We start from the raw sequence: 82,649 nt of genomic DNA on the forward strand, positions 1-82,649 counted from the left end.
TCGACGAGGCGATCCGGATGTCGAACAGCACCGACTACGCGCTGTCGTCGTCGGTGTGCACGAACCGCTTCGACCACATCACGCGCTTCATCACCGAGCTGGAAGTCGGCAGCGTGAACGTGCGCGAAGTGCCCGGCTATCGGCTCGAACTGACGCCGTTCGGCGGCGTGAAGGATTCGGGGCTCGGCTACAAGGAGGGCGTGCAGGAGGCGATGAAGAGCTTCACGAACGTGAAGACGTATTCGCTGCCGTGGTGAACGCGGCGGGGAAGGGCGCGGCGCGCCCTCCCGTCGCCGGCGGCGTTACTGATAGAAGTTGAGCGTGACCATCGCCGAACGGCCCGGCGCCCACGTCGCGTAGATCGGATACGCGCTCGCGTAATACTGCTTGTCGAACAGGTTCTGCACGTTCAGTTGAACGTCCATCGTCTTGTTCACGCGCCACGTCGCGGCCGCGTCGAAGCGTGCATAGCCGGGCGTCCACTTCTTCACGGTCGGCGATACCGATGCATAGGTCTTGCTCATCACCGTCGCACCCGCGCCGAGCGTGAGCTTCGGCATCACGTCGTAGCTGGTCCACAGCGTGAAGTTGTGCTTCGGCACCATCACCATCGGCAGGCCCGATGCGCCCGGGCTGCCGGGGCCCGCGTCGGTCGTGATCGCGTTCAGGTACGAATAGCCGCCGAACACGTGCCACTTCTGCGTCAGGTTGCCCGCGAAGCCGAATTCGAAACCGCGCACGCGCTGCTTGCCCGCGTTGACCGTGTGACCGAGGCCGTCGCTGACGCGCGCGTTGGTCTTTTCGGTCTGGAACAGCGCGGACGTCAGCGACAGCTGATCCTGCAGCACGTCCCACTTCGCACCGATCTCGATGTTGCGCGCGCGTTCGGGCGCGAGATCCTGGTTGGTCGCGGTGATCTGGTCGGTGCCGCCGCCGAGGCCGCCGTTCGAGCCCGGCGGGTTCGACGACGTGCCGTACGACGCGTACAGGCTCACGTTGGTCACCGGCTTGAACACGAGGCCGAACTGGTAGCTGAACAGGTTCGACGTGTTCGACAGGTCGGCGACGCCGGCCTGCTTGCCGGTCGTGTCGTAGCGGTCGAAGCGCAGCCCCGTGTTGAACTGCCAGCGCTCGGACAGCTTCACCGTGTCGAAGATGTACGCGGAGACCGTATCGGTGCGCGTGTTCGTCGTCGCGCCGGGGAAGCCCTTGTCGCCGTTCAGTACGATGCTGCCGGTCCACGGCATGTTCGGGTTCCAGCCGCCGGCGAGCGGCGTGCAGTTACCGACCACCGCGCACGGGCTGTTCGAGCGGATGTTGTTGCCGGCCGAATCCGACACGAGATAGCCCTCGTAACGTGCCTGCTCGTGGCTGAACTCGACGCCGGCCGTCATCGTGTGCTTCATCCCGAACAGGCTCGCGCTGCCCGTCACTTCGGTCTGGTTCGAGAAACCGTTCAGCGCGTACTTGCCGCTCTTCGCCTGCAGCCCGAGCATGTTCGGGTTCGACGCGAGGATCTGCGGATTCGTCGCCACGTAATCGAGCGTCGAGCGGCCGAACATCGTCGTGTTCTTCAGCTTCCACGTGTCATTGAGCTTGTGCTCGACGCGAATTTCGCCGGTATCGGTCTGCCCGTAGCGGTAGTCGCGCGTGTTGAGCCCGAAGAACTGCCCGCGATCGGTCGGCACCGGCGTGCCGCCCGATGCGCGGAACGGCACGCTGAAGTCCGGCATGTCGTAGGAGTTCATGTGGTAGTAGCTGACCGTGACCGTGGTCGGCGTGTTCAGCCCGAACACGATCGACGGCGCGACGCCCCAGCGCTTGTTGTACACGTCGTTGCGGCCGGCCTGGTTCGCGTCGTGGCCCATCACGTTCAGGCGCACGGCCGTCGTGTCGTTGATCTTGCGGTTCGCGTCGACCGTCGCGCGCTTGTAGCCGTCGGTGCCGAAGCCGATGCTGCTGTTGATGAAGTTGTCGTTCTGCGGTGTCTTCGTGACGATGTCGATGCTGCCGCCCACCGAGCCGCGGCCCGCGTAGACCGAATCGGGGCCCTTGATCACGCTGATCTGCTCGACCGCGAACGTCTCGCGGTTCTGCAGGCCGGAGTCGCGCATGCCGTCGACGAAGATCGAGTTGCGCGATTCGAAGCCGCGGATCACCGGACGGTCGGCCGACGGGTTCGCCGCCGCATCGCCGCCGAGGAACGTGATGCCCGGCACCGAGCGCAGCGCGTCCGCGAAGGACGTGACGTTCTTCTCCTTGATCAACTGCTCGGGGATCACCGTGACCGAGCGCGGCGTATCGAGCAGCGGCGCGGTGAACTTGTACGACGGCGAGCGTTTCACCTGCATGTCCGACAGCGCGGACGACTGCACGGCAATCGTCGGCAGCGTCGCCGGGACGTCGGCGGCAGGAGCGGAAGCGGGAGCGGTTTCGGCGGAGGCGAGCAGCGGCGTCAGGAACACGGAGCAGGTCAGTGCCGATACGAGGGTGCGAGGCCTCGTCTTGAACTGGGCGGGCATATCGGGAAGCAGCGGAAGGTTCGGTGATCGGACGCGTTTTTCTCGATGCCGGCGGGGCGTGCCCGAAACATCGGAAAATGTCAATGTAAATGCGTATGATTCGCGTTTGCGGTCGCAATTCTACGGATTAGTGTCAAATCTGTAAACGATTGAATGGTTTTTGTACTAATTCAGTCGGGCTTTCGTGGGGGCGCGATCGCCTTTGCGTCGCGTGCAACACCGCTTTCCATGACAGGGCCGCCGCGCGGCGGCGGCGACTCGCTACACTGCCGTACCGGTTGAGGGGCCCCGGCAGTCAGGCCCCCAGGCAAGGAGACAGGACACGATGGACACCCCACGCGCAGCAGTCGTCACATACCGCGGCAATGCGATCGAGAACACGTACGTCGCCCATGTGGCGGTCGTCGATGCACGCGGCAGGCTGCTGTCCCGGTTCGGCGATCCGTTCCGGATCACGCTCGCGCGGTCGGCGGCCAAGCCGGCCCAGGCGCTGTCGGTGATCGAGACGGGCGCGCCGGAACGCTTCGGCTTCGACGACGCGGACATCGCGCTGATGTGTGCGTCGCACAGCAGCGAGGACCGTCACATCGCGCGCACGCGCGCGATGCTCGAGAAGGTCGCCGCGCACGAAGCGGATTTGCGCTGCGGCGGCCATCCGCCGCTGTCCGACGCGGTGTACCGGTCGTGGATCAAGCGCGACTACACGCCGACCGGCGTGTGCAGCAACTGTTCCGGCAAGCATGTCGGGATGCTGGCCGGCGCGCAGGCGATCGGCGCGGCGATCGCCGATTACCATCTGCCCGACCATCCGATGCAGGTGCGCGTGAAGCACGTGGTGGCCGATGCGTGCGGCTTGCGCGACGACGAGGTCGACTGGGCGATCGATGGCTGCAACCTGCCGACGCCGGCGTTCTCGCTGGATCGCCTCGCGCGCCTTTATGCGTCGCTGGCCGACGGTGCGGACGCGGTGGAAGCCGGCGGCGCGGTTACCGATCGCGTTCGCGCGCTGGCGCGCATTCATCGTTCGATGACCGCGTATCCGGAACTGGTGGCGGGCGAAGGGCGCTATTGCACGGTGCTGATGAACGCGTTCGGCGGGCAGGTGGTCGGCAAGCTCGGCGCGGATGCATGCTACGGGATCGGCGTGCGTGCGTCGGAACGCACGCGGGAACTCGGTGCGGAGGGCGCGCTCGGCATTTCGGTGAAGATCGAGGACGGCAATCTCGACGTGCTGTATATGGTCGTCAGCGAAATCCTCGAGCGGCTGCGGATCGGCACCGCCGAGCAGCGCGCGCAACTGGCCGGCTTCCACCGGCCGCGGATGCTCAACACGCAGGGCGTCGAGTTCGGGCACGCGACGTTCCCGTTCGAATTGCAGGCGGCCTGAACGCCGTTACCGAGCCGATGCCGCCGGCCTGTGATCCGGGCCGCGCGTCGGCGCGCACTATGCGCGTAGGTCGCGAATCTTCGCCAGTTCCCGCTCCGACAGCTCGCCGATCTGCGCGAGATGTTCCGCGAGAAAATCCTTCAGCACGCGCAGCTTCGCCGAGCTGCGCCGGTTCGCCAGATACGCGATGTAGATGAATTCGCCGGTCAGCCGGTTCTGCAGCCGGTAGCGCGGCAGCACGGCTTCGAGCTGGCCGCTCGCGAGCAGGTCGCGCACCAGCCAGATCTCGAATTCCGCGATGCCGAGCCCCGCGCAGGTCGCATCCAGCAGCAATTCCGAATGGTCGGTGACGAGATTGCCGGCCGGCAGCACGCTGTGGTGCGCGTCGCCGCTCACGAGATCCCAGCGCGGATCGCCTTCCGGGTGCACGTAGCGCAGGCAGTTGTGATGCTTGAGGTCGTCCGGCGTCGCCGGGCGCCCGCAGCGGTCGAGGTAGCCGGGCGTCGCGCACAGGATGCTGTCGTTGCGCGACAACCGGTGGACGACGAGGTTATCCAGGTAGTTCTCGCCTTCGTGGATGTCGAGGTCGAAGCCGCCGGCCACGAGGTCGTTGTGGTTGTCGGTGAGCCGCACGTCGAGCTGGATGGTCGGATAGCGCGCCAGGAACGGCGCGATCAGCGGCGCCAGATGACGTCGCCCGAACGCGACCGGCGCGGTGAGCTTCAGCGGGCCGCTCGGCCGCGCATTCAGCTCGGCGACGACGCGCAGCGTGTCGTCGAGATCGGCGATCAGCGTGACTGCGCGCTCCAGGTAGATGTGGCCGGCCTCGGTGAGCGTCACGCTGTGCGTCGAGCGGTGCAGCAGCGCGACGCCGAGCGCTTCCTCGATCGCCGTCACCTTGCGCGCGACGGTCGACGTCGACACGTGCATCTCCTTCGCGACCGCCGAAAAACTCCCCGTTTCGACCACGCGCACGAACGCGCGCATCGCGCCCAGGTGATCGATGCCGGTTTCCCTCGCGCCTGTTTTCATTCGATTCTCGCTGTTGCGTCCCACGCAAAACCGCTTTCGATAATACAGAAGCGAGGTTGTTTTTGCAAAGGCATAGAATGCGAACCCGTCGCGTCGGGAAGCGGCGCACGACGAGCGGCACGAGACATTCAGGAGGGCACGATGGCAGAAAACGGCTTCCGCGTCGAAGCGGATCTTTTAGGGAAACGAAGTATTCCGGATGCCGCCTACTACGGCGTCCACACGCTGCGCGCGAAAGAGAATTTCGACATTTCGGGCCGCACCATTGCGTCGCTGCCGTACCTCGTGATGGCGCTCGCGGCCGTGAAGGAAGCGGCGGCCGACGCCAACTGCGAACTCGGGCTGCTGCCGCGGCCGTACCGCGATGCGATCGCCGCCGCGTGCGTCGAGATCCGCGAAGGGCGGCTGCACGACCAGTTCGTCGTCGACGTGATCCAGGGCGGCGCCGGCACGTCGACCAACATGAACGCGAACGAGGTGATCTGCAACCGCGCGCTCGAAATCATGGGACACGCGCGCGGGCAGTACGAATACCTGCATCCGAACGAACACGTCAATCTCGCGCAGAGCACCAACGACGTCTATCCGACCGCGATCCGGATCGCGACGTGCTTCGCGGTCGAGCATCTGCTCGAAGCGATGGCGCGGCTGCGCGATGCGTTCGCGGAGCGCGCCGACGCATTCGCCGGCTTGCTGAAGCTCGGCCGCACGCAGTTGCAGGACGCGGTGCCGATGACGCTCGGCCAGGAGTTCTCGACCTACGCGGTGATGCTGACGGAGGACATCGCGCGGCTGCAGGAGGCCGGCTGGCTGATTCGCGAGATCAACCTCGGCGCGACCGCGATCGGCACGGGCATCACCGCGCATCCGGAGTATGCGGAGAAGGCGCTGGCCGCGCTGCGGCGCATCACCGGGCTCGACCTGAGCACCGCGCCGAACCTGATCGAGGCGACGCAGGATTGCGGCGCGTTCGTCCAGGTGTCGGGCGTGCTCAAGCGGATCGCCGTCAAGCTGTCGAAGATCTGCAACGACCTGCGGCTGCTGTCGAGCGGCCCGCGCGCGGGCTTCGGCGAGATCAACCTGCCGCCGGTGCAGGCCGGTTCGTCGATCATGCCCGGCAAGGTGAATCCGGTGATCCCGGAAGTCGTCAACCAGGTCGCGTTCGAGGTGTTCGGCAACGACCTGACCATCACCTTCGCGGCCGAGGCCGGCCAGCTTCAGCTCAACGCGTTCGAACCGGTGATCGCGAGCGCGCTGTTCCGCAGCTTCAGCCACCTGACGGCCGCCTGCACGACGCTCGCGCAGCGCTGCGTGAGCGGCATCACCGCGAACCCCGAGCGGCTGCGCGAAACGATGGAGCGCTCGGTCGCGCTCGCGACCGCGCTGAATCCGTACATCGGCTACAAGCGCGCGACCGCCGTGGCCGCCGAAGCGCATGCGACCGGCAAATCGATCCGCGAGGTCGTGCTGGCCCGCGAGCTGATGACCGCTGCGCAACTCGACGAAGCGCTGCAACCGGAAGCGCTGATCCGGCCGCGGGCGCGCTGACGCCGGCCGGTTCGCGACCGTACCGAAAGCGCCCCCGAAGCGGGGCGCGACACATCAACAAACGACGGAGACTCACGATGAAACACACCAGCGAACGCCCGGCCGGCCCGGCCGGCGGCGCGGATGCCGCTCATGCCGATCCCGATGCGATGTTCGCGTCGCACGAAGCCGGCTATGCGAAGCAGTTGAAGCCGCGGCACGTGCAGATGATCGCGATGGGCGGTGCGATCGGCACCGGCCTCTTTCTCGGCGCGGGCGGGCGCCTGCAAAGCGCGGGGCCCGCGCTCGCGCTCGTCTATCTCGTGTGCGGCGTGTTCGCGTTCCTGATCATGCGTGCGCTCGGCGAGCTGGTGATGCACCGGCCGACCAGCGGCAGCTTCGTGTCGTACGCACGGGAGTTCATGGGCGAGCGGGCGTCGTTCGTCGCGGGCTGGATGTACTACCTGAACTGGGCGACGACCGGCATCGTCGACATCACCGCGGTCGCGATCTACATGAAGTACTGGGCCGTCTTCACCGACGTGCCGCAATGGGTGTTCGCGCTCGGCGCGCTCGGGATCGTGTCGGTGATGAACATGATCGGCGTGAAGGTGTTCGGCGAGATGGAGTTCTGGTTCTCGCTCGTCAAGGTCGGCACGCTCGCGGTGTTTCTCGCGGTCGGCGCGGTGTTTCTCGCGAGCGGCCATCCGGTGGCGGGGCAGATGCCGGGGCTGCATGTCATCGCGGATCACGGCGGGATCTTCCCGCATGGGATCCTGCCGGCCGTGCTGATCGTGCAGGGTGTCGTGTTCGCATACGCGAGCATCGAGCTCGTCGGCGTCGCCGCGGGCGAGACGGCCGATGCGCGCAAGGTGCTGCCGAAGGCGATCAACAGCGTGATGTGGCGCATCGCGCTGTTCTATGTCGGCTCGGTCGTGCTGCTGACGATGCTGCTGCCGTGGACCGCGTACAGCGCGCACGAAAGCCCGTTCGTCACGTTCTTCAGCAAGCTCGGCGTGCCGTACGTCGGCACGGTGATGAACGTCGTGGTGCTGACGGCCGCGCTGTCGAGCCTGAATTCCGGCCTCTATTCGACGGGCCGCGTGCTGCGCTCGCTCGCGATGGGCGGCTCGGCGCCGCGTTTCGTGTCGCGGATGAACGCGCGCGGCGTGCCGTACGGCGGGATCCTGATCACGGTGGCGATCAACGCGATCGGCGTGCCGCTGAACTACATCGTGCCGGCCCAGGCGTTCGAGATCGTGCTGAACATGGCGTCGCTCGGGATCATCACGACGTGGGGCTTCATCGTGATGTGCCAGATCCTGTTCCGCCGCGCGGTCGATCGCGGCGAGATGAAGGCCGTGTCGTTCCGGATGCCGGGCGCGCCGTTCACGTCGTGGCTCACGCTCGCTTTCCTCGTCGGCGTGCTGGTGCTGATGGCGTTCGACTATCCGGGCGGCACGTGGACCATCGCGACGATTCCTGTCGTCGTGCTCGCGCTGGTGATCGGCTGGAAGCTGGCGAAACGTGGCGCCGAGCGCGAGCGGGCGGCGGCGATGCCGGCATCCGTGCGTGCCGTTGCGGATCCTGCGCGGAACGCGTGACGCGCGCGTGACGTCATGCACCGGGGGCGCCGGTCCGTTCGCGGGCGGGCGCCCCCGGTGGCGTTGGGTTCGAGTCAGTTCAACCCGGTGCGCTCGCCGACCCATCGGCCGAAATCGCCGGCCATCTCCGCGGTCAGCTCGTGCCCGGCCGCATACAGCCGCGTGTCGTGCGCGACGCCGAGCGCCGCGAGTGTCGCGTCGGCCTTGTCCGCCCACGAGACGGGCAGCTTGTCGTCGAAGCGGCCATGCATGATCAGCGCGTGAAGCGGGCGCAGCGCGTCGCGCGGCGCGATCAGCGGATCGATTTCCGGCAGGATGCGCCCGCACAGCACGGCGAACGCACTCACATCGCCCGGCGACGTGAGGCCGACGCTCGCGCTCATGATGCCGCCCTGGCTGAAGCCGGCGATCACGGTCGGCAAAGCCGGTGCCGCGCCATCCTGCTTGCGCAATGCATGCAGCAGCGTGATCAGTTGCACGCGGCTCTCGTCCGCGCGCGCCGCATCGATTTCAGGGCCGTTCGGGCCGAAACGCACCGGAAACCACGCATGCTGACTGGGCCCGAACGTGAGCGGGCCGCGCAGGAACGCGATTTCGATGCGCGAATCGATCACGTCGGCCACGTTCAGCAGGTTGGTTTCGTTGCCGCCGACGCCGTGCAGCAGCAACAGGCGCGCGGCGGGGCGGCCAGCGGCCGGGCGCAGCCGGTACTGCAGGCCGGAATCGGGATCGGTGGTCAGCGGCAGGGCGTCGGTCATCGCGTGGGTCCGGAAAGAGGTCGATGCGACAGTCTAGAGCGGGCGGATCGGCAGGGGAATCGCCGGGGCGGGATTGATTGTTTCCTGGGCGGAATGAATCGGGGCACCGTTCGTTGCGGGAACGGATCGCGATGTCACGCGGCCAGGCATGGCCGGACGGCCCGGATATACGCCGACGACAGGCCAAGTGGACGACTCGTCATTCTCACGTACAGTTGATAAAATAGATACATTCTGTAGATACGTGAGGATGGAGCGATGGATACTGCAAAGCTCTTCAAGCATGGCGGCTCGCAGGCTGTCCGGCTACCGAAGGATTTCCGCTTCGATACGGCCGAGGTTCGCATCCGCCGCCACGGGGCGGCCGTCATTCTCGAGCCGATGCCGCAAGACTGGGCTTGGCTGGCACCGCTGATCGGTCCGGTGGACGCCGATTTCGAGGCTGCAGCGACCACACAGCCGTCCGCTCAGGAGCGCTCGGGCCTGGACGTGTTCGAATGAAGTTCCTGCTGGATACCAACGCGGTGATCGCCATTCTCAAAGGCGAGCCGGCGATACTGGCCCGTTTGCATGCCTGGCACCCGGCCGATTTCGGGATTCCCGCGATCGTCGCGCACGCGCTTTACTACGGCGCGTACAAGAGCCAGCGAGCGGCGGCGAACGTCGCGCGTGTCGAGGCGTTGCAGTTCGAGGTCGTATCGCTCGACACCGAGGATGCACAGCATGCGGGTGAAATTCGCGCGCACCTGATCGCGGCCGGCACGCCGATTGGTCCATACGACGCGTTGATCGCAGGGCAGGCGCGCGCGCGGCAACTGGTGCTGGTCACGCACAACGTCCGCGAATTCGAGCGCGTTCCGCGGCTGCAATTCGAAGACTGGCTAGCCGAACCGAGGGCAGACTGAACGGTAGGTCATGCAAGATCGACATTAACGAACCTGCCCGACAAACCCCGCGTAGAGCATAAAAAGGTGTCAGAAAAAGACGACCCGCCGATAATACGCAAACGTTTTTCCGGCATTCAATAGAACGGATTTTGCGGAGCATGAATAAAACAATGAATATCCGCTATTCGTGCGATTCGTCGAACGCCGCATCCATACGGGGTATGGCGGCGGAAAGTTAACGGCAAGCCGACCAAAAACTTTAGGCTTTTCCCCGCGCAATTATTCATTTCATTTTTCTCAATGACCGATTGATTTTCGGTCATCGGACAGTCATACACCATCCCCGATAATTCGGCGCTCATATTCTTTCAATAGACCAGAGGGCGATCGAACCCGGATCGCTGCGGGGAGCTGTACTCATGACCATCCGTCATCGCATTACGCTGCTAGTCGTCCTGACGTTCTTCGCGCTGTCCGCGATCGGCGCTTATGCCGTGTACCAGACGCGCAAGAGCGCATCCGAGGTGCGTCAGGTCACCCAGGGAATCGTGCCGAGCGCGCTCGCGTCGGCGGATCTCGTCGCCGATGTGAAGAACATCCAGATCGCGACGATGACGCTCGTCTACGCGCCCGACGCGAACACCGCCGCCCAGGCGCGCGACGAGCTGAAGGCGAAGCAGGCCGCGCTGCGCGCCGCACTCGACGCGCAGGCGAAATCGGCGGTCGGCCGCGCGCAGGAAGGGCTCGTCGCGCAGGCGAAGGACAGCGCCACGAACTATTTCGCGGCGATCGACGACACCGTGAAGATGAAGACGGACGGCAAGGCCGAGATGGCGCAGGCCTACCTGTTCGCGAACGTCGCGCAGTATCGCGATGAGCTCGAAAGCATCGTCGACACGCTGCGCGTCGAGAAGAACCGCCAGAAGGACGACGCGATCGGCGCGCTGAACGGGATGCTCGCGACCACGGCGACCGCGATCGCGGGCGTCGCCGGCACGGTGATCGTGCTGCTGACCGCGCTCGGCTTCGTGCTGTATCGCCAGATCACGCGCCCGTTGATCGGGATGCAGACGGCGATGAGCGAGATCGCGACGAGCCAGGATTTCACGCGCCGCGTGCCGGTGGGCCGGATGGACGAAATCGGCCACTCGATCGTCGCGTTCAACGGGATGATCGAGAAGATCCAGGAGAACGCTGCGCAACTGAAGCAGAAGACGGCCGACATCCAGGCGATGCTGCAGAACATGCAGCAGGGCATCCTGACCGTCGTCGAAGGCGGCGTCGTGCATGCGGAGTATTCGGCGTACCTCGAAACCATCTTCGAGACGAACGACATTGCCGGCCGCGACCTGATGGCGCTCGTGTTCGACGATTCGGCGATCGGCGCCGACGCGCGCTCGCAGGTCGACGCGGCCGTGCACGCATGCCTTGGCGAAGACAGCATGAACTTCGCGTTCAACGAGCACCTGCTCGTCAACGAGGTCGCGAAGCGGATGCCGGACGGCCGCGAGAAGTGGCTCGACCTGAGCTGGTCGGCGATCACCGACGAGACCGACACGGTCGTGCGCCTGATGCTGTGCGTGCGCGACGTGACCGAGATCCGCGAGCTGACCGCGCAGGCCGGCGAGCAACAGCGTCGCCTGGAGATGATCGGCGAGATCCTGTCGATCAGCCAGGACAAGTTCCACGACTTCGTGCACAGCGCGAAGGGCTTCCTCAGCGAGAACGAGCGGATGATCCGCCAGCACGAGCGCGCCGATCACTCGATCGTCGCCGCGCTGTTCCGCAACATGCACACGATCAAGGGCAATGCGCGCACGTACAGCCTGCAGCATCTGACGAACATCGTCCACGAAGCGGAGCAGGCGTACGAATCGCTGCGCCGCGCGGACAGCGGCCCCGAGTGGAACCGCGACGCGCTGATGGAGGATCTGGCGCGCGTACGTGAAGCCGTCGACCACTACGCGACGATCAACGCGGTCACGCTCGGCCGCAGCGGCGAACCGGCGCAGCATGGCGCCGACTACCTGATGGTCGAGCGTGCGCACATCAGCGAGAGCCTGCGCGTGCTCGACGGCGCCGATCCGGCGAACGCGTCCGACTGGCACGCGGCGCGCGATGCGGTGCGGCGCATGCTGAGCCAGCTCGGCACGCAAGGGATCGGCGACGCGCTCGGCGGCGTGATCGAGTCGCTGCCGTCGCTCGCGGCCGAGCTCGGCAAGCCGGCGCCCGTCGTGCATATCGACAGTCACGGCCAGCGCGTGCGCAGCGAGATCGTCGTGACGCTGAAGAACGTGTTCATGCACCTGCTGCGCAATGCGATCGACCACGGGATCGAATCGTCCGACGAGCGGCGCGCGGCCGGCAAGGCGGCGTCCGGCACGATCGACATCGCGGTCGGCGTGGGCGGCGGTGAGCTGTGGTTCGTGCTCGGCGACGACGGCCGCGGCCTCGCGCTCGACCGGATTCGCGGCATCGCGCGCGAGCGCGGCTGGATCGATGCCGACAGCGAAGCGGCGCTGTCCGACGAGGAGGTCGCCGAGCTGATCTTCCGGCCGGGCTTCTCGACCGCGCAGACGGTGACCGAAGTATCGGGGCGCGGCGTCGGCATGGACGCGGTGCGCAATTTCCTGAAGCGCGACGGCGGCGATATCGCGCTGCGCTTCACCGACGATCGCGTCGGGGCGCCGTATCGCGCGTTCGAGACGATCGTGTCGCTGCCGGCGCGCTTCGCGGCGGACGGTGCCGCGCACGCGCAGCGGGCGCGCATCGCGGATATCGGCGCAGCGGAGTGACGGCGTGATCGAGCAGGCGTGGATGATTCAGGTGGCCGCCGCGCTGGCGGGCGGCGTGGTCGTCGCGGTGGCGGCGGCGGTCGTGTTGCGCGTGACGCGCAGGCGGCTCGTCGCGGCGTTCACGCGCGAGGCCGATGCGTTGCGCGACGCGCTCGATGCAGCCGGCGCACGCGCCGATGAAGCGGCGTCGGTGCATGCGGAAGCCGCCGACGCATGGGCGCAACGCGAGGCGCAACTGGCGGAGGCGCTGACGCGCGAGACCGCCGCGCACGGCGCGCAGCGCGACGCGTTGCAGGCGCTGTCGGCCGACCGCGCGGCGCTCGCGCAGCACGCGCTGAAGATCGCCGACGAAGCCGCGCGCCTGCGCGGGCTCGCCGGCACGTTCGAGCGCTGGCACGAGCAGATGATCTCGCTGACCACGCAGAACCAGGACATGCGCACGAAGAACCAGGAACTGTCCGCGATCGTCGCGCACGTATCGATCGTGTCGCTGAACGCGTCGATCGAGGCCGCGCGCGCGGGCACGGCCGGGCGCGGCTTCTCGATCGTCGCGAGCGAGGTGCGCGGGCTGGCCGCGCGCTCGCAGCAACTGTCGAACAGCTATCGCGACAGCCTGAACCGCAACGATCTCGTGACGGCCGCGACGTTCCAGGACATCCAGGCCGGCGGCAAGATGATCACGGCCGCGCTCGCGACCGTCGAGACGCTGGCCGGGCAACTGCACGCGCGAATCGAAGGAGAAGCCGCGTGATCAGTGCGCAGGCGAGGGCCGGTTTCGAACGGATCTTTTTCGATGCCGCGCGCACGCGGCTCGCGGCCGGCGGCGCGTGCGAGATCCGGCCGGCCGCCGGTCACGACCCCGACGCGCCCGATCGCGTGCTCGCGAAATCGCGATCGAAGCCGAAGGTGCCCGAACACGTGGCCGTGCTGACGATCTCGGCGCTGCATTTCCGCCTGCTGCTCGCGCTGCGCTTCAGCGACGACGACGCGACGCGCCGCCATTTCGCCGGCACGGCTGCGGGCACGAGCAGCCAGCGGCCGTTGACCGAAGCGTTCATGGAGGTCGCGAATCTGTGTTGCGGCGCGATCAACCAGGCGCTGACCGCGCCGTTTCCCGATCTCGGGATGTCGACGCCTTACCTGCTGAGCGGCGCGAGCATCGACTACATGCGTGCGCTCGCGCCCGATTACGTGGCTGCGTACGACCTGACGCTCGACGGCGACGTGCGGGTCGGCGCGACGCTGTGCGTGTGCGCGAACGCGCCGGTCGATTTCCATGTGCCGGAAACGGCCACGGTGGAAACCGGCGGCGAGCTCGAACTGTTCTGACCGACCATCAGGAACCCGTGAGATGACCGAAGACCAACCCGTCAGCAAGGTGCTCGTGCTCGACGACAGCCGCGTGCACGCCGACGCGATCAAGCGTTTCTGCGACGAGCACAACCTGGTCGGCCTGACCGTGCGGCGCAGCCGGCTGCTGAAGGTGCTGCGCTCGAACATCGATCTCGGCGCGATCCTGCTGGCCGAGGATTACGGCGGCTCGCCGGTCGAGAGCGCGATCATCGCGACGCAGATCGACGCGCTGCGGCCCGAGCTGCCGATCATCCTGCGCCGCGAATCGCTCGCGTCACGCGACGGGCTGCCCGATGCGCTGGCGCGCGTCGCATGCGCGGCCTACGTCGCCGATGACATGACGCCGCTCGAGCGCGCGATCGACGAATACCTGTTCGGCCGCGACTACCCGAACGCGCTGGTGCGCGGCATCTCGGAGATCACCGAGGCGCGCCTCGACAGCCTGTTCCCGGGCATGACGATCGAGCACGACACGCCGTGCATCGTGCGCGACCAGATCATCTTCGGCGAGGTGTTCAGCCTGATCGCGCTCGAAAGCGCGTGGTGCCGCGGCTACATGCTGCTGCAGACGAGCGAGCAGCCGCTGCTCGACATGCTCGGCGGCACGCGCGACGGCGGCCGCGCGCCGGATTTTCGCGACGTGAACAGCGTGCTCGGCGAACTGACCAACCTCGTGTGGGGCGCGTTCAAGAACCGCTATCTCGGCGACGCCGAGGCGCTGGCGCGCCATCCGGTGCAGGTGCCGCTCGTCGTCAATCACAAGCAGAAGTTCATCTCGTTCGGCGGCGACTGCCCGCAGCTCTGTTTCAAGTACCGGATGACCGATCCGGCATCGGGGCGTTCGGTCCGTCTCGACCAGCGTTTCGTGTTCAGCCTCAGCTGGTCGCCGGAAGATTTCCGCGAATCGGTGCAGGACGTCGGGCCGATGGTCGAATCGGGTGAACTCGAACTGTTTTGAAGTCAGCAACAACGAAAGGGGAATACGACATGGCAAAGATTCTGGTGGTCGACGATTCGGGCACGGTGCGCGACGAAGTGGCCGGCTTCCTGCGCAATCACGGGCTGGACGTCGCGACGGCCGTCGACGGCAAGGACGGGCTGGCGAAGCTCAAGGCGACGCCCGGCGTGCGCCTCGTGATCAGCGACGTGAACATGCCGAACATGGACGGCCTGACGATGGTCGAGAAGATTCGCGGCGAACTGGCGAACACGGCGGTCAACGTCGTGATGCTGACGACCGAAAGCAGCCCGGCGATGAAGGAGCGCGGCAAGGCCGCCGGCGTGAAGGGCTGGATCGTGAAGCCGTTCAAGGGCGATGCGGTGCTCGACGCGCTGAAGAAGCTCGCGGGCTGACGCGCGAGCGGCCCGGCGCGAGCTTGCGTACGCGATTTACAGCGTGCTGGGATGTCCGTATCCTGCCGGATGCCGAGGGCGGCGTGGCGGCGCATCATGCGCCGCATGCCCGGCATTGACGAACATCAGGAGCGGAACGAAGCAGATGGCAACTGAAATCGGGCGACCCGCTGCGCAGCACATCGAGTGGCGGATCGCGAAGGGCATCGTTTTTACCATCGTGGGCACGTGCATGCTGATCGGCACTGCGTTGTACGCGCAGTCGACACGCGAATTCCTGCGAACGTCGGTCGTCGTGCCAGGGCGCGTGGTCAAGCTGAACGCAGGTCCGCATCATCCGGAGATCACGTTCACGACGCTCGCGGGTGAGCAGGTCGACTATGCGCAAGGCGGCGAAGTCAGCGTCGAGGACGGCGCGACGGTCGAAGTGCGCTATGCGCCGGACGCGCCGAGGACGACCGCGCGGATGAACACGTTCGGCGCGATCTGGGGCACCGTGCTGACCATCGGCGCGATGGGTATGGTTTTTTTCGCCGTCGGCGTCGGTCAGGTGTGGTCGGGCGTGCGTGCCTCGCGTAGCCGGAGACACCCCCCGGTGCGCTGACGCAGAAGCCTGAAAAGCCTGAAACCCGCGTTATCGGGCGGCGGTCGTCGCGCTCGCCGCCGTCGCGAATTCGTCGACGACCGCTTCGATCACCGCCTGCACGCGCGCGGTCTTGTAGAGATCGGTGTGGGCGACGAGCCACACGTCGAAATGATTGCATCGCTGCGGCATGAGGCGCACCAGTTCCGGCTCGGTGTCGGCGCGGAAGCACGGCAGCTCCGCGATGCCGAGCCCCGCGAGCGTGGCCTCCACCAGCATCATCGTCGACGACGTCTGGAACATCACGCGGCCGCGCGAAGTCGGTTCGCCGCACAGCGCGTCCCACATCGTCGGCACCACCGGTTGCTGGTACATCACCAGATCGTGCCCGTCGAACGCGCTGCCGGCGACCGGCTCGCCGCGTTCGGCCAGGTAGCGGCGCGATGCGTAGATGCCCGTTTCGAGATGACCGAGCCGCCTGACGATCAGGTCCGGCGATTCCGGCCGCAACGTGCGGATCGCGAGATCCGCCTCGCGGCGCGTGAGGTTGGTGATTTGCGCCGACGTCACGCATACCACGTCGATGCCGGCATGCTTGCGCCGCACGCGGGCGATCGCCGGAACGACGAAGCGCTTGCCGAGCGTGTCGGTCGTGGCGATGCGCACCGACCCGGCCAGTTGCTCGTCGAGCCCCATTACCCGGCGCTCGATCGTCAGCGACGCGCGTTCCATCGTTTCGGCCGGTTCGAGCAGCGCTTCGCCCGCGGTCGTCAGCACATAGAGGGTCGGCGTGCGCAGAAACAGCCGCGCCGACAGTTCGTCCTCGAGCGCGGCGATCCGGCGCCCGACCGTCGCCTGGTCGACGTTCAGCTGCGCCGCGGCGCCGCGCAGCGTGCCGGTGCGCGCCAGCGCGAGGAAGAAGCGGGCGTTGTCCCAGTTCATGCGGATCGATTGTGTCATCGGGCTGGTGGCGACGGACGGGAATCGGTGATGCAGATCTGCATCAGGCAAATGCGAAATTATCACTTTTCCGCATCGCGCGGCCGGTCCTAGACTCCCGGCATCTGCCTGGAGGTGCCATGTCCGACTGCCATTCCGTTTCCGTCCCCGCACCCGTCTCGGTGGCGACACCGAACCACCCGACGGCGCGCGAGCAGCGCCTGACGCTGGCGCTCGTCGCGGTCGGCATGTTCATGGCGGTGCTCGATTCGACGATCGTCAATGTGGCGCTGCCGGCGATGCGCACGAGCCTCGGCGCGACGGTCGCGGAACTCGCGTGGATCGTCGACGCGTACACGCTCAGCTTCGCCGCGCTGATCCTCGCGGGCGGCGCGCTGTCCGACCGGTTCGGCGCGAAGCACGTGTATCTGGCCGGGCTGGCGCTGTTCGTCGCCGCGTCGGCGGCGTGCGGGGGCGCGTCGTCGGTGGCGGTCCTCGTGGTCGCGCGTTTCGGGCAGGGCATGGGCGCCGCGCTCTTCCTGCCCGCGTCGCTCGCGATCGTGCGCAGCACCTTCGACGTACCGGCCGAGCGCGCGCGGGCGATCGCGGTGTGGGCCGGCATCGCGTCGGTCGCGGTCGCCGTGGGGCCGGTACTCGGCGGAATCCTGGTCGACGATTTCGGTTGGCGCAGCGCGTTCCTGATCAACGTGCCCACCGGCGCGGTCGCCTTTGCCGGCGCGGCGGCGCTCGTTCGGGCGTCGGCCGCGCGGGACGTGCGCCCGTTCGACTGGGCGGGCCAGTGCGTCGGCGCGACGGCGCTCGGTGGGCTGTGTTTCGCGGTGATCGAACTGCCGACGCGCGGCGTCGGCGCCACGGAGGTCCGGGGCGCGCTGCTGGTCGCCGCGCTCGCCGCCGCGGTGCTGGTCGTCATCGAGCGGCGTGCCCGCCATCCGATGGTGCCGCTCGCGTGGTTTCGCAATCGCGTGTTCGTCGCGATGAACCTGATGGGCAGCCTCGTCTATGTCGGCTACTTCGGGCTGCTCTTCGTGCTGAGCCTGTACCTGCACGGGCGCTTCGGCATGAGTGCGCGGCAGACGGGGCTGACGCTGTTGCCGTTCGCGCTGAGCCTGTCGCTCGGCAATCTGCTGTCGGGAAAACTGCACGGCCGGGTGCGTCCGGTCAGGCTGATGGCAAACGGCCTCGCGATGGCGGCGCTGGCCGTTCCGGCGATCGCGCTTGCGCTCGCGCTGCGTGCGCCGTGGCCGGTGGTCTGGACGGCCATGGTCGCATTCGGCACCGGAACCGCGCTGTCGGTGGCGCCGATGATCGCGACGGTGCTCGAACAGGTGCCTGCCGACGCGGCGGGCGTGGCATCCGGGTTCCTCAACGCGGCGCGGCAGGCCGGCAGCCTGCTCGGCGTGGCCGTCGCAGGCGCCGCGACGATCCTGTTGCCGGATCCGACCGATGCGCTGTGGGCGGTCGCGGCGCTCGGATGCGTCGCCTATGCGATTGCCGCGCTGGCGGCGAGGACGGCAGGCCGCGTGGAAGCCGCGCAGCCGCAGCCGCGCCGTTGACGCACGAGCGGCAAGGGCGTGGCGTAGTGGCCGGCAGGCCGCCGCGCACGCGCATGCGGCGACGCGGCTGGACGCGGTGCGCAATGTGGAGGACCATTTCCGGGATATGCCGCGAGCGAGCGGGCGCGATGACCACTCGCCCGCCTCGCCGCGCAACCTGTCGACCCCCGTCCAGCGGAGCCCCATGGAACCCGATCAACAGACCGCCGAGCCGATCCTGCTGCGCGACGCGCACGACGGCGTCGTCACGCTGCGGCTGAATCGCCCGCAGCAGTTCAACGCGTTGTCCGAAGCGATGCTGTCGGCCCTGCACGATGCGTTCGATACGCTGGCCGCCGATCCGCACGTGCGCTGCGTCGTGCTGGCCGCCGAAGGCAAGGCGTTTTGCGCCGGCCACGACTTGCGGCAGATGCGCGGCAAGCCCGAACTCGACTACTACCGCACGCTGTTCGCGCAGTGCAGCCGCGTGATGCTCGCGATGCGCGCGTTGCCGGTGCCGGTGATCGCACGCGTGCACGGCATCGCGACGGCGGCCGGCTGCCAGCTCGTCGCCGCGTGCGACCTCGCGATCGCGGCCGATACCGCGCGCTTCGCGGTGTCGGGCATCAACGTCGGGCTGTTCTGCTCGACGCCGGCCGTCGCGCTGAGCCGCAACGTCGCGGCCAAGCGCGCCTTCGACATGCTGATGACCGGGCGCTTCGTCGATGCGGCGACGGCCGCCGCGTGGGGGCTCGTCAACGAAGCCGTGCCCGAGGATGCCCTCGATGCAGCCGTCGCGCGCAAGGTCGCGGAGATCGTCGCGAAGAGCCCGGCCGCGGTGCGTTATGGCAAGCAAATGTTCTATCGTCAGCGCGAGTTGCCGCTCGACGAAGCGTATGCGTATGCGGGCGACGTGATGGCGCGCAACATGATGGAAGAGGATGCGGGCGAGGGGATCGACGCGTTCCTCGAGAAGCGGAAGCCGACGTGGCGTTCGTGATGCGTTGACGGAGGCGAATAAGAGAACGCGTCGGCGTCCGTCGTTGTGCAACGCGCAACGGCGGACCGTGTCGTCGTCGGTCTGCGTAAGCGGTTCGCCGCAGAGCTGACGGCCTGCCCGAGGCGGCCCGCCAGCAAGAAGCACGGCATGCGCGGCGACGCGGTCACGTACCGCAGCACTGTAGTACCGGCGCCGGTCAGCGTCCGTAACTCCCCGTCCGCAGCGGCGCTTGCACGGTCGACGCGCCGGGCGGCACGATCACGACCGGCACGCGGCGCGCGAGCGCGCACATCAGCTCGTAGCCGATCGTGCCGCTGGCTTCCGCGACGTCGTCCACCTTCACCTGGTCGCCCCACAGCTCGACGCTCGAGCCGATGCCCGCGTTCGGGCAAGGCGTCAGGTCGACGGTCAGCATGTCCATCGACACGCGGCCGACGACGCGCGTCATCACGCCGTCCACCGCGATCGGCGTGCCGGTCGGCGCGTGGCGCGGATAGCCGTCCGCGTAGCCGCACGCGACGACGCCGATCCGCATCGGCCGGTCGGCCGTGAAGCGGCGGCCGTAGCCGACGGTCTCTTCCGGCGCCAGCGTCTGCACGCCGATGATCTTGCTGGTCAGCGTCATCGCGGCCACCAGCGGCGTGTCGGCGATATGCCGCGCAGCACCCGTCGGCGACGCGCCGTACAGGATCGTGCCGGGCCGCACCCAGTCGCGATGCGCGCGCGGATGCCACAGCACGGCCGCCGAATTCGACACCGAGCGCTCGCCCGGAATCCCGGCCGTGGTCGCGTCGAACTGCTCCAACTGCCAGTCGACTTCGCCTTCGTCGGCGTTCGCGAAATGCATCATCAACGTGATCTTGCCGATCGACGGTGCACTCGCCGCGCGTTCCCACGCGGCGCGGAACGCGGCCGGCCGATAGCCGAGCCGGTTCATGCCGGAATTCATCTTGAGCTGGATGTCGATCGGCTGCCGCGGCTTCGCGGCGATCAGCAGGTCGAGCTGTTCGTCGCAGTGCACGGCGACCGTCAGCCGGTAGCGATCGGCGAGTTCGACGTCGGCCGGCTCGAAGACGCCTTCGAGCAGCAGCACGGGCTTGTCCCAGCCGAGCTCGCGTACGCGCACGGCTTCGTCGAGATCGAGCAGCGCGATGCCGTCGGCGGCCGCGAGGCCCGGATAGATCCGTTCGATGCCGTGGCCGTACGCATTGGCCTTGATCACGGCCCACACGCGTGATGGCGCGACGGTGCGGCGGATGAAGTCGAGGTTGTGGCGGACGGCGTCGGGGCGGATATGGGCGACGATGGGACGGGGCATGGCAAGGGCTCGGGTCGGATGTCGTTCGGTGCGCGGTTGGCGCGGCGTGAAACGGTGGGCTGGCGCGATCGCGCCAAGCCAGTGTTGAACGCTATCTTATTGGTGTTCGACCAGTTTTAATTAACGTATTTGTCGACGATTTGGTGGAAATTTTGGCGCCGCAGCGGGCCGCACGCCGTCCCCCGTGGCTTGCCCAGCCGAGTCTCCCGTCTAGAAAACCGGTGCGCGAACGGCATGCCGCAATGCTAAGCTCTCGGCGATCTTGTCATTGATCAATGTAATCATAACGGAGGAGACTTTGATGACGACGTCCCAGCTGTGCCTGTTCATCGTGGCGCTGTTGCCGTTCCCGATGACGTTTCTCGCCAAGGCCCGCAAGGGTTACGACAACCGCGCGCCGCGCGAGTACCTGGCGAAGCTCGAAGGCTGGCGTGCCCGCGCCCAGGCCACGCATCAGAATTCGTGGGAAGCGCTCGCGCTGTTCACGGCCGCGCTGGTGGTGGCGTGGCACAACGGCGCGAACGTGCATCGCGTCGACCAGCTCGCGGTGGCGTTCGTCGCGATCCGCGTCGTCTATGCGCTGATGTACCTGCTGAACTGGGCGTCGCTGCGCTCGCTCGTGTGGTTCGGCGGGATGGCGTGCGTCGTCGCGCTGTTCTTCGCGACGCCGTAAGCGGTTCACCGGCAACGCGGGCCGGCTTCGCGAGCCGGCGCGTCAGGCGCCGCCCGCGCCCCGTGCGTGACTGTCGTTGGATGCGGGCGCAACCTTCTTCGAGACGAACGGCGGCGCGTCCGCTTCGTTGCGCAGGAACGCGATCAACGGATCGAGCAGCCGGTGTCGCGTCGACGGATGGCGGCGCAGCACGAAGCGCCACGACGCGTCGCGCGAGAGGCCCGGCACCAGCGGCACCAGGCGCCCGCTGCGCAATTCGGGCTCGATCAGCGGTACGCGCCCGAGCGCGATGCCCGCGCCGCCCACGGCCGCGCCGATCACCTGGCTGAAACTGCTGTAACGGACGATCTTCGTCTCGAAGTCGTCTGGCAAGCCGAAGTGCACCGCCCAGTTGCGCCAGTCGATCTCGGGGCTGTCCTCGTGCATTTCCTGCAGCAGCCGCGAGCGGCACACGTACCCCGAGGCGTACGGAAACAGTTCGGGACTGCAGACCGGAAACACGGTTTCCCGCATCAGCACGTCGTCGTCGGCCCGCAGCCGGTGCGCCGGTACGTGCACGATCGCCAGGTCGACGCCGCTGCGCGCGAAATCCGGCTCGTCGTCGAGCACGACCGCATGCAGCGGGGTGTCGGGATGAAGCGACGAGAATTCCGCGAGACGGCGCGCGAGCCACATCGACGAAAACGGCGCGTTGGCGGACACGGTGAGCCGTTGCGCGGTGCCGCGAATCTCGGCGCATGCGTCGGTCAGACGCGACAGCGCATCGCTGACGGCCGGCAGCAGGCGCGTGCCGGCCGGCGTGAGGCTGATGCCGCCGAGCCCCGTGCTGCGTTCGAGCAGCCTGGCGCCCAGCGATTCCTCGAGCGAACGGATCTGGTGGCTGACCGCGCTGGTCGACACGTTCAGCTCGGCCGCCGCGCGCGCGAACCCGCCGAGGCGGACGGCCGCCTCGAAAGCACGCAGTGCGCTGAGGGGAGGAAGGTGCGACATGCGGGGTATTGTAGTTGACTCAACACCCGTTGAAAAATCATCTTTTGCCGCGCGCGGGCTGCGCGGGTAGCCTCGATCCGGTCCAGAAAAACGCAACGAAACACCGACCGGAGGGCTGCATGTATTTCGACCGACGACTATGGGCAATGATGACGGGACTGCGCTGGCGGGTGGCGGCGGCCGTCGCGCTCGGGCTGCTCGCGATGGGTGTCGGCATCCTCCGCTTCGTGTTTCTCGGCCGCGTGCTGGCGCTGGTTTTCTCCGGCGCGCCGGCGCGCGGCATCGGCGAAGCCGTCGTGGCAACGGCGGCCTGCGTGCTGCTGCGTGCATGGCTCGATCATCGCCGCACGGTGCTTGCGCAGCACACGGCCGGCCGCGTGCAGGCCACGCTGCGCGCGCGGCTGTTCGACCGGATCGCCGCGCTCGGCCCAGCATGGTTCAGCGGCGAACGCACGGGCGGCGTGATGCTGGCCGTCGTCGACGGCGTCGAGCAGCTGCAGACCTTCTTCGGCGTCTACCTGCCGCAGCTCGTGATCGCCGCATGCGCGCCGATCATGATCTTCGCGGTGCTCGCGTGGTGGGACGTGCCGACGGCCGCGATCCTGCTGGTCGCGGCACTCGTCACGCTCGCGCTGCCGCAGCTCGTGCATCGCGCGGACCAGCGCGCGGCGCTCGCCCGTTCGGCCGCGTTCAAGGCGTTCGGCGAGGAGTTTCTCGACGCGGTGCAGGGCCTGCCGACGCTGAAGGCGTTCGGGCAGAGCAGCGCGTTCGGCGCGAAGCTGGCCGCGAAGGCGCGCGCGCTGTCGGACAGCACGTTCTGGGTGCTCGCGCTCGGCTTGCTGACGCGGTTCTTCACGGATCTCGGCACCGGCCTCGGCGCGGCCGCGGCGATCGCGGTGGGGGCGTGGCGCGTGCAGCACGGCGACATGAGCCTCGAGGCGCTGCTGATCGTGCTGATGGCCGGCAGCGAGATCTTCCGGCCGCTGCGCGACCTGCGCGCGGTGCTGCATCAGGGGATGATCGGCCAGTCGGCGGCGCATGCGATCCATGCGCTGCTCGACGCGGGCAGTCAGGCGCCGGCCGCCGACGCACCGCGCGTGGCGGGCCTGCGGCCGGAGATCGCGTTCGACGACGTGCGCTTCGCGTATCCGGGGCGTCGCGCGGATGCCCATGCGGCGCTGAGTTTCTCGGTACGCGAAGGCGAGACGGTCGCGATCGTCGGGCCGAGCGGGGCCGGCAAGTCGACCATCGTGCGCCTGCTGCTGCGCCAGCACGACGCGCAGGGCGGCGCGGTCCGGATCGGCGGCCACGACGTGCGGACCCTCGCTGCCGACCAGGTGCGCGACATGATCGCGGTCGTCGCGCAGGATGCGACGCTGTTCGACGGCAGCGTTGCCGACAACCTGCGGCTCGGCCGCCCGGATGCGAGCGATGCCGACATGATCGCGGCCGCGCGCGCCGCCAACGCGCACGATTTCATCTCGGCGCTGCCCGACGGCTACGCGACGCGCATCGGCGAACGCGGGCTCATGCTGTCGGGTGGCCAGCGCCAGCGCATCGCGATCGCCCGCGCGCTGCTGCGCGATGCGCCGATCCTGCTGCTCGACGAGGCGCTGTCGTCGGTCGATGCGGAAAACGAAGCGCTGATCCAGCAGGCGCTCGACCGGCTCACGCGCGGACGGACGACGCTCGTGCTCGCGCACCGGCTGTCCAGCGTGATCGGCGCCGATCGCATCCTGGTGCTCGACCAGGGGCAGGTCGTCGACGAAGGAACGCATGCGGCGCTGATCGCACGCGACGGCCCGTATCGCCGGCTGATGGGGCCGCAACTGGAAGCGGTCGCCGAATCCGTCGGCACGACGGCGGCGGCCGGCGCGACCGCGCGTGCGTCGTCGGGCCCGCAGGTGCGGCCGCTGAACGACGACGCGGCGACGATCGGCTGGCCGGAAACGGTGCGGACGCTGCTGCGCTTCGTGCGTCCATGGAAAGGCAAGGTGGTGCTGACCGTGCTGTTCGGGATCGGCCGCGTGCTCGCGTTCATCGGCGTCGGCGTGCTCGGCGCGCGGGTGGTCGGCGCGGTGCCGACCGGCCAGGTCGGCACGGGGCTGGTGGCCGCGCTGCTCGTGATCGCGCCGGTCGCGGCCGTGCTGCACTGGCTCGAATCGTGGCTCGCGCACGACATGGCGTACCGGCTGCTCGCGGAAATGCGCATCGCGCTGTTCGCGACGCTCGAACGGCTCGCGCCGGCCGGGCTGCTGCGCCGCCGTTCCGGCGATCTCGTGTCGCTCGCGACGCAGGACGTCGAGACCGTCGAATACTTTTACGCACACACGCTGGCGCCGGCATTCGTCGCGGTGCTCGTGCCGGCCGGCGTGCTGGTGTTGCTCGCGTCGGTCGCGTGGCCGCTCGCGCTCGTGCTGCTGCCGTTCCTGCTGTGGGCCGGGCTCGCGCCCGTGCTGGCCCGGCGCGACGTCGACCGGCTCGGCACCGGCGCGCGCGAAGCGCTCGGCCAGCTTGGCGCGCACCTGACCGAAACGATCCAGGGGCTCGCGGAACTGACCGCGTTCCAGGCGATCGGGCGCCGGCGCGCGGCGTTCGTGGCCGAGGTCGATGCGTACCGCCGGCAGCGCGCGAAGCTGCTCGACGATCTGTCGACGCAAAGCGCCGCGCTGGAAGTCGCGAGCGGGCTCGGCGGGCTGGCGGTCGCGGCGCTCGGCGCATGGTTGTGCGCCCGCGGCGGGTTCCCGCGCGAGTCGTTGCCGCTGCTGGTGCTGGTCGCGGTGGCCGCGTTCATGCCGGTCGCCGAAATCGGCCAGGTCGCGCGCCAGCTGGCCGACACGATCGCGTCGACGCGCCGCTTGCGCGCGCTGGAGAAGGAGCCCGTGACGGTGACCGACGGCGCGCACGCGATGCCAGGCGATCCGGCGGTGCGGTTCGAGGCCGTGTCGTTCACGTATCCGGGGCGCGGCGTGCCCGCGATCGACCGCGTGAGCTTCGAGGTGCCGCCCGGCAGCACGGTCGCGCTGGTCGGCGCGTCGGGCGCCGGCAAGTCGACGGTCGCGAGCCTGCTGCTGCGTTTCTGGGACCCGCAGCAGGGCCGCGTGACGCTCGGCGGCGTCGACTTGCGCGACCTGCGGCTCGACGACCTGCGGCAGCACATCGCGCTCGTCGCGCAGGATACCTATCTGTTCAACGGCACGCTCGAAGCGAACATCCGGCTCGCCGCGAACGATGCGTCCGACGCGGACGTGCGGCGCGCGATCGACCACGCGGCGCTCGGCGACTTCGTCGCGCGGTTGCCGGACGGGCTCGCGACGCGCGTCGGCGAGCGCGGCGTGCAATTGTCGGGCGGCCAGCGCCAGCGTGTGGCGATCGCGCGCGCGTTCCTGAAGGATGCGCCGGTGCTGATCCTCGACGAGGCGACGTCGCACCTGGACACGATCAGCGAGCAGCAGATCCGCGCGGCGCTGGAGGACCTGATGACGCAGCGCACGTCGATCATCATCGCGCACCGCCTGTCGACCGTGCGCAATGCCGACCTGATCCTCGTGATGGAGCAGGGCGCCGTGATCGAGGCCGGGCGCCACGCGGAACTGATCGCGCGGCAGGGCGCGTATGCGCGGCTCGTGTCGCATCAGGCGAGCGGGGTCGCGGCGTGAGCGGCGCGGCATCGGCGCGTTGCCCGTTGGCCATTGCCCGGGCGTTTCGCCACCCGCATTGAGCCGAGCCGGCGGTTGCCGGCTCGGCGCGCACGGCCAGCGCGGCACGGCGCACCCCATCTTCTCTCCCCGTGCCGCCGCCCCTCGGCGCGGTGCGATCCGGTGGGGCGTTCTGCACCGCCGTCCTCCCGTTTTCCTCCGATCTATCCGCGCCGCGCGGCCCGGGTTTGTCTCGATGCATTTACCTGTTGCGGACTATTTTGTTGTCGTAGTATCGCCATTGACAACACGTGTTGCACTAAGGTCTAATTCGACATCGCATGTTGCGGTGCGGCTTGATGTCGTCGTTCCGCCGGCCTGTTGGCCGGCTACATCGCTCAATCATGCGGAGAGAAACCATGAGTCGCCGTTCCTTCCTGAAAGCCGTCGCGGTCGTCGCCGCGCTCGGCGCCAGCCTCGCGCACGCGGATACCAAGACGCTCGTCGTCGGGACCGATACGTCGTTCATGCCGTTCGAGTTCAAGCAGGGCGACAAGTACGTCGGCTTCGATCTCGACCTGTGGGCGGAGATCGCGAAGGACCAGGGCTGGAAATACACGATCCAGCCGATGGATTTCGCGGGTCTGATTCCGGCGCTGCAGACGCAGAACATCGACGTCGCGCTGTCCGGGATGACCATCAAGGAAGAGCGCAAGAAGGCGATCGACTTTTCCGCGCCGTATTACGACAGCGGGCTCGCCGCGATGGTGCAGGCCGGCAATACGTCGATCAAGTCGATCGACGACCTGAACGGCAAGGTGATCGCCGCGAAGACGGGCACCGCGACGATCGACTGGATCAAGGCGCACCTGAAGCCGAAGGAGGTCCGCCAGTTCCCGAACATCGACCAGGCCTATCTCGCACTGGAAGCCGGCCGCGTCGACGCGGCGATGCACGATACGCCGAACGTGCTGTTCTTCGTGAACAACGAAGGCAAGGGCAAGGTGCAGGTCGCCGGCCAGCCGGTCAGCGGCGACAAGTACGGGATCGGCTTCCCGAAGGGCAGCCCGCTCGTGCCGAAGGTCAATGCGTCGCTCGTGAAGATCAAGGCCGACGGCCGCTACGCGCAGATCTACAAGAAGTGGTTCGGCGCCGAGCCGCCGAAGATGTGAGCGTGACCACGCAGCATGGCGCGGCCGAACGGGCCGCGCCGGTCTTGAATCGAACGGGGAGCGACAAGTGAATTTCGATTGGTCGGCGATCTGGGCGGCGCTGCCGGACCTGATGGACGGGGTCCGGTTGACGGTGTTCATCGCATTTTTCGGGCTGGTGGGCGGCTTCGTCGTCGGAATGATCGCGGGGATGTTCCGCGCATACGGACCGAAGGCGATGAACGTGCTCGCACAGGTCTATATTGAATTGATCCGCGGCACGCCGATCGTCGTGCAGGTGATGTTCCTGTACTTCGCGTTGCCGTTGCTCGCGCATATCCGCATCGACGGCCTGACGGCCGCGATCATCGCGATCACGGTGAATTCCGGCGCGTATCTCGCGGAAGTGGTGCGCGGCGCGCTGCTGTCGATCCCGAAGGGGCTGACGGAAGCGGGGCTCGCGATGGGCCTGTCGATGCCGCGCGTGCTGCTCAAGGTGGTCGGGCCGCTCGCGTTCCGGCGGCTGATTCCGCCGCTCGGCAACCAGTGCATCGTGAGCCTGAAGGACACGTCGCTGTTCATCGTGATCGGCGTCGGCGAACTGACGCGCAAGGGGCAGGAAATCATCGCGGGCAATTTCCAGGCGGTCGAGATCTGGACGGCGGTGGCCGTCATCTATCTGCTGCTGACAGGCGCGATGACGCTGACGCTGCGGCTCGTCGAAAAGCGGATGAAAATCTTATGAGCATGATCGAATTCCAGAACGTGTCGAAGAGCTTCGGCCACGTGCCGGTGCTGAAGAACATCGACCTGAAGATCGACGCGGGCGAGGTGGTCGTCGTGGTCGGTCCGTCGGGCTCGGGCAAATCGACGATGTTGCGCTGTATCAACGCGCTGGAGAAAATCACCGGCGGCGAGCTGCTGGTCGACGGCCAGAGCGTGCGCGGCAACGCGACGACGATCCGCAACATCCGGCTCGAAGCGGGCATGGTGTTCCAGCAGTTCAACCTGTTCCCGCAAATGACCGCGCTCGAGAACGTGATGTTCGGGCCGATCCAGGTGCGCGGCGCGTCGCGCGCCGACGCGCGCGACCAGGCGATGGCGCTGCTCGACAAGGTCGGCCTCGAATCGCGCGCGAATCATTACCCGTCGGAGCTGTCGGGCGGCCAGCAGCAGCGAGTCGCGATCGCGCGGGCGCTCGCGATCCGGCCGCGGTTGATGCTGTTCGACGAGCCGACCTCGGCGCTCGATCCGGAGCTGCGCCACGAAGTGCTGAAAGTGATGCAGGATCTCGCGACCGAAGGGATGACGATGATCGTCGTCACGCACGAGATCGGCTTCGCGAAGCGGGTCGGCACGCGGCTGCTGTTCATGGATCAGGGCGGCATCGCCGAGGACGGCCATCCGGTCGACCTGATCGACCGGCCGCCGACGCCGCGCCTGAAGGAATTCCTGAAACACGTGTCCTGAACGAAACCGAAACTTCCGACATGCCGCTTTCCCTTTCTCCCGTCATCGCCGGCACGCCGTTCGACATCGGCGTGCGCCTGGGCGAGCTTGCCCGCCCGGTATTCGACGCGTACATGCAGCAGAGCAGCGCATGGCAGGCCGTGCGCCGCTGGCGCGGCCATCCGTTCGTCGACGCGTTGCGGCGGGCCGCGCTCGCCGCGTACCCCGACCTCGTCGCGGAGCTGGACGGGATCGCGGCAGGCATCGGCTGGCCGGCCGAGGACATCTTCCTGTGGAACTGCCGCGGCGAACTGATCCACAACGCGCCGGACGGCTGCACGACGCTTGCCGCGCGCGATGCGGACGGCACGCGCTGGATCGCGCACAACGAGGACGGCGATCCGTACCTGCGCGAACGGTGCCTGCTCGTCGACGTGCAGCCGGCCGGCAAGCCGGGCTTCGTCAGTTTCTACTACCCCGGCTCGCTGCCGGGCCATACGTTCGCCGCGAACCGCGCGGGCATCGCGCAAGCGATCAACAACCTGCGTATCCGCACGCCGGCGCCGGGCGTACCGCGCATGATCCTCGCGCGTGCGGTGCTCGACGCGACGTCGCTCGATGCGGCCGTCGACGTGCTGCGCCGGCACGCGCGCGCGAGCGGCTTTCATCACACGCTCGGGGCGACCGGCGATGCGCGATTGCTGAGCATCGAGGCGAGCGTCGCGCGCTGTTCGGTCATCGAGGTCGCGCGGCTCGCCGGCCATGCGAACCATCTCGTGCATCCCGGCTGCGACGCGCAAGCGCAGATCGTCACGCAGTCGTCGGCGGACCGCCAGCGTCGCGTCGACGCGTTGACGCCCGGCATCGACACGATCGACGAAGCCGCGCTGCTGCGCGTGCTCGGCGATCGCGCGCCTGAAGGATTGCCGATCTACCGCGACGATCCGGCCGATCCGGACGACGAGAACACGCTGGCGACGGCCGTGTTCGCGATCGGCGCGGCATCGATCGATTTCACCGTTCACCAACACGGCACGCAGCGCTTCGCGACGCGCATCGTGCCGTCCGGACGCGCTCACCGCGCATCCTGATCCATGAGGCCACGCATGACGACCGTTTTCCATCGCGCCCCGCGCGCCACCTTGCCCGTTGCCGTCGCAGGCGACGGCATCGAGATCATCGATTCGACCGGCAAACGCTATATCGACGCGTGCGGCGGCGCGGCCGTATCGTGTCTCGGCCACAGCAACCAGCGCGTGATCGACGCGATCAAGCGGCAGGCGCAGCAATTGCCGTACGCGCACACGTCGTTCTTCACGACCGACGTGGCCGAGGAACTGGCCGACCGGCTCGTCGACGGCGCGCCGGCCGGGCTCGATCACGTGTATTTCGTGTCGGGCGGCTCCGAGGCGATCGAAGCCGCGCTGAAGCTCGCGCGCCAGTATTTCGTCGAGAAGGGCGAGCCGCAGCGCCGTCATTTCATCGCCCGGCGCCAGAGCTATCACGGCAACACGCTCGGCGCGCTCGCGATCGGCGGCAACGCATGGCGACGCGAGCCGTTCCTGCCGCTGCTGATCGAGGCGCACCACGTGAGCCCGTGCTATGCGTACCGCGACCAGCAGGCCGGTGAAACCGACGAAGCGTATGCGCAGCGCCTCGCGGACGAGCTCGAACGGAAGATCGTCGAACTCGGCGCGGAAAACGTCGCGGCGTTCGTCGCGGAAACGGTGGTGGGCGCGACGGCCGGCGCCGTGCCGCCGGTGCGCACGTACCTGCAGAAGATTCGCGCGGTGTGCGACAAGTACGGCGTGCTGCTGATCCTCGACGAGATCATGTCGGGGATGGGGCGCACCGGTTACCGGTATGCCTGCGACGAAGACGGCGTCGCGCCCGATCTGCTGACGATCGCGAAAGGGCTCGGCGCGGGCTACCAGCCGATCGGGGCGACGCTGGTGAGCGACCGGATCTATCGCACGATCGTCGACGGCTCGGGCTTCTTCCAGCATGGTCACACGTACCTCGGCCATGCGACCGCCTGCGCGGCCGCGCTCGAAGTGCAGCGCGTGATCGCCGAGGACAAGCTGCTCGACAACGTGAAGGCGCGCGGCGAGCAGTTGCGTGCGTCGTTGCGCGAGCATTACGGCGCGCACCCGCACGTCGGCGACGTGCGTGGCCGCGGGCTGTTCGTCGGCGTCGAGCTCGTGCGCGATCGCGACACCAAGGCGACGTTCGCCCCCGCGCTGAAGCTGCACGCGGCGGTCAAGCGCGAGGCGATGCAGCGCGGGTTGATGGTGTATCCGATGGGTGGCACGATCGACGGCGTGCACGGTGATCACATCCTGATCGCGCCGCCGTTCGTGTGTACCGCGCAGCAGATCGATACGATCGTCGAGCGGCTGTCCGGTGCGATCGGCGCGGCGCTCGCGTCGGCCGGTGCATGAACCCCGATCTCAGCGAATCCTCACCATGACAGACAGACTGCCTCCTTTCGACCCCGCGTCGGCCACCGACGAACAGAAGGCCGTGCTCGCAGACATTCTCAGCGGCCCGCGCGGCAACCTGAACGGGCCGTTTCTCGGCTGGATCGCGAGCCCCGAGCTGGCCCAGCACGCGCAGAAGCTCGGCGCGTTCTGCCGCTATCGCACCGGGCTGCCGCTGCGCCTGTCGGAGCTCGCGATTCTCGTGACGGCCGCGCGCTGGCGCTCGCAGGCGGAGTGGCACATCCATCATCCGATCGCGCTCGAGGCCGGCGTGCCGGCCGCGACGGCCGACGCGATCCGGCTCGGCGTCGCGCCTGCCTTCGAATCGGACGACGACGCGCTGATCCATGCGTTCGCCACCGAGCTGTACGACACGCGCCGCGTGAGCGACGCGACGTTCGCGCGCGCGCAGGCGCGTTTCGGCCACGAGACCGTGGTGAACCTCGTCGCGCTGCTCGGCTACTACGCGCTCGTCGCGATGACGCTGAACACGTTCGGTATGCGCGCAGACGGACAAACTGATTTGCCGTTTCCGGAATAATCGCCGCCGGCGCGTGTGTCGGCGGCATGCCGCGCACGCGCCGGATGGCCCGAAAAGCGCGTATACGCGGGCTTTTCGGCGTTTCGGCGCGGATCGTTCCGGCATCTCGCCGCATCGTGACGACGCCCGCCGCGCGGCCTGCGCGTCAGTGCAAGAAATTTTTCCCGTACCTAGAATTCTGGCAAACAGCTTACGGGGGAAATATCGATGCGCTGGGTCCTGCTGATCGTGTTCATTGCGTGTGTCGTGTACACGCATCGGCGCGGCAAGGTTCGGCACGGGTTGTTCCGGCAACTCTCCGACCACTCGACCTTTACCGCGCCGCTGAACTGCTTTTCATACGCGTTCTCGTCGGTGCCGACCACCCCGTTTCTCGACACGGATCACTTTCCGGAGCTCGCGGTGCTGCAGCGCGAATGGCGCACGTTCCGCAGCGAAGCGCTCGCGTTGCGCGACGCGAGCCGGATCAAGGCATCGGGCGAGTACAACGACATCGGTTTCAATTCGTTCTTTCGCAACGGCTGGAAGCGTTTCTACCTGAAGTGGTACGACGCGCCGCATCCGTCCGCGCAGGCATTGTGTCCGCGCTCGGTCGAGATCCTGTCGCGGATTCCGTCGATCAAGGCCGCGATGTTCGCGCAGTTGCCGCCGGGCGGCAAGCTCGGGCTGCATCGCGATCCGTATGCGGGCTCGTTGCGCTACCACCTCGGGCTCGACACGCCGAACGACGACGCGTGCCGGATCGTCGTCGACGGCGAATCGTATGCATGGCGTGACGGCGAGGCCGTGATGTTCGACGAGACGTACCTGCACTGGGCCGAAAACCGCACCGCGAACGATCGCGTGATCCTGTTCTGCGACATCGAGCGCCCGATGAAATATCGCTGGGCGCAGCGCATCAACGATGCGTTCGGGCAACTGCTGATGCGCGCGGCCGCATCGCCGAACGAAACGGGCGATCGCACGGGCGGGCTCAATCGCGCGTTCCGGTACCTGTATGCGATTCGCCGCGCCGGCAAGCGGTTGAAGGCGTGGAATCGCACCGTGTACTACATCGTCAAGTGGCTGCTGTTCGGCGGGATCGCGGTCGCGATCTTCTGTATCTGACGGGCGAGGGCGGGCAATTTTTTCCCGTCTGACGATAGTGCGGCGCGGCATCGGACGGCCCCCGCCGGCCTGCGCCGACATCAATGCAACCAAATGTATTCATGCGGGATCAACGGACGTTGGCCGCGTATGATGGCTTGTTCACGTCGATATGATCGGTGAGCAAGCATGACGAGTACCCGTAAAACCATGATGATCGCCGGCGGGCTCCTGGTCGCCGCAGCCGGCACCGCGTACGTGATGCTCCTGCGCGCGGACCACCGTGCGATCGAGGACGCCGGCATCGGCGATTCGGCCGCGCCTGTTGCCGCGGCGCCCGCGGGCAACGACCACGCGGTGCAGGGCGCGATCGCGCCGCCGGCACCGGCTGTCGCGACGGCGCCGAAGCAGGCGGCTGCCGCACCGCCTCCCACCGCATCCACGCCCGCGCCGGCCGCCACTGCCCGCGTCGTCGCCCCGCCTGCAGCGGTTGCCGCGGTTCCGGTGGTCAGCGACAAGCCGCAACCGGTGACGAAGCCGGCTGCCCCGCCGCCGAAAGTCAACGTCGTGACGGTCGACGCTCAGGATTCGACCCCAGCGACGCCGCCGCCCACGCCGGCCGCCAAGCCCGCTCGGTCGGCTCAGTCCGCCGCACCCGCACAGGTCACGCAACGCGCGCCGCGCAAGCGCGATGGCCTCGAACGCCACGCCGCCGCCGCGCCGCCGGCCGCGACGAAATCCGAAACGCCGGAGACGGCGGCGCTCGTCAGGGAATCGGCGAAGCTCGACCCGTCGTTGCCGCCGCCGCCGATGTCGTCGATGCAGTCGATGCCGTCGGCGAGCACCGGTTCGTATCGGCAGGGCGGTTCGTCGTCCGGCGCGAATCCGGTAGCCGCCGCGATGACCGAGCAGCTCGTCAGGGAGTCGAGCCATTTCAAGACCACGACGCCCGTGCCGGCGAACGGCGGCCCGACCGCGACCAAGTAGCCGCGGGCGTCCTCGGCATAAAAAGGGCCCCGCACGCCGACCAAAGCATGCGGGGCCAAGAGAGACAAACTGTTTGCCGTCGGGCTGACGTCCGTCAGGCGGCGACCGCTTCTTCGACTCGCGGCTGCGCGGTGGCGGCCGGCGCCGCCACGTCCTGCCGGATCAGGTGGTCGAACGCGCCGAGCGACGCCTTCGCCCCTTCGCCGACCGCGATCACGATCTGCTTGAACGGCACCGTCGTCACGTCGCCGGCCGCGAACACGCCCGGCACCGACGTCGCGCCGCGTGCATCGACGACGATCTCGCCGTGCTTCGACAGTTCGACCGTGCCTTTCAGCCATTCGGTGTTCGGCACGAGGCCGATCTGCACGAACACGCCTTCGAGGTCGACGCGCTTCGTTTCACCGGAACGCAGATCCTTGTAGACGAGCCCGTTCAGCTTGCTGCCGTCGCCGGTCAGTTCGGTCGTCTGCGCTTGCGTGACGATCGTCACGTTCGGCAGGCTGCGCAGCTTGCGTTGCAGCACTTCGTCCGCGCGCAGCTGCGCGCCGTATTCGATCAGCGTGACTTCCTTCACGATGCCGGCGAGGTCGATCGCGGCCTCGACGCCCGAGTTGCCGCCGCCGACCACCGCGACCCGCTTGCCCTTGAACAGCGGGCCGTCGCAGTGCGGGCAGTACGCGACCCCGCGGTTGCGGTATTCGCGCTCGCCCGGCACGTTGATTTCGCGCCAGCGTGCGCCGGTCGCGAGGACGATCGTCTTCGCTTTCAGCACCGCGCCGTTCGCGAGACGGATCTGGTGCACGTCGCCCGGGATCAGCGCGTCGGCGCGTTGCACGTCCATGATGTCGACGTCGTACTGCTTGACGTGCTGCTCGAGTGCGGCGGCAAACTTCGGCCCTTCGGTTTCCTGCACCGACACGAAATTCTCGATCGCCATCGTGTCCAGCACCTGGCCGCCGAAACGCTCGGCGACGACACCCGTCGCGATGCCCTTGCGTGCGGAGTAGATCGCAGCAGCCGCGCCCGCCGGGCCGCCGCCGACGATCAGCGTGTCGAACACCGGCTTGTTTTCGAGCGACTTCGCCGCGCGTTCTCCGGCGCCCGTATCGAGCTTCGCGAGGATTTCCTTCACGCTGCTGCGGCCCTGGCCGAACGACGCGCCGTTCAGGAACATCGTCGGCACGGCCATGATCTGGCGCGACTCGACTTCATCCTGGAACAGTGCGCCGTCGATCGCGACGTGGCGGATGCGCGGGTTGATCAGCGACATCACGTTCAGCGCCTGCACGACTTCCGGGCAGTTCTGGCACGACAGCGAGAAAAACGTTTCGAATGCGTAGTCGCCGTCGAGCGCGCGAATCTGTTCGATCACGTCGTCGTCGAGCTTGATCGGATGGCCGCCCGTCTGCAGCAGCGCGAGCACGAGCGACGTGAATTCATGGCCCATCGGGATGCCGGCGAAACGGATGCCGGCCGGCTTGCCGGGCTCGCCGATCGAGAACGACGGCTTGCGCTCGGCGTCGTCGCGGCGTTCGGTCACGGTCACGCGATCCGTCAGCGACGCAATCTCGTTCAGCAGCGCCAGCAGTTCCTGCGATTTCGCGCTGTCGTCGAGCGAGGCGACGAGTTCGATCGGGCGCGTGATTTTTTCGAGGTACGCTTTGAGTTGGTTCTTGAGATTGGCGTCGAGCATGGCGTTTCGGATTCCGTATTGATTATGCTGGTCGGGCACGTCGTGCCGGAGGAGGGGGCGGGGCGCGCAGTGCGTGGCCCGCCGTCGCGCGCCTCGTGCGAGGCGCGCGGAGCGATCGTCAGATCTTGCCGATCAGGTCGAGCGACGGGGTCAGCGTTTCCGCACCCGGCGTCCACTTGGCCGGGCACACTTCACCCGGGTGCGCCGCGATGTACTGCGCCGCCTGGACCTTGCGCAGCAGTTCGCCTGCGTCGCGGCCGATGCCGTTGTCGTGGATTTCGCACAGCTTGATCTCGCCTTCCGGGTTGATCACGAACGTGCCGCGCAGCGCCATCCCTTCTTCCTCGATCAGCACGTCGAAGTTGCGCGACAGCGTGAGCGTCGGGTCGCCGATCATCGGGTACTTGATCTTGCCGATCGTGTCCGACGTGTCGTGCCATGCCTTGTGCGTGAAGTGCGTGTCGGTCGACACGCCGTAGATTTCGACACCCAGCTTCTGGAATTCCGCGTAACGGTCGGCGAGGTCGCCGAGTTCGGTCGGGCACACGAACGTGAAGTCGGCCGGGTAGAACACGACGACGGACCATTTGCCCTTGAAGTTCTCTTCCGAGACAGGCACGAAATCGCCGTTGTGGTAAGCGGTTGCCTTGAACGGCTTGATTTGGGTGTTGATGATCGGCATCTGGACAATTCCTTTTCTTCAGTGGTGAGTGGAGTGTTGCCAGTATCCGGGTTCACCCTGAGCTTGTGAAATTGCTTGTTTCAATCCGCGGCATCGGGATTTTCTATCTGCTTCCGGCCCTTGATTGGCGGGGGCCGAAGGCGATTCGGGCGGGGCAGAGGTTGTACATGCCTTCACCATTCCGAACGCAGGTCCTCCTGGCCGGCAATCTCGCGCCCCTTCCATAGACCGAACCCATTGTTGACAAGTGTGTGTCCGTGTCGCGTGATACAGCATCGATTGCGTCGCCGATGATTTCGGCGCGGGGTGGTCCCTGGCCCCTGCGATGATGCTCAACGCGGCATGCTGGTCATCCGACAGGTCGATCGGGATGGTGGGCATTGCAATCTCCCTGACTTGACGCAGCCATCATCGACATGCGGCCGCGTAAATGCAGGATCGCCGCCTGTCCGAAGCGAATGCCGATTCCCGGTTCGGCAGGCGGGGCACACCCCGCTCAAATCCCCGCCATCTCCCGCAACCATGCCGCCAGCCGCCGCGCCCCGTCCGGCATGTCCGCGTCCTCGCGCGTGCACAGGTAGTAGTCGCGTCCGTCGTCGAGCGCGTGATCGAACAGTTGCACGAGCTCGCCGTTCGCCAGTTCGCGCTGGACCAGCGGCGCGCGCAGCAGCGCGGCGCCGAGATCCGCGCGGGCGGCGCTCAGCGTGAGCTGGCCATCCTCGAACATCGGCCCCACCGCGTGCGACACGTGCCGCACGCCGGCGCCCTGCAGCCAGTTGACCCACGTGCTGCGATCCTCGTCATGCACGAGCGGCGCGCGGGCGAGATCGGCCGGCGTGCGGAACGGCCCGTGACGCTTCAGGAACGACGGGCTGCACATCGGCACCATCGCGCCCGGCAGCAGCCGCTCGCAGCGATAGCCGGGCCAGTCGCCGGTGCCGAAGCGGATCGACAGATCCGACGCATCGCTTCGGTAGTTGCGGTGATGCGCGTACAGCACCGTGACGTCGACGTCGGTGTTGTCGGCCAGGAACGCATGCAGCCGGGGAATGAACCAGCCGATGCCGAGCAGCGGAATCAGGCTGACGGTGATCTGGCGCAGCGACGAACGGTCGCGCACGAAGCGCGTCGCGCTGCGCAGCACCGAGAATGCCGCGCTGATCGACCGGTAGTAGTCGCGCCCTTCGTCGGTGAGCGCAAGCAGCCGGCCTTCGCGTACCGTCAGCGGCGTCTGGATGAACGCTTCGAGCAGTTGCAGCTGATGGCTGACCGCCGACGGCGTGATGTCGAGTTCGCCGGCCGCCGCGGTGACCGAACCGAGACGCGCGAATGCTTCGAACGCACGCACCGCGCGCAGCGGTGGATCGTGCGGCAATTGTTCGATATTTTTCATGTATCGAATTTTATCGAAAAGTCAGGGTAAGCGACAACACAAAAATATCCCGTATTTACAAAGATATACGCTAATGTGTGGAGAACGGCATAAGCATCCAACAATTGGATATTTGGGGTTTGAATGTCGAATATTTAATATTTTTCATGTTTTTGATCCGATTGACCGGTCCCCGCACATGAAAATCGCTTTCCTCCCCGCCAGCCTCGCCTTCTCGGCGGCCGCCCTGGTCGCCTCCGTTCCCGCGTTGGCGCAGTCCGCTCCGCAGACGGTCCTGATCGGTCTCGCCGCGCCGCTCACCGGCCCGTCCGCGCGGATCGGCAAGGACTTGCAGAACGGCGCGCAACTCGCGATCGACGACGCGAACGCGAAGCATCCGACCATCGGCGGCAAGCCGGTCGTCTACAAGCTCGTCGCGGCCGACGACCAGTCCGACCCGCGCACGGCCGTCGCGGTCGCGCAGCAACTCGTCGACCAGCACGTGATCGGCGTCGTCGGTCACTGGAACACGGGCTGCAGCGTGCCGGCGTCGCGCGTGTACCGCGATGCGGGCATTCCGCAGATCGCGCCGGCGTCCACCGGCCATCAATACACGCAGCAGGGCTACGCGACGGCGTTCCGCATCATGGGTCACGACGATGCGGGCGGCCATTTCACCGGTGAGTACGCGGTGAAGACGCTGAAGGCGAAGCGCATCGCGGTGATCGACGATCGCACGTCGTTCGGCGCGGGGCTGGCCGAGCAGTTCATCAAGGGCGTGCAGGCGAACGGCGGGACCATCGTCGATCGTCAGTACGTGAACGACAAGACGACCGATTTCAGCGGCGTGCTGACCGCGATCAAGGGCAAGCGCGCGGATCTCGTGTTCTTCGGCGGCCTCGACGCGCAAGCCGCGCCGATCGCGCGCCGGCTGCGCCAGCTCGGCGTGAACGCGCCGCTGCTCGGCGCGGGCGGCTTCGTGAGCCAGACCTTCCTGTCGCTCGCCGGCAAGGACGGCGACGGCGTGACGGCGCTCGAACCGGGCCTGTCGCTCGACCGGATGCCGGGCGGCAAGGCGTTCGACACGCAATACCAGGCCCGTTTTCATGCGCCGATCGAGCTGCATGCGCCGTTCGCGTACGACGCGGCCGCCACGCTGATCGCGGCCGCGCAGAAGGCCGGCACGACGCAGCCGGCGAAGCTGGTCGCGGCCGTTCGCGCGATCGACCGGCTCGGCGTGACGGGGCGCATCGCGTTCGACGCCGAAGGCAACCTGAAGGACCCGGCCTTCACGATCTACCAGGTGCGCGGCGGCAAGTGGGCCGTCGTCGACGTGCTCGGCGGCTCGCGCACCGCAGCCAAGTAACGACAAAACGACCAACACGATCTCCATGACCGAAGCGAACCAGACATCCGCCGCCGCCCCCGAGGACTCGCGCCTCGGGATCCTCGCGCGGCGCCGCATCGAAGCGGAAATCATCAAGCCGATCTACGAGATCATGAAGCGCGAGTTCGGCGCCGAGCGCGCGCAGGCCGTGATCGCGGAAGCCGTGCGCGGCGCGGCCGTCGACGCGGGCCGGACGTTCGCCGCGCAGGAGCCGGACGGCACGAGCGTGAAATCGTTCATCGCGCTGCAGGTGCTGTGGGAGAAGGACGATGCGCTCGACGTCGAGGTGCGGCGCGCGGACGACGCGCACTACGACTACGACGTGCATCGCTGCAGTTACGCGGAGATGTATCACGCGATGGGGCTCGGCGAGATCGGGCACCTGCTGAGCTGCGCGCGCGACAGCTATTTCATCCAGGGCTATGCGCCGGACATCGCGCTCACGCGCACGAGCACGATCATGCAGGGCGGCAAGCGCTGTGATTTCCGCTATGCGCTGCAACCCGCGCCGGAGAACGGCGATGCGTGACGCTCCCGCAAGCATGCCGCGCGTCGACGGCGACCGCCTGTGGGCGTCGCTCGAACGGATGGCGCAGATCGGCGCGACGCCGAAGGGCGGCGTGTGCCGTCTCGCGCTGACCGACCTCGACCGCGAGTCGCGCGACCTGTTCGTGCAGTGGGCGCGTGAAGCCGGTTGCACGGTGCGCGTCGATCGGATGGGCAACGTGTTCGCGCGCCGCGCCGGTCGCCGTCCCGACGCCGCACCGGTGATGACGGGCTCGCATGCCGATTCCCAGCCGACCGGCGGGCGTTACGACGGCATCTACGGCGTGCTCGGCGGGCTCGAAGTGGTGCGCGCGCTGAACGACGCGGGCATCGAGACCGAGCGTCCGGTCGACGTCGTGATCTGGACCAACGAGGAAGGCTCGCGCTTCGCGCCGGCGATGGTGTCGGCCGGCGTGTTCTCGGGCGTCTATACGCTCGAATACGGACTGTCGCGCACCGACGGCGCGGGCCGGACGATCGGCGAGGAGCTCGAACGGATCGGCTACGCGGGCGCGGAGCCGGTCGGCGGCTATCCGGTGCACGCGGCATATGAGCTGCACATCGAGCAGGGCGCGATTCTCGAACGGGCCGGCAAGACGATCGGCGTCGTGACGGCCGGGCAGGGGCAGCGCTGGTACGAGGTGACGCTCACCGGTGTCGACGCGCACGCGGGCACGACGCCGATGGCGTTCCGCCGCGACGCGCTGGTCGGCGCGGCGCGGATGATCTCGTTCGTCGAAGTGCTCGGCCGCCGCTACGCACCGGATGCGCGCGCAACGGTCGGCATGATCGAGGCGCGGCCGAATTCGCGCAACACGGTGCCGGGCGGCTGCTTTTTCACGGTGGAATTCCGGCATCCCGACGATGCGGTGCTCGACGAACTGGACGCGGCGTTGCGCGCGGAGCTCGCGCGCGTGGCCGACGAAACCGGCCTCGGCGCGCAGATCGAGCAGATCTTCACGTATGCACCGGTGCCGTTCGCGCCACGCTGCATCGACACGGTGCGCGACGCGGCGCGCTCGCTCGGGCTGTCGCACATGGACATCGTGTCCGGCGCGGGCCACGACGCATGCTATGTCGCGCGTGTCGCGCCGACCGGCATGATCTTCGTGCCGTGCGTCGACGGGCTGAGCCACAACGAGGCCGAAGCGATTACGCCCGAATGGGCGACGGCCGGCGCCGACGTGCTGTTGCGCGCGGTGCTGCAGAGCGCGCAGGAAGCGTAAGCGCGACGGGTGCGGCCGGGGTGGCCCGCGTTACTTCCCCGCGTTGCGCCGCGCCATGTACGCGAGATACGCGACGATCTGGTCGAGTTCGCGGTCGCTCAGCTGATCGGGCGGAAACGCCGGCATGCTGCGGCCCGGCCAGTCGCGCACCGACGCCGGGTTGCGGATGTAGCGACGCAGCGCGGCCGGCTGGAAGTAGTCGACCGGGTTCATCGGCGTGTTCAGGTCGGGGCCGGCGTGGCTGCTGCCCGCGCCGTCGATGCGGTGGCACGCGAGACATTGCGTGACGAACAGGTGCTGGCCCGCGCGGGCCGGATCGTTCGCGGGCAACGCGGCGTCGACGGCGAGCGACGGCCAGCGCGCGAGCGGCGACGATTCGATCGTGATGCGCACGATCTGGTACGGCCACTGCTCGCCGCGCACCGACGACGCGTCCGGCCCGAGCCATACGAGATAGAACGGCCCCGCGCTGACCTGCTTGCCGGGCAGTTTCGGCCACGGATGGGCCGGATCCTCGATCGCGAGCCACGGGATCGCGCCGGCCGGCGCGCGGCGGCGCACGAGATCGAGCGGCAGTTGCGCGGCGAAACCGTCGGCCGCGCGCGTTTCGAGCACCCCGTCGGCCGGCAGCGGCGTGTCGCCGAGCAGCGCGGCGAACGGCACGGCGCGGAACGTCATCGGCCGGCCGTACGCGATGTCGCGCGGCACGTGGATGTCGGTCGCGTCCGTACGGGCGAGCAGCGTCTGGCGGGTGACGGCGCGGGCCGTGCCGTCGGTGTCGAGTTCGAGCGTGGACTGGGCCGACGCGCGTTGCCCGAGCAGGCAAACCGTCAGCAGCACAAGCGAAAACCACTGGCGCTTCAGCATTCGTTCTCCGGGAAAGGGCGTTCCGGCGGCGGCAGGAGGCGGGACGCCGCGGCCGATGGAAGGAGTCGGGCGACAGTCTATCCGGTACGGGCGGCGCTGGCGAATTCGGCGCGGGAAACGCGCGGCGGCGATGATTGGACCAGCACGCGCCGGCGCCCGACTACCGGGCGCGTGACGGGGCGAGGGCGCGTCGTCGCGCGATCCGGACGGGGAAAACGACAGGCACGGTGGCGGCACGCGATCGGCCCGCGCCCGCGACATGGCGTGACGCGCCCGCCTTCAATGACTCGAACACGACACTTCGTTCTTCGGCATCGGCGTGTCGCGCGCCGGTTCGAAATCGGCTTCGCGCATCCCCGACGGCGTCAGTGACACGAAATGCATCGCCGTGCCGCGCGCCGGGAAACCGGCGACGCCGGTCGAGCCCCACGGAACGGGTGAGCGCTGCACGCCGCTCACCGCCATGTTCGCCGGCGCCAGCGCGAGCGTCAGCAGCCGCCCGTCGCGGGTCGGCACATACGCATGTGTGCCGGCGACGCCGATGCCCGATTCGCGCACCGACGCGGGCAGGCAATCGAGCGTCGCCGTGCGGCGGCCGTCCGGCGCGATCAGCATCGCGACGCCGCGATCGTCCGCGGTCGTCGTGACGACGATGAAACGGTCGATCTCCGGCACATAGGCGGCCGAATACACGTAATACTGGATCGCGTCGTTCAGCGAGCCGAGTTTTTCCAGCTTCGCGGTGACCGGATCGAACATCGCGTATTCGAGTGTCGCGTCCGTGCTGCCGTCGATGAACTTCTGCCACACGAGCAGCGCGTTGCGCGGCGAGCCCGCGATCACGGGCCACCACTCGCGGCGATGCGGCGCGACCGCGACGTGGTTCAGAACGCGCCCGGCCGCGTCGTAGGTTTTCAGGTACACGCCGTTGCCGCTGCCGAGGTTGTCGACACCGCCGCCGTTGACCCAGTCGGTCGAATAGAACACGACGAAGCGGTCGGCGACCGTCGCGACGTGCCCCGAATGACCGCCCGATTCGACGTCGTTCGGGTAGGGCTTGACCGGCTTCAGGTCGCGGCGGTAGATGCCGTAGCGCTGGCTGACTTCCTGCGACGTGTTCCAGCCGTCCTCGAACGTGACGAAGATGTCGCCGTGTGCATTCTGCGCGATCGACACGGGTTCCTGCGCCTCCGGGCGGCTGATGAACGTACGGACGTGCAGCACGCGCGGCTTGTCCGGCTGCCATTCGCCGACGTACACGTCATGCGGCCAGCTGCCGCTGCGCAGCGCACCGCGCGGCACGATGCCCGAGCTGCTGAAGAACACCCAGCGTTTGCCGTCGCCGGCGTCGGCCACGCCGATCCCGTGCATGAAGCGCCGCGGGTCGCCGGTGTCCTGCGGCGACGGGGCGCTCGGCACGGTGACCGTATGCACGGCCGGCGCGCCGGCAAAGGCAAACGGCGACACCGCGCCGACGCCGCATGCGCCGCCGAGCACGGCCGCGGCCAGCCGCATGACCGTCTGCGCCGGACGCATTCGCCGCTTCATTCGACGGTCACCGATTTCGCGAGGTTGCGCGGCTTGTCGACATCGGCGCCGCGCGTACAGCCGACGTGATAGGCGAGCAATTGCAGCGGGATCACGTTGACGATCGGCGACAGCAGGTCGCCCGATTCGCGTACGCGGATCAGGTGCGTGTCGCGGTCGGCGTCGATTTCGAGCTGATTGCCGGCCAGTACGTAGAGCCGCCCGCCGCGCGCGCGCACCTCGGCCATGTTGGATTTCAGCTTCTGGAACAGACGGTCGTCCGGCGCGATCGTGACGACCGGCATCGCGCTCGTGACGAGCGCGAGCGGCCCGTGCTTCAGTTCGCCGGCCGCATAGCCTTCCGCATGGATGTACGACACCTCCTTGAGCTTCAGCGCGCCTTCCATCGCGATCGGGAAATGGATGCCGCGGCCGAGGAACAGCGCGTTCTCGGTGCGGGCGAACTTCGCGGCCCAGCCCATGATCTGCGTTTCCAGCGCGAGCGCGTGGCCGATGCGATCCGGCAGCGCGCGCAACTGCTTCAGGTGCGTCGCGACCTGCGCGGCATCGAGCCGGCCGCGCAGCTGCGCGAGCGTCAGCGTCAGCACGAACAGCGCGACGAGCTGCGTGGTGAACGCCTTGGTCGATGCGACGCCGAGCTCGATGCCGGCCCGCGTCAGGAACCGCAGCGGCGCATTGCGCGCGATCGTGCTGGTCGCGACGTTGCAGATCGCCATCGACAGTTCCTGGCCCATCGCGCGCGCCTGCTCGATCGCGCCGATGGTGTCGGCTGTTTCGCCCGACTGCGAGATGCCGACGACGAGCGTGCGCGGATCGGCCACCGTGTCGCGGTAGCGGAATTCGCTGGCGATCTCGACCTGCGCGGGCACGCCGGCGATGCTTTCGAGCCAGTATTTCGCGGTCAGGCCCGCGTAGTAGCTGGTGCCGCAGCCGAGCAGCAGCACGCTTCTGACCCGCGACAGCAGCCCGCGCGTGGCTTCCGTCGCGTCGAACAGCGCCGGCGAGATCGTGTCGATGCCGTCGAGCGTGCTGTCGATCGCCTTCGGCTGCTCGAAGATCTCCTTCTGCATGAAGTGCTGATACGGCCCGAGCGCGGCGTCGTCCGCGCGCGCCTTCACTTCGCACAACGGGCGCCGCGCTTCCTGTCCGCCCGCATCGACCACGGCGATGCGCTCCGGCGTGATCAGCGCGACGTCGCCGTCCTCCAGGTACACGAAGCGGTCGGTCAGGTCGCCGAGCGCCGCGCAGTCGGACGCGAGGTAGTTCTGCTCGGCGCCGATGCCGATCACGAGCGGCGAGCCGGCGCGCGCGGCGACGAGGCGCTGCGGCTCGCGCGCGCCGAGCACCGCGATCGCGTACGCACCGTGCAGCCGTTTGACGGCGCGCACGACCGCGTCGAACAGGTCGTCGCGATAGAGGCTGTGGATCAGGTGCGCGATGACTTCGGTGTCGGTCTGCCCGCGAAACGTGTAGCCGCGCTCACGCAGCTCGGCGCGCAGCGTGTCGTGGTTCTCGATGATCCCGTTGTGCACGACCGCGATCGTGTCGCCCGACATGATCGGATGCGCGTTCATTTCCGACGGCGCGCCGTGCGTCGCCCAGCGCGTATGCGCGATGCAGGTCTGCGCTTCGAGACCGAGCGTCAGCACGCGATCCTGCAGGTCCGTCACGCGTCGCAGCGTGCGTTCGCTGCGCAGGCGCCCGTCACGCTGCACGGCGATGCCGCACGAATCGTAGCCGCGATATTCGAGCCGGCTCAGCGCATTGACCAGTTGCGGCACCTGATTGTTCAGGCCGCTTGCTCCGACGATTCCGCACATGATTCACCTCGTCTCCAGGAAGTTGCCGGCTGGCGCGCGACGCGCGGCAGCACGATGCCGGAAGCGGTGCCTCGTCGCGCGGCAGGCGTCGCGCGCGGCGCGGCACGTCTCCGGCGATTTATTCGCGGGGCTGCGGGCCGGCATGCGCGACCCATTCGATGCCCGAAATCGACCCGTTCGCGTCGTGCGACGCGACCAGAATGCGCGTGGTGCGCCGCGTGCCGCGCCGGCGCTCGCTTGCCAACGCGGTCGGCGGCACCGAGCGCACCTTCACGCTGGCCGAGCGCCGCAGCATCTTCGACACGCGCAACCGGTAGGCGAACGGATGCACGACGCGCCCCGCGATCAGCCACATGACGATCGTGCCGGCGATCAGCGCGATGCTGGTCACGTAGAACACGATCTGCTCGATCGGCATCTCGGCCTCGTTGAACGGCAACAGGTAACGGTACGTATAGATGCAGATCGATGCCCAGACGCCCCCGACCAGCGCGGGCCGCACGAGGCGGAACCATGCGACGAGCACGGGCCCGACGATGTTGCCGCGTTCGGCGATCATGTCGCGCGGGGCGCGCAGGGAAAGGTCAATAATCGGCGCGTTCTTCATGTTGAATGCCTCGGTCGGGACTGACCCATACGGCGCGCTTGCCACGGCCCCGCAGCACGACGGCGGGCAGGGCGATGACGGTGGTGATCATGCTGATCAGCCAGAACGCGACGGGGTACCAGATGGTGTCAAGGAAGTACATCAGGAGTTTTTCGTCGTAACGACGATCGATCATGCTGCCGATGATCAGCTGCAGGATGCAGGTCGCGACCAGCAGCATCCCGTGCCAGTGCGGCACCACGGACACATGCCAGTTCGGCGGAAGCGGGTAGACGACGTCGATCAGCGCGAGCAGCAGGATGAACGACATCGAGTACGCCCACGCGATGCCGATCAGGTATTCGGCGAACAGCGGCCACATCATCATCTGGGTCGGCCGCATCAGCGTGCCCGCGTACTTGAGCAGCACCTGGATGCCGCCCTTGGACCAGCGCAGCCGCTGCCGGTAGAGCCCCTTGATCGTCTCCGGCATCAGGATCCAGCTGAGCGCGTGCGGCTCGTACACGACGCGCCAGTCGCGGCACTGCAGCTTCCAGCTGATGTCGATGTCCTCGGTGAGCATGTCCGAGCTCCAGTAGCCGACATCGGCGAGCGCGGTCTTGCGGAACATCGTGATCACGCCCGACACCGTGAAGATGCGGCCGTACACCTGCTGCGTGCGCTTGATCAGCCCGACGATCGACGAGAATTCACCGACCTGCATGCGGCCGAGCAGCGACGTGCGCGTGCGGATGCGCGGGTTGCCGGTCACCGCGCCCACGCCCGGATCGGTCAGGAAATGCTCGAGCATCCAGCCGATCGCATCGTGCGCGAGCAGCGCGTCGCCGTCGATGCACAGCAGGTATTCCGCGTTCGACACGGCCGCCGCGGTCGTGAGCCCGACCGCCTTGCCTTCGTTGCGCGCGTGATGGATCACGAGCAGCCGCGGAATCTCGACGGCCAGCTCGTTGAGGATCTCGCCGGTGCGGTCCTTGCTGCCGTCGTTGACCGCGATGATGTCGTAGTTCGGATACTGCATCCCGTTCAGGTGGCCGATCACGCTGCGCGCGTTCGCGGCTTCGTTGAAGCAGGGCACGACGATCGAGACTTTCGGGATGCCGCTCGACGCGATCGTGCGCGTCGACAGCTCGCGGCCTTCCTCGAGCAGGAAGTAGTGCACGACGCCGCCGATCATCCACAGATACGACATGAAGAACGGATAGTAGAAGACGAAATCCTGCAGGCGCTGGATCAGGCTGTGGGTGGTCATGGCGTCTTGGTTCCGTGCGACTGCTGCATCTGCATCAGCGCGTTGATCGAGGTGGGGTCGAGGCGCGACTTCAGCGACATCACGTCGCGCATCGCGTCGAGCTCAGGCTGGCCGTTCAGGAAGTTGTCGGGGTAGTAGCCGAAATTCACGGCGCCCTCGCTGCGCAGCCGCCGCATCTGCGCGAGCAGCGTGCCGGCCGGCACCGCCTTCTGCCCGTGCCAGTCGTACGCCTGCAGTTCGAACACGGTGCGCTGCAGCCCGCGCTGCTTCGTGCGTACCGCCTTCACGAGCTGGTCGAGCCAGCCGTCGGGGTCCTTCGCCTGTTCCATGTACGGCATCGCCATCAGCGCGACGTAGTCGTAGGCGGCGAGGAAATCGTCGTAGTTCTGCGCGAACCACGCTTCCGATTCGGGCTTGAGCACCGGCATCGCGAAGATGTTGCGCGCGGTCAGCACGTCGCCGACGTTCTGGTGCGCCAGCACGATCTGCTCGAGCTGCCGGGTCATGTCGATCAGGTAGCGCGTCTTCTGGTGCGTCCAGCGCTTCATCAGGTCGGGGTTCTCGCGGATCTTGCCGATGTCGGCCGGCAGCCCCCATTGCGAATAGGTGCGCAGCGCATGCCGGCCCCCATCCTCGTAGTCGTCGAGCACCGCGTCGTCGCTGAACAGGATGCCGCTGAACGACGCGTGCTTGCTGAGATCCTCGTAGATCTGCTGGATCATCAGCCGCGCATCGGGATCGAACGGGCTCAGCCGGAACACGCGCGTGCCGTTCTCGCGGGCCGGCGCGCCGCCGAATGCGCTGACGGCTTCGAGCGAGCGGAGCTTGTCGGCCGGCGGCCGGAACGCGAGCACCGGCATCCACGCGTACACCTGCACGTTGGCGCGCGTGTTGAGCTGCCACGCGGCACGCGAGAACAGGTCGGAACGCATCGGCAGGTGCCGGTTCGGGAAATACACCGCTTCGGCCACGCCCGTGCCCTTCGGGTCCGCATACGCCTGCAGGTACACCGATTTCGGCTGCATCCGGTAGATGCGCTCGATCAGCTTGCCGAGATTCGCTTCCTGTCGCGCGGGATCGGGGTCGTAGACCTGGTCGAGATCGACCTGCACGGTGCGCTCGGGCACGTCGACGTCGCCGCGGTTGGACGCCGGCTCGCGCATCGAGCGCTCGAACCCGCCGATATCGACGTCGTACATCATCAGGATCCGTCTCAGCCGGTCCAGCGGCACGTCCGGCGTATTCGGGCCGGCGTCGAGGCTGAACTGGATGTCCATGCCGAGCGACGTCGAGATCTGGCGCACCGGCTGGTTTTCCGCGCCGTACGGCCACACCATCGAGCGTGCGACGAGGCCGGTGCGCTCGCGGATCTGCCGCACGCACGTCTGCAGGTCGTCGTGCACGCGGGCGTGGAATTCGGCGTCGGTTTCATAGCGTTTCTGGTCTTGCAGGTAGAGATGCGACGTGGTCGCCGGCAACTCGTTGCCTTGCGGATTCGCGATCGCACCGTGGTGGAGATTGTGGGTGTGGCAGCCGAGCTCGACGAATTCCGACTGCCCGAGCTTCTTCACCTCGTCCCACGACAGGAAGTAGTCGCGCGGTACCTGCACCTTGTCGCTGATGCGGATCGGCGTATCCGCCGGTGTATCGATCCACGCGGTGACGAGGCCCATCACGGCCGGATACTTGAAGCGCTCGAGCAGCGGCAGCACCTTCGTGTAGTGGCTGCGAAAGCCGTCGTCGAACGTGAGCAGCACCGAGCGCGGCGGCAGCGGCTTGCCGCCGTGCCGCGATTCCTCGATCTGCTTGACCGTGATGGTGTGGTAGTTGTTGGTCTGCAGCCACGAGAAGATCGCGGTGAGCGTGCCGGTATCGACCGCGAACGGATCGATGATCGCCGTCGGCGACGAAAACGACGCCATCAGGTTGTCGCGCACGTCGTGCATGCAGATCACGCGGAACGTCTTGCCGTCGGCCGGATCGGACGGCGGCAGCAGGTCGATCATCTTGGCGTTGGTCACGCCCGGGAACAGCGAACAGGCGGCAAACGTGCCGAGGCATCCGCACATGAAGGTCCGTCTGGATTGCAGCATTGCCGATCTCCTTGCTAAAACGGCAGGTTGAGCGACAGGAAGCCGGTTTCGGAGCGCTCGCGCTGGCCGTCGTATGCGTGGCTGCTGACCTCGACGCCGTAGCTCAGCGTGATGTCGTGCTTGAACGTCCACGCGTGCTCGAGACGCGCGCTCCACAGCGGGCTGGTGCCGAAGCCGCGCTCGTTGTACACGCCGCCCGACACCGACACGCGCTGCTGCAGCCCCGTGTCGCCTTTCTTCCACAGCGTCAGCTGATGCATGACGGTCGCCGCGGCCGCGTAGTCGCGACCGGGGCTGAAGTAGGGCGCGTCATGGCGCGTGTTGCTGTCGGTGCCGAGATTCAGCGAGACGTTGACGAGCTGGTTCGCGGACGTATACACGCGCTGCGTGGCGGTCGCCGCGATTTCCTGGTGCAGGTTCGAATCGCTGTAGCGGCTCACGCCGTAGCTCAGCTTGACTTCGCGCCGGTCGTTCTGGCGATACACGACCTCGACGTTCGCGGAGCGGCCCCAGATGTGCGCGGCATACGCTTTCCACGGCAGCGAGTTGTCGTTGGTGTCGAGCCCCGCGCTGACCGTCCAGTAGTCGTTCAGTGCGTACGCGATCGTCCCGCGGCCGCCGGTTCGGCCGTCTCCGCCGAGCGAGCGCGTGACCTCGCCCAGCACGGTGAGCGGCCCGTGCCGGTAGTCGCCGCCGATGCCCGTGCGTGTGCGGCTGACGCTGCCGCCGTCGGTTTGCGCATGGCCGTAGAACGTATGCGCGAAGACCCGCCAGTTGTCGCCGAACGGTTGCGAGTAGATGTAGCTGTCCGACGTGAAGCTGTTGTCGGCCAGCGCGCTGTTGCCGTGCTCGAAGCTCAGGTCGGTCGTGAACACCGGGCTGCGGTATGCCTTGTAGTCGCGCTTGAAGCCGCGCACGGCGCCGCTGTCCGGGAACGTGTTGCCCAGCGTCTGGTCGACGGTCTTCGCGGTCGCGTAGTCATCCGCCGTGAGCGATGCGCGGCCGAGGCCCGCGAGCATCTCGACGCTGTCCGGGTGATCGGTCAGCGACGCGCGATACATCGAGATCGCCTGGCGTGGATGCGATTGGCCCGACACCGCATCGGCGTGCGCGGCGCGGATCTCCGCGTTGAACGGCACCTCTTTCTCGAGCTGTTCGAGGGCGGCGATCCCCTGGTCGGCGTGACCCGTGAAGATCAGGTATTGCGCGCGCAACCGGTAGTAACGCAGATAGTCGCTTTCTCCGGGACCGACGTTGGTCACCTGCTTGGCGGGCGGCAGCGACTTCTCCATGTCGTCGAGCACCTGCTTCGCTTCCGGCGCGCGTGCCTGGTCGACGTACGACCAGAACAGCCCTTCGCGCAGCTCGATCGGCTGCGTGCGGGCGCCATACTGGAAGCCGCGCGTCGCGCGATCGGTCGGCGATGCGGTGGCCTGCTTCAGCGCACGCGCGTACACGGCGTTCGCCTTGGCCGGCTCGCCCAGGTACAGGTACGCGTCGCCGACGGCCGCCAGTGCGTCGATCGAGATTTCCGCGTTGGACGGAATCGTCTCGAACGTCGCGACGGCCGTCTTCATGTCGCCGCGTGCCGCAAGGGCGACGACCCGGTCGCCCGCGAGCGCGGTGCGGACCGGCGTGTACTCGGGCGTGGGCGGTATCCGCTTGTCGAGGTCGTCCGCCGCACGCAGGGCGCTGTCGATTCCGTCGAAGCGGTCCGAACTCGTCATCGAGCGCGACTTGTCGCGTCCGCCGCGCACTTGCTGGCGAATCGACAGTTCTTCCAGTTGCGCGATATCGACGGCGGAGAACGCATCGGGCCGGGCCTTCGCTTCGTCGAGCGCCTTGACCGCGCCGCCGCTTGCCGCGAGGCCGAACACGTCGTTGCGCACCGTCGCGACGTCGGCGGTGCGGAGATTCGGCGCCTGCGCATTCGGCGCTTCGACGTCCGGGCCTTGCGACCGCTGGATCGGCTCGCCGGGGAGCTGCGCGCCGGGCGACTGCGAATTCGGTTGCCGGGACGACGGCGGTTCGGCGCCGGACGGCTGGGTCATGGGCGCGGGCGAATTCGGCATCGGCGTGCCGGATGCCTGCGCGGTGAGCGTCGGCGTAGCGGCTGTGGTCGGTGTAGCCGGCGGTGCGGTGGTCGTGGCCTGGGCGCGCTGCCGCGGTGCCTCGGACGTTTGCGTGCGTGGCCGCGGCGTATCCGGCGGCGTGTCGAATGCCTGCGCCAGCAGCATCGGCGCATTCGACACTTGCGCCGCTGGCGCAGGTGCATTCGTCGATGGCGCGGCCGGCTGCGGCGCATCCGGGTCCACCACGACCGTGGTCGGCATCGCCGGGTTCGGCGCCTGCGCGATCTGCATCGATGCGTCCGACGCTTGCGCGATCGGCGTTGGTGCAAGCGGCGGCTGCGTGCCCGAACCCGGCGCGGCCTGCGTCGACGCGCCCGGGGGCTGCAGGTCGGGCGGCAACGCATCAGGCGCGCCGCGGGACCCGGCGATTTCGCTCGCGCTGCCCGGTTCCGCGTCTCCTTCGGCGGCAAGACACGGGCCGGACGCGACGAGCAGGCACAGCAACGGCGCATGCAGGAGGATCCGCCGGTTCGGCGGAGCGACGGTGGTGCATTGTTGTTGACGATTGTTGGCCACGGTGTGTCCTCACTTTGAAACGATCACATCGGTTGCACGCCCGACGGCGCTCGTCGCCGGCCGTCGCCCCGTCGGGCGGCGAGGCCCGGCGGGATCCGGCCAGGTCACAGGCGGTTGCGGATCGCTTGTCCAAGCAGCGCGCGCGATTCGCTGTTCTTCGGGTCGATGGCGAGTGCACGGCTCGCGTTTTGCTCCACACAGCTCCATTCGTCGATCCGTGCGCACCAGCGCGCCTTGGCCAGAGCGCGGGCGCCTTCCAGCTCATCGTGCGTGACGCTGGTGGCCTCCATGTGCGACGTGCCCGCGACATACGACTGCGGTTGCGGTTTCGGCACGGGGTCGGGGTGTTTTCTCGTGCGCGCCAGCGTCTGCGAACGTGACGTCCGGTGCGTGTCGCCCGGGCGCGTCGTGCGACTGCCGGTCGACGCGGCGTGCGGATTGGCCGCCAGCCTCGTCGGCGGCACGTGCGCGGGGCGCGTACGTGTCGTGTCGGAGCGGGCCGCCGTTTGCGGCGGCACGGCCGGTTCGGCCACGGCCGACACGGCGGGGGGAGCGGAGGCGGACGGCGGAACCGGTCCGGCCTGCGCGAGCGTCGAGGTCGAGCCGGCTGGCGCGGCGGTGCCGGACACGCGGCCGGTTGCCGCCACGATGAGCTCGCGGGACTTGCCGACGGCGTTTCCGATCACGCGGGCGATATCGTGCGTCACGCTCGCATGGCCGACCCTCGTGTCCCGCTCGACGTACGCGAAGGCACCGAAGATCGCGGCAAATGCGGCGACGCTGAGCGCCGCGTTCTTTCCCGGACCCCACGAGGGTTTCGGCTGACGGGCGGGCGAGCCGTCCGGTCGTTCTGCACGAGGCATGCATGACTCCTTGATTCGATGCGATCCACGATTGGCGCGATCGGAGAGGGGCGGCGCGACGTTCACCAGCGCAACTGCGTCGTGAGCGTGCCCGTCTCGACGATCGCGAACTGGGTTGCTCCCTGATAGGTCCCTTCGACCCGGTAGCTCGCATCGGGCACGCTGAACAGGCAGCGCGATCCCGATGCGGCGAATTCGACCAGCACGCGCCCATGTCGGCGCAGGCGCACCTGCACGTTGGAGAGCGGCTGCCCGGTATGTTCCGAGACGAACGACACGCCCAGGTTGTACGGACGCCCGTCGGGGGGAAGCGGTGCGGTGCCGTCGATCCGCGCATCGCCGCAGATATACGAAATCACGTACCGGTTCGCCCCCGGCCCGGACGCCGGTGAGGAGGCCGCCGGTGTCTGGGCCATGGCGTTCATGCACAGCGTGGAGACGAAGACGCTCAGGAAAGCGCGAGCATGCTGTCGAAGCGAGGGTGACATTGCAATCTCCCGTCCGGAATCGATGACGTGCATCGACTCCGAGTCGAATTTGCCAACGTTCTTTTTGCGACACGCTATTGATACACGATGGTTTTTGAACCAACAACCGCGTGTGGTCGGAATGGGACGGGGGTGAAAGATCCTATTTAAATAGGATAAGGATGAATTGCTGAGGATCGCTTAATGCTGAATAAAGTCGATATTGCCGAACATGAAAATTGCTCTTCGGTAGCGATGATCGAGCACGCTTTGAATCACATCGGAGGTATCGACGTTCGTGCCGAAAAATAACGACTGATAAAAGAAACTCTTGCGCCTGTATTCGAGGCGAATCGATGAAGGTCCGGATACAGGTCGCACATCGTGAAATGAGGGTGCGACGTTTTTGATGATTCCGACAGTTACAGGTAAATCGAAACTTGTGTAACAAGGTATTTCTGTCTGGAAAGGCGGGCCGATTATTCTTACTTAATACCGAAAACAGTAAAAAATACGACATGAATCGCAAACGTTTGCGTGTTCGGGAGATCGATTAAGAGCCGTTGAGGGATTTTACGGAGTCCGACGGGATTATCGATTGCTATCGGGAGAACGCGTATTCGCGCCGCGGATATCCACGGCGCGAATATGCCATCAGCGGCTGCCGCCCGCGCTTCGCCGCGCGCTGCGCATCGCCGGGGCGGCCGCTTCTTCAATGCCTGTCGCACCGTCGATCGCCGCGTGCGGCCGGTTCATGATGTAGGTCCACAGCTGCTCCGCCGCGAGCCCGCGTTTGCGCGCCGACCGATACAGGCGGATTTCGAGTTCGGTGATCCAGTCGCCGGTGCCCGCGCACACGAGCGTGCCCTCTGCGAGCTCCTTCGCGACGCAGCTTTCCGGCAGCCAGCCGATGCCGTGCCCGGCCACGACCATGCCTTTCAGCGCCTCGGACATGTGCGTTTCGAAACACCGGTGCAGCACGTACGGCTCGGTCGCATTCAGCAACAGCATCTCGACGATGTTGCCGAGAAAGGCGCCCGACGAATACGCGAGCAGCGGCAGCGGGGCATCGGGCGTGCCGGGCAGCTGGAACACCGGCTCGCCGCGTGCATCGGGTGTCGACACGGGCAGGATGCGTTCGACGCCGAGACTGACGAACGGGAAGTGATTCGGGTCGAGCACGATCGGCAACTGCGGATGGTGATAGCCGAGCAGCAAATCGCATTCGCCTTCGACCAGTTGCTGGACGCCTTCCGGCACGTTCACCGCATTGACGCGGGCAGTGACGTGGCCGACCTCGCCGTTGAGCTGCTTGAGCCATTCGGGAAACAGCGTGAACACGAGCGTATGCGCGACGGCGAAACGCACGACCTGGTCGCTCGCCGCGAACTGGTCGTAGCCGTTCACGAGGTTGCGCGCCGCATACATGCTGCGCAGGATGTCCGCGGCCAGCCCGCGGAACATCTGGCCGGCGGGCGTCAGCGTGATCGGGTTGATGCTGCGGTCGACCAGCTTCGCGTCCATCCAGGTTTCGAGCGCGGCGATTCGTCTGCTGAATGCCGACTGCGTCAGGTGCCGGTGACGCGCGGCCCGGGAAAAGCTCTTGGTATCCGCAAGGCTCAGGAAATCTTCCAGCCACTTTGCTTCCATTTCGATCTTCGCTTTTTATAGTCGGGCGCCTGAAAGGCGGCGCCGTCTGCCGCACCAACGTTCTAGCGTACCGCGCCTCGCGCCGGTCGAGCCGATGTTTTTTTTCGATCGGTGTCAGTCGAAATATGCATGGGCGTTGTCGCCGGGATTACGGCTGCATAGCGTTGAGGTGCCGGACCCGGCTTAACCGGACAGTTCACCGCGTCGGACTGTCCGCGCCGCCGCGGACGGTACTTCCCCCCAGGGCCGGCTGCGCCGTGCGCGCGCCGGCCCGCCCGCCCGCGATCGTTCCGCGGTGCGGGCCCGCCACTTTTGGTGCAGTGCAGATTGCACATTCGTGACACGCGGGAGAACTATGTTCGTCGAACGCGGCGCAGCATCGGCCGTGCGCGTTCACGGCGCACCGCAAGCGCCCGTCGCGTCGGGGGTTGCACCGTTGTGGTGCGCAATGCCGCACCGGCGTGCCTGGCGCGGCGCAAAAACAGGGGGATATCGACGGAGTCGAGCAAGGCACGTTCCTTGCAAAGCATTCAGTACGCCGGTCCGGCATGCGCAATGCCGGGGAAAACGATCGATGGAGAAAAGATCGATGAAGCCATTCGATGAAATGCTGCAATCCGGCGACATGGTAAGGGCGCCTTACGCGCGCCTGAAGCAATGGCTCGACACGCAGAATCCCGCGAGCCTCGCCCAGAAGGCCCACGACGCGGAAGGCGTGTTCCGCAAGACGGGCATCACGTTCGCCGTCTACGGCGACGCGGAGGCCGCCGAGCGGCTGATTCCGTTCGACATCGTCCCGCGCATCATCTCCGGGGCGGAATGGAGCCGGCTGTCGCTCGGCATCGAGCAGCGCGTGATGGCGCTGAACGCATTCCTCGACGACATCTATCACCGCCAGGAAATCGTGCGCGCGGGCATCGTGCCGAAGCACCTGATCGCGCACAACGAAGCGTTCATCCCGGAGATGATCGATTTCCGGCCGCCGGGAAACGTTTACACGCACATCATCGGCGTCGACATCGTGCGCACCGGCGAGAACGCGTTCTACGTGCTGGAGGACAACGCGCGCACGCCGTCCGGCGTGTCCTACATGCTGGAAAACCGCGAAACGATGATGCAGCTCTTTCCCGAGCTGTTCCAGCAGGTGAAGGTGCGTCCGGTCGAAACCTACCCGCAGATGCTGCGCCAGTCGCTCGCGGCCGTATGCCCGCCGGGCGGCAACGCCGACAACCCGACCATCGCCGTGCTTACGCCCGGCATCCACAATTCCGCGTACTACGAACATTCGTTCCTCGCCGACCAGATGGGCGTGCATCTCGTCGAGGGCAGCGACCTGCAGGTGATCGACGGCCGCGTCGCGATGCGCACGACCGAAGGCTTCCAGCCGATCGACGTGCTGTACCGCCGCGTCGACGACGCGTTCCTCGATCCGCTCACGTTCCGCCCCGATTCGGTGCTCGGCGTGGCCGGCATCATGGACGTGTACCGCGCGGGCAACATCACGATCGCGAACGCGCCCGGCACCGGCATCGCCGACGACAAGGCGATCTACTCGTACATGCCGGAGATCGTCGAGTTCTACACGGGCCGCAAGGCGCTGCTGGAGAACGTGCCGACCTGGCGCTGCGGTGAGGCCGACAGCCTGAAGTACGTGCTCGAGCATCTCGACGAACTGGTCGTGAAGGAGGTGCACGGCTCGGGCGGCTACGGGATGCTGGTCGGGCCGTGCGCGTCGAAGGCCGAGCTCGAGGCATTTTCCGCGAAGCTGCGCGCGCGCCCCGCGAACTACATCGCGCAACCGACGCTTGCGTTGTCCACGACGCCGATCCTGACCGACGCCGGCCTCGCGCCGCGCCACGTCGACCTGCGGCCGTTCGTGCTGGTGTCGGACCGGATCCGCATCACGCCGGGCGGGCTCACGCGCGTCGCGCTGAAGGAAGGATCGCTCGTCGTCAACTCGAGCCAGGGCGGCGGCACCAAGGACACCTGGGTGCTGGCCGACTGAGCCGGACGCGACCGCGCGCGCCGGAGCCGGCGCGCGAACCGAACGAAGACGGAGTGGACACGAGATGCTTCTGGGACGAACTGCGAGCGGGCTCTACTGGATGTACCGCTATATCGAGCGCGCGGAGAACATCGCGCGCATCGTCGATGCCGGGCTGCGGATGGCGCTCACGCGCACGTCCGACGCGCCGGCCGAATGGTCGTCGGTGCTGGTCAGCTCGGGCGCGGACGACGGCTACCGGCAGAAATACGACGCGTATGCGGCCGATACCGTGACCGACTACCTGCTGCGCGACCGCGACAACCCGTCGAGCGTGCTGTCGTGCATCGAGGCCGCGCGCTCGAATGCGCGGATGGTGCGCACGGCGCTGACGCGCGAGGCGTGGGAGAGCGTGAACGGCGCGTGGCTCGCGCTGCGCCGCGCGTTCGCGCAGCCGGTGCCGGAAAGCGAGCTGCCGGCCGTGCTCGACCAGGTGAAGCGCGAAACCGCGCTGATCCTCGGCAGCTTCTACAGCACGATGCTGCGCAACGAGATCTTCGATTTCGCGCAGATCGGCGCCTTCATCGAACGCGCGGACAACACCGCGCGGATCATCGACGTGAAGTACCACCTGCTGCTGCCGTCGGTGTCGCACGTCGGCACGATCCTCGACAACTACCAATGGGAGACGATCCTGCGCTGCGTGGCCGCGCATCGTTCGTACCGCTGGGTGTACGACGTGCAGTACAAGCCGCTGAACATCGCCGACTACCTGATCCTGAACGGCCGCATGCCGCGTTCGCTGCGCTATTGCTACGGGCGCGTCGTGTCGAGCCTGAACCTGCTCGCGAAGGATTACGGCGTGACACACCCGTGTCACGACACGGCCACGAAGATCCTGCAAATGCTGTCCGATACCTCGGTCGAGCGGATCTTCAAGAGCGGCCTGCACGAGTTCCTGACCGACTTCATCGGCCGCAACAACAGCCTCGGGCTCGAAGTCGCCCAGGCTTACAACTTCGACTGAGACTTGCCATGCGACTCGCCATCCGACACATTTCGCGTTATCAGTTCGACGATCAAGCTTCCCACGCACTGCAACGGTTGCGGCTGCGCCCGCAGTCGGGCCCCGGGCAGACGGTGCGCGCGTGGCAGGTCACGATCGACGGCGTCGAGCCGACGCTGTCGTACGCCGACGGGCTCGGCAACCGGATCGACCTCGTGCGCCACGATCGCGGCGCGAAAGACGAGATCGTCGTCGTCGCGGCCGGCGTCGTCGAGACGCAGGACCGCGCGGGCATTCTCGGGAATCCCGAGGGCTATGCGCCGCCGTGGATCTTCGAGCGCGAGACCGCGCTCACGAAAGCGGGCGACACCGTGCATGCGCTGACGCAGGCGCTGCCGATCGAGCCGCACGGCCTCGACGCATTGCACTGGCTGATGACGGAGGTGCACGGCCGCATCGCGTACGCGCCGAACCTGGCCGCCGATGCGCCCGTCGATGCGGAAACCGCGCTGCAAAGCGGCGAGGGCACGAGCCGCGACCATGCGCACGCGTTCATCGCGGCCGCCCGCGCGCTGAAGATCCCCGCGCGCTACATCTCGGGCTACGTGCTGGCCGACAGCGCGATGCAGCGCATCGCCGATGCGAAGCAGCAGGCGTGCGACGTCGAGGAAGAGGAAGCACTCGCGCTGCAGAGCGGCGACGGGATGCACCAGATGCTCGGCGCGTCGCATGCGGTGCAGTCGCAATCGCAGGGGCAGCCGCAACCGGCGCTCGGCGCGCAGCCGCAAGCCGCCGCGCTGATGCAGCAGCCGGCCGGCCATGCATGGGCCGAAGCCTATGTCGAAGGGCTCGGCTGGGTCGGCTTCGACCCGTTCATGAACCGTTGCCCGGACGAACGCTACGTGCGCATCGCGGTCGGCCTCGACCATCGCGACGCGCAGCCGGTGACGGGGCTCGGCGCGACGGCCGTCGGCGTCGAGATCAGCGTCGTGCAGACGCCGGAACTCGTCTGACCCGCCGCGCGCTTTCGCCGAATCCGCCATGCCGGGCCGCCGCGTCGACAGCGACGCGGCGCGCGCGGCCGGCCCAACCCGATCCGAGCTCCCATGTCCATCCACGTCGCGCTGCATCACACCACCCGCTATCGCTACGACCGGCTCGTCAACCTCGGCCCGCAGGTCGTGCGGCTGCGGCCCGCGCCGCATTGCCGGACGCCGATCCTCGCGTATTCGATGACGGTCGAGCCCGCGCAGCACTTCATCAACTGGCAGCAGGACCCGTTCTCGAACTATCTCGCGCGGCTCGTGTTTCCGGAGCGAACCGAGCACTTCGAGATCACGATCGATCTCGTCGCCGAGATGTCGGTGTACAACCCGTTCGATTTCTTCCTCGAAGCGAGCGCGGAACAATACCCGTTCAGCTATGACGACGCGCTGAAGACCGAGCTCGCGCCGTATCTCGCGTGCGACCCGCAGACGAGCGCCGCGCCGCTGTTCCGTACGTATCTCGACGCCGTCGACCGCACGCCGGCCGGCACCGTGAACTTCCTCGTCGCGCTGAACCAGCAGCTTCAGCACGACATCGGCTATCTCGTGCGGATGGAGCCGGGCGTGCAGACGCCCGCGCAAACGCTCGAACTCGCATCCGGCTCGTGCCGCGACAGCGCGTGGCTGCTCGTGCAGCTGTGTCGCCATCTGGGCATCGCCGCGCGCTTCGTGTCGGGCTACCTGATCCAGCTCACCCCCGACGTCAAATCGCTCGACGGCCCCAGCGGCACGTCGGTCGATTTCACCGACCTGCACGCATGGTGCGAGGTCTACCTGCCGGGCGCCGGCTGGATCGGCTTCGATCCGACGTCGGGCCTGCTCGCCGGGGAAGGGCATATTCCGCTCGCCTGCACGCCGCAGCCGACGAGTGCCGCGCCGGTCGAAGGGCTGATCGACGAGTGCGAGGTGTCGTTCGAGCACGAGATGAGCGTGACGCGCGTGTACGAATCGCCGCGCGTGACGAAACCGTATACGGAAGCGCAGTGGGACGCCGTGCGCGCGCTCGGCACGCAGGTCGACGGTGCGCTGGCGGCCGGCGACGTGCGGCTCACGCAGGGCGGCGAGCCGACCTTCGTGTCGATCGACGATCGCGACGGCGCCGAGTGGAACACCGATGCGCTCGGCCCGACCAAGCGCGGTTACGCGACCGAACTCGTGCAGCGGCTGCGCGCCGAATACGGCGACGGCGGCTTCCTGCATTTCGGGCAGGGCAAGTGGTACCCGGGCGAGCAATTGCCGCGCTGGGCGTTGTCGATCTTCTGGCGCGCGGACGGCCAGCCCGTGTGGCAGGATCCGTCGCTGTTCGCCGACGAGCGGGAACCGTCCGCTTACACGACCGACGACGCGAAGCGCTTCATCGATGCGCTCGCCGCGCGGCTGAACCTGACCGGCGAGTTCATCCGGCCCGGCTACGAGGACGTGTGGTACTACCTGTGGCGCGAGCGCCGGCTGCCCGTCAACGTCGATCCGTTCGACGCGCGCCTCGACGACGAGCTCGAACGCGCGCGGCTGCGCAAGGTGTTCGAGCAGCAGCTCGACAGCGTGGTCGGCTACGTGCTGCCGGTGAAGCGTGTGGATGACATGCCGGGCCTCGACGGGCCGCGCTGGCAGACGGGCCCGTGGTTCTTCCGCGACGAGCGGATGTACCTCGTGCCGGGCGATTCGCCGATGGGCTATCGGCTGCCGCTCGATTCGCTGCCGTGGACCGCCAGCGCCGATTATCCGTACCTGGTCGAGCGCGATCCGTTCGCGCCGCGCGACGCATTGCCGGATGCCGCCGCCATGCGCGCCCGCTACGCCGGCCCGGCCGACGCGCCGCGCTACCTGGCCGGCGTGCATCGCGAAGCGTCCGCGCAGACCGTGATGCAGTGGCGCGACGACGGCGCGGCCGCGAGCGGCCGACCGGGCGCCGTGGATCCGCATCGCCGCCCCGAGCGCTTCGAATCGGCCGCGTGGATCACGCGCACCGCGCTGTGCGTCGAAGTGCGCAACGGCATCCTGTACCTGTTCATGCCGCCGCTCGCCGCGCTCGAGGATTATCTCGACCTGCTCGGCGCGATCGAGCTGACCGCGCACACGCTCGGCGTGAAGCTCGTGCTCGAAGGCTATCCGCCGCCGCGCGACGCACGGCTGAAACTGCTGCAGGTGACGCCCGATCCCGGCGTGATCGAGGTGAACATCCATCCGGCCGCGAGCTTCGACGAACTCGTCGACCACACCGAATTCCTGTACGACGCCGCGTGGCAATCGCGGCTGTGCAGCGAGAAGTTCATGGTCGACGGGCGGCACGTCGGCACGGGCGGCGGCAACCACTTCGTGCTCGGCGGCGCGACGCCGGCCGACAGCCCGTTCCTGCGCCGCCCCGATCTGCTCGCGAGCCTGATCGCCTACTGGCACAACCATCCGTCGCTGTCGTATTTGTTTTCGGGGCTGTTCATCGGGCCGACGAGCCAGGCGCCGCGGGTCGACGAGGCACGCAACGACCAGCTTTACGAGCTCGACATCGCATTCGCGGAGATCCAGCGCAACAAGCTGCTGTTCGGGCAGGACATGCCGCCGTGGCTCGTCGACCGCGTGCTGCGCAACCTGCTGATCGACGTGACGGGCAATACGCACCGCAGCGAGTTCTGCATCGACAAGCTGTATTCGCCCGACTCGTCCACCGGCCGGCTCGGCCTGCTCGAACTGCGTGCTTTCGAGATGCCGCCGCATGCGCGGATGAGCATCGTGCAGCAACTGCTGCTGCGTGCGCTGGTCGCGCGTTTCTGGGCCACGCCGTACACGACGCCGCTCACGCGCTGGGGCACCGCGCTGCACGACCGCTTCATGCTGCCGGAATTTCTCCAGATGGATTTCGACGACGTGCTGGCCGAGTTGCGCGACGCCGGTTTCGCGTTCGATCCGGCGTGGTTCGCGCCGCACTTCGAATTCCGTTTTCCGCTGTTCGGGCAGATCGCGGTGAACGGCATGCAACTGTCGCTGCGCGGCGCGCTGGAACCGTGGCACGTGATGGGCGAGGAGGGGGCGATCGGCGGCACGGTGCGCTACGTCGATTCGTCGGTCGAACGGCTCGAAGTGCGCGTGACGGGGCTGAACGACAACCGGCACGTCGTGACCGTCAACGGCCGCGCGCTGCCGCTGCAGCCGACCGGCACCGTCGGCGAGTACGTCGCGGGCGTGCGCTACAAGGCGTGGGCGCCGCCGTCGGCGCTGCATCCGACCATCGGCGTGCACGCGCCGCTCACGTTCGACATCGTCGATACGTGGTTGCAGCGCTCGCTCGGCGGCTGCCGGTATCACGTCGCGCATCCGGGCGGGCGCAATTACGCGACGTTCCCGGTCAACGCGTACGAAGCCGAGAGCCGCCGGCTCGCGCGCTTCGTCGAGATGGGGCACACGCCGGGCCGGATGGAGGTCGCGGCCGCCGCGCCGAGCCGCGAATTTCCGTTCACGCTGGACTTGCGGCGGCCTTGATCGACCGATGACGGGGCGGACGACGATGCGCGGCGCGCAACCTCCCGGCGGCCTCGCCGGAGTGCTAGGATGCGGGCAGACTGCGGCCGCGCGCCGCGGCAGCTTGCCGCCGGTGCGGCGGCGCGCGTGCGCGGCCGCATCCTGACGACGGAACGACATCGTGCCGCCCATTGACCTCGATCATCTCGCCGCCCTCGACGCGATGCCCACGCTTTTCGATACCGGCGCGCAGCCGGACGCCGCCGAACTGGCCGCCGCGCTCGCGGCGCCGGCCGCCGCCGGCCGCTACGACGAACTGCGCGGCAGCGCGGCCGGCCTGAACGCGCCCGCGCTGGCGCCCGCGTGGCGCAGCTTCTTCACGTCGATCGGCAGCGACGGCGTGGCCGACCTCGACCGCCGCGCCGACGCGCTGCACCGGCGCATGCGCGAGAACGGCCTGTTCTACCAGTTGCACGAGCAACGCGCCGGCGACGGCGCGGCCGGGCCGTGGTCGCTCGACCTGCTACCGCTGATCGTCACGCCCGAAGACTGGGTCGTGATCGAGCGCGGCGTGCTGCAGCGCGTGCGGCTGCTCAACGCGACGCTGGCCGATTTGTACGGGCTGCAGACGATTCTGCAGCGCGGGCTGCTGCCGCCCGCGCTCGTCACTGGTCATCCCGGCTACCTGCGCGCGATGCGCGGCGCACGCGTGCCGGGCGATACGTGGCTGCACGTCGTCGCGTTCGATCTCGCGCGCGGCCCGGACGGGCAGTGGCGGATCGTTGCGCAGCACACGCAGGGCGCGGCCGGGCTCGGATACCTGCTCGAAAACCGGCTGATCGTGTCGCGGCTCTTTCCGCGCGGGTTTCGCGGGCTGCGCGTGCAGCGGCTGGCGTCCGCCTACCGTGCGCTGTTGCAGAGCATGCAGTCGCTCAGCCCCGCCGCGAAGAACTCGCGGATCGTGCTGCTGACCCCGGGACCGCACAGCGCGACCTATTTCGAGCATGCCTATCTCGCGCGCTATCTCGGCCTCACGCTCGTCGAAGGCGGCGACCTGACCGCGCGCGACAATCACGTCTTCCTGAAGACGCTGAGCGGGCTCGAACCGGTGCACGGCATCCTGCGGCGCGTCGACGACGCGTGGCTCGATCCGCTCGAACTGCGGCCCGATTCGATGCTCGGCGTGCCGGGGCTGCTGCAGGCCGTGCGCGCGGGCAACGTGCTGCTCGCGAACGCGCCGGGCTCGGGCTTCCTCGAATCGCCGGCGATGCTCGGCTTCATGCCGCGTCTCGCGGAAGGCCTGCTCGGCGAAACGCTGACGCTGCCGGCCGTGCATTCGTGGTGGTGCGGCGAGGCGGCCGCGTGCGACGACGCGCTGCCGCAACTCGCGCGTGGCATCGTCAAGGCATCCTATCCACCCGACGTGCAGGCAGGCGGTGCATTCGAGCCGGTGATCGGCGCGCGGCTCACGCCGGCGCAACTGGCGGAATGGCGCGCACGGATTCTCGCGCGGCCCGAACACTACACGGTGCAGGCCGATCTGCCGCTGTCGCAGGCGCCGACCTGGCCGCGGCCCGACGCACCCGACGGCAACGGCAGCGCGCGGATCGTGCCGAAACCGCTCTTGCTGCGCGTGTTCGCGCTCGCCGACGGCGCGCAGCGCTGGCGGCTCCTGCCGGGCGGACTGTCACGGGTCGGCACGCGCGACACGCTGTTCAACGCGCCGATGCCGCGTGGCGGCAGCACCGTCGATACGTGGGTGATGACCGAGGGCATCGTCGATTCGACGACGCTGTTGCAGACGCACCTCGGCCCCGACGATCTCGTCGAGCGGCCGCGTGCGATCGCGAGTCGCGCCGCGGAAAACCTGTTCTGGCTCGGCCGTTATACCGAGCGCGCGACCAACCTGATGCGCCTCGCGCGTGCCGCGCTCGAACGGCTGCGCGGCGAAGACGACGTCGACAGCCCCGCGCACCTCGAACTGATCGACACGCTGTGCCGCGACACCGGGCTGATCGCGGCCGACGCGCCGCACGCCGTCGATGCGCCGCGCGCGTTCCAGCACGCGCTCGCGACGTCGCTGACGCGCGGCGCCGATCGCACGTCGGGGATCGCGTCGTGCCTGTTCGGCATGCGCGGCGCGGCTGCCGCGATCCGCGAGCGGCTGTCGAGCGATCAATGGCGGTTGATCGACGACGCGACGCAACTGTTCGCGGATAGCGCAGGACAACCGGAAGCGGAGGAGCAGATCGGCAACGACGCGCTGCAGCTGCTGGAACGCCTCGGCCTGCTGCTCGGCGCGATCACCGGTGCGCAGACCGACAACATGACGCGCGACGACGGCTGGCGCTTGCTGTCGATCGGCCGGCAGATCGACCGGCTCGATTTCCTGTGCAGCGTGCTGAAGTTCGCGTTCGACGAAGGGGCCGTGCACCGGCAGGACGGTTTCGAACTCGTGCTGGAACTGTTCGACAGCACGATCACGTTTCGTTCGCGGTTCCAGCGCGGCTTCGACGTCGCGCCGCTGTTGTCGCTCGTCGTGCTCGATACCGACAACCCGCGCTCGCTCGGCTGGGTCGTGCAGGCGCTGCGTGGCCGGCTGACGAAGGTCGAGCGCAGCGAAGGCTATGCGCTGTCGGAGCTGGCCGAGACGATTCCGGATGTGCCTGCATGGTCGCTGCACGAGCTGTGCGAGACCACCGAAGGCGGCCGGCACGACAAACTGCTCGCGGCGCTCGACACGACGGCGAAGGCGGTGTGGGAACTGTCGAACCGGATTGGCGAGCGCTATTTCAGCCACGTGCGCGAAGCGGGCAGGACGCTATGGTGACGACGAAAGGCGTGCCGAAAACGCCGTCCGGTTCCGCCTCCGGTAACGCACGGCAGGCAGCCGCACCGACGGCGGCCGCAAGCGACGCACGGGCCGCCGTCGCGCCGGGCCGGTTGCTGCGCGTCACGCACGACACCGAATACCGTTACGCGGCGCGCGTCGAATCCGCGCAGCACCAGGCACGCCTGCAACCGCTCGCGACGCCGCGCCAGCAGGTGCTGTCGTTCTCGCTCGACATCGAGCCCGCACCGGAATCGGTCGGCACCGAACTCGACGCGTTCGGCAATGCGCGCGCGTCGTTCGCGCTGAACCTGCCGCACGACACGCTGCTGGTGCGCAGCCGCAGTACCGTGCGCGTGACGCCGCCCGTGTGGTCGCTCGGCGCGCGCGGCGAGCCGCCGCCTGCGATCGCGAACCCGGACGCCGCGCATGCCACCGCATGGGAGGCCGTGCGCGAGCGCTTGCGGTTCCGCGCGGGGCAGCCTTACGACCCGGCGAGCGAGTTCGTGTTCGCGTCGCCGCACGTCGCGTGCGACGCCGAGCTTGCCGCGTACGCGGCCGCGAGCTTCACGCCGCAACGGCCGCTCGTGCAGGCGGCATGGGACCTGATGCGGCGCGTGCATGCCGATTTCGCGTACACGCCGAACAGCACCGACATCACGACGTCGGCGCTCGACGCGCTGCGGTTGCGCAAGGGCGTGTGCCAGGATTTCGCGCACGTGATGATCGGCGCGCTGCGTTCGCTCGGGCTGGCCGCGCGCTACGTCAGCGGCTACCTGCTCACGCAGCCGCCGCCGGGCCAGCCGCGGCTGATCGGTGCGGACGCGTCGCATGCGTGGGTCGACGTGTACGATCCGGCGTGGCCCGAGGATGGCGGCTGGCTACAGCTCGATCCGACCAACGATCGTGCGCCGGGCGACGACTACGTGATGCTGTCGATCGGGCGCGACTACGCGGACGTGACGCCGCTGCGCGGTGTGATCCGCGGCGGCGGGGCGGATCAGGAGCTGAAGGTCGGGGTGACGGTTGAGCCGCTCGATGCGGCTTGAGGGTGCCGCCAGGCGGGCTCAGCCGCTTTAAGTCTTCGTTAATTCTGCACGCCTAGCATGGTGATGCCGGCAGCGATTCGGACTCCGGTCCGACGCGCCGGCGGCACGCGCGGGTGCGTCGACGTCACGGCGCCGCGCCGTCGCGCGTCGCCATTTCCATGCAACGGCGGCAGACCATGATCAAGCACTTCGACTACACGCTCGGCAACGAGACGATCGCGCTTTGTGCGAGCTTCGGCGCGGGCCCGGCATTCCGCCGCGTGCTCGTGAGCCGCGCGGATTCGATGGAGACGCTCGTGGTGCTCGACGCACGCGGGCTGTCGGGCCTGCTGAAGGTGGCGACCGAGGAGCCGGAAGGGTTGCTCGACGATGCGATCCGCAAGGTCGGTGACGAACAGCTCGTCGAGCGGGCGATCAGCGGCCGGACGATCGTCGAAGCGGCGCTGTGATCGGCGGCGCGTGGGCATGCCGGTAGGCATGGCAGCACGCGCCGCGTCGTGTCGCGTTGTTATGTTGCTCAGGCGGCGAACCGGTCCGTCGCCGCGACCAGCGCCTCCAGAATCCCCGGCTCGTTGTACGCATGCCCGGCGCCCGGCACGATCTCGAACGTCGCGTCCGGCCACGCTTTCGACAACTCCCACGCCGTGCGTGCGGGTGTCGCGATGTCGTAGCGGCCCTGCACGATCACGCCCGGAATGCCGGCGAGCCGATGCGCGTCGCGCAGCAGCTGGCCTTCCTCGACGAAGCCCTTGTTCACGAAGTAGTGATTTTCGATCCGCGCGAACGCGAGTGCGTAGTGGCCGTCCGCGAAGTGCGCGGCGAGCGCGGGATCGGGCAGCAGCGTGATCGTGCGGCCTTCCCAGATGCTCCACGCGCGCGCGGCTTCGAGCTTCGCGGCTTCGTCGTCGCCAGTCAGCCGGCGATGGTAGGCGGCCATCAGGTCGCCGCGCTCGGCTTCCGGAATCGGTGCGAGGAAGTCTTCCCAGTGATCGGGGAACAGCCACGACGCGCCTTCCTGGTAGTACCACAGCAGTTCCGCGCGACGCATCGTGAAGATGCCGCGCACGATCAGCGCGCTCACGCGTTCCGGGTGGGTTTCCGCGTACGCGACCGCCAGCGCGCTGCCCCACGAGCCACCGAACACCAGCCATTGCTCGGCGCCGACCATCTCGCGCAGGCGTTCGATATCGGCGACCAGGTCCCACGTCGTGTTGTTCTCGAGGCTCGCATGCGGCGTCGAGCGCCCGCAGCCGCGCTGGTCGAACAGCAGGATGTCGTAGCGCTCGGGATCGAACAGGCGGCGATGGTCGGGTCCGCAGCCGGCGCCGGGGCCGCCGTGCAGGAACACGGCGGGCTTGCCGGCCGGGTTGCCGCAGCGCTCCCAGTAGATGCGGTGGCCGTCGCCGGTGTCGAGGTGGCCGTGGGCGTAGGGTTCGATCGGTGGGTACACAGGCAGGCTCCGGGTGAGGGTGGACACGAGGCGGACGAGGCGCAGGCCCGCGTGCGGACGGTACGGTACGGCCTGGATTGCTGCGCCGCAAAATTCGTTGCGTGGGCATCGGACCGGCCGCCGCCGGCAAGGCTTGTCATTATGCCCATTCGCTGCGCCGGACGTTGGCCCGCTGTGGCGCGTGTCGCCGGCGATGTTTGCCGCGCGGATTTTTGAAGCAATTTCATTCCGATATTTTTCATACAAAATCCCGGCGGCAGGTCGGCGTGCCAAGCGGGCGCCGGCCCATTCCCGCTCTTCCACCGTGCCAACGGAAACCAGCCGATGAACCATCGCGTCACGCAGTTGACCGGGTTGCGCGCCGTCGCGGTCGCGATGGTCGTCGTCGGTCATGCCGAGCATGTGCTGCCCGGCGGCTATACGGGCTGGTATGCGCCGTTGCGGCTGATCGCCGACGGCCGGCTCGGTGTGCTGATCTTCTTCGTGCTGAGCGGCTTCCTGATCACCAACGTGCTGCGCGCCGAATTCGCGCGTACGGGTGGCATCGCACTGACGTCGTTCTACGTGCGCCGTGCGTTGCGCATCTGGCCGGCCTGCTACGTGTATCTCGCGGCCGTCGCGATCGTGGCGTTCGTCGGCGGGTTCGACGTCGATCGCCGGCAGTGGCTCTATGCGGCGCTGCACCTGTGGAATTACTCGGCGTGGTTCGGGCTGACCGGCGACAACGCGCTGCATCCGGACGGCGCGTGGTATCTCGGCCATTTCTGGTCGCTCGCGCTCGAGGAGCAGTTCTACTGGTTCTGGCCGCTGCTGTTCGTGTTCGGCATGCGCCGCACCGGCACGCGCTGGCTGGCCACGTTGATCCTCATCGTGCCGCTGGTGCGTGCCATTACGTATTTCGTCGCGCCCGCGCTGCGCGGGCAACTCGGGATGATGCTGCACACGGGTGTCGACCCGATCCTGATCGGCTGCTATGCGTCGCTCAACCGCGAACGGCTCGAAGCGTGGATCGGTTCGTGGCGCGGCGAGGCGCGCATCGTGACGGCGCTCGTGTTCGTCGTGCTGCTCGGCATGCCGCTCGCCGAACACCGGCTCGGCGGCTTCTGGAATGCGACGTACGGCGTGACGATCGAAGCCGCGCTGATCGCGATCGTGATCGTCGTGCTGAATTTCCGCAGCGGGTTCTGGTGCGCGCGCTGGCTGCGCGCCAGGCCGGTGGTGTTCGTCGGCACGATCTCGTTCAGTCTTTATCTGTGGCAGCAGCCTTTTGCGAATCCGCGCGTGCCTGTGCCGCACGCGTTTCCGCTCGGTATCGTATGGGCATTGATTGCCGCGACCGCCAGCTATTTCCTCGTCGAAAAACCGTTCCTGAGGCTGAAGGATCGCTATACGGCGCGCGAGGGGCGACGCGTGCGGGACGACGCGTTGCGGATGCCGGCGCCGACCGAGGCGATCGGGCCGAAGGTGGTGGAGTAGGCGGGCGGGGCGGCGTCGCGCCCGCGCCATTACTTGAAGCGTTTCATCGCGGTCGGCGAATACCAGAAGTTCCGGAACATGTCGATTCCATAGGACTTGCCGTCGTAGTGGACGATCGTGCGCGCCGTGCGCTTGCCCGTATCCGAGTAATCACCGTTCTTGCGCTGCGTCTTCGTGATGTGTGCCGTGATCGACAGGTCGGCGAAGCCGTGGCTCGACGTTTTCTCGACGGCGATCGTCATGCGGGCCGCTTCGCTGCGCGCATCGCCCGCACCCGGCCCGCAGGCGTCGCCTTCGACGCTGACCCAGCCGTACAGATTCGTGCCGAACACGGGGCGGATACGGCCGCCTTCACGCACCCAGAGCGTCAACTCTTCGCTTGCGTTGGCATCCGGGCAACTCGGCCCACGCGCGCTGCTGGTAAACACGACGCCGAACGCACGCACGTCGGGCGACAGCCGATAGGGCGCCGTATCGATGCGGTAGCTGTTCTCGTCGATCTCCGTCGCCGCATCCTCTTCGACCACCGATCGATCGGCCGCCACGACCTTGCCGCCTTCGACGAGCGCGATGACCTGCAGCTTTTTGCTTTCGTCCGGGTTCTTGCTCTTCGGCAGCGAATCGAACGCGACGGCCGCGATCGTCGTTTCCGGCGCGTTCGGCATGGCCTTGCACGACGACGCGACGACGAGCCGGTCCGCGTCGCGCGTGGCGATGCGGGCGCTCGCGATGCCGGCCCAGCGGGCGATGGCTGTCACGGTTTCGTCGCTGCAGGATTGATTGTCGGCGGCGTGAACCGCCGGGGCGGCAGCGAGCGCTAGCAGTGAGGCGAAATGAAAGACTCTCATAGTCACGCAGAAAAGGTTCTTCACGGACTTCCGTAATGCAGATTCGTCCCGGCGATGCAAAAACCTGAAGTTGCATAGTAGCAAGGTGTGGTGCATCGATAGCCGAATTCGAAAAAAGGATGAGCGAGTGGCTAAACCCCCGATTGCTCGCTTGTCCATTGCAAAAAACGTCTGAACTCGTTTAGATCGGATGTTGATGTCTGTTTTATGTCAAGAATCATGCATGTAATATAAATTATAAACATCAGGGCGACTATTCCGCTCACGACATACTCCATCGGCCACTGGCCTGCGGCGCCACCTAATATGGCTAAGACGGCGCCCAACATAAGGGTTATGAGTGGGTGCGCCATAATTGACGGGCGAGGATGGGAGGCGGATAGGGTGTTGAGGAACGTGGTTGCCTCTTTAACTCTTCCTTTTAGAGAGCGTACTTCAACGATTTTCTTGAATTCTAGATATCTTATATATTCATAGTTTTTTGAGAAATATTTCATGGGGTGAGGATGAAGGCGATAAAGTTCAGCGAAAACCTCTGAGCGTGCCTTCTGAAATGAGATTGCCCATATTGACGCTATTGTCAGGATGGCTGCAAAAAAAGGATACCATGATGATGCAAAAAATCCGAGTGAGGCAATGAAGAAAAAAAGAAATTTCATTGACCACATTGTGACTTTGAGGAAAGTTCTCGATTCTCTGTAAATTCGAGTTACCAATTTCAAGCGTGATATGGATAAATATATTTCGTTAAAAATAAAGAACGATTCCATAATAAATGATGTCTAGAATAAAAAGTTCGTGGTGTATGAAGCTCAATGGATTGAGGTGTTAATCATATAGCTCGGATGAGTGCTGACGCCGTCTCGAACATATGCGTGGAGGAGCGTTCCCCGTTGCAGGGCTTCGTCATCATTCCATGTCTTGAGCCAGTGCGCTTGAGCCGAAATCTGATTGGCCAAGGCTGTCCGAGCGAAACTGCTCGATGATTCTCTGGTTATAGTCGTCAAGATAAGCCTGTAGTTCTCGTCTCCCAATCAACCGGACCGAGGTCGCTTCAGCGAGCTCCAACGCAGACCTTGTGAAGTAAGAGTTTGTGACGACCATTGCTTCGTCGCATCCATAAAAACCCTTTGCTGAAATTGCCTCTTGGACTGCGGCGTTGCCGACGCTGCCGGAGTAATTCTTCGCCTGGATAACGATCTTTTTGCCAAATCTACTCACGAAAAGGTCAGCGCCTTGATCTCCACTCAATTTCGTGCCTTCGACATCATAGCCAATTGACTGAAAAACTTCCCCTAGGAATTTTTCGAAATCGTATCCATTCATCGCGTCAACGTGATACATCGTCACGAATCGATTGGGATCAAAGTGTTCGAGCTTTGTTTCGAGCCGCTGGACGAGAATATCGAAGTGAATTTTCTCGCAGATATGTAACCAACGTTGCAATATTTCCCAAGAAATAAGTGGCGTTCCGTAAGTCGAGGGTGCCTGATCTATGTACTGAAGATCGGGATACCGAATTTTTCTATCCCACAAGAAATAGAGAAATAAGCTTAAATCATCTCTAAATCGTGTTCCTACCTCGCCAATCCAGGATTTCAGGGATTCAAGCAATGAGTTGCCGATGTGTCGGGAAACTTCGATGGAGAATCCGAAGTATGAGGAATTGAAGCCAGTTGTTAGTAAGAGTTTATCGAGAAGATGTGGGAGTTCCTCGAGTTCGGTGAAGCCTTTTCGAATCAATACCTCCCGAAATAACTCGCGGTTCGAGTAGGAGCCATTCATTCGTGCCCCGGGGAGTCTACTAGACTCGGTTGAATCGGGTTCTTCGTGTCCAATAGAGTGAAAAAAATTTACGAAGTACGGCTTCTTGAGTTGAGAGTATTTATGGAGGACGCTGCGAAGTATCTCGTTGAGCTGTGCTTGCTCTTTCTTTTTCGCGAGCAGGTCCTTAAAAAAACCCTTCGTTTGGTATTGAAACTCGGGGTAGAAGGAAGGGTCTAGCGGAACCTGCTGTGCCGTGGACGTCTTTTGGTTGTCGTCCTGGCTGGATGATGAGCACCACGGACACTTTGTTTCAAATGAGGTTTTGCTGCAGAAGCTGCATTTGTAAATCATGGTCGCCTCGTGTCTAATATTATAAGTTTATAATCATACTATAGGGTATCGCTAATATGATCTGCGCTGTCACTAGGAGACGCGAACAATAAAAAAGGCCCTTGCGGGCCTTTTCGTAGACGAAGGTGCGGACAACGCTCACCGCGTCAGCGCCGTAAACCCTTCCAGCAACCGCTCGACATCGGCCGCCTGAATCGCGCCCATCGTCGAGATCCGGAACAGTTCCTTCGACAGCCCGCCTTGCCCCGCATAAATCACGAAGCCGCGCGCCTTCAACCCGTCGTGCAGCGTCTCGTACGTGACACCCTGCGGCAACCGATACGCACGCAGCACGACCGACGACGCACCTTCCGGCAGCACCAGCGGCATCCCGCGCGCAGCAAGCCCTGCCTGCGCCTGATCGGCAAGCGCCTTGTAATGCGCATGCCGTGCACGCCAGCCGCCAGCCTCGTCAAACTCGCGCAACGCCTCGACGAGCGCGTAATACGCATGCACGGAAGGCGTAAACGGCGTATTCCGCTGATCCTGCAGCTTCGCGAGCCGACCGAGATCGAGGTAGTAAGTCCGGCTTGCGGCCTTCGTGAGCGCACTGCGGCGCACGATCACGAACGCCGCGCCCGGCACGCCGTGCAGGCATTTGTTCGCGGTCGCGGCAACCGCATCGATGACGCCGCCGGCGAAGTCGATCGCTTCCGCGCCGAAGCTGCTGACGCCGTCCACGAGCATCTTCACGCCGCGCGCACGGCACACTTCTGCAATCGCGCCGAGATCGTTCAGCCGGCCCGTCGTCGTTTCATGATGGATCACCGCGACGTGCGAATACCCGCCCGCATCGAGCTTCGCCGCGATCTGCGCGAGATCGGGCGCCTGCATCCATTCATGCTTCAACACGTCATGCGCGATGCCGTACTGCGTCGCGATCTGCGTGATCCGCTCGCCGTACACGCCGTTCTCGATCACGAGCAGCTTGCCGTCCTGCGGCACGAGCGCCGCGATCATGCTCTCGACGGCGGCCGTGCCCGAGCCCGTCATCAGTACGGCCGCCCATTCGGCCGGATCGAGTTCGTACGCGGCGACGAGGCGCGTGCGCGCTTCATCCTGCAGGTCGAAGAATTCGCTTTCGCGGTGGCACAGATCGGGTTGCAGCAGGCTGCGGCGCACGCGTTCGGTGAGCGTGACCGGGCCGGGGTTCAGCAGCAGCATCAATGGGCTCCTTCAACGTGGGCTTCGGTCTGCGCGGCGCCGATGTGCCGCATCAGACGGGTCTTGACCTCGACCGGCGTGACGGTCGGGCGGGGCAGGCCGTCGGGCACGCCCGTGCGGATCGCCACGCGGACGAATTGCGCACCGTCACTCGTTGCGGCGAGCGTCGCATCGAGCACGTCGAGCGTATCGCCTTCGACCGCCGACGCGTAGCCGCAGGCGGCCGCGACGCCGGCGAACGACACATGTTGCGACACCGTCGCCTGGCCGCCCGTCGATTCGTGCGCGCCGTTGTCGAGCAGCACGTGCGTGAGGTTGGCCGGGCCGTAGGTGCCGAGCGTCGCGAACACGCCCATCCGCATCAGCGCGGCGCCGTCGCCGTCGACGGCCACCACGCGCAGGTCGGGGCGCGCGAGCGCGAGGCCGAGCGCGAGCGGCGTCACGCAGCCCATCGAGCCGACCATGTACAGCTGGTTCGGGCGATCGTCGAGCGCATAGAGCTCGCGACCGCAGAAACCGGTCGACGCGAGCACGACGGTCGAATCGACCGGCGTATGCGCGATCACGCGCTGCAGCGCGTCGTGACGGGTCGGCCACGCGTCGGTCGATGCGGCGCGCGACGCCGATTGCGCGGCGACGTGCGCACGCGGCTTCGCGGCCGGGTTCGCCTTCAGTTCATACGGCGCAACGCTGCCTTTCTGCATCACGAGCGCGTACGGGCGGCCCGTCGCGTCCATGTGCGCGATCGCGCGGTCGAGTGCCGGGCCGACCTGTTCGGGGTCCGTCGGGAACGTCTCCCACGGGATCTCCATCGTGTCGAGCATCGCGGGCGTGATCGGTCCCATCAGTGCGTGCTGCGGCTCGTCGGCCACGCCCGGCTGGCCGCGCCACGTGACGATCAGCAGTTGCGGCAGGCGGAACGTCCAGGTCAGCGACGTGAGCGGGCTCACCGCGTTGCCGAGCCCCGAGTTCTGCATCATCGCGATTCCGCGCTTGCCGCCGAGCGTTGCACCCGCGATCAGCGCGACCGCGTCGCCTTCGTTCGCGGCCGATACGTAGTGCAGCGTCGGGTCCTGCAACACGTAATTGATGAACGGCGTCAGGTACGAGCAGGGTACGCCCGCGTACCAGTCGAAGCCGCGTTCGCGCGCGGCCTCGACGAACTGGGCCGCTTCGATCATTGCGCGCCCCCGTTGCCGGCGCCCGGCTCGGACAGCGGCGTCTGGCCGTGCGCGAAGTCGCCCGCGCGGCGGAAGTCTTCCAGATCGTTGACGCCGCGCCAGTGGCCGTGCACGTACTGCACCTCGATCTTCTCGCCGGCGGCGACCAGCTCGTTGAGCAGCGACGGGATGTCGAGCGTGTCGAAATCAGGGCGCGCCTGCAGTGTCGCGAGCATCGCCTTCAGCCGGTCGACGCCGGCGCCGCGCACGTTCAGCAGGCCGATCCAGCGGCCGTGCGGGGTGCCCGCGGCGACGTCGCTCGATACGCGTTGCAGGTAGGTCTTCTGGCCGAACAGGCCGCGATCGTCGGCCGCCGAGCAGAGGGCGAAGTCGCGCACGCTCTGGTTCGTCGACTCCGTGAGCGACGAATCGACCACGACGCTGAATTCGGCTTCGCTTTCCGCGAGGTCGCGCACGATGTAGCTGCGGAACAGCAGGTCGCCGTACGAGATCACGGTGTCGCCGGTCAGGCGTTCGGCCGCGCACGCGAGCGACGCGAGCTCGCCCGTCTGCGCATGGCGCTCGTTGACGACGAGCTTGATGCCCGACGTGTCGATCGCGTCGGCGCGATAGCCGCCGACCACGGTGATGTCGTTCACGCCATGCGTCTTGAAGCCGTCGACGAGCCAGCGCAAGAGCGGCTTGCCGGCGACCGGCAGCATGACCTTCGGCTTGTCTTCGGTCACGGCCTCCAGGCCCTTGCCGCGGCTCGCGGCGAGCACGATCGCCGCGTTCGACGCGCGCGAGGACGACGACAGGTAGATGCGCTCGGCCGCCGAGTATTCGTCGGCGTCCTGCAGGCGGAAGATCTCGTTGACCGATGCGACGCGGTCTTCGACGTTGATCAGCGTTTCGCTCTCGTGGATCTCGCGCGCGGTCGCCTGCATTGCGGAGGCCGACGCGCGGATCAGGTGGTTCGCCCAGATCACGGTGCTGATGCCGGCCTGGCGGAACACGTCGGTCGGCGTGCTGTAGTACTTGGTCGGCACGATCACGAGCGGCGCCTTGCCGCTCCATTCGCGCGCGAACTGCAGGATCTCGTCGGGGCGCGACAGCTTGCTGTGGATCAGGATCGCATCGGCGCCGGCTTCCGCGTACGCGTTCGCGCGGCGCAGCGCCTCGTCCATCCCCCAGCCGGCGATCAGCGCTTCGACACGCGCGACGATCGAGAAGTCGGGATCGGTCTGCGAATCCTTGCCGGCCTTGATCTTGCCGCAGAATTCGTCGATTTCCGCGAGCGGCTGGCGCTCGCCGCCGATGAAGCTGTTCGTCTTCGGGAACTGCTTGTCCTCGATGCAGACGCCGGCGATGCCGCGCTGTTCGAGCTTCTTCACGAGGCGGCGCACGTTGTTGAAGTTGCCGTAGCCGGTGTCGCCGTCGAGCAGGATCGGCAGGTCGCTCGCGTCGGCCATGAACTCGAGCACGTCGACGACCTGGGTCCAGCTCGCTTCGTTGTTGTCGCGCACGCCGAATTGCGCGGAGATCGCGAGGCCCGACGCCCAGATCCCCTTGAAGCCGGCCTCGCGGACGATCCGCGCGGACAGGCCGTTGTGCGCTTCCATCAGGAATTCGAGGTCGCTGCTGACGAGCATGCGGCGCAGGCGCGCGCTGCGCGATTCGGTGAAGTTGGGTTCGCGTGCGTTCATCGTGCGGCTCCTGCGGTGGTGCGTTGAATCAGGGGAAGGATGTCTTGCGTCGCGCGGGCGACGTCGTTCGGGAAGTCGATCTCGATCCACGGCGAACCGGTGACGTCGGCGACGTCGAACGAATGGCCGCCTTCGAGCAGCAGGTCGCGTACGGCTTCCTCGTGCGGCATGTTCGCGCGGCCGCTGTCGACGTAGCCCGCGACGATCGTCGCGAGGCGGCGCGCGGTGCCTTCGGTGAAGCGGAAGAAGCCGACCGATTCGCCGATCGTGTCGTAGTCGAGATCGACCGCGAGCTGCTTGCGCAGCTCGACCGGCACGCCGTTCTTCAGGCACAGCTTGACGGGCTCGTCGCCGGCCTCGAAGTCGCGGTCGATCAGCAGGCGGTCGACCGCCTGGTCGGCATCGGCCACCAGCGCGTGCAGGATGTTCTCGTCGTACAGCACGTCCGCGTCCATCAGCAGCACGTCGCCGCCGCGCGTCATCGCATCGGCGACGGTATGCACGGTCAGCACGCTGCCGAGGTCGTAGCGTTCGTTGATCACGATTTCGGCCTGGCGGCCGAGACGCTTCAGTTCCTGCTCGACCTTCTCGTGCTGAAAGCCGAGCCCGAGCACGATCTCGTCGACGCCCGCGGCGTCGAGCACGCGCAGATGGCGCTCGAGCAGCGACACGTCGTCGAAGCGCAGCAGGCACTTCGGGAACTGCGCTTCGGGCGGTTGTTGCAGGCGCAAGCCGAGGCCTGCCGCAAGAATGATGGCTCGCATGGGTTCTCCAACCAAAAAGCCGGCGATCTGAACGATCAGTCGGCGAGCGGCTGCGGCGCACGGCGCCGCTGCCAGTTTCTTTCACTGAAATGCAGATAGAGCAGGCCGGGCAAGCCGAGCGCGAGTTCGCGCGCGCGCTTCGCGAGCGACAGCGCAAGCGCCGCGTCGGGCGGCAAGCCGACCAGCGGCGCGAGCAGCAGGTAGCCGCCTTCCTGCGCACCGAGCGAGCCCGGGATCGCGAAGGCCGCGCCGCGGATCGCCTGGCCGACGCTTTCCAGCAGCAGCGCGTCGAGCCAGCTCACCGGATGCCCGAGGAAGTGCAGCGCGAGCCACACTTCCGCGGTGCCGACGATCCAGCCGACGAGACTCAATGCGAAGGTCTTCGCGACTTTCGCGCGATCGCGGTACAGCGCGCCGACCGCGTCGTCGATCGCGTCGGCCCGCGTGGCGAGCGACGACCAGTCGCGCGGGCCGAGCAGTTTCGACGCGAGGCGCAGGCCGCGGCCGAACAGCCCGCGCCGCTGCGCCAGATAGAACATCACCGCGAGCGCGCCGAGCACGCCGGTGGCGATCAGCGCGGGCGTACGCAGGTGCGCGACCGATTCGTGCGTCGCATACAGGCTGAACGCGGCGATCCCGATCAGCGCGAACGCCATCTGCGCGAGCGCCTGCATCGTCGTGCCGACGGTCACGGCGGCGGCCGCGTCGGCCATCCGCGTGCCGCGCTGCGCGAGGTGGCGCACCATCAGCACGGGGCCGCCGATCTGCCCGGCGGGCAGCAGGCTGTTCACCGATTCGCCGACCCAGCGCGCGCGCAGCGCGTTGCCGAGTTCGGCGCCCGGCTGCCCGCGGCGGAACATCACGGAGATCGCGAACGCATCGATCACGAGCGGTACGACGTGGAACGCCGCGACGAGCGCGAGGCCCCAGCCGGCCGCGAGGAACGTGGACGCGACCGCGCCGACGCCCTGCCAGGCCAGGAGTGCGATGAAGAGTGCGGTCCCGAGGGACAGCAGGATGAGGCCGGCGCGTGTCATGACCCGGTCGTGCGTCGCGTCGCCAGTTGCTTGAACACCTGGCGGAAACCGAAATACGCGATCGCATCCTTCATGTTCGAGATGAAGCGCTTCCACGGCCGCATGCCCGGGTTCGTCACGTATTCGAACGTGAGCGACACGCGCATTTCGTTCTGGCCGAGCGGCGTGATGCGGTGGCGCAGCTTGTCGCCGTCGAACAGCACGATGCCGCCGTCGGCGATCTGCACGGAGCCCGGTTCGTCGGCGACGTCCGGGTTGCGCGTATGCAGCTCGTAGTCGAGCCGGCACGACGATTCGTCGATCACGCCGATCAGCAGCGTGTAGCGCCGGCCGTCGTAGTACGACGTGTCGTAGTGCCAGCCGATGTGGTCGCCGGGCTTCGTGTAGTAATACAGCGCGTACGCGTGCGGATCGTCGTCCGGCGACAGCATCAGCTTGTCGCCGGTGATCTTCTCGAGGAAGGAGATGAGTGCCTTCGAGCGATACAGCTCGGCGATGTACGGCGCCTGCTCGTCGATCGTATGGCGGCTCACGCTGCCGCCCTGCTTGTGGCCGGGCAGGTAATTGCGGTTCAGGCCGGCCTGCATCGCGCGGGCGGCGTCCGCCAGCTTCGCGTGCGCGTCGGGCGGCAGGAAGGCGTCGAGGTAGAGGAACGAGCCCTGGCGCGTGTAGTCGCCGCGCAGGCGGTCGAGGTCGAGCTGGCCGATGCAGTCGGCCACGGTGCGATCGGGATCGGCCGCGGCCGCGCGCACGGGCGCGGGGCGTGCCGGGCTCAGCACGGATTCGTCGCGCGTGCTAGAAGTCATTTGGAAGCCTGGATTTCAGAGGGGTTCTGCGGAACAGTGCTGCCGCGGCGCACGATGCGCCACCAGTCGATCACGACCCATGCGGCGAACAGCGGGGCGCCGATCGATGCGGCGAGCAGGAACGGCTCGACGCCGTCGACGAGCGTCACGATCGGCAGCAGGTACAGCACGTCTTCGGTCTCGAAGCCGCCGGCGAAAGCCTGCTTGGTACCGGCCTTGCCGGCGATCGATTCGATCCGCATGCGCAGGAAGAAAATCAGCGCGACGGCCGCGCCGGCCACCGCGCCGAGCAGCACCGGCGACGCGGCCATCTGGCCGCCCTGGGCGACGATGCCGACCCCCATGCTGACGAACAGCGCGACCGTGACGAGTGCATCGGCCGCCAGGTCGTAAAAATGACCGATCTTGCTGGATTTGCCGCTGATGCGCGCGAGCTCGCCATCGGTGTGGTCGACGAAGTTCGACAACACGATCAGGAATGCGCCTGCATTGCTCCAGCCGAAGCCGCCTTGCGCGAGGCACCAGGCGCCGGCGAGGCCGATCAGCAGACGAAGGGTGGTGAGGTGATTCGGGGTGACCGGCGTATTGACGAGCGGTCGGACGAGCGAGCGCGCGAGCCGCGCATCCCAGGTGCGTGGCAGCGGTGGCTCGGGGCGTGTGGCGGTTTTTCTTTGGTCCATCGGCGAAATATATACGGAATTGTAATTTGTTGCTTTTTATTCGATCAATGTCCTGACATGCGGGAGTGTTACGGCGTCTTGCGCGCATCGACCGGTTCAAAAACGCACGTGCGAACGGGGCGGCCGACGGGGGGGCCGGACTCGTCTTCCAGTGTGGTCCGCATCGCGCGACTGTCAAGGCCGGACGGGCCTCGCAGGGCGGCGAGGCGGTGTTTTTCGCGTCGGTCGGCGGGCGGCGCGCAACGCATGCGACCTTGATCTCGGTCAGGCCCGGAAAAGCCGCATCGGGCGACAATCGGCCGCGCCGGGCAGGTATCGGCCATTACCGAGCCACCGGTCGTCAATGTCGACGGAAGTCCGTCGATTGAAGCGCGCGGCGCGGTGATCGGGAGCCCGCGATTCGCGTCGATGCTTTCGCGCACCTTTCGCGTGCATGCGGCGCGGGCGAATCGCCTGTCACAGAACGGTCGTTCGATACCCGGCAAATCCGGCAAGGATCTTTTGCATCCAGCGGACATTTCGCGGCGATGGCCTCTGCGATACTCCGACCGTGCCTGTGGTGCCGGCCGCCCCTGGCGGCCCCAAGGGCTTCATGTCGCTCAGGAGACACCCCCCGCGACGTCAACAGATCAAAGCGTCAGAAACCAGCCATGTCTTCATCACGCATCCTCGCTCCCGCCCTGCGTTCGCTCGTCCGCACCGCCGACGAAGCCGCCGCGCTGATCCGTCCCGGCATGACCGTCGCCATGAGCGGCTTCACCGGGTCGGGCTATCCGAAGGCCGTGCCGGCCGCGCTTGCCGCCCACATCGATGCGGCGCACGCGCGCGGCGAGGACTTCCGGATCAACGTGCTGACGGGCGCGTCGACCGCCCCGGAACTCGACGGCGCGCTCGCCCGCACCGACGGCATCTCGATGCGGCTGCCGTACCAGTCCGACCCGACGTTGCGCGACAAGATCAACGGCGGCGAAGTCGATTACCAGGACGTCCACCTGAGCCACGTCGCGCAATATGCATGGTTCGGGCTGTACGGCGATCTCGACGTCGCGATCGTCGAAGTCGCGGGCATCCGCGAGGACGGCCTGCTGATCCCGTCCGCGTCGATCGGCAACAACAAGACCTGGCTCGAGCGCGCGAAGCACGTGATCCTCGAAGTGAACGCGCGCCAGCCGCTCGGCCTCGACGGGATGCACGACATTTATTACGGCACCGCGCTGCCGCCGCATCGCAAGCCGATTCCGCTGACGAAGAGCGACGACCGGATCGGCGAGCCGTACCTGCGCTGCCCAGCCGACAAGATCGTCGCGATCGTCGAGACCGACGCGCCCGATCGCAGCAATGCATTCACCGCGCCGGATGCGACGTCCAAGCAGATCGCGCTGCAACTGATCGACTTCCTGCGTCACGAAGTGAAGCGCGGCCGCCTGCCGGAAAACCTGCTGCCGCTGCAGTCGGGCGTCGGCAACATCACGAACGCGGTGCTCGCGGAACTCAGCTCGGCCGGTTTCTCGAACCTGACGGCCTACACCGAGGTGATCCAGGACGGCATGCTCGACCTGCTCGACGACGGCACGCTGAGCTTCGCGTCGGCCACCGCGCTGTCGCTGAGCCCGGCCGCCGTGCAGCGTTTCGCCGACGAGATCGCGACGTTCCGCGAGAAGATCGTGCTGCGCCCGCAGGAGATCAGCAACCATCCGGAACTCGTGCGCCGCCTCGGCTGCATCGCGATGAACGGGATGATCGAGGCCGACATCTACGGCAACGTGAACTCGACGCACGTGATGGGCACGAAGATCCAGAACGGCATCGGCGGCTCGGGCGACTTCGCGCGCAACGGCTACCTGTCGTGCTTCATGTCGGCGAGTACCGCGAAGGGCGGGGCGATCTCGCGGATCGTGCCGATGGCGAGCCACGTCGACCATACCGAGCACGATGTCGCGGTCGTCGTCACCGAGCAGGGGCTGGCCGACCTGCGCGGCCTGTCGCCGAAGCAGCGCGCGCGCAAGATCATCGCGACCTGCGCGCACCCCGACTACCGTCCGATGCTCGAGGACTACTTCGAGCGCGCGTCGCGCGACAGCTTCGGCAAGCACACGCCGCATCTGCTCGCCGAGGCGCTGTCGTGGCACGAGCGCTACGTGCGCACCGGGACGATGAAGGCCTGACGCGGCTGCGGACGGGCGCATGCGCGCCCGTCAGTCCATCGCCGCGTGCGCGACGTCGACGCTCGCCGTTTTCTGCGGCGGGCGGATCAGCAGCAACAGCGGAATCATCAGCAGCGTCGCGACGAACATCAGCTTGAAGTCGTTCAGGTACGCGATCATCGTCGCCTGCTGGTTGAGCGTGCGGTCGAGCAGCGCGAGATCGACGCGGCTGCCGGCGATCGCCTGCACGGCCGGGTTGAACGGCGTGACGTGCGTCGCGAGGTCGGCATGCGCGACCTGCGTGTTGCGCGTCATCAGCGTCTGCACGATCGAGATGCCGATACTGCTGCCGATGTTGCGCATCAGGCTGTAGGTGGCCGTGCCGTCCGCGCGCAGTTCGGGCGGCAGCGTCGAGAACGACAGCGCGCTCAGCGGCACGAACACGAGCCCGAGGCCGAAGCCCTGGATCACGCCGGGCCACACGATGTCCGCTTCGGACAGCACGACCGTGTACTGCATCATCTGCCACAGCGCGAGCGCGGAAATCGACAGCCCCGCGAGCAGCAGCATCCGCGCATCCACGTATTTCAGCAGCCTGCCGACGAACAGCATCGCGATCATCGTGCCGGCGCCGCTCGGCGCGGTGACGAGGCCCGTCGTCGCGACCGGGTAGCCCATCAGGTTCTGCAGCATCGGCGGCAGCAGCGCGCGCGTCGCGTACAGCACCGCGCCGACCACGAAGATGAACAGCGTGCCCGTCGCGAAATTCGGGTCGCGCAGCAGTTCCGACTTGAAGAACGACGCCTTGCCGACGGTCGCCGTATGCGCCAGGAAGAACGCGAAGCCGAGCGCCGCGACGAGCGCCTCGATGCGGATCTCGTACGAACCGAACCAGTCGAGCTGTTCGCCGCGGTCCAGCATCGCCTGGAACGCACCGATTGCGAGCGCGAGCGTCGCGAAGCCGAATGCGTCGAATTTCACGTGCGGACGCGGCGCGCGCGCCGGCAGGAAGGTCATCACGCCGGCGAGCGCGAACGCGCCGATCGGCACGTTGATGAAGAACACCCAGCGCCAGTTGTAGCTGTCGGTGAGCCAGCCGCCGAGCGTCGGGCCGAGGATCGGGCCGACCATCACGCCCATTCCCCAGATCGCCATCGCCTGGCCCTGTTTCTCGCGCGGGTTGATGTCGAGCAGGATCGATTGCGACAGCGGCACCAGCGCCGCGCCGAACACGCCCTGCAGCAGCCGCGCGCCGACGATCTGCACGAGCGTCTCCGACAGCCCGCACAGCGCCGACGCCACCGTGAAGCCCGCGATCGACACGATCAGCAGCCGCTTCACACTCAGCCGGTCGGACAGCCAGCCGGTGAGCGGCGTCGCGATCGCCGCGGCGACGATGTAGGAGGTCAGCACCCACGTGATTTCGTCCTGCGACGCGGACAGCGTGCCCTGCATGTGCGGCAGCGCGACGTTCGCGATCGTGCTGTCGAGAGTCTGGATCAGCGTGGCGAGCATGATCGACAGGGTCAGCATCGGCCGGTTCAGGGCGGGCGAGGCGGGGG

At 67.1% G+C, this 82,649-nt stretch carries 68 protein-coding genes; 36 read left to right on the plus strand and 32 right to left on the minus strand.

Going from position 1 to position 82,649, the window contains the following annotated elements; translation table 11 throughout:
- Positions 1-257, plus strand: a 257-nt coding sequence (locus H0X90_RS30205; protein ID WP_080484140.1) for an aldehyde dehydrogenase family protein, incomplete at its 5' end; no start/stop codon positions are given.
- 45 nt (positions 258-302) lie between these two features.
- On the opposite strand, the gene H0X90_RS30210 is transcribed toward H0X90_RS30205, so the two are convergent.
- Entirely contained in the window at positions 303-2,522 is a 2,220-nt protein-coding gene (locus H0X90_RS30210; RefSeq protein WP_012493258.1) for a TonB-dependent siderophore receptor, read from the minus strand.
- Between the two features lie 325 nt (positions 2,523-2,847).
- Here H0X90_RS30210 and H0X90_RS30215 point away from each other — a divergent pair, with 325 nt between their 5' ends.
- Entirely contained in the window at positions 2,848-3,909 is a 1,062-nt protein-coding gene (locus H0X90_RS30215) for an asparaginase (RefSeq protein WP_006491135.1), read from the plus strand.
- A 57-nt stretch (positions 3,910-3,966) separates the two neighbouring features.
- Here the strand turns inward: H0X90_RS30215 and H0X90_RS30220 are convergent, their stop codons facing one another.
- Positions 3,967-4,941 (minus strand): LysR family transcriptional regulator, encoded by a 975-nt coding sequence (locus H0X90_RS30220; protein WP_034202506.1) that lies wholly within the window; start codon positions 4,939-4,941, stop codon positions 3,967-3,969.
- Between the two features lie 141 nt (positions 4,942-5,082).
- On the opposite strand from H0X90_RS30220, the gene aspA reads away from it, so the two are divergent.
- Both aspA and H0X90_RS30230 read left to right on the plus strand, forming a co-directional pair.
- Positions 5,083-6,489, plus strand: a complete 1,407-nt coding sequence (aspA, locus tag H0X90_RS30225; RefSeq protein WP_006491136.1) for an aspartate ammonia-lyase — start codon at positions 5,083-5,085, stop codon at positions 6,487-6,489.
- A gap of 77 nt (positions 6,490-6,566) precedes the next feature.
- Entirely contained in the window at positions 6,567-8,072 is a 1,506-nt protein-coding gene (locus tag H0X90_RS30230; RefSeq protein ID WP_006491141.1) for an amino acid permease, read from the plus strand.
- Positions 8,073-8,146: 74 nt separating this feature from the next.
- Here the strand turns inward: H0X90_RS30230 and H0X90_RS30235 are convergent, their stop codons facing one another.
- Positions 8,147-8,830 (minus strand): alpha/beta hydrolase, encoded by a 684-nt coding sequence (locus H0X90_RS30235; RefSeq protein ID WP_077190717.1) that lies wholly within the window; start codon positions 8,828-8,830, stop codon positions 8,147-8,149.
- 258 nt (positions 8,831-9,088) lie between these two features.
- On the opposite strand from H0X90_RS30235, the gene H0X90_RS30240 reads away from it, so the two are divergent.
- Both H0X90_RS30240 and H0X90_RS30245 read left to right on the plus strand, forming a co-directional pair.
- Positions 9,089-9,331 (plus strand): antitoxin, encoded by a 243-nt coding sequence (locus H0X90_RS30240; RefSeq protein ID WP_006491146.1) that lies wholly within the window; start codon positions 9,089-9,091, stop codon positions 9,329-9,331.
- A complete protein-coding gene (locus H0X90_RS30245; protein WP_077190716.1) occupies positions 9,328-9,735 on the plus strand; it encodes a type II toxin-antitoxin system VapC family toxin in 408 nt (135 codons plus the stop codon). Before H0X90_RS30240 ends, H0X90_RS30245 begins: the two co-directional genes overlap by 4 nt.
- A 116-nt stretch (positions 9,736-9,851) precedes the next feature.
- Here the strand turns inward: H0X90_RS30245 and H0X90_RS30250 are convergent, their stop codons facing one another.
- A complete protein-coding gene (locus tag H0X90_RS30250) occupies positions 9,852-10,079 on the minus strand; it encodes a hypothetical protein (RefSeq protein ID WP_006491154.1) in 228 nt (75 codons plus the stop codon).
- A 57-nt stretch (positions 10,080-10,136) separates the two neighbouring features.
- Here H0X90_RS30250 and H0X90_RS30255 point away from each other — a divergent pair, with 57 nt between their 5' ends.
- The 6 genes from H0X90_RS30255 to H0X90_RS30280 all read left to right on the plus strand — a co-directional run bounded on the left by H0X90_RS30255 (position 10,137) and on the right by H0X90_RS30280 (position 15,822).
- Positions 10,137-12,512, plus strand: a complete 2,376-nt coding sequence (locus H0X90_RS30255) for an MCP four helix bundle domain-containing protein (RefSeq protein WP_077190715.1) — start codon at positions 10,137-10,139, stop codon at positions 12,510-12,512.
- A gap of 22 nt (positions 12,513-12,534) precedes the next feature.
- Entirely contained in the window at positions 12,535-13,263 is a 729-nt protein-coding gene (locus H0X90_RS30260; protein WP_077190835.1) for a methyl-accepting chemotaxis protein, read from the plus strand.
- A complete protein-coding gene (locus H0X90_RS30265; protein ID WP_058902967.1) occupies positions 13,260-13,841 on the plus strand; it encodes a hypothetical protein in 582 nt (193 codons plus the stop codon). Before H0X90_RS30260 ends, H0X90_RS30265 begins: the two co-directional genes overlap by 4 nt.
- 22 nt (positions 13,842-13,863) lie before the next feature.
- Positions 13,864-14,823 carry a chemotaxis protein CheX gene (locus H0X90_RS30270; RefSeq protein ID WP_006486236.1) on the plus strand — a complete coding sequence of 320 codons (960 nt, stop codon included), beginning with the start codon at positions 13,864-13,866 and terminating at the stop codon, positions 14,821-14,823.
- 29 nt (positions 14,824-14,852) lie between these two features.
- Complete coding sequence (locus H0X90_RS30275) at positions 14,853-15,218, plus strand: response regulator (RefSeq protein WP_006486240.1); 366 nt, start codon at positions 14,853-14,855, stop codon at positions 15,216-15,218.
- Positions 15,219-15,363: 145 nt separating this feature from the next.
- A complete protein-coding gene (locus H0X90_RS30280; RefSeq protein WP_034202500.1) occupies positions 15,364-15,822 on the plus strand; it encodes a DUF3592 domain-containing protein in 459 nt (152 codons plus the stop codon).
- Between the two features lie 30 nt (positions 15,823-15,852).
- Here H0X90_RS30280 and H0X90_RS30285 read toward each other — a convergent pair whose 3' ends face one another.
- Positions 15,853-16,743 (minus strand): LysR family transcriptional regulator, encoded by an 891-nt coding sequence (locus H0X90_RS30285; protein ID WP_006491368.1) that lies wholly within the window; start codon positions 16,741-16,743, stop codon positions 15,853-15,855.
- Positions 16,744-16,880: 137 nt separating this feature from the next.
- On the opposite strand from H0X90_RS30285, the gene H0X90_RS30290 reads away from it, so the two are divergent.
- A complete protein-coding gene (locus tag H0X90_RS30290; RefSeq protein WP_060265698.1) occupies positions 16,881-18,314 on the plus strand; it encodes an MFS transporter in 1,434 nt (477 codons plus the stop codon).
- 184 nt (positions 18,315-18,498) lie between these two features.
- A complete protein-coding gene (locus H0X90_RS30295) occupies positions 18,499-19,293 on the plus strand; it encodes an enoyl-CoA hydratase (RefSeq protein WP_006486235.1) in 795 nt (264 codons plus the stop codon).
- A 196-nt stretch (positions 19,294-19,489) separates the two neighbouring features.
- Here H0X90_RS30295 and alr read toward each other — a convergent pair whose 3' ends face one another.
- Positions 19,490-20,611 carry an alanine racemase gene (gene alr / locus H0X90_RS30300; protein WP_077020989.1) on the minus strand — a complete coding sequence of 374 codons (1,122 nt, stop codon included), beginning with the start codon at positions 20,609-20,611 and terminating at the stop codon, positions 19,490-19,492.
- Positions 20,612-20,912: 301 nt separating this feature from the next.
- Here alr and H0X90_RS30305 point away from each other — a divergent pair, with 301 nt between their 5' ends.
- Positions 20,913-21,284 (plus strand): MAPEG family protein, encoded by a 372-nt coding sequence (locus H0X90_RS30305; RefSeq protein ID WP_006486225.1) that lies wholly within the window; start codon positions 20,913-20,915, stop codon positions 21,282-21,284.
- 42 nt (positions 21,285-21,326) lie between these two features.
- Here the strand turns inward: H0X90_RS30305 and H0X90_RS30310 are convergent, their stop codons facing one another.
- Positions 21,327-22,274 (minus strand): LysR family transcriptional regulator, encoded by a 948-nt coding sequence (locus H0X90_RS30310; protein ID WP_006486231.1) that lies wholly within the window; start codon positions 22,272-22,274, stop codon positions 21,327-21,329.
- Between the two features lie 119 nt (positions 22,275-22,393).
- Here H0X90_RS30310 and H0X90_RS30315 point away from each other — a divergent pair, with 119 nt between their 5' ends.
- From H0X90_RS30315 to H0X90_RS30355, 9 genes are all read left to right on the plus strand, one after another.
- Positions 22,394-25,933, plus strand: a complete 3,540-nt coding sequence (locus H0X90_RS30315; protein ID WP_077190714.1) for an ABC transporter ATP-binding protein — start codon at positions 22,394-22,396, stop codon at positions 25,931-25,933.
- Between the two features lie 398 nt (positions 25,934-26,331).
- On the plus strand, positions 26,332-27,084 hold the full coding sequence (gene glnH / locus H0X90_RS30320) for a glutamine ABC transporter substrate-binding protein GlnH (protein ID WP_006486224.1): 753 nt from the start codon (positions 26,332-26,334) through the stop codon (positions 27,082-27,084).
- 67 nt (positions 27,085-27,151) lie between these two features.
- Positions 27,152-27,808: a glutamine ABC transporter permease GlnP gene (glnP, locus tag H0X90_RS30325; protein ID WP_006486241.1), complete on the plus strand. Its 657-nt coding sequence runs from the start codon at positions 27,152-27,154 to the stop codon at positions 27,806-27,808.
- Entirely contained in the window at positions 27,805-28,533 is a 729-nt protein-coding gene (gene glnQ / locus H0X90_RS30330) for a glutamine ABC transporter ATP-binding protein GlnQ (RefSeq protein WP_006486238.1), read from the plus strand. The genes glnP and glnQ overlap by 4 nt, the downstream gene beginning before the upstream one ends.
- 20 nt (positions 28,534-28,553) lie before the next feature.
- Positions 28,554-29,603 carry a C45 family peptidase gene (locus H0X90_RS30335; RefSeq protein ID WP_006486227.1) on the plus strand — a complete coding sequence of 350 codons (1,050 nt, stop codon included), beginning with the start codon at positions 28,554-28,556 and terminating at the stop codon, positions 29,601-29,603.
- 15 nt (positions 29,604-29,618) lie between these two features.
- Positions 29,619-30,953 (plus strand): aspartate aminotransferase family protein, encoded by a 1,335-nt coding sequence (locus tag H0X90_RS30340; protein ID WP_006486239.1) that lies wholly within the window; start codon positions 29,619-29,621, stop codon positions 30,951-30,953.
- 25 nt (positions 30,954-30,978) lie between these two features.
- On the plus strand, positions 30,979-31,533 hold the full coding sequence (locus tag H0X90_RS30345; protein WP_006486233.1) for a carboxymuconolactone decarboxylase family protein: 555 nt from the start codon (positions 30,979-30,981) through the stop codon (positions 31,531-31,533).
- A gap of 207 nt (positions 31,534-31,740) precedes the next feature.
- Complete coding sequence (gene lpxO / locus H0X90_RS30350) at positions 31,741-32,640, plus strand: lipid A hydroxylase LpxO (protein WP_006486222.1); 900 nt, start codon at positions 31,741-31,743, stop codon at positions 32,638-32,640.
- A 168-nt stretch (positions 32,641-32,808) separates the two neighbouring features.
- Entirely contained in the window at positions 32,809-33,606 is a 798-nt protein-coding gene (locus tag H0X90_RS30355) for an extensin (protein WP_077021722.1), read from the plus strand.
- A 94-nt stretch (positions 33,607-33,700) separates the two neighbouring features.
- Here the strand turns inward: H0X90_RS30355 and ahpF are convergent, their stop codons facing one another.
- The 3 genes from ahpF to H0X90_RS30370 all read right to left on the minus strand — a co-directional run bounded on the left by ahpF (position 33,701) and on the right by H0X90_RS30370 (position 37,377).
- Positions 33,701-35,302: an alkyl hydroperoxide reductase subunit F gene (gene ahpF / locus H0X90_RS30360; protein ID WP_077190713.1), complete on the minus strand. Its 1,602-nt coding sequence runs from the start codon at positions 35,300-35,302 to the stop codon at positions 33,701-33,703.
- A gap of 118 nt (positions 35,303-35,420) precedes the next feature.
- Positions 35,421-35,984: an alkyl hydroperoxide reductase subunit C gene (gene ahpC / locus H0X90_RS30365; protein WP_006488685.1), complete on the minus strand. Its 564-nt coding sequence runs from the start codon at positions 35,982-35,984 to the stop codon at positions 35,421-35,423.
- A gap of 496 nt (positions 35,985-36,480) precedes the next feature.
- The gene (locus H0X90_RS30370) at positions 36,481-37,377 is read right to left on the minus strand and encodes a LysR substrate-binding domain-containing protein (RefSeq protein WP_006488686.1); all 897 of its coding nucleotides are present in this window, start codon (positions 37,375-37,377) and stop codon (positions 36,481-36,483) included.
- Positions 37,378-37,555: 178 nt separating this feature from the next.
- Here H0X90_RS30370 and H0X90_RS30375 point away from each other — a divergent pair, with 178 nt between their 5' ends.
- The 3 genes from H0X90_RS30375 to H0X90_RS30385 are packed head-to-tail and all read left to right on the plus strand — an operon-like array spanning position 37,556 to position 40,515.
- A complete protein-coding gene (locus tag H0X90_RS30375) occupies positions 37,556-38,722 on the plus strand; it encodes a branched-chain amino acid ABC transporter substrate-binding protein (protein WP_077190712.1) in 1,167 nt (388 codons plus the stop codon).
- A 25-nt stretch (positions 38,723-38,747) separates the two neighbouring features.
- The gene (locus H0X90_RS30380) at positions 38,748-39,272 is read left to right on the plus strand and encodes an L-2-amino-thiazoline-4-carboxylic acid hydrolase (protein WP_006488690.1); all 525 of its coding nucleotides are present in this window, start codon (positions 38,748-38,750) and stop codon (positions 39,270-39,272) included.
- Positions 39,265-40,515 carry a Zn-dependent hydrolase gene (locus H0X90_RS30385; RefSeq protein WP_077190711.1) on the plus strand — a complete coding sequence of 417 codons (1,251 nt, stop codon included), beginning with the start codon at positions 39,265-39,267 and terminating at the stop codon, positions 40,513-40,515. The genes H0X90_RS30380 and H0X90_RS30385 overlap by 8 nt, the downstream gene beginning before the upstream one ends.
- 30 nt (positions 40,516-40,545) lie before the next feature.
- Here H0X90_RS30385 and H0X90_RS30390 read toward each other — a convergent pair whose 3' ends face one another.
- The 10 genes from H0X90_RS30390 to H0X90_RS30435 all read right to left on the minus strand — a co-directional run bounded on the left by H0X90_RS30390 (position 40,546) and on the right by H0X90_RS30435 (position 54,327).
- The gene (locus tag H0X90_RS30390; RefSeq protein ID WP_006488689.1) at positions 40,546-41,382 is read right to left on the minus strand and encodes a cytochrome c; all 837 of its coding nucleotides are present in this window, start codon (positions 41,380-41,382) and stop codon (positions 40,546-40,548) included.
- A 279-nt stretch (positions 41,383-41,661) separates the two neighbouring features.
- A complete protein-coding gene (locus H0X90_RS30395) occupies positions 41,662-42,918 on the minus strand; it encodes a hypothetical protein (RefSeq protein WP_077190710.1) in 1,257 nt (418 codons plus the stop codon).
- A gap of 8 nt (positions 42,919-42,926) precedes the next feature.
- Positions 42,927-44,750 carry a glutamine--fructose-6-phosphate transaminase (isomerizing) gene (glmS, locus tag H0X90_RS30400; RefSeq protein ID WP_006488683.1) on the minus strand — a complete coding sequence of 608 codons (1,824 nt, stop codon included), beginning with the start codon at positions 44,748-44,750 and terminating at the stop codon, positions 42,927-42,929.
- A gap of 118 nt (positions 44,751-44,868) precedes the next feature.
- Positions 44,869-45,357 carry a hypothetical protein gene (locus tag H0X90_RS30405; protein WP_006488692.1) on the minus strand — a complete coding sequence of 163 codons (489 nt, stop codon included), beginning with the start codon at positions 45,355-45,357 and terminating at the stop codon, positions 44,869-44,871.
- Positions 45,335-46,606, minus strand: a complete 1,272-nt coding sequence (gene pgaC / locus H0X90_RS30410; RefSeq protein WP_006488682.1) for a poly-beta-1,6-N-acetyl-D-glucosamine synthase — start codon at positions 46,604-46,606, stop codon at positions 45,335-45,337. Before pgaC ends, H0X90_RS30405 begins: the two co-directional genes overlap by 23 nt.
- The gene (gene pgaB, locus H0X90_RS30415) at positions 46,603-48,696 is read right to left on the minus strand and encodes a poly-beta-1,6-N-acetyl-D-glucosamine N-deacetylase PgaB (RefSeq protein WP_034178464.1); all 2,094 of its coding nucleotides are present in this window, start codon (positions 48,694-48,696) and stop codon (positions 46,603-46,605) included. The genes pgaC and pgaB overlap by 4 nt, the downstream gene beginning before the upstream one ends.
- Positions 48,697-48,713: 17 nt before the next feature.
- A complete protein-coding gene (pgaA, locus tag H0X90_RS30420) occupies positions 48,714-51,347 on the minus strand; it encodes a poly-beta-1,6 N-acetyl-D-glucosamine export porin PgaA (protein WP_077190709.1) in 2,634 nt (877 codons plus the stop codon).
- A gap of 104 nt (positions 51,348-51,451) precedes the next feature.
- The gene (locus tag H0X90_RS30425; RefSeq protein WP_060265727.1) at positions 51,452-52,210 is read right to left on the minus strand and encodes a hypothetical protein; all 759 of its coding nucleotides are present in this window, start codon (positions 52,208-52,210) and stop codon (positions 51,452-51,454) included.
- Positions 52,211-52,272: 62 nt separating this feature from the next.
- Positions 52,273-52,698, minus strand: a complete 426-nt coding sequence (locus tag H0X90_RS30430; protein WP_034178463.1) for a hypothetical protein — start codon at positions 52,696-52,698, stop codon at positions 52,273-52,275.
- Positions 52,699-53,331: 633 nt separating this feature from the next.
- The gene (locus H0X90_RS30435; protein WP_077190708.1) at positions 53,332-54,327 is read right to left on the minus strand and encodes a LysR substrate-binding domain-containing protein; all 996 of its coding nucleotides are present in this window, start codon (positions 54,325-54,327) and stop codon (positions 53,332-53,334) included.
- A gap of 589 nt (positions 54,328-54,916) precedes the next feature.
- Between H0X90_RS30435 and H0X90_RS30440 the strand changes: the two genes are divergently transcribed.
- From H0X90_RS30440 to H0X90_RS30470, 7 genes are all read left to right on the plus strand, one after another.
- On the plus strand, positions 54,917-56,332 hold the full coding sequence (locus H0X90_RS30440) for a circularly permuted type 2 ATP-grasp protein (protein ID WP_006481635.1): 1,416 nt from the start codon (positions 54,917-54,919) through the stop codon (positions 56,330-56,332).
- A 64-nt stretch (positions 56,333-56,396) separates the two neighbouring features.
- The gene (locus H0X90_RS30445; protein ID WP_006481638.1) at positions 56,397-57,338 is read left to right on the plus strand and encodes an alpha-E domain-containing protein; all 942 of its coding nucleotides are present in this window, start codon (positions 56,397-56,399) and stop codon (positions 57,336-57,338) included.
- Positions 57,339-57,346: 8 nt separating this feature from the next.
- A complete protein-coding gene (locus tag H0X90_RS30450; RefSeq protein WP_077190706.1) occupies positions 57,347-58,330 on the plus strand; it encodes a transglutaminase family protein in 984 nt (327 codons plus the stop codon).
- 93 nt (positions 58,331-58,423) lie between these two features.
- Positions 58,424-61,837, plus strand: coding sequence for a DUF2126 domain-containing protein (locus tag H0X90_RS30455; RefSeq protein ID WP_077190705.1), 3,414 nt, complete (start codon positions 58,424-58,426; stop codon positions 61,835-61,837).
- Between the two features lie 202 nt (positions 61,838-62,039).
- Complete coding sequence (locus H0X90_RS30460; RefSeq protein ID WP_077190834.1) at positions 62,040-64,646, plus strand: circularly permuted type 2 ATP-grasp protein; 2,607 nt, start codon at positions 62,040-62,042, stop codon at positions 64,644-64,646.
- Positions 64,640-65,695, plus strand: coding sequence for a transglutaminase family protein (locus tag H0X90_RS30465; RefSeq protein ID WP_077190704.1), 1,056 nt, complete (start codon positions 64,640-64,642; stop codon positions 65,693-65,695). Before H0X90_RS30460 ends, H0X90_RS30465 begins: the two co-directional genes overlap by 7 nt.
- A 176-nt stretch (positions 65,696-65,871) precedes the next feature.
- Positions 65,872-66,144, plus strand: coding sequence for a hypothetical protein (locus H0X90_RS30470; RefSeq protein ID WP_006492692.1), 273 nt, complete (start codon positions 65,872-65,874; stop codon positions 66,142-66,144).
- A gap of 68 nt (positions 66,145-66,212) precedes the next feature.
- On the opposite strand, the gene pip is transcribed toward H0X90_RS30470, so the two are convergent.
- On the minus strand, positions 66,213-67,145 hold the full coding sequence (pip, locus tag H0X90_RS30475; protein WP_077190703.1) for a prolyl aminopeptidase: 933 nt from the start codon (positions 67,143-67,145) through the stop codon (positions 66,213-66,215).
- 324 nt (positions 67,146-67,469) lie between these two features.
- Here pip and H0X90_RS30480 point away from each other — a divergent pair, with 324 nt between their 5' ends.
- A complete protein-coding gene (locus H0X90_RS30480) occupies positions 67,470-68,621 on the plus strand; it encodes an acyltransferase (RefSeq protein WP_077190702.1) in 1,152 nt (383 codons plus the stop codon).
- Positions 68,622-68,650: 29 nt separating this feature from the next.
- Here H0X90_RS30480 and H0X90_RS30485 read toward each other — a convergent pair whose 3' ends face one another.
- The 10 genes from H0X90_RS30485 to H0X90_RS30530 form a co-directional block, all read right to left on the minus strand.
- Positions 68,651-69,469: a multidrug ABC transporter ATPase gene (locus tag H0X90_RS30485; protein WP_077190701.1), complete on the minus strand. Its 819-nt coding sequence runs from the start codon at positions 69,467-69,469 to the stop codon at positions 68,651-68,653.
- A gap of 131 nt (positions 69,470-69,600) precedes the next feature.
- Entirely contained in the window at positions 69,601-70,128 is a 528-nt protein-coding gene (locus H0X90_RS30490) for a hypothetical protein (protein WP_125346373.1), read from the minus strand.
- Positions 70,129-70,378: 250 nt separating this feature from the next.
- The gene (locus tag H0X90_RS30495; RefSeq protein WP_125346375.1) at positions 70,379-71,587 is read right to left on the minus strand and encodes a restriction endonuclease; all 1,209 of its coding nucleotides are present in this window, start codon (positions 71,585-71,587) and stop codon (positions 70,379-70,381) included.
- 138 nt (positions 71,588-71,725) lie between these two features.
- A complete protein-coding gene (locus tag H0X90_RS30500) occupies positions 71,726-72,790 on the minus strand; it encodes a 2-aminoethylphosphonate aminotransferase (protein ID WP_077190700.1) in 1,065 nt (354 codons plus the stop codon).
- A complete protein-coding gene (aepY, locus tag H0X90_RS30505; RefSeq protein ID WP_006484696.1) occupies positions 72,790-73,971 on the minus strand; it encodes a phosphonopyruvate decarboxylase in 1,182 nt (393 codons plus the stop codon). The genes H0X90_RS30500 and aepY overlap by 1 nt, the downstream gene beginning before the upstream one ends.
- Complete coding sequence (aepX, locus tag H0X90_RS30510; protein WP_006484687.1) at positions 73,968-75,656, minus strand: phosphoenolpyruvate mutase; 1,689 nt, start codon at positions 75,654-75,656, stop codon at positions 73,968-73,970. The genes aepY and aepX overlap by 4 nt, the downstream gene beginning before the upstream one ends.
- On the minus strand, positions 75,653-76,420 hold the full coding sequence (locus H0X90_RS30515; protein WP_006492690.1) for an NTP transferase domain-containing protein: 768 nt from the start codon (positions 76,418-76,420) through the stop codon (positions 75,653-75,655). Before H0X90_RS30515 ends, aepX begins: the two co-directional genes overlap by 4 nt.
- 35 nt (positions 76,421-76,455) lie before the next feature.
- Positions 76,456-77,457, minus strand: a complete 1,002-nt coding sequence (locus tag H0X90_RS30520; protein ID WP_006484682.1) for an HpnL family protein — start codon at positions 77,455-77,457, stop codon at positions 76,456-76,458.
- Positions 77,454-78,263, minus strand: coding sequence for a 2OG-Fe(II) oxygenase (locus tag H0X90_RS30525; RefSeq protein WP_060265743.1), 810 nt, complete (start codon positions 78,261-78,263; stop codon positions 77,454-77,456). The genes H0X90_RS30520 and H0X90_RS30525 overlap by 4 nt, the downstream gene beginning before the upstream one ends.
- On the minus strand, positions 78,260-78,943 hold the full coding sequence (locus H0X90_RS30530) for a CDP-alcohol phosphatidyltransferase family protein (RefSeq protein ID WP_034202479.1): 684 nt from the start codon (positions 78,941-78,943) through the stop codon (positions 78,260-78,262). Before H0X90_RS30530 ends, H0X90_RS30525 begins: the two co-directional genes overlap by 4 nt.
- 650 nt (positions 78,944-79,593) lie before the next feature.
- Between H0X90_RS30530 and H0X90_RS30535 the strand changes: the two genes are divergently transcribed.
- Positions 79,594-81,108: an acetyl-CoA hydrolase/transferase family protein gene (locus H0X90_RS30535; RefSeq protein ID WP_006495070.1), complete on the plus strand. Its 1,515-nt coding sequence runs from the start codon at positions 79,594-79,596 to the stop codon at positions 81,106-81,108.
- A 30-nt stretch (positions 81,109-81,138) separates the two neighbouring features.
- Here the strand turns inward: H0X90_RS30535 and H0X90_RS30540 are convergent.
- The coding region (locus H0X90_RS30540) for a DHA2 family efflux MFS transporter permease subunit (RefSeq protein ID WP_330165466.1) at positions 81,139-82,649 on the minus strand (1,511 nt) is incomplete at its 5' end.

Origin of the sequence: Burkholderia sp. 9775_39, assembly GCF_015712225.1 — a bacterium.
In the GTDB taxonomy this organism is placed as follows: Bacteria; Pseudomonadota; Gammaproteobacteria; order Burkholderiales; family Burkholderiaceae; genus Burkholderia; species Burkholderia cenocepacia.

Coding starts and splice junctions, on each gene's coding strand:
- H0X90_RS30210 (WP_012493258.1), bottom strand. CDS start 2,522: ATGCCCGCCCAGTTCAAGACGAGGCCTCGCACCCTCGTATCGGCACTG.
- H0X90_RS30215 (WP_006491135.1), top strand. CDS start 2,848: ATGGACACCCCACGCGCAGCAGTCGTCACATACCGCGGCAATGCGATC.
- H0X90_RS30220 (WP_034202506.1), bottom strand. CDS start 4,941: ATGAAAACAGGCGCGAGGGAAACCGGCATCGATCACCTGGGCGCGATG.
- aspA (WP_006491136.1), top strand. CDS start 5,083: ATGGCAGAAAACGGCTTCCGCGTCGAAGCGGATCTTTTAGGGAAACGA.
- H0X90_RS30230 (WP_006491141.1), top strand. CDS start 6,567: ATGAAACACACCAGCGAACGCCCGGCCGGCCCGGCCGGCGGCGCGGAT.
- H0X90_RS30235 (WP_077190717.1), bottom strand. CDS start 8,830: ATGACCGACGCCCTGCCGCTGACCACCGATCCCGATTCCGGCCTGCAG.
- H0X90_RS30240 (WP_006491146.1), top strand. CDS start 9,089: ATGGATACTGCAAAGCTCTTCAAGCATGGCGGCTCGCAGGCTGTCCGG.
- H0X90_RS30245 (WP_077190716.1), top strand. CDS start 9,328: ATGAAGTTCCTGCTGGATACCAACGCGGTGATCGCCATTCTCAAAGGC.
- H0X90_RS30250 (WP_006491154.1), bottom strand. CDS start 10,079: ATGAGCGCCGAATTATCGGGGATGGTGTATGACTGTCCGATGACCGAA.
- H0X90_RS30255 (WP_077190715.1), top strand. CDS start 10,137: ATGACCATCCGTCATCGCATTACGCTGCTAGTCGTCCTGACGTTCTTC.
- H0X90_RS30260 (WP_077190835.1), top strand. CDS start 12,535: ATGATTCAGGTGGCCGCCGCGCTGGCGGGCGGCGTGGTCGTCGCGGTG.
- H0X90_RS30270 (WP_006486236.1), top strand. CDS start 13,864: ATGACCGAAGACCAACCCGTCAGCAAGGTGCTCGTGCTCGACGACAGC.
- H0X90_RS30275 (WP_006486240.1), top strand. CDS start 14,853: ATGGCAAAGATTCTGGTGGTCGACGATTCGGGCACGGTGCGCGACGAA.
- H0X90_RS30280 (WP_034202500.1), top strand. CDS start 15,364: ATGGCAACTGAAATCGGGCGACCCGCTGCGCAGCACATCGAGTGGCGG.
- H0X90_RS30285 (WP_006491368.1), bottom strand. CDS start 16,743: ATGAACTGGGACAACGCCCGCTTCTTCCTCGCGCTGGCGCGCACCGGC.
- H0X90_RS30290 (WP_060265698.1), top strand. CDS start 16,881: ATGTCCGACTGCCATTCCGTTTCCGTCCCCGCACCCGTCTCGGTGGCG.
- H0X90_RS30295 (WP_006486235.1), top strand. CDS start 18,499: ATGGAACCCGATCAACAGACCGCCGAGCCGATCCTGCTGCGCGACGCG.
- alr (WP_077020989.1), bottom strand. CDS start 20,611: ATGCCCCGTCCCATCGTCGCCCATATCCGCCCCGACGCCGTCCGCCAC.
- H0X90_RS30305 (WP_006486225.1), top strand. CDS start 20,913: ATGACGACGTCCCAGCTGTGCCTGTTCATCGTGGCGCTGTTGCCGTTC.
- H0X90_RS30310 (WP_006486231.1), bottom strand. CDS start 22,274: ATGTCGCACCTTCCTCCCCTCAGCGCACTGCGTGCTTTCGAGGCGGCC.
- H0X90_RS30315 (WP_077190714.1), top strand. CDS start 22,394: ATGTATTTCGACCGACGACTATGGGCAATGATGACGGGACTGCGCTGG.
- glnH (WP_006486224.1), top strand. CDS start 26,332: ATGAGTCGCCGTTCCTTCCTGAAAGCCGTCGCGGTCGTCGCCGCGCTC.
- glnQ (WP_006486238.1), top strand. CDS start 27,805: ATGAGCATGATCGAATTCCAGAACGTGTCGAAGAGCTTCGGCCACGTG.
- H0X90_RS30335 (WP_006486227.1), top strand. CDS start 28,554: ATGCCGCTTTCCCTTTCTCCCGTCATCGCCGGCACGCCGTTCGACATC.
- H0X90_RS30340 (WP_006486239.1), top strand. CDS start 29,619: ATGACGACCGTTTTCCATCGCGCCCCGCGCGCCACCTTGCCCGTTGCC.
- H0X90_RS30345 (WP_006486233.1), top strand. CDS start 30,979: ATGACAGACAGACTGCCTCCTTTCGACCCCGCGTCGGCCACCGACGAA.
- lpxO (WP_006486222.1), top strand. CDS start 31,741: ATGCGCTGGGTCCTGCTGATCGTGTTCATTGCGTGTGTCGTGTACACG.
- H0X90_RS30355 (WP_077021722.1), top strand. CDS start 32,809: ATGACGAGTACCCGTAAAACCATGATGATCGCCGGCGGGCTCCTGGTC.
- ahpF (WP_077190713.1), bottom strand. CDS start 35,302: ATGCTCGACGCCAATCTCAAGAACCAACTCAAAGCGTACCTCGAAAAA.
- ahpC (WP_006488685.1), bottom strand. CDS start 35,984: ATGCCGATCATCAACACCCAAATCAAGCCGTTCAAGGCAACCGCTTAC.
- H0X90_RS30370 (WP_006488686.1), bottom strand. CDS start 37,377: ATGAAAAATATCGAACAATTGCCGCACGATCCACCGCTGCGCGCGGTG.
- H0X90_RS30375 (WP_077190712.1), top strand. CDS start 37,556: ATGAAAATCGCTTTCCTCCCCGCCAGCCTCGCCTTCTCGGCGGCCGCC.
- H0X90_RS30380 (WP_006488690.1), top strand. CDS start 38,748: ATGACCGAAGCGAACCAGACATCCGCCGCCGCCCCCGAGGACTCGCGC.
- H0X90_RS30385 (WP_077190711.1), top strand. CDS start 39,265: ATGCGTGACGCTCCCGCAAGCATGCCGCGCGTCGACGGCGACCGCCTG.
- H0X90_RS30390 (WP_006488689.1), bottom strand. CDS start 41,382: ATGCTGAAGCGCCAGTGGTTTTCGCTTGTGCTGCTGACGGTTTGCCTG.
- H0X90_RS30395 (WP_077190710.1), bottom strand. CDS start 42,918: ATGCGTCCGGCGCAGACGGTCATGCGGCTGGCCGCGGCCGTGCTCGGC.
- glmS (WP_006488683.1), bottom strand. CDS start 44,750: ATGTGCGGAATCGTCGGAGCAAGCGGCCTGAACAATCAGGTGCCGCAA.
- H0X90_RS30405 (WP_006488692.1), bottom strand. CDS start 45,357: ATGAAGAACGCGCCGATTATTGACCTTTCCCTGCGCGCCCCGCGCGAC.
- pgaC (WP_006488682.1), bottom strand. CDS start 46,606: ATGACCACCCACAGCCTGATCCAGCGCCTGCAGGATTTCGTCTTCTAC.
- H0X90_RS30425 (WP_060265727.1), bottom strand. CDS start 52,210: ATGCCTCGTGCAGAACGACCGGACGGCTCGCCCGCCCGTCAGCCGAAA.
- H0X90_RS30430 (WP_034178463.1), bottom strand. CDS start 52,698: ATGTCACCCTCGCTTCGACAGCATGCTCGCGCTTTCCTGAGCGTCTTC.
- H0X90_RS30435 (WP_077190708.1), bottom strand. CDS start 54,327: ATGGAAGCAAAGTGGCTGGAAGATTTCCTGAGCCTTGCGGATACCAAG.
- H0X90_RS30440 (WP_006481635.1), top strand. CDS start 54,917: ATGAAGCCATTCGATGAAATGCTGCAATCCGGCGACATGGTAAGGGCG.
- H0X90_RS30445 (WP_006481638.1), top strand. CDS start 56,397: ATGCTTCTGGGACGAACTGCGAGCGGGCTCTACTGGATGTACCGCTAT.
- H0X90_RS30450 (WP_077190706.1), top strand. CDS start 57,347: ATGCGACTCGCCATCCGACACATTTCGCGTTATCAGTTCGACGATCAA.
- H0X90_RS30455 (WP_077190705.1), top strand. CDS start 58,424: ATGTCCATCCACGTCGCGCTGCATCACACCACCCGCTATCGCTACGAC.
- H0X90_RS30460 (WP_077190834.1), top strand. CDS start 62,040: ATGCCCACGCTTTTCGATACCGGCGCGCAGCCGGACGCCGCCGAACTG.
- H0X90_RS30465 (WP_077190704.1), top strand. CDS start 64,640: ATGGTGACGACGAAAGGCGTGCCGAAAACGCCGTCCGGTTCCGCCTCC.
- H0X90_RS30470 (WP_006492692.1), top strand. CDS start 65,872: ATGATCAAGCACTTCGACTACACGCTCGGCAACGAGACGATCGCGCTT.
- H0X90_RS30480 (WP_077190702.1), top strand. CDS start 67,470: ATGAACCATCGCGTCACGCAGTTGACCGGGTTGCGCGCCGTCGCGGTC.
- H0X90_RS30485 (WP_077190701.1), bottom strand. CDS start 69,469: ATGAGAGTCTTTCATTTCGCCTCACTGCTAGCGCTCGCTGCCGCCCCG.
- H0X90_RS30490 (WP_125346373.1), bottom strand. CDS start 70,128: ATGAAATTTCTTTTTTTCTTCATTGCCTCACTCGGATTTTTTGCATCA.
- H0X90_RS30495 (WP_125346375.1), bottom strand. CDS start 71,587: ATGATTTACAAATGCAGCTTCTGCAGCAAAACCTCATTTGAAACAAAG.
- H0X90_RS30500 (WP_077190700.1), bottom strand. CDS start 72,790: ATGCTGCTGCTGAACCCCGGCCCGGTCACGCTCACCGAACGCGTGCGC.
- aepY (WP_006484696.1), bottom strand. CDS start 73,971: ATGATCGAAGCGGCCCAGTTCGTCGAGGCCGCGCGCGAACGCGGCTTC.
- aepX (WP_006484687.1), bottom strand. CDS start 75,656: ATGAACGCACGCGAACCCAACTTCACCGAATCGCGCAGCGCGCGCCTG.
- H0X90_RS30515 (WP_006492690.1), bottom strand. CDS start 76,420: ATGCGAGCCATCATTCTTGCGGCAGGCCTCGGCTTGCGCCTGCAACAA.
- H0X90_RS30520 (WP_006484682.1), bottom strand. CDS start 77,457: ATGACACGCGCCGGCCTCATCCTGCTGTCCCTCGGGACCGCACTCTTC.
- H0X90_RS30525 (WP_060265743.1), bottom strand. CDS start 78,263: ATGACTTCTAGCACGCGCGACGAATCCGTGCTGAGCCCGGCACGCCCC.
- H0X90_RS30530 (WP_034202479.1), bottom strand. CDS start 78,943: ATGGACCAAAGAAAAACCGCCACACGCCCCGAGCCACCGCTGCCACGC.
- H0X90_RS30535 (WP_006495070.1), top strand. CDS start 79,594: ATGTCTTCATCACGCATCCTCGCTCCCGCCCTGCGTTCGCTCGTCCGC.